Origin of the sequence: Glycomyces sp. NPDC047010 (assembly GCF_040644205.1) — a bacterium.
Taxonomy (GTDB): domain Bacteria; phylum Actinomycetota; class Actinomycetes; order Mycobacteriales; family Micromonosporaceae; genus Glycomyces.
Map to the genome: position 1 here is coordinate 341579 of NZ_JBEYVY010000001.1, position 109532 is coordinate 451110.

Sequence of the window (109532 nt, forward strand, 5' to 3'; positions counted from 1 at the left end):
GATGATCTCGGCGCTGGCCTCAGCCTCGTTGAGCCATTCGGTCACGCGGACGCCGCCGCGTGCGCGGGCGTCGAGGTGGAGGTGGGCGATGAAGCCGTTGACGGCTTCCTTGTGCGGGCGGTGCGCGGAGTGGAAGAGGCGCTGTGCCCCCCAGGCAGCCTCGGCGCGGCTAGGCGGCATAGCTCCGGTACGCAGGGCATGGATCGCGGCACCGGCCCAGGCAAGGGTGTAGCGGTACGCCCCGGATCCGGGGACTCGAGAGCGGGTGAGTAGGCCCAGATCGGTGAGGGTCTGGATACGCAAGGCGGCGCGGCGGCGGTTGGTGAAGAAGATCGCCGCGATAGTAGCGGCGGTGGCGATGCGGTGGCGTGCCAGGAAGTCCAGGAGCGTGTAGTCGCGGGGAGTGAGGCGGGCGGCGAGCCCTGACAGCGCTTCGGCATCAGTGCGGCTGCGGCGGCTGGTGTTCATGCGTTCTCCCAGGTGAAGGCACGGTGGCGGGCCGCACCGGCGCGGATGGTGTCGGCGTCCCCGACGGCGTCGGGCAGCGGCAGGGTCTGGAGGGTGAAGGCCGGCAGTGGCGCTCCGGCGGCGATGGTGCGGCACGCGGCCGTGTAGGCGCCGAGATGGATGAGGTCGTGATCGTCCAGGTGCGGGAGGGTGTGCGCGGCAAGGGCTTTCGCGTCTTTGGGCGAGGTCGAGAAGATGATCTTGGTGCGGGCGTTCGCATCGAGGGTCTCGGCGAGTTCCTTGGGGAGTTGCCCGAGGTGCTGGTGGGCGAACACGAAGGAGAGCTTCAGTTTCCTGGCCTCGGCGAACATGTCGGAGAGGATCTGGGGGAACTGGAGCCAGTTGTGGCCCTCGTCGGCGTACAGGACGCAGTCGCGGCGGGCCTCCATCGGCTGCGCCTGGCGTGGCAGGACGGCCTGCCAGACTTGCGCGGCGATGTTAGAACCGAGGAACTTCGCCGCGTCATTGCCGAGCTCGCCCTTGGGGAGCCGGGCGAGGATGATCCCGGCATTGTCCAGTGCCCGGGGCAGGTCGATGCAGTACTGCTCGAGCGGGTCGCCGATGGTGTCGCGGATGAACCGGCGCGACAGAAGGGTGCGCAGGCGCGAGAGCACCGGCCCCGACGCCTGGGTCTGGACGCCGATAGGAAGGGCATCGAACCACTTCCAGAACCCGCGCAGGACCTCGTCGTCCCTGATGTTCGTCACCAGGGGCGCGCGTTCTTCCCTGTCGCCGAGGATGATCGGCAGCGCCGAGAGCCCGGCGAGGTCCCGTTGCTGGAGTTGGGCCTGGGTGCGCAGGGCCTGCTTTGCGATGTCGTCGGCGCGGGGCCCCCAGTGGTCGGGCCAGAGCATGCGCCAGATGCCGACCAGGTAGTCGATGGCGATCTCGGCATCCGGGGCGCGCACGACCGGCGGCAGGCCCGGCGGCGGGGCATCGGAGGCGGGATCGATGAGGACCAGGCGCCCGGCTGCGGTGGCGGGGTCGAGCCGGTCGAGGACGTCGCGCACGAGATCGCCATGCGGGTCGAGGACCACCACGGCACGCCGGTCGCGGATGTCCTGCAAGATCATGTTCACCATGAGTGTGGACTTGCCCGAGCCGGTCGCGCCGATCAGATGCGCGTGGTAGCGCCCGTCCGCAGCGGCCAGGCCGACCTTGCGGCCCGAGACCGCCGCGACCCCCAAAGTCTTCGTACCCCGGCCACCCGAGGTCACCTCGGGGGCAGGAGCGACCGGGCGGGCCCCAGCGCGGGCGAGCGCGGGCATGACGGCGTCGGCCGGGACATGGGCGACGGCGGCGAGCTCGGCGGCCGAGACCAGCACCCCCGCCCCGCCCGCCCACGAGTTCACCGCCGCACCGATAGAGCGGTGCTTCTGGCGCCGCCACGCGCCGCCGAGCACGGCGGCCGTCCCGGCGGCGAGGTCCCGGGCCGCAGCGACCGCCCCCGGCTTGCCTGCGGTGGTGGCGGTGGCGTAGCGGACCTGCATCGTCCACAGCGCGCCTGAGGCGAGACGGTCGGCGACCTGCTTGCGGTGCTGGGTGATCCATCCCGGTTCACGGACCGCGTTCCTGGTCCTTGGGTGGTGTCCGGTCCCGGGAGTGACCAGGTCGAGGACCTCCCCCAACAGTGAGCCTCCGGCCTTCGGTCCCGCAGCGGTCTTGGCCGCCCGACCCACCTGAGCCCTGCCCGCCGGGCGGGCGACGACCTGAACGACGCGGACGTCGCCAGCCCGGTTGGAAGTGCCCGCGGCGACCAGACCGCGCAACACCTCACCAGCCTCGATCCCCGCCACGAGCGGCAGCGCACCCACGCCGCGCTTCGCCGGACGGAAAGCACCGCCCTCGATACTGACCCGGTCCCCGGTGGGCAGGGGCGGTTCGGCGTCGACAACGGTGCAGACCGCACCGGGCCAGGCCGCCTCCACCGCGTGCACCACCTGGCTCGTCGCCACAGTGCCGGGCACCCAGATCCGCACCGTCAGCCGGGCACCGGTGAACCAGTACTCGAAGATCACGTGCGGCTGTCCCGACCACCAGCGCCGCCACCGGCCGTGCTCGATCGCACTCAGGTGGTTCCACGCCAGCACCGCCGACTTCGCCTCGACTTCCGGCGGGGCCTCGATGACGACGTACCGGGCCCCGTCCCGCCACGCGGCCGCGTTGCTGCGACGGGCACTGGCGCGCAGGATCAACAGCGACAGCACCGCGGCGGCGAGGACACCGATCGACGCCAACACTCCGACCGGGATGTTCAGGCCCGCGACGAGATCAGTGAACGGGTTCATCCCAGCTCCACCGACTTCCCCGCAAAGAAGTCGACAGGGGAGATCGCGGTGTCGAAGCTCGGTTGGTGGCTGCGGTGCACCTCCAGATGCAGATGGGGGCCGCTGGAGCGCCCGGAGGAGCCGACATAGCCGAGGAGGTCACCCGCGGCGACCCGGTCACCGACGCTGACGCTGGGTCGGGAGCCCATGTGGCAGTAGCGGGTGAGGACTCCACCAGCGTGGGCGATCTCGACGTACCAGCCGCAGCCCATGATGATGGGGGAACCATCGACGTCGCAGGAGAGTTGGCGTCCAGCCCCGTTGTGGGCGTTGCAGACGACGGTGACCACTTCGCCGGCGGAGGCGGCGAGGATCGCGGTGCCGCGCGGCGCCCCCAGATCGACGCCGTTGTGCTGCGGGCGTTCGCTCGTGCGCCAGCCGGAGTTGACTCCGAACCCTTCGACAGGGTGGATCCACTCGCAGGTGCCGATCGCCTTGACGGCGGCTCGTGCGCCGGCTTCGTCATCGGCGTAGGCATCCGGGTACGCGGAGACCTGGACCTTCTGGGCGGCAACGGTGACCGGGAGGTCTTCCCAGCCGTCGATGCGCTCGAGCGCATCGAAGAACAGTCCGGCGCTGCCTGCCGGGTCCATGAGCACTTGGACTGGACCCCAATGGGGCCGTTGCTGGTAGATGCCGATGGAGTCGTGGTCGAAGCCTTCGCCGTCGTGCGGGAGGTCGTAGCTGGCGGGGACGGCCGGGTTGGCGAGTACCCTGATGCCCGACTCCTGCATGGCGGTTGCGAGCGCGACGACGACCGCCTGTTCGGGCAGGCCGCGGCCTGCTGCGGTCTCCCAGATGGTGGCGGCGTGGCCTGCTTGCGTTGTGCCGTAGCCGTCACCGAGCGCGGCGGCGACGTCCTCCAGGTCCACGTCGCCGGCGCTGCAGGAGCCGCCGGCGCCGATCGCGTGGTGGCGGTCCTGTTGGACGGCGCCGAGGGCGACGATCATGCACCCGGCCGCGACCACCGCGATGAGCACGCCGATCACCAAGAGCCGCTTCATGACCGGCTCCCGGCGGACAGGCCGGTCAGGGCGAGGCGGTGTTCCTCGGGCGAGGCGATCGCGCGGAAGGCTACATGGTGGCCCCCGCCCAGGATGAGGCCCTCGCCCAGGCGGGCCGAGCCGATGAGCGCGGTCTCCGCGGCGGTCAGCTTGAACGCCTGCGCGACGGCGTCGATCGCTTGCGCGGCTTGGCGCATGATGAGCTGGGTGGCCGCGTTATGGATGACAGTGCGTCCGAGCTCGGAGCCGGTGACGTCCTCGGCGTCCTGGGTGACGACCGCGAGCCCGCAGTTCCTTTTCCTGGCCGACTTCGCCAGGCGGGAGAGCCAGGCAGCGCCTTGGCCGGTGCGCAGCATCAGCCACGCCTCGTCCACGACCACGAGGGTCCGGGGCCCACCGAGGCGCAGGGAGCGCCAGATCTGGTCGAGGGCCAGCAGCGTGACCACCGGGGCCAACTCCGGCGGCACCGAGGCCAGATCCCACACCTCCAGCGGCGAGCGCGCACCCGCCGGTGCGAAAGCGGTGTCGCTGGTGTCGAAGACGGTGCCGGACCCGACCCACGGGTCGAGGCGCGCGGCGAGATCGGCACCGGCACCGTCGGTGGCAAGGACGGCGGCCACGTCGGCCAGCGCGGGGGCCCGCCGAGCCCACGTGGCCCGACCTTCGCTGATTCCGGCCGCCTCGTAGCAGGCGGCGGTCGCCCGTTGGAGTACGGCGGCCTCGGCGCCGGTGAGTTTCTCGCCCAGCAGCGTCTCCACCACCGTGCCGACGAACAGGCGTCGGCGTGCGAACTCGTCGTCCTCGCCGTCGGCCGGCATCGCCAAGGGGTTCAAGCGCGCACCAGGGTTGCCGGGGCGGTGGACGGTGCCGCCGACGTGCGCAGCGAGGGCGAGATATTCGGACTCGGGGTCGAGCACGACCACTCGGACGCCCTGGTAGAGCTCGCGCAGGATCGTCGTCTTCGTCAGGTAGGACTTGCCCGCCCCGGACCGGGCGATGGTGACGGAGTTGTGGTTGTCCATGGATGCCCACCGGTCCCACATGACCGGCGACCCCGAATACAGGTTCACTCCATACAGGACCGCTGAGTCGGGCACGGGGCCGTCCATGTCCGGTGAGGCGAACGGGAAGGCCGCCGCGGCGGTGGGCGTGTCGACCGTCCGGGTGGCCGCGACCGGGTCGGTCCCAAACGGGACGGTCGCGACCAGCCCGGGCAGCTGCCTGGCCGTGGCCGGGCGGACGTCGATCATCGCCGCCGCCGCCCGCGACCGGACCCGCGCGCACACCAAATCCAGCTCGGCCGGGGTCTCGGCGTGCACCGTCAGGTACACCGCCTGGCGGTGGAGCTGGGAGTGGCCGCGGGCGACGTGCGCGGCGAGGTCGGCCGCGTCCGCGGCGGCGGCTTCCACGGCCGGGTCGTCGAGACGGCCACGCACCGCCTGGTAGCGGCGCTGGGACTCGAACCGGGAACGCCTGCGCTGCAACTGCATCGCCGCGACCTGCGCAGGGACGCCGTCGAGGTGGAGGGCGAGCGAGACGCGCGAGCCCGGCACCGCCAAGTGCGCGGCCCAGCCCCACGGCAGGGTCGCCGGGTAGCCGGTCACCAACAGAACCGCGGCCCACGAGTCGCCGATCCGGACCCGGCGCATCTCGAACAGAGCGGTGTCGGGCCACAGGTCGGCCTCTAGCGCGGTGCGGGTACGGCGGTGGTTGAACAGGTTGCGGTTCATCGTGACCAGCTCCCGAAGGCGGCGTCGGCGGTGCCGAACGGGTCGAGACCGAACCGGATGCGCTCGGCGAGCGAGGCGCGGTCCAGGCGGTGGGCGTCGGTGCCGATCTGGCCGCAGAACGCCTCCACCTGGCTTGCGGCCCGGGTGGCTGCTTCGGGGTCGGGGCCGGCGACGATCACGGTGACTTCGCGGCCCAGCAGCTGATGGCCGGCGGTCAGTGAGGCGAGCCAGGTGCGGTGCGCCTCGGCGGCAGACTGCAGCGGTCCTGTCGCGAGCGCGGCGGCTTGGGTGTCGAGGCCGGCGAGGTAGCCGGTGAGGTCGACCGGCCGCTGCGTCACGCACACCTGCAGGTGACCCTCCAGGGTGTGCAGCAGGCGGGCGAACGCCTCGCACAGCGCGGCCTGCTCTGAGTCCGAGCGGAGGTCGAAGTTGACGCACCCGGCCGCGACCGCGACCGCGCTCTGCCCGCCGAGGTCGATGACGCCATCGCTGTCGACGCCGTCCACCGTGGCCGGGACCGGACGGACCCGGCTCAGTCCGCCCTTGCGCCCTGCCACGGCTGCAGCGGCGTGCACAGCATCTGGCTCGGGGAGCCCGGCGGCGAGCGGCCGGCGCGGGGACCGCATCGCCGCCCACACCAGCCGGTCCAACGTCGTGCCGTCCCGGCGCGCGAGGGCAAGAGCGAGCGCCGCCGCCGCGAACGGCGCGGAGACCAGCAGCAACAGCACCGGGTGGACCTGGTCGGCCAGGGCCTGCCACAGGCCACACAGGGCCAGCGCCGCCGGAGCGAGAACGGCGACCTGACGGGCGGTGAGGTTGAACAAGACCTTGTCGGGCAAGTCGAGATCGGCCGGGACGTAGACTCCGCGTTCCATCACCGCTCACCACCCTCAAGGCGCTGCTGGTCCAGGGCCGGACCCAAGCCCGGTGCCCTACCTGCCGACGGGGGTGGCGCGGCATGAGCCTCGCCCGCGGCGGGGACGGTATGCGACCTGGCGCCCGGCGCGGCCGCCATGCGCGCCATCGCCGCTTGCGCCTTGCGACGCAGGTCGGCCTGCTGCTGCTCGGCCCGAGCCCGCGCCTGCTCTCCTTGGGCCTCCTCCTCCTCAGCACGGCGCTGAGTCGCCTCAATGGCTTCCTGGCGCCGCTGCGCGAGCGGGACTACTTCGTCCCGGCGGACCTGGACGACCGGCGGTGCCTCGCGCCGTTCGATGAGGGTGCCGTCCGGCACCCCCGCCAACGGATCGGGCTCCGGTGCGGGGCGGGTCCCCGCAGCGGGATCAGGACTGGCGTCATCCAACGGCGAAGACACCACACCACCGCTCGGCTGCCGCCGCGGCGGGGCATCGGCGGTCGGCGTGTACGGTGCAGAGCTGCCACCGACGACCGGACTCCCGTCGACACCGACCGGGGCGGCGTCCTGCATCGGTGACTGCCGCCCGGTCTCGGGCGCTGGCGAGGTCACAGCGGTCTGCGCCGGGCGGGAATCAACGTCGTTGCGGAACCCGGCCCACTCGCCGAAACCAGGCGGTTCGGGCGGCAGATCAGAGAAGCGGTCCCCAGGCTGATTCGGCGGTTGTTGTCCCGGTCGGCGCTGGTCGCTTTTGCGGCGCGACTCACCGCGACCGACACCGTCCATGAGCTTCGACATCACCAGCGCGCCCACCAGCCGGGAGCCGGGGATCGAGAGTGGTCGGCCGCGCGCGATGCGGAATGCCTGCTGGTGGACTTTCCACATCATCCACACGATGACGAGGAGGTAGAGGTGAACGACCTGGATGTGAAAGAGGTGGCCCCAATAGAAGCCGTATGTCATTTTCACCCATACCCACACCAGTGCGGCCTGGCCGATCGAGGAGGCCATGCACGCGCCGAGCATCCGCCACCACAGCGTCGCGGCCCATTCGGTGACCGGCAGGCCGTGGCACGCCAGGGCGACCGGCGCGCACACCACCAGAAAGAAGAAGACGATGTTGCGGATGAATGCGGTGAAGATCAATACCAAGAGGCAGATGGTGGTGAGGAGAATCCACAGGATGTCGACCGTGACATTCGGTTTCTCGCAGGAGGGAGAGTCTTCGCCTTCCTCTTCGACGCAATCGGCGTAGTCTGCTTCGGCGTTCCACCACGCGTCGGGATCGAGCTTGTTGGGGAAGTCTTCGAGCTCCTCGACACCGCTGCCGCCCGCGTCGTGCTCAATGGTGCTGAATCCGTCGACGATGCTGTTGTTGACGTCCATTGCCTGCTGTACCAGCGTCGCCGACAACCCCGCTAGGAGCAGACCAGCAACGAGCCGGGGAGCGATCTCGCGAATGGTGTACCTGGTCTGTATTGACTCGTGAGACATGACCATGAGGCCGCCGACGACAATGACGAGTCCGTAACCGACATATGCCAGGGTCAAGAACTCCGTTGCGAGGGGCTGGCCCGTCACCCAGGACAGATTCGAGAGATGGATCCAGTCCATATCCAGCAGGAAGCTGATAAGCCCGCTGCGGATGTCGCCAAAGATGCCCTGCCAGAATTCGAGGAATCCTTCGAGCGCTTCAACCAGCCAATCAGGCATGATCAAACACCGCCTCGTCTTTCGATTCAGGCATCACGTCAATGACACACACTCCGCGCGAAGCAACACATTCGAGGCGAGGGGAGTAGGCGCCAAGAAATGACATGACCCGACGGCACAAGAACCTGCGAGATGGGAGAAGTAGAATGCTCTGGATGAGGGCTACACGGCTATTCATAGGTCAGGATCCCTTTCAGGATCTCGACGAACGGAATCGCGAGCAGCACGATCGCGAAGCCGATAGCGGCCGCTCTGAGGGCCGTCTTCGCCTTCTCGGTTTCTGATGGGTCACTGGCGAGTAGGTAGCGCAGGCCGGCGATCGTGAGCATGACCGCCACGACCGTCCCGGCAATGCCGACGACCCAGATCCTGAGGTTGTTCAGCACCGTGACGATCTGCTCGGTGTCCGCCCACGCCACTCCCGGCGTCGCGAGCACCAGCACGGTGGCCCCTGCGAGCGCTGCCGCGACCGGCGGCAGCCATCGAGCTCGGCGAGCCCTGCGTTTCTGGTGAGCCGTTCCCACGTCCCGCACCCCCGGCGCGAAAAGCCGTTGGGGTCGGCCCGAGGGAAAGACCGGGCCGACCGGGCTCCCGCGTCAGCGGGGTCGGTGCCGGAGAGACACCACCTCCTCAGATGTCGGATGCACTTCCAGATGCCTGGACCGCACCCGCACCGGCGAGAGCCCAAGCCGGCACTCCTGCGGCCGACTCACAGGGGTATGGCAGGGTGCGCGGGCTCTTCCGCGGGTGCGCGCGCACCTCCCACGCACCCGACAGGCCGAAACCACGCGGCCAGATCGAAACCACCGCCAGCCGGGTGCGCGCACCCAAAGTGCCGGCTCGGCAGCATCTTCGGGGAGGGTGCGCGGGGTGCGCGGCAAGGGTGCGCGGGCCGGAGGTGAGGGTGCGCGGCGCAGGGTGCGCGCGCCCAAGGCGTGGGGTGCGCAGGCGACTGGACGCACCCTCGGGTGCGCGCGCTACCTGGGAGGACACCGAGGCCGCCGGTCTCGAACCGTTCACCGAGGAGCACGCCATGCGCACCACCGCCACACCGCTGGAGGCCATCGCCGAGTACTTCGCCGAGGCCGAGGGCACCACCGGCGAGATCGCCATCGACGCCACCGGCATCACCGGCCTGCCTGACCGAGAACTGACCTTCACCGAAGCCAAGGGCTTCGTCATCGGGCGCGGCGTCACCCAGGAAGTCAAGGACCGCCTCTGGGCGCACCTGGTCGGCCTCGCCCGCACCGAGGCCGCACCGTGGACCCTCGTCTGCGCCGGCCTGGCCCTGCACGGCCTGCGCAACGCCGTTCGCCGGGCCGAGAAGTTCGCACCCGACTCAACTGATCGCGCCGACATCGAGTCTGCAGCCATCGAGGGCTTCACCGCCGCCATCGGCACCGAGGACCTCGCCGCGCCCTACCTCGTCAGGCGCCTGTGCAACGCCGCCCATACCGAAGCCCGCCGCTACACCAAGGAGGTCTACCGCTACCAGGAACGGCTCTCGTCAGACGTCTACGAATCCCACCCGCCACGCGAGAGCTTCGGCCACGTCGACCTCGTCCTGGCCCGCGCCGTCGCCGACGGCGCGATCACCCAGGAGGAGTCCGAGATGATTCAAGACACCTACCTCGAGGGCCAATATGCATGCGACTGGGCCGAAGCACACGGTCTGAGCCCCGACGCCCTCGACCGCTGGAGAGCCGCCGTCCGCCACCGCCTCGCCGCCTGGCTCACCATCGAACTCGGCCGCCCCATCAGCGCCCAGGTCAGACGAGGCCGTCAGAAGGACACTGCCGAGCACGTGGATAAGGAAATCCAAAACAACACCGATCCGCGCTTCTATGCCGAACGCTGATAGCAGATTTCTAATGGCCTTATCGGACACGGTCAAATCCGTGCGTCGGACGGGCGTTGATAGAGTTCATATCTGGTCCGACCACGGATTGACGAGGAGAAATAATGGTGGAACTCGACCGTTTCGAAGGCGAATTCTGGCTGCCTGAAGCGCCGGAACGTAAGGTCCACGGCGACTGCATCTTCAAGGAAGACGGCAGGATTGAATTGCGACTTCGCGGGACGTTCGAGAACCCGTTCAACGGGTTCATGCTTTCAGGAGCCGATTCATACGATCGGATCCTCGGCGCATCGAGCAGCCGTTACATAACACTTGAGGGATGCAGGAACACCAACGGCACCACGACCACAATTGGCGGGGTCCGCCCGGAACCGTTCGTGCGAAAGGTCATGTCTGTACAAAGAGCATACGACGGCATCGAACTCACAGGCGACGAAGAGACTCGTTTCTTTAAGGCAGCGATCCAGGTTGAGAACCTCCAGCTCATTTCCGGTCTCAATGGCTTCCAAGAACGACACCTCCTCAACGAGGGTAAGACAGGAATTCAAGGGTTCGAGCTCGCCGTCGAAGTCGGCACGCTAGGCCCCGAGCCGTTCGAACACGGAACCATCGCGATCAACGACCGCTACCAGCTTGAGACCCCTCACCCCGGCGAACGGATAGTGCGCCAAAGCCATGAAATCGTCCTAGATTTCGCTTCGCCCAAGACCGCTGACGACATAACTCAACTGGCAACCTACCTGCGTGACGTTGTGGCACTGGCGACGCAGCGCGCTTCGGGCATGATCTCCATCCACCTGTTCCACGAAGACGCCAAGACCGAGTCGCCTAACGGAGACGTTCACATCCCTATCCGATACCGATGGCGCCAGATGAAGACGTCCGTCGATATCGATCGGACCCTCAAAGGCTTCGATCCTCTGTTCACGATTTCCGACCTCGGTGGGGTCGGCGGGCTGGGACGGCTTGTCAGCGTCCTAGCCCGAAACGACTTCGCCAACGCCCGGATCATGTCCACGATCCACCAGCCACCACAGTTCATCGAGATGAAGACCATGCTCAGGTTGTTCCCGCTCGAAGCGGTGTTCCGCGAGTGGCCTGGTTCGGATCCTGACCAGGTCAAAGACTACAAGCGGCAGCTCACCTTCCTCATCCAGCAGGCTGGCGATCCCATGCGGAACCTGCTAGACCAGTGGACTGAATCATGGGCGAACGCCGCCAAGTCCGCCCGGAACCTTGAAGGTCACAGCAACCCCGGCAAGTGGGGCGACCAGCACCAGAATCTCAACCTGCATGCGCATGTCGCCCTGTGGCTCTACGTCATGATCATGCTCAGGCAGGCCGACGCTCCCGAGGCCGCCTTCACCAGACTGTCTCGCAGCAGCAAGTACCAGCAGCACACGCATTCCTTGGCGACCATCGCATGGTCGACCTCGCACGTCGAGATTGATGAGGCCACGTTCCGAAGGCTCCAGGCAGGGACAGCAACCGTGCACGTCGACCGTGGCCGCGATGAGTTCCAGAATCTGGTGGCAGGAGACGTGATCTGCTTCCACCATGGTGACGAGCGCGTCTCGGCACGGTTGACGGGAGAGATCGGCCGATATCTGCCCGCCAAGCTCAACGGCGTGGAAGCACAGCAAGACCTCGGTGCGTCACACGCAGAGGCTCTCACCCTCGCGAACCAAATCAACGGGGCCAGGAAACTCTCAGTCCTGCCAATCCGGTTTCTGACATGAAAGCCAGCGGACAGCTGTGATCCGTCGAGTTTCACTGACCTCATCGGGTCAAGTCTTCCCGGCGGGCCTCGCGGATGAGTTTCTTGACGCTGGTCAGGCCGATGCCGTAGCGGTCGGCCAGCGCAGGCTGTCGCGCCCCCGCGTGGAAGGCCGCGACGAGAGCTTCGACCTCAATCGGGGTCAAGCGCTGGTGCAGCGACCTCGGCGTTCGGGGATCGGCCGTGAGTGCAGAACTGGACGCGATATTGCACAGCGGCGTGCCAAACCGGCGTTCCAACCCCTCATGCAGGGCGACGACCTGCGTCAACGTGTTCGAATAAGCGACCAAACGGGGCGCGCTCTCCCCGTTCCCGGCCCCGCGGTTCACGCGAGCAGGTCGGACTCCCAGTCGTTCGGGCCCTCTCCGGGCCCTTTCTCGCCCTTCACCAGGATGTAGTGCTCGGCGGCGACCGCGCCGTCCCCGAGCTTGTCGCCGAGGACGTCGAGCCAGTCGCCGGGGGCGATCTGGGTCGCGTACGCGGCCATGGCCTCGCGCTTCTTCTCGGCGGCGGTCGGCCCCGCGGTGATGCACGCGTGGATCTCCTCGTCAGGGGACCCGAAGGGGAGGTCGTCCACGGACGCGGCGTCCGCGAACGGGTTGTCGCTCGCACCCGCGAACGCCGCGAACTGCGCCTCGATGACGGCGCGGGGGACGGTGGTCCAGTAGATCTTGCGCACCTCGTGGGCCTCACCGAGGTCGGGGCGCCAGGCCGGATCGGCGGCGAGGTCGGCGGCGCGCATCGCGACGCGGTGGGCCTGGACGTGGTCGGGGTGGCCGTAGAACCCGACCGGGTCGTAGGTGACGAGCACTTCCGGGCGGCGGTCGCGCACGACCGCGACGAGGTCGGCGGCCGCGTCCTCGACGTCGGCGCCCCAGAACGCCCGCGGATGGTCGTTCGAGGGCAGGCCCATCATCCCCGAGTCGCGCCAGCGCCCCACTCCCCCGAGGAAGTGCGCGTCCTCCACACCGAGCGCGGCGGTGGCCTGCCGGTACTCCCAGTAGCGGTAGCCGCCGAGCTGGTCGGCCTCGTTCGCGGCGAGCTGCGCGAGGTGGGGGACGCGGACCTCGCCCTCCTCGCCGAGGGTGCAGGTGACGACGGTGAGGTGCACGTCGGGGCGGGCGGCGTAGTGGGCGAGGGTCGACCCGGTGGAGACCGTCTCGTCGTCGGGGTGGGCGTGGACGAACAGGATCCCGCGTGCGCTCATGGGCCCAAGCCTATCGGCGGGAGGGGCGGGCCGGTTGCTCATGCGCCCCACGAGACACGCGGAGTGCTCAAATGAAACTTTGCAATCTACAGTCCCAGTAAGAGAAAAGCTCGTAATTGTGATGTACCCCATGCACTTACGTCACGGGATCAGGGCTATCCTGCGCTGATGACCACGACCGAAGACAGCGCCGTCTCGTCGCCGCGGGCCGCGATCAAGGCGCGGAACCTGCGGACCGACAACTGGCGGCGCGGCCCGATCCTGACGGTTCTCGGCATCACCGCCTGGGTCGCCTACGCGACGTTCCGCGTCTTCTACCAAGGCGACTACTGGGTCGCCGACTACCACTACCTGACGCCGTTCTACTCCCCGTGCGTCTCCACCGGCTGCGTCCCCGAAGCCGCCCACTTCGGACGGTTCCTCCCGGACCACCCGCTCATCCCCTACGCCGCCCTGAGCCTGCCGTTCCTGCTGGTGTTCCGGCTGACCTGCTACTACTACCGGAAGGCGTACTACCGGTCGTTCTGGCTGTCGCCGCCCGCATGCGCCGTCCCCGACGGGCACACGAGCTACAGCGGCGAGACCCGCTTCCCGCTGATCCTCCAGAACTTCCACCGGTACTTCTTCTACGCCGCGTTCCTCATCTCCGTCATCAACACGTGGGACGCGATCCTCGCGCTCCACTCCCCCGACGGGTTCGGCCTCGGCCTGGGGAACCTCGTGCTGTGGGCCAACGTGGTCCTGCTCTGGTGCTACACGCTCGGCTGCCACTCGTGCCGCCACGTCATGGGCGGGCGCCTCAAGCACTTCTCGAAGCACCCGGTCCGGTACCGGTTCTGGACGCTCTCCAGCGCCCTCAACGCCCGCCACATGATGTGGGCGTGGATCACGCTGGCGTCCCTGGCGCTCACGGACTTCTACGTCATGGCCGTGGCCGCCGGGTGGATCACCGACCTCCGGTTCATCGGTTAAGGGGAAACGTATGAGCGACAACGACATCAACGACGTCGAGCACCTCGCCTGCGACGTCCTCGTCATCGGCGCGGGCGGCGCCGGCCTCCGCGCGGCCGTCGAGGCGCGCCTGGCCGGCAAGACCGTCATCGTCATCTCGAAGTCCCTGTTCGGCAAGGCGCACACCGTCATGGCCGAGGGCGGCGCGGCCGCCGCCATGGGCAACGTGAACTCGAACGACAACTGGCAGGTCCACTTCCGCGACACGATGCGCGGCGGCAAGTTCCTCAACAACTACCGGATGGCCGAGCTCCACGCCCAGGAGGCGCCCGACCGGATCTGGGAGCTGGAGACCTACGGCGCCCTGTTCGACCGGACCGCCGACGGGAAGATCAGCCAGCGCAACTTCGGCGGCCACGAGTACCCGCGCCTCGCCCACGTCGGCGACCGCACCGGCCTCGAACTCATCCGCACCCTCCAGCAAAAGCTCGTCTCGCTCCAGCAGGACGACGAGGCCGCCGGGGAGGGCGAGGAGAAGCTCCAGGTCATCGACGAGACGACCATCACCGAGCTGTTCATCGAGCAGGGGAAGGTGAAGGGCGCGTTCGGGTACCGGCGCGGCACCGGCCGGTTCATGGCGATCACCGCGCCCGCGATCGTGCTGGCGACGGGCGGGATCGGGCGGTCGTTCAAGGTCACGTCGAACTCGTGGGAGTACACGGGCGACGGGCACGCGCTGGCGCTGCGGGCCGGGGCGAGCCTCATCAACATGGAGTTCATCCAGTTCCACCCGACGGGGATGGTGTGGCCGCCTTCGGTGCGCGGCATCCTCGTGACGGAGTCGGTGCGCGGCGACGGCGGCGTGCTGAAGAACTCCGACGGCGAGCGGTTCATGTTCAACTACATCCCCGAGGTGTTCAAGGCGCAGTACGCCGACAACCCCGAGGAGGGCGACCGCTGGTACACCGACCCGGACGGCAACCGGCGCCCGCCGGAGCTGCTGCCGCGCGACGAGGTGGCGCGGGCGATCAACTCGGAGGTGAAGGCGGGCAGGGGCACCGAGCACGGCGGGGTGTTCCTGGACATCGCGTCGCGGCGCAGCGCCGAGTACATCACCGAGCGGCTCCCGTCCATGTACCACCAGTTCAAGGAGCTGGCCGATGTGGACATCACGTCGGAGCCGATGGAGGTGGGCCCGACCTGCCACTACATCATGGGCGGCGTCGAGGTCGACCCGGAGACGGCGTCGTCCAAGGTGACGGGGCTGTTCGCGGCCGGGGAGGTCTCGGGCGGCATGCACGGCTCGAACCGGCTGGGCGGCAACTCGCTGTCGGACCTGCTGGTGTTCGGGAAGCGGGCCGGGGAGTTCGCGGCGGAGCACGCCACGGCCTCGGAACCGCCGAAGCTGACCGACGCGGAGATCGCGGCGGCGCAGGCGGAGGCGCTGCGGCCGTTCGGGAACGACGGGGAGAACCCGTACGAGCTCCAGGCGGCGCTCCAGGCGGTCAACGGGCGGCTCGTGGGGATCATCCGCAAGGCCCCGGAGCTGGAGGAGGCACTCACCGAACTGGAGGCGCTGAAGCCGCGGATCGACAACGTGACGGCCGTGGGCGGGCGCGCCTACAACCCGGGCTGGCACCTGGCGCTGGACCTGCGGAACATGTTCGTCTGCTCGGTGGCGACGGCGAAGGCGGCGCTGGAGCGGGACGAGTCGCGCGGCGGGCACACCCGCGAGGACGCGCCGGGCATGGACCCCGAGTGGCGCCGGGTCAACCTGGTGGCCGCGCTCGACGGCGACGGCGGCGTCGCCCTGGCGCGGCAGGACGTGCCGTCGATGACCCCGGAGCTGCTGGGGCTCTTCGACACCAGTGAGCTCTCGAAGTACATGACCCCCGAGGAATACCGGACGGAAGCGGAGGACGCCTGATGAGCACGAGGACCTTCCGGGTGTGGCGGGGCGACGCCGAGGGCGGCGACTTCGCCGAGTTCGACGTCGCCGTGAACGAGGGCGAGGTCGTCCTCGACGTGGTCCACCGCATCCAGGCGGAGCAGGCCCCGGACCTGGCGGTGCGGTGGAACTGCAAGGCGGGCAAGTGCGGTTCGTGCTCGGCTGAGGTGAACGGGATGCCGCGGCTGATGTGCATGACGCGCATGAACGTCTTCGAGGAGGGCGAGCCGGTGACGATCACGCCGCTGCGCACGTTCCCCGTGGTGCGCGACCTCGTCACCGACGTGTCGTTCAACTACGAGAAGGCGCGGCAGATGCCGCAGTTCGCGCCGCCCGCGGACCTGAAGCCGGGCGAGTACCGGATGCAGCAGGTCGACGTGGAGCGGAGCCAGGAGTTCCGCAAGTGCATCGAGTGCTTCCTGTGCCAGAACACCTGCCACGTGGTGCGCGACCACGAGGAGAACAAGCCGCCGTTTTCGGGCCCGCGCCTGTTCATCCGCGCGGCCGAGCTCGACATGCACCCGCTCGACGCGCGGGACGACCGGCGCGAGGCGGCGCAGGACGAGCAGGGGCTCGGGTACTGCAACATCACGAAGTGCTGCACGGAGGTGTGCCCGGAGCACATCAAGATCACCGACAACGCGATCATCCCGATGAAGGAGCGCGTGGCCGGGGACCGGTACGACCCGCTCGTGTGGCTGGGCCGCAAGATCTTCCGCAAGGGGAAGACCTCGGCTTAAGGACGCGTGAAGGGCGGCCCCGGACTCCGGGGCCGCCCTTTCCGTCTGTGCTTCTTCTGCGCGCCTTACTCTCCGGCGGCCTGGACGAGGTCGATCTCCACGACGATGTTGCCGCGGGTGGCGTTGGAGTACGGGCAGACCTGGTGGGCCTTCTCCACGAGGGCCTGCGCGGTCTCGCGGGGGGCGCCGGGGGTCGAGACCTCCAGGATGGCGTTCAGGCCGAAGCCCTCGCCCTCCTTGCCGATGCCGACGCTGGCCTCCACGGAGGAGGCGCCGAGGTCGACCTTCGCGGCGCGGGCGACTGCCTGGAGCGCGCTGTGGAAGCACGCGGCGTAGCCCGCGGCGAAGAGCTGCTCGGGGTTGGTGAGGCCGCCGGGGCCGCCGAGCTCCTTCTGGATGGCGAGGTCGAGGTCGATGAGGCCGTCGTCGGTGGCGACGTGGCCGTTGCGGCCCTCACCGGAGGACACGGCGTGCGCGACGTAGAGCGGTTCCATGGTGTTTCCCCTTTACTCGGAAGCGGTTTCGCGGTTTCTGACGGATGCGGTGAACTGGTTGAGCCGGTCGCGCAGGGCGATCAGCTCGTCGTACGACATGCCGGAGGCGGAGCCGACCACCTGGGTGATCTCGCAGCCCTGGCTCTCCAGCTCGGCACCGCTGGCGGTGAGGTGGACGGTGACGCGGCGCTCGTCGCCCGATTCGCGGCGGCGCTCGACGAAACCGGCGGCCTCCAGGCGCTTGAGCAGCGGCGAGACGGTGCCCGAGTCGAGCTGGAGCTCCTCGGCGATGTCGCCCACGGTGCGGCCGTCGGCCTCCCACAGCAGCATGAGGACGAGGAACTGCGGGTAGGTGAGCCCGAGCCGGTCGAGCATCGGGCGGTACAGCCCGACGACCGCCCGGGAGGCGGCGTACATGGCGAAGCACGCCTGCTCGCGGAGTCTCGGTGTCGCGTCCATGAGAAAAAGATAGCGCACAACTCAGTTGTGTACAACTTAAATTGGCGTGACGCTCCGGTCGGTCGCCGGACCGGTGGCTACTCGCCGAGGAGGGTGGCGGTGGCGACGGCCTTGAACGCCTCCTCCGGGTGCTCCGTCACGCCGGGAGGGAAGTTCCCGGCGATGAGGAGTTCGGCGAAGCCGTGCGCGAGCGACCAGGCGGCCAGCGCGCGGACGTTGAACACGGCGCCCGGCACGGCCCCGGTGCCGCGGTGGAGGGCCTCGCGGGAGCGGGTCTCGGCGCGGAGGAGGTCGGGGTCGTCGGCGTGGAGGAGCTCGGGTCGGAACATGACTTCGAAGTGCGCCTTGTGGTCGATGGCGAAGCGGACGTAGGCGGCGCCGACGGCGTGGAAGTCGCCGGTGGACTCCCAGGCGCGTTCGAGCGCGTCGGCGAAGCGGTCGAAGCCCTCGGCGGCGACGGCGGTGAGGAGCCCGGCCTTGTCGCCGAAGTGGTGGGCGGGTGCGGCGTGCGAGACGCCGGCGCGCTTGGCGACGGCGCGCAGGCTCAGGGCGCTCGGGCCGGCCTCGGCGACGGCCTCGACGGCGGCGTCGATGAGGGCGCGGCGGAGGTCCCCGTGGTGGTAGCGGTCGGTCACGGTGACCACTGTACCGCGGATCTTGACAGTGTCAAACACCACTGGTCACTGTCAAGATTTTAACTTGACACTGTCAAGACATCTGAGTACCTTCAGATCAGAACCGCCACGAGATTGGAAGCCCCCTGATGTTCGAGTCCGCCTTCGCCCTGAGCGACGCCTCCCGCCTCCTCGCCGGGATCGTCCTGCTCACCGTCGTCACCATCGAGTTCGGCGGCACCTTCCTGGTCCGGATCGCCAGCGGCAAGGTGCCCTTCACCGAGTTCCAGAAGTCCTTCTCCCGCGCCGGGCACGCCCACGCCGGCGTCCTCGTCATCTTCAGCCTCATCGGCCTCGTCCTCGCCGACGCCACGGGGCTCGAAGGCGCCTGGGGCTGGATCGCCCGCGCCGGGATCCCCGCCGCCGCGATCCTCATGTCCGGCGGGTTCTTCGCCTCGATGGCCGGGAAGGGCCGCACCGAGCCGAACAAGGCCGTCGCGCTCCTCTACGCGGGCGCGGTGAGCCTCGCGGCCGGGACCCTGACGCTCGGCGTCGGCCTCCTGGCCGCCTGAGCCCACATCGCGAGGTCGCGCCGCATGCCCGCGGCGCGGCCCCGCCTAGAATCGGTTCTCGTGAAACTCAGCATCGGTATCGTCGGCCTGCCCAACGTCGGCAAGAGCACGCTGTTCAACGCGCTGACCCGCTCGGACATCCTCGCGGCCAACTACCCGTTCGCGACGATCGAGCCGAACGTCGGCGTCGTCGCCGTCCCCGACGACCGGCTGCCGAAGCTGGCCGAGATCTACGACTCGGAGAAGACCCTCCCGGCCACCGTCACGTTCGTGGACATCGCGGGGCTCGTCAAGGGCGCCTCCGAGGGCGCGGGCAAGGGCAACCAGTTCCTGTCGAACATCCGCGAGACCTCCGCCATCGCGCAGGTCGTGCGGGTCTTCGAGGACGGGAACGTCACCCACGTCGACGGCAAGGTCTCCCCCGTGGACGACATCGAGACGATCAACACCGAGCTGATCCTCGCCGACCTCCAGACCGTCGAGAACGCCATGAAGCGCCTGGAGCGCGAGGCGCGCATGAGCAAGGACGCCAAGCCGAAGCTGGAGGCCGTCCAGGCCGCGCAGGCCGTCCTCGACTCCGGCCGCACCGTCTTCGCCGCCGGGCTCGACACCGAGCTGCTGTACGACCTGCACCTGCTCACCGCGAAGCCCTTCATCTACGTCTTCAACGTGGACGAGGACCAGGTCGCCGACGAGGAGCTGGCCGCGAAGCTCCGCGCCCTCGTCGCCCCCGCGCAGGCCGTCGTCCTCGACGCGAAGTTCGAGTCCGAGCTCATCGACCTCGACGAGGCCGAGGCCCTGGAGCTCCTGGAGTCCACCGGTCAGACCGAGCCGGGCCTCGACCGCCTCGCCAGCGTCGGCTTCGCGACCCTCGGCCTCCAGACGTACCTCACGGCCGGGCCGAAGGAGACGCGCGCCTGGACGATCAAGCAGGGCGCGACCGCCCCCGAGGCCGCGGGCGAGATCCACACCGACTTCCAGCGCGGCTTCATCAAGGCCGAGATCGTCTCCTTCGACGACCTGGTGGAGGCCGGCACGATGCAGGCCGCCAAGTCCGCGGGCAAGGTCCGCATGGAGGGCAAGGACTACGTCATGTCCGACGGCGACGTGGTCGAGTTCCGCTTCAACGTCTGACCGGCGGGGCGCGTCCCCGTCGCAAGCGAAAGGCCCGCACAGTGTGCGGGCCTTCGTGTGTTTCGGCGGATCGCCGGGAGGTGGGGTTCCCGGCGGTCCGCCTTGTCGTTGCCACCTCGTTGGGTGGTGGTCCGCCGCTCGTGCAGCGTGCGGGCCGGTCGCTACTCGCCGCGCCTGAGCCAGCGGAAGCGGCCCTTGGCGAGGCCGGTCTCCTCGGAGGCGAGGTCCCCGGCCATGGTGATGTAGGCGGTCTCGACGCGTCCGGCGAAGGTCACGTCGGTGAGGCTGAACCCGCCTTCACGGGCGAGCACGATGAGCGTGGCCTCGTCGGTCCGCCGCACGTCCGGGCGGACGCCGAGCGTGTCGGCGAAGATCTTGATCTGCTCCGCGAGCTCGGCGTGCTGGGAGTCGTCGAGCGGCAGCGACCGCGAGAGGCGGCCGTCGTCCGCTACCCAACCGTTGAGCTCCCTCAGTGCATCCAGCAGCACGTTGTCGTCTTGCTCCGTTCTCCCCATGGCACCATCGCCATCCGTCGTCGCCGTTCCGAAGTGCCGCGTCCAGCAGAGCTGCGCCCTGCCGGAGCAGGGCCGCGACCGATCAGTAAGGTTGGTCTGACAGCGATCCGGCAGTCACGAGGGGCGTTCGTGTCTGAATTGTCGCCGGATCTTTATCATTTCTGAACCGAGTCTTCCGCGTTGTTCAGCTTCTGTCCAGACCGGCAAACGGGATTAATCGGGTATACCGGAAATTCATGGACAGTTCTTGTCTGGTTCTGTGCCGACGGACACGATTCCTGACCACCCGGCCCATGCGATATCAACCGAACGTATGAACAACAGGATGCTCACTAGCAATCACGCATCGTCATCGTTCGTACGAAAGATAACGAAACGCCTTCAGCACGGCAACGGACCCATCCGTCGCTTCCGGGCCCCTGCCCCTAGACTCCTGCCGGTGAGCGAAGCAAGCACGCCCCGCATCGTCGTCGGCGCCGCCATCCGCGACGGCCGCACCATCCTCGCCGCCGCCCGCGCCTACCCGCCCGCACTCGCCGGGCTCTGGGAGTTCCCCGGCGGCAAGCTCGAACCCGGCGAGACCGAGGCCGAGGCCCTGCGCCGCGAATGCCGCGAGGAGCTCGGCGTCGACATCACCGTCGGGGAACGCGTCACCGGCGACCTCTCCACCGGCGACGGCCGCTACCTCCTGCGCGTCTACTACGCCGACCTCGCGGGCGGCGAGCCGCTCGCGAAGGAGCACGCCGAACTGCGCTGGCTCGCGCCCGAGGAACTCGACTCGGTCCCGTGGCTCCCGGGCAACCGCCCGGCGGTCGACGCGATCCGTGAGGCGCTGGGCGCCTGAAGCCCCCGTCATCCCAGGGTTCTAGAAGAAGGTCTGGACGGCGTCGACGACGGTCCCGGCCTCCTCGTCCACGACGGGCAGCAGCAGCCACTTGTCGAAACTGGTGCAAGGGTGGGAGAGCCCGAGACGCACGACATCGCCGACGGCGAGGTGGTCGACCGCCCCCGTGAGGAACAGGTGCTGGTCGCTGATCTGCGGACACTCCGTACCCTTGAGTCCCAAGGGGATCGGAAGATCCTGGTCGTAGGGGAAGTCGCGGCGGCCGCCGTCGAGGATCGCCAGTCCCGTTTCGGGCCTTGAGATCACGCGCGAGCGCCCTTCGAGGGCCGGGCGCAGCTCCGGGCCGTCGCCGCCGCGCGCGGTCGGGGTCATGCGGGCGTAGAAGCCGTGGTCGTGGACGAGGTAGGAGCCCGACCGCAGGAGCACCTCGGCCCGGTCGGCGAGCGGTCCGAGGATCGCGGCGACGCGGTCGAAGTAGGCGCTGCCCCCGGCACTGAGGACGGGCCGGTCCGTCTGGAAGTCCAATGCCTCGAACAGGGTCACGAGGTCGCCCAGGTAGTGGTCGACCGCGGCGATCGAGGCGGCATCGGTCCCGCTCGCCACGGCGCCTTCGTAACCGGCGACCCCGGCGAGCCGCAGGTGCGGGTCGGCCTCGATCTTCGCGGCGACGGCCAGCGCCTCGGCGATGCTCCGCGCCCCGGCCCGGCCTCCGGGGCTACCGAGCTCCACGTACACGTCCAGCGGCGCGGCGCCGGTACCCCTGACGAAAGTCAGGGGTGTTTCGGAAAAGAGTCCGATGGCAGTGCCTTGACCAGCCCATACGCTTAGTCGTGCAAGCTCGGCCGGATCGGCGATCTGGTTGGCGATCACGATGCGGGGCACGCCGAAGTGACGGGCCACGCCGGCTTGGAAGGAGGTGGCGACGGTAATCGCGGCAGCGCCAGCATCCAGCTGACGCCGCCACAACTGCGGGGCCATGGTGGCCTTGCCATGGGGGGCGAGCGCAAGCCCCCGCTCGGCACACCACGTGGCCATGGCCCGCAGGTTGTGCTCAAGCGCCTGGTCCGATATCGATACGAGGGGGGTGGGGAGGGTGGGGGTGGGGGGCCCCGAAGCGATCCACTCGCCGACCGTGAGCCCGTGGGCCGCGGCCGGGACACCCTTGTGGCGGAAGTCGAGGACTTCGTCGCGGAGCGCGTCGAGGCGCGCGGTGTCCATCATCATCGACCGGCCCCGCCGGGGACCGCGGTGGAGCAGGGTTCCGCGGGGTGCGGGCCGAGCCGACGACCGGCCCGCGCGCGGGCCGGGGTCGGGCGGGCCTGCGCAATCGGCAGGCTGAGCCGGGCCCGGCGGTCGGCCGCGCCGCGGGCCGCAGCCGGGCGGAACCCCGCGGCCGGATCGGGCTTCGCGACCAGGTGGGGCTCCGCGGCCGGATCGGGCTTCGCGGAGGGTGGGTTGCGCCTGGTGTGGTTCATGGGTTCACCGCCGTTGGTCGGGCCGCCGCTTATTGGAAGGTATCTTCACTATATGACCGAGAAGATCGCGATCCGCACCGACGCCGCTCCCGCCCCCGCGCACGCCTTCCCGCAGGGGGTCCGCAAGGGCCCGCTGCTCACCGTCTCCGGGCAGGGCCCGGTCGACCCGGCCACCGGCGAGTACCTCTTCCCCGGCGACGTGAAGGCCCAGACCCGGCGCACGCTCGACAACGTCGCCGCGATCGTCGAGGCGGGCGGCGCCACGATGGCCGACGTCATGACGCTCCGCGTGTACCTCGCCGACCGCGCCGACTTCGCCGCCATGAACGAGGTCTACGAGGCGTTCCTCGAAGAGAAGATCGGCGCCGCCGCGCCGTTCCCGTGCCGCACCACCGTCATCTGCACCCTCCCGAGGGCCGAGATGCTGGTGGAGGTCGACGCCCTGGCCTGCGTAGACTAGCCGGACTTTTGCCGACGGGGAGGGGCGCGCAGTGACCGCAGGAGACTTCGTGATCCGGGGTGCCGAGATCGCCGACGGCACCGGCGCGCCCCTCTACCGGGCCGACGTCGCCGTCCGCGGCGGCCGTATCGCCGGGATCGGCGAGCGCCTCGACGGGGCCGAGGTCATCGACGCGGGCGGGCTCGTGCTCGCGCCCGGGTTCATCGACATGCACGCCCACTCCGAGCTCGCCGTCCTCACCGACCCCGACCACCTCGCCAAGCTCGGCCAGGGCGTCACCCTCGAAGTGCTCGGCCAGGACGGCCTCTCCTATGCGCCCGTGGACGACACGACCGCGCCGCAGATGCGCGACGCCATCGCCGCCTGGAACGGCCGCCTCGACGTCGAGCACGACTGGCGCACCGTCGGCGAGTTCCTCGACCGCCTCGACCGGGGCATCGGCGGCCGCGGCATCCCCGTCAACGCCGCCTACCTGGTCCCCCACGGCACGGTCCGGATGCTCGCGATGGGCTGGGACGACCGCCCGCCCACCGACACCGAGCTCGCCGCGATGAAAGCCCAAGTGGCCCAAGGCATGGAGGAGGGCGCGTTCGGGCTCTCGGCCGGGCTCAGCTACACCCCCGGGATGTACGCCGCCACGGCGGAACTCGTGGAGCTGTGCACAGTGGTCTCTCAGTACGGCGGCTACTTCGGCCCCCACCAGCGCAGCTACGGCGCGGGTGCGATGGAGGGCTACGCGGAGATGATCCAGATCGCCCGCGAGGCCGGGTGCGCCCTGCACCTCGCCCACGCCACCCTGAACTACGAGGTCAACGCGGGCCGCGCCGCCGAACTCCTCAAGCTCGTGGACGAGGCCCTCGACGAGGGCGTGCCCGTCAGCCTCGACACCTACCCGTACCTTCCCGGCATGACGATGCTCGCGGCGCTCCTGCCGAGCTGGTCGCTCGCCGGTGGCTATGGGGCCCTTCGGGAGCGGCTCGCCAGCCCCGAGACGCGGGCGCGGATCGTCCATGAACTCGACGTCACCGGCACCGACGGCGCCAACGGCGTCCCCGGCCACTGGGACCGGTACGAGATCGCGGGCGTCACCGACCCCGGGCTGCGCGGCTACGTCGGCAAGACCGTCGCCGAGGCGGCCGGGACGCGGCGGCCCGCCGAGTTCTACCTGGACCTGCTGCTGCGCGACGACTTCGGGACCGGGTGCCTCATGCACGTGGGCAACGAGGAGAACGTGCGCGCCATCATGCGCCACGGCGTCCACACGGGATCGTCGGACGGCGTGCTCGCCGGGGACAAGATCCACCCCCGCGCCTGGGGCTCCTTCGCCCGCTACCTCGGGCACTACACCCGGGAGCTGGGCCTGTTCGGCGTCGCGGAGTGCGTGGCCCACCTCAGCGGCCGCCCCGCCGCGGTCCTGGGCCTCACCGACCGCGGCCTCGTCAAGGAGGGCTTCGCGGCAGACCTGGTGCTCTTCGATCCGGACACTGTGGACGCGCGATCCACGTTCGCCGAGCCCCGGCGGCAGGCCGCGGGCATCCCGTACGTCTTCGTCAACGGCGCCTTGGCGATCGCTGAGGGGCGGCGGACCGGTGTCTTGACCGGTCGGTCGGTCCGCCGCCCCCGGCGGTGACCGGCGCCCGGCCGGGGCCATGCGCATTTACTGCTCGCAAGCTTCGCCGAGGCCGGGCGCCGGACGACTACTTCAACCCGGACGTCGAGAAGCCCTGGACGAAGAAGCGCTGGAAGAACAGGAACATGAGCAGGACCGGGAGGATGAACATCGTGCTGCCCGCGGCCAGGAGGTTCTGGACGGGGAAGCCCTTCTCGTTGACGTAGCCCGCGGTCATGGCGACGGCGAGGGTGGTGCGGTCGGCGCTCAGGAGGAGGCTCGGGGCGATGAAATCGCCCCAGCTGGCGGTGAACGTCAGGACCATGCACGCGGCGAGGACGGGCCAGGACTGCGGGATGAAGATGCGCCAGAAGATGCGCACGTGGCCGCAGCCGTCGAGGATCGCGGCCTCTTCGAGTTCCTTCGGCATGCCGGAGAAGAACTGCCGGAACAGGAACACCATGTACGCGGCGCCGGAGAGCCCCCAGAGGACCCACGGGACGTAGGTGTCGACGAGGCCGAGCTTCGCGAACATCAGGTAGGTCGGGATGAGGGTGATGATGCCGGGCATCATCATCGTGGAGATGAGGAGCCCGAACCAGAACTTCTTGCCCGGGGCCGAGAGCCGGGCGAAGCCGTACGCCATCCACGCCGAGGACACCGTGGTGAGGACCGAGGTGATGGTGGCGAGGAGCAGCGAGTTGCGGGCGTAGCCGAGGAAGTCGATGAACGTCAGGGCGTCGATGTAGTTGCGCCACTGCGGGACCGCGGGGAACCACTGGACGGGGAAGACGGAGAGTTCGCTCGGGGCCTTCAAAGAGGTGAGGATCAGCCAGCCCAGGGGCCCGGAGAAGACCACCGCGAGGGTGATGAGGGAGACGTACAGGGCCGTGACGCGGGCCCGGCGGGCGATGCGCTCGGTCACCGGCCCTCCTTCGGTTCGGACGGGTCGACCCCGCCGTAGAAGACCGCCCGGTTCCCGAGTTTGAAGACCAGTCCGGTGATGAGCAGGACGAAGAGGAACAGGACCCACAGGAGCGCGGAGGCGTATCCGAAGTGGCTCTTGGCGAAGTACTCGGCGTAGACGTGGACCATGAAGAAGTAGTTGCCCTCCGGCACGGCGGTGACCGCGGCCGGGCCGTTGACGGGCGCGAGGAGCAGCGAGGGCACGAACACCTGGAGCGAGCCGATCACGCCGGTGACCACCTGGAAGAAGATGATCGGGCTGAGCAGCGGCAGGGTGATCTTGAAGAAGGAGTACACGGGTCCGGCGCCGTCAACTTTGGCCGCTTCGAGGAGTTCGCGGGGGACGTCCTGGAGGGCGGCGAGGGAGACGATCATGGACCCGCCCACGCCCCACAGGATCATGAGGATGAGCACGAACCGCACGTACGGGTCGGCGAGCCAGGAGACCGGTTCGCCGCCCGCGGCGCCGATCACGGCGTTGGCGGCGCCCGCGTTCTTGTCGAAGATGATCTTGAACGTGAGGGCCGCGGCGACGCCGGGGACGACCGCGGGCAGGTAGAACAGGGCCCGGAAGAGGGCCCGGCCGCGGAAGTCGCGGTTGAGGAGCACCGCCATGAGCAGGCCCGCCGCGACCCCCGTCGGCACCGTGGCGAGCATGAAGATCCCGGTGCGGCCCAGGGAGGCGATGGTCTGCCCGTCCTGGAACACCCGCACGTAGTTGTCGAGGCCCACATAGGACCAGTTTGGGGAGAGCCCGTCGGTGTTGGTGAGGCTCATCCAGAACGCGTACCCGAGCGGGAACACCGTCAGGAGCACGAACCCGGCGATCCACGGGCCCACGAAGAGGTAGAACGTGCGGGTCCGCTGGCCCGCCCGGCCCCGCGTGCGACGGCGGGACCGGGCGGGCGCCCCGGGGGGCGGGGCGGTGTCGGGGACCGCGGTCACTTGACGAGCTCCTTGCCCTCGTCCAGGAGCGCGTTCATGTCGGCGTTCAGGGTGTCGCCGAGCGAGGCGGCGGTGGCGTCGCCGTTGATCGCGTCGGGCAGGTACTGGTTGAGGACCGCGTCGAGGGCCTCCACCTTCACGTACGGGGAGAACGACAGGACCTTGAAGTAGTCGGCCTCCGCTTCGACGGCGGCGAGGGCCTGCTCCTGCGCGGGCGTGCCCGTGGGCAGGTCGGCGCGCAGGGACAGGAGGCTCGGGAGGCCCCAGCCCCCGGCGGCGCGCTCCTTCGCGGGGTCGCCGCCCATGAACCACTCGAAGAGCTGCCACGCCTCGTCCTGCTGCTTGGACGCCTTGGGGATCCAGTACCCGGTGGCGCCGAAGCAGGGGCTGAGGCGCTCGCCGCCCATGGTCGGGGCGGGGGCGAGGCGGGAGGTGGCGGCGAGGTCGGCCTCGGCGGCGACGGCGCCGCCGAACCAGTAGCCGGACCAGGAGACCGCGAGGCGGCCGGTCTGGTACGGGGGCCAGTCCCAGCCGTCGGGGTTGGGTTCGACGGGGCTGAAGCCGACCTTCGCGCGGGCGTAGTCCAGGTACCACTGGAGCGCCTTCCGCCCTTCTGGGGACGAGAAGTCGACGGCGCCGAGGTCCTCGGACAGGAGGCTGCCGCCCGCGGAGGCGGTCATGTTCGCGAGGCTGATGAACAGGCCGAGGCCGCCCGCGGAGAGGCCGTAGACGGAGGTCGTGTCGCCGTCCTTCTGCGTCAGCTCCTTGCCGGTGTCGAGCCACTGGTCGTAGGTGACGGGCTCGGTCTCGGAGGGGTACGCGACGCCCGCGGCGTCGAAGAGCGCTGTGTTGTACCAGAACATGGCGTCCTGGGAGTAGTCCTTCGCCATGCCGTAGCGCGGTCCCTGGCCCTGGACGCTGCCGTCGTAGCGCCACACGTCGTTGACGGGGTCGATGTCGTCGGCCTTGAGGAGTTCGGAGGACGCGAAGTAGTCGTCGAGGGGCAGGGCGAGGTCGCGGGCGACGATGTACGGCGTCTCGACGGCGCCGAGGCCGCGGACCAGGTCGGGGGCGGTGCCGCTGGCGAGCATCGCGGTGAGCTTGGTGGGGTCGACCTCGACGCGCTTGATCGTGACGCCCAGTTCCTGCTCGGCGGTCTTGAGGAACTCCGGGCTGAACTCGTTCTCCGGGGCCATGATCGTGAGCGTCGTGCCGCCGCTGCCGCCGCCCGCCGAAGGGGCGCAGGCGGACAGGGCGCCCGCGGCGGCGCCGAGGGCGGTTCCGCGCATGAGGCCGCGGCGGGAGAGCGTGCCGGAAGACGGCGCGGTTTGAGACGGCGCAGTAGGAGACGGCGTTGTCCCGAGGGATGCAGGCATCGATTCGCCTTTCATGAAGGGGTTTGCGAAAGTCTGTGGACGAAATTTAACGGTGTGGACGTAAGTTCGTCAAGACTCTTGACACAGATTTATGGGCGACGGGTATGATCGCCGCATGCCCCGGACAAGCAGCGGTTCCCTCCAGTCCCTGCGCCGGGCGAACCAGGAGCGCCTGCTGACCCTCTTGCTCCGCAAGGGGCCCGTGCACCGCGCCGAGCTCGCCCGCCGCGCCGACCTCTCCCGGACCACCGTGTCGACGATCGTCGCCGACCTCATGGCCCGCGGCCTCATCGTCGAGTCCGCCGCCGCCGGGCCCGGGACGGACGGCCGCGCCAAGGAGGCCCTGGTCGTCAACCCCGCCGCGGCCGTCGCGCTCGGCATGGACTTCACCTTCGACCACGTCTGGGTCCACCTCTCCGACCTGGGCCACAACGAGATCGCCAGCGCCGGGCAGCCCGTGGACACCGGTCTGGGCTGGGCCGAGCGGATCGACGTGGCCGCCGACGTGCTGGACCGGCTGATCGAGCGCCACGGGCTGGACCGGGCCCGGATCGTGGGCGCGGGGATCGGGCTGCCGGGGCCGATCGAGCGGGCGACGGGGATCGTGTCGACGTCGCTGCCGGACCAGCCGTGGTCGCATGTGCATGCGGCGGACGAGTTCGCGGGGCGGCTGCGGCTGCCGGTCGCGATCGAGAACAACACGCGGCTGGAAGCGGTGGCCGAGTCGTACAGCGGCGCGGGGAAGGGCGTACGGGACCTGCTGTACGTGGGCCTGTCGAGCGGGATCGCGGCGGGGCTGATCCTGGACGGGCGGCTGTTCCGGGGCGCGGTGGGGGCGGCCGGGGAGCTGGGGCACACGTCGGTTGACGTGGACGGTCCGGCGTGCGCGTGCGGGAACCGGGGGTGCCTGGTGCTGCGGGCGGGGATTCCGGCGGTGCTGGAGGCGGTGCGTCCTCATCTGGGGGCGAAGGCTTCCGTGGAGGACGTGCTGTCGGCGGCGGCGGCCGGGGACCGGGCGTGCGAGGGGGTGCTCGCGGACGTGGGTCAGACGACGGGGCGGGTGCTGGCGAGCCTGTGCAACCTGTTGAACCCGGAGCGGATCGTGGTCGGCGGGGAGCTGGCGCGGGCGGGCGAGGTGCTGCTCGATCCGTTGCGGACGGCGATCCGGCGGTATGCGCTGACGTTGGTGAGGGATGTGGACGTGGTGCCTGCGGCGTTGGATCTGGGGGCGCGGGCGGGCGCGGTCGGGGGTGCGGCGCTGATCCTGCGGGAGCGGCCGGGCCTGGCGGCGGCGCTGGTGGACTTGACGGACGGGGCGGGCGCGTGAACCGGTTCGCGGGGAGGTCCGTGGTGGTGACGGGCGGGGCGATGGGCATCGGTGCGGCGTGCGTGCGGCGCTTCGCTGCTGAGGGTGCCGCCGTGTACGTGGCGGATGTGGACGAGGCGGCGGGGGCGTCGATCGCCACGGAGATCGCGTCGGCCCGGTTCGTCCATTGTGACGTGTCGAAGGCCGCCGATTGGGATGCCTTGGCGGGCATCGTGCTGCGGGAGCAGGGGCGGGTGGACGTGCTCGTGTCGAACGCGTACGCGCTGCGGTTCGGCGCCCCGCACGAGCTGCCCGAGGACGACTGGGACCTGGTCCAGGCGGTCACGTTGAAGGCCGCCTATCTGGGCATGCGGGCGCTGGCGCCTTCGCTTGCGGCCGTGGGCGGCGCGGTCGTGGCGGTGTCCAGTGTCCATGCGCACGCGTCGTATCCGGGGTTCGCCGCGTACGCGGCGGCGAAGGGCGGGCTGGGGGCGCTGGTGCGGCAGCTCGCGGTCGAGTACGCGCCCGCGGTGCGCGTGAACGCCGTCGTGCCGGGCCCGATCATGACGCGCCAGTTCGCGGGGATGTCCCCGGAGTCGATCGCCGACGAGGCGGGCCGCACGCTCGCGAACCGGATGGGGCGGCCCGAGGAGGTCGCCGCGGCGGTCGCGTTCCTCGCGTCCGACGAGGCCGCGTACGTCACCGGCGCGGAGCTGCCGGTCGACGGCGGCTGGCGGGTCAGGCACCGCTGAGCGCCGCCGCACACCCGAGTCCTCCACCAGAGATTGAGGTTCCTTTGAACATCGCCAAGATCGAGACCTTCCTCGTGCCGCCGAGGTGGCTGTTCGTGCGCATCGAGACCGACGACGGGGTCGTCGGCTGGGGCGAGCCGGTCGTCGAGGGCCGCGCCGAGGCCGTGGCCGCGGTCGTGGACGCGCTCGCCGAGCGGCTGGTCGGCGCGGACGCGTCCCGGATCGAGGACCACTGGCAGGTCATGACGAAGGGCGGGTTCTACCGCGGCGGGCCGGTGCTGTCGAGCGCGGTCGCCGGGATCGACCAGGCCCTGTGGGACGTCAAGGGCAAGGCCCTGGGCGTGCCCGTGTACGAGCTGCTCGGCGGCGCGGTGCGCGACAAGGTGCGCGTGTACTCGTGGATCGGCGGCGACAGCGTGCAGGCGCTCGCCGAGGACGCGCTGCGCGCCAAGGAGCACGGCTTCGACGCGGTCAAGTGCAACGGCGCGGCGCAGCTGGGCCCGATCGAGTCGCCCGCGGCGGTGAAGCGGATCGCGGGGCAGTTCGCGGAGCTGCGGGCGGCGGTCGGCGACGACTTCGACATCGCGATCGACTTCCACGGCCGCTTCTCGGCGGCGATGGCCCGGCGGGTGCTGCCGCTCCTGGAGCCGGTCATGCCGCTGTTCGTGGAGGAGCCGCTCACCCCGGAGTTCTCGCGGGACCTGGCGACGGTCACCGCGGGGACGTCGATCCCGATCGCGACGGGCGAGCGGCTGTACTCGCGGTGGGACTTCCGGGACGTGCTGCCGACGGGGATCGCGGTCGCGCAGCCGGACCTGTCGCACGCGGGCGGGATCTCGGAGGTGCGGCGGATCGCTGCGATGGCGGAGGCGCACGGGGTGGCGCTGGCGCCGCACTGCCCGCTGGGGCCGATCGCGCTCGCGTCGAGCCTCCAGGTGGACTTCGCGACGCCGAACTTCCTCATCCAGGAGCAGAGCCTCGGCATCCACTACAACCAGGGCAACGATCTCATGGACTACCTGGTGGACCCCTCGGTGTTCGCATTCGACGAAGGCTACGTCGCACGTCCGACAAAACCAGGGCTCGGCATCGAGGTCGACGAGGCGGCGGTGCGGAAGGCGGCCGAGCGTGGGCACCGGTGGCGCAACCAGGTGTGGCGGCTGAAGGACGGCACGTTCGCGGAGTGGTAGCGCGGCGGTAGCCGACTGAGGACGGGAGGGCCCCACTGCGGAAGCGCTGGGGCCCTTCGCTATGCGGTGGGGAGGGCCGCGGTGGCGATGACCTCGTCGAGGATCGCGCGGGTGCGGTGGAGGTCGGCGATGGTGCGGTCGATGCGCTCGCGCTCGGCCATGAGGTCGCGGGCGAGGCTCTCGGTGGTGAGCTCGTTCGGGCCGCCGTCCTCGTCGTGGATGCACGGGAGGACCGAGGCGACGGTGGCCGAGTCGAGCCCGGCCGCGAACAGCACCTGGATGCGGATGACCCGGTCGACGGCCCTGTCCGCGTACTCGCGGTGGCCGCCGGGGGTGCGCTCGGAGGCGAGGAGGTCGCGCTCCTCGTAGTAGCGCAGGGACCTGACGGAGACGCCGGTCCGCTTCGCGAGCTCACCGATTCGCATGGCGTGCCTCACAATCCCTTGAACCTCACATGGGTGTCAGGTTCTACGGTACCCGCATGACGAACGAAACCGCCGCCCCTGCGGGCACCGCCTCCGCGAGCACCGACCGGCGCCTCTTCGAGCCCGTGAGGCTCGGGGCCCTGGAGCTCCCCAACCGCATGGTCATGGCCCCCATGACCCGCAACCGCGCCACGTTCGCGGGCGTGCCGCTCCCGCTCATGGCCGAGTACTACGGCCAGAGGGCCACCGCGGGCCTCATCGTCGGCGAGGCGAGCACCCCCTCCCCCGCCGGGTTCACGTACCCCGAGATCGCGGGGCTCTACGACGACGCGCAGGTCGAGGGCTGGCGTGCCGTCGCCGACGCGGTCCACGCGGAGGGCGGGCTCCTGGTCCTCCAGATCGAGCACGGCGGGCGCATCGGGCACCCGGACAACAACCCGGGCGGGCTGCTGCCGCTCGCGCCCTCGGCGGTGCGGCTGCCGGGCGGGATCCACACGCCCACAGGGCATCAGGAGGCGCCGGTCCCGGTCGAGATGACCGAGGCGGACGTCAAGGCGGCGGTGGGCGAGTTCGCGGCGGCGGCCCGGAACGCGCTGCGGGCGGACGCCGACGGCGTGGAGGTCCACGCGGCGAACGGGTACCTGCTCAACCAGTTCCTGTCGTCGTCCACGAATCGGCGCACCGACCGGTACGGCGACTCGGTGGAGAACAAGATCCGGTTCGTGGTCGAGGTCGTGGAGGCGGTGGTCGCCGAGGTCGGCGCGGAGCGGACGGGGCTGCGGATCTCGCCGTGGAACACGGGGAACGGGATCGACGTGTCCGACAGCGAGGCGGTGTTCCCGGCGCTGCTCGACGCGTTGTCGCCGCTGGGGCTCGCGTACCTGCACGTCGGGCGGGCGCTGCCGGGCGAGGCGCTGTTCGGGGAGCTGCGCCGGCGCTGGGCGGGGCCGCTGGTCGCGAACCCGGAGCTGGGCGACCCGCTGCCGATCCCGGCGGACGGCGGCCTGTCGAAGGGCGTGGAACTGCTGGAGGCGGGCGCGGACGCGATCGCGTTCGGGCGGGCGTTCCTGGCGAACCCGGACCTGGTGGCGCGGTACGAGACGGGTGCGGCGCTGACGCCGGTGCGGGAGGACCGGTCGATGTACGGGCGGGGCCCGGAGGCGTACACGGACTACCCGTTCCTCTAGGGCGCAACGCAAATGGCCCCCTGCCGCGGTGCGGCAGGGGGCCGGGTGTTCAGTCGGGTCTCAGCAGTTCAGCTCCTCCAGGGTGAAGCTGAGGTCGGCGGTGTCGCCGGCCGGGAGCGCGAGGCTCCCGAAGTCGGCGGCGTAGCCGTCCTTGGAGGCGATGATCGTGAAGTCGCCCTCGGGGAACCAGTAGGAGTAGTCCCCGTTGTCGTCGGTCCAGAAGTGGAAGCGGTCGCCGTCGGCGCCGCGGACCTGGACCTGGACGTCGCCGAGCGGGACGGTGTCGCCGTCGCAGGTGGCGGCGAGGACGGTCCCGGTGACCTTGCCCTGCTCGACCGTCGGGACGACGAGCATCGAGACGTCCACTGTGGGCGACTCGTTGGGGCTGACGTAGTTCGCCGTCAGCACGGCCGTGTAGGTGCCGGGCTGGTCGACGCCCGCGTCGGCGGTGGCGCTGGTCTTGACGGTGACGGTGACCGTGGCCCCGGCGGGGACGGTGACCGCGTCGACGCTCGTGGTCAGCCACGAGGTGTCACCGGGGTAGCCGTAGCCGAGGATGGCGAAGCCGCCGTCGGAGACCGAGAACGTGACGTCGCCGTCGGCGGTCCCGGTGTTGGTGAGCCGCAGCCGGGTCGACCAGGTCGCCCCCTGCTGGACGTAGGTGCTGACCGACGACGCGGAGATGCTGATGTCCGCGACGCCGATCCCGAAGTCCGCGGTGGTCACGGCGTCGGGGACGATCGCGACGTCCTCGGTGGCGGAGCCGTAGTCGGCGACGACGGCCTTGAACTCGCTCGGGCCCGAGCCGGGCGCGAACGTCCAGTAGGAGCCGTCGGCGTCCGTCACGGCCGAGTAGCCGGACGCGGTGTGGGTGACCACGGCGCCCGCGAAGGGCTCGCCGGTCTCCAGGTCGGTGACGGTGCCGCGCACCAGGCCGCCCTCGATGGCGGTGCAGTCGCGGGAGGTGCCGACGAACACGTCGTCGATCTCCCACCACCACGCCCACGTGGTGTTGTCGTTGTAGTGGAACTTGACCTGCGCCGCGGTGGAGTCGGCCCACTCGGTGAGGTCGATCTCGACGGTCTGGTTGCGGGCGTTCGCGGTCGGGGCCCACACGGTCTCCCACGTGGCGCCGGCGTCAGGGCTGAAGAGGACCTCGGCGACGGTGTTGTAGGAGCCCTTGTAGTAGTCGGTCGCGAACGACAGGACCGGTTCGTCGGCGGCGGACAGGTCGAACACCGGGGAGACGAGGTCGGAGTCGAGGAGCTTCCCGCCCGATCCCTGCTCGTCGGAGTCGGCGATGGCGAACCCGCCGGAGCCGGGGGTGCGGTTGCCGCGCCCGCCGGGGTCGTCGAACGTCCACGGGTTCTCGGCGCGGTTGACGACGGTCCAGCCCGCGGGCGCGGTGCCGCCCTCGAAGCCGTTCCCGAGGGGCTCGTACCCGTAGCCGGGCGCGGTGCAGTCCTCGGTGATCGGCACTTCAACAACGAGGTCGTTCGATGAGACGACGCCGGTGGTGACGGTCTGGTAGCCGGGGTAGTCGGCGTCGACCACGAGGTCCCACTCGCCGACCGGGAGGGTCAGCGAGAACTCGCCAGTGACCGGGTCGGTGGTCGTGGAGACCTCGCCGCCCTCGGTCGCGACGGTGGCCGCGAGCGGCCAGCCGTGGCCGGAGCCGTCGACGACCGTGCCGCTCACCGTCGCGGAGTCGACCGCGTCGAGGACGGCGTCGAAGACCGCGGACTGGTCCGCTTCGACGGTGACGGTGCCGGTGGTCTGCGCGTACCCGAACTTGTCGACGGTGACCGCGTACGTGCCCGTCGGGACGACCGGGAGCGTGAACGCCCCGTCGTCGCCGGTGGTCGCGCGGCGGGTGAAGTCGCCGGTGAACACCAGGTCGGCGTCCGCGACGGGCGCGCCGTCCTGGTCGGTGACGGTGCCGGAGATCGATCCGGTGTCGCCGATCGGGGAGGCGAGGACCGCCGCGAGGGCGTCGAGCTTCCCGTTGCCCCACACGTTGTTCAGGTCGGCGGTGCCGCCGCACTGGTCGTCGTCCACGGGGACGGCGGTGCCGGTGAGGGCCTCGTAGATCCCTTCGTAGTCGCCGTCGAGCGCCGGTGCGGCCGAGAGGATCAGGGCCACGGCGCCGACGACGTGCGGTGCGGCCATGGAGGTGCCGCTCTTGAGGCCGTAGCCGGTCCCGGGGATCGCGGAGCGGACCGCGACGCCGGGGGCGGCCAGGTCGGGCTTGACCTGCCCGTCGCGGCCGGGGCCGCGGGCGGAGAAGTACGCGATCTCGCCGGCCGCGTCGTAGGCGCCGACGCCGATCACGTTCGGGTACAGGCCCGGCGAACCGGCCGACTCGCAGCCCTCTTCGCCGTTGTTGCCCAGGGACATCACGGGGATGATCCCGGCGGCGTGCCACAGGGCCACGACGTCCTCGTAGAACGGGTCGTCCACGGAGGCCGTGGTGCCCCACGAGTTGTTGACCACGTCGGGGGCCTTGGACGGGTCCGGGTCGGAGCCGTCGGCCTTGGTGGGCGCGGCGATCCACTGCCCGGCGTCCAGGAGCGCGTCGGCGCTGGGGCAGCAGCCGTTCACGGCGATCCACTCGGCGCCGGGGGCGACGCCGATCTGGTTGCCCGCCCCGTCGTCGCCGACCATGGTGCCCATGGTGTGGGTGCCGTGGCCGTTGGTGTCGCAGGGGGCGTCCCCGGCGCACGCGTTGGCGACGTCGTAGAAGTTGTAGTCGTGCGTGAAGGTGCCGTCGCCGTTGTTGCCGCGGTACTGGTTCACCAGGGCCGGGTGGTCGTAGTCCACGCCGGTGTCGATCGAGGCGACGACGACGCCGGTGCCGTCGTAGCCGAGGTCCCACACGTCGGGGGCGTTGATCGCGTCGACGCCCCACTCGGTGGCGGTGGTCCCGAAGCCGCTCTCGGGCACGGGGTCGATGAGCTCGTACTCGGGCGCCTGGACGAGGGCGTCCACATTGGCGACCTGCACGAGGTCGGCGACGAGGTCCTTGCCGCCGGTGGCGCGCACGGTGTTGGAGCCCCAGTAGGATTCGTAGTCGACACCGGACTGCTCCAGGAGGTCGATCACGTCCTTCTGCGAGGCTTCGGCGAACTCCTGGGCCGCTGCAACGGCCTCGGAGCCCTTCTCGGTCTTGGTGTCTGCGGCGAGGGCGGGGCCGAAGTCGGGGGCGCCGTCAAAGCGCACCCAGATCTCGGCCTCGCCCTCTGACTCGATCGCCGCCAGCAGGTCGGCGGCGACCTTGTCGTCTATGAGTGCGTCGGTGTCGGACTCGGCGAAGGCCGCGGTACCGGGCATGGCCGATACCAGCAGGCCCGCGGCCGCAGCCGCGAGCGCCCTGCGCCATCGTCGTTGCGGATTCGTCACGACGGCTCCTGTTCTGTTGGGCTCCGGGCGCGGGGTACGGCCCGGAGTGGGGGGGGTCGACCGGCGCCTCGCGTGGATGCGCGGACGCCGACGAGGACACGTTGCCAGTCCACAAACGAACGCACAAGGCCCCACTTCGCACGGTTCGGTCACGGGCCGACACAACACCGGTAACGGCCGTATGCGGCGGAGCGGGCGAAGGACCCGTACCGGGAGCGGGGAGCAGAGCCCCTGAACTCGGGAGATTCCCGCGCAGCCCGGCGGAAGCGGGACGCCGCGGGGCGCGGAGTAACGCTTCGTCAACACTCCGGAAACGGAACGTAGACCATTTCAAGTGACCAAGATCACAAAGAAGGTTGCGCGAAGGCGTTGGGGCGCTTGGGACTCACGTCGAGTAGTGGCCGCATTACCCCTTCTGCACCCTGGGGCACGAGAGCGGCCCCCGCCCACACGGGGCGGGGGCCGAAGCCGAATCGGTGCGGGCTACTCGAAACCGCCGCCGAAGTCCCCGCCGCCCCCGAAGTCGCCGCCGCCGAAGTCCCCTCCGCCGTAGTCGCCGCCCCCGTCGCCGCCGTCGGCGGACGCGTCGCCGCCGTCCGAGAAGCCGTCCTGGTAGCCGTCCGCGTAACCGCCCTCGACCGCGCCCATCGCGTACGCCGGGGAGATCATCGCGTCGAAGATCATCATGCCCACCAGGGCGCCACCGGCGCCCGCCAGCGCGGGCTGCCACCACGGCGTGTTGTACCAGCCGGACGGGACGGGGCGTCCGTCCACATTGCCGCCCGGGTAGTAGTGGCGGTTCTCGTCGCTCGGGTCGGGCGAGCCGGTGTACCGGCGGCCCTCGACCTCGGCGGTCACCGGCTCGGTGAGCGCGCCGGTGCGGCGCTGGCCGCGCATCGTGGGGATCTCGGGGCCCGGGTCGAGGTCCATCGCCAGCCGGGCGGCGCGCACGTAGTGCAGGCCCTCGACGGCGGTCTCGGCCGCGAGCCGGTACTGGTTGATCGTCTGGGCCTGCTCCAGCTGGGAGCCGGTCGCCGTGTAGCGCTCGCCCGCGTCGGCGAGGGCCTGCCCGGCGGGCAGGTTGTCGCCGGGGGCGACGAGGTTCATCGTCTGCCCGCCGAGGCGCTCGTGCAGGCGGCGGGCCTCGGCCTGCGCGTCGGCCAGCTCGGCGGCGGCGCGCTTCTTGTTGGACTGGACCAGGAAGGCGATGACCAGGATGGCGATCACCAGGAGGGTCAACCACAGGAACATGTACCGACTCTACCTGCGGCCGCCCGCTTAGACTGGCCCCTATGACGTGGGTCCTATTGGCGGCGGTGTGCCTCGCGGCGGGCGGGGTCGGGGGATGGTTCGCAGGGCGGTCGCGCCAGGCGGCGGAGCTGGCGGCCGCGACGGCCCGCCTGGAGGCCGCCGCGGAGAACGAGCACCGGCTCGAAGCGACACTGCGGACGGTGGCGTACGAGGCGACCGACCATTCGCGGGAGGCCGTGGGGCAGGTGCTCGCGCCGATCGCGGACACCTTGCAGCGCTACGAGACCCGGCTCAGCGATGTGGAGAAGGCGCGCGTGGACGCGTACGCGCAGCTGCGGATCCAGCTCTCGGGCGTCGCCGACATTTCGGAGGGCCTGCGGGAGCAGACCGGGCGGCTCCTGGGCGCGCTGCGGTCCCCGCAGGTGCGCGGCCAGTGGGGCGAGGTGCAGCTGCGGCGGATCGTCGAGGCCGCGGGCATGGTCGAGCACTGCGACTTCTCCGAGCAGCACACGGGTTCGGTGGACGGGCGCGGCGTGCGCCCCGACCTGGTGGTGCGGCTGTCGGGCGGGCGGACCCTCGTGGTCGACGCGAAGGCCCCGCTCCAGGCGTACCTCCAGGCCCTGGAGATCGAGGACGAGGCGGGGCGCGACCAGCTGCTGAAGGCGCACGCGAAGCACCTGCGGCGGCACGCGGAGGCGCTGGCGGGCAAGGAGTACTGGCGGGCGTTCGACGACACTCCGGAGCTGGTGGTCCTGTTCGTGCCCGCGGACGCGTTCCTCGACGCCGCTTTGCGGGGGGACCCTTTGCTGATGGAGGACGCGTTCGCGCGGGGCGTGGTGATCGCGTCGCCGGCGACGCTGATGGCGCTGCTGCGCACGGTGGCGCACACGTGGCGCCAGGAGGCGCTGGCGCGGCACGCGAAGGAGGTCCACAAGCTGGGCCGGGAGCTGCACGAGCGGCTCGGTTCGGTCGCGGGGCACTTCGCGCGCCTCGGCTCATCCCTGGAGGCGGCCGTGGGCTCGTACAACGCGGCGGTCGCGAGCGTCGAGTCGCGGCTGCTGGTGACGGCGCGGCGGTTCAGCGAGCTGGAGGTCGCGGGCGACCCGCCCGAGTCCCCGGAACCGGTGGTGACGCCGGCGCGGCGCCCGTCCTGGGACGAGTTAGGCGCGTCCGGCGGCGCGGAGGTCGGTGACGAGTTCGCGCGGGAGCTGGAAGGTGATCTTCTCGGTGACCGGCTCGAACTCCTCGACGCTGGTGAACCCGCGCTGCGCGAGGTGCGCGAGGACGTCCTGCACGAGGTTGTCGGGGACCGACGCGCCCGAGGAGAGCCCCACGGTGGCGGCGCCGTCGAGCCAGTCCTCCTGGATCTCGTGCGCGAAGTCGATGAGGTGCCCGGAGCGGGCGCCGTGCTGCACGGCGACCTCCACGAGCCGCACCGAGTTCGAGGAGTTCTTGGAGCCGACGACGAGCATCACGTCGCACTCGGCGGCGATGTCCTTGACGACCTGCTGGCGGTTCTGCGTCGCGTAGCAGATGTCATCGCTCGGCGGGCTCTGGAGCATCGGGAGGCGCTTCTTGAGCCGGTCGACGGTCTCCATGGTCTCGTCCACCGAGAGGGTGGTCTGCGACAGCCACACGACCTTCTCGGGGTCGCGGATGCGGACGCCGTCGACCGCGTCGGGGCCGTCCACGAGCTGGATGTGCTCGGGCGCCTCGCCGGCGGTGCCGACGACCTCCTCGTGGCCCTCGTGGCCGATGAGGAGGATGTCGTAGTCGTCCTCGGCGTACCGGCGGGCCTCCTTGTGGACCTTGGTCACGAGGGGGCAGGTCGCGTCGATCGCCTTGAGGCCGCGCTCGGCGGCCTGGTCGTGGACCTCGGGCGCCACGCCGTGCGCGGAGAACACGACGACGGACCCGGGCGGGACCTCCGCGTTCTCCTCCACGAACACCGCGCCCTTCGCGGCGAGCGTGTCCACCACGTGCCGGTTGTGCACGATCTCCTTGCGCACGTAGACGGGAGCGCCGTAGAGCTCCAGCGCCTTCTCGACGGTCACCACGGCCCGGTCCACGCCCGCGCAGTACCCGCGCGGCTTGGCCAACAACACTCGCTTCGGGTCTGCCACGCCTCGATGGTAACCGGACGCCCGGTTTCGTCACACCCCCCAGTTACTCTGGCCACGTGACCGCCGCAGAGCAGAGCAGCCCAGCGCAGGGCCAGGACGCACCGGCCACCGGGCCCGGCGCTCCGATGAGCGCCGAGAACCCGTGGCCGCTGCGGGTGGTGTCGAAGAAGATCGGCGACTGGCTGGCGCGGCTCGGGGAGGTGTGGACCGAGGGGCAGATCACCGAGATCAGCCACCGGGGCCGCACGGTGTACCTGACGCTGCGGGACCCGTCGTCCGAGGTGTCGATGCGGGTCGTGGACTTCACCGGCGCCGTCGCCGCGTGCGAGCCGCCGCTGCGGGACGGCGCGCAGGTCGTGATCCGGGCGCAGGCGCAGTGGTGGGACAAGAACGGGTCGCTGTCCTTGCACGTGCGCGAGATCCGGCAGGTCGGGCTCGGGGAGCTGCTCGCGCGGCTGGAGCGGCTGAAGAAGCTGCTCGCCGCGGAGGGCCTGTTCGCGGCCGACCGGAAGAAGCCGCTGCCGTTCCTGCCGTACCGGATCGGGCTGATCACCGGGCGGGCCTCCGATGCGATGCGCGACGTTCTGAAGAACGCGAAGGCGCGGCTGCCGTCCGCGGACTTCGAGGTCCGCGAGGTCGCCGTCCAGGGGCCGCGCGCGGTCACCGAGGTGTGCGCGGCGCTCGCCGAGCTCGACCGGGACCCCGACGTGGAGGTCATCGTGATCGCCCGCGGCGGCGGCTCGATGGAGGACCTGCTGCCGTTCTCGGACGAGACGCTGTGCCGGGCCGTCGCCGAGGCGGTGACGCCGGTGGTGTCGGCGATCGGGCACGAGCCGGACACGCCGATCCTCGACTACGTCGCCGACTGGCGCGCCTCCACGCCCACCGAGGCCGGCAAGAAGGTGGTCCCGGACCTCGCCGAGGAGCAGCGCGGCCTGAACATCAGCCGAACCCGGCTGCGGCAGGCCCTGAACGCGATGCTGGCCCGCGAGTCGGACGGGCTCGCCGCGATGCGGGCGCGGCCGGTGCTGGCGCGGCCCGAGTCGATGCTGGAGGCCCGGTCGGAGGCCGTGGCGAACCTGGTGCACCGCATGAGGGCCCGGGTCGACTCGCGGCTGGAGCGGTCGGCGGACGAGCTGGAGCACCTGCGGGCGCGGCTGCGCACCCTCTCCCCGCAGTCCACACTGGACCGCGGCTACGCGATCGTCACGGACACGGCTTCGGGGGCGGTCCTGCGGGACGCGGCCGACGCCGGGGAGGCCGTGGAGGTGCGCCTCGCGGCGGGCTCGCTGCGGGCCGCGGTCGTGGCGACCACGACAGATCAGGCGACGGAACAGACGGCAACGGAAACGACGGAGGACGACGCGTGAGCGACGAGCAGTTGACGTACGAGGAGGCCCGCGCCGAGCTGGTCGCGACCGTCGAGCGCCTGGAGGCGGGCGGGGCGACCCTGGAGGAGTCCCTGAAGCTCTGGGAGCGCGGCGAGGCCCTCGCCGACCGCTGCCAGTCCCACCTGGAGGGCGCCCGCGAGCGCCTCAGGGCCCGCACGGAGCCCGAAGCCGACGAGGACTAGGACGCGGCCTTACGAAGCGGCGGCGACGCCCGCCGCGAGGTCGTCGAGGTCGGCCGTGCCGTCGGTCTCGGCCGAGAGCACGACCGTGGCGCCGTCGATGACCGCGACCCACGCTTCGCCGCTGTCGAGGTCGTAGGAGGCCCACTCGATCCCGGCGGCCTCAACGGGCGTCCCGGCGCCGGTGAGGCCCTCGTCGACCGCGGTCGCGTCGCCGGAGGTCTCGGCCATCTGGAGGCCGTTGCCCTCGGGCGAGTACCAGCCGGTGCGCAGGGTCGTGACGGTCCCGTCGGCGGCGAGGTGCGTGGAGATCGGCTTCCAGTCCTCGCTCAGCTCCGGTTCGATCGCGGGCAGGCCCAGGCTCGCGGCCGTCGCGTAGTTCTCGCCGGTGTCCACGACGCTGACCTGCCGGTCCTCGGCGATCCAGCCCCAGCCCCAGTAGATCAGGCCGAGCGGCACCAGCAGCACCGCCATCGACAGCGCCATGTCGCGCATGCGCCGCGGCCGCGGGCGCGAGGACTTCGCGGACTCGGCGTTCGCCTCCGCGGCCTCCCGGGCCTCGTCGATGTCGACCTCTGCGGCGGCGGCCTTGACCTCTTCGCTGGACATGCCCCCATCCTGGACGACCGCTGCGGCGCGTCCCGAGGCGCCCCGCCGCGGGGTGGCCCACGAGTCCTCCCACCGCCGGGCCGCGATGGGGCCGAACCGGGACGCACGCCGCCAACGAGGCGCGAATCCGACTTCCGGGCCCTCGGGGCACTGCAATAACCTTTCGGGCAGCGGCCATCCGCGCCCGACCGGAAGGAGCCCCCGTTGATCCTCGTGGCAGGCGAGAACGTCATCGACCTCGTGCCCGCACCCGGCGGCCAGCTCCGCCCCACCTGCGGCGGCGGCCCCGCGAACACCGCCGTGGCCCTCGCGAGGCGCGGCATCCCCACCGCGCTCGTCGGCTCCGTCGGCGGCGACCACTTCGGGCGCCGCGTGTGGCGCCGCCACATCTCCGCGGGGGTGCGCCGCGACTGGCTCCAGCGCACCGACCTGCCCTCGACGCTCGGCCTCGCCGTCGTCAACGGCGACGGCACCGCCCGCTACGACTACTGGACGACCGGCACCGCCGACTTCGCGTGGGAGGGCCGGGCCCTGCCCAAGCCCGATCCCGGCGCGGTGGACCTCGTCCACTTCGGGTCCCTCGCCGCGTACCTGGAGCCGTCGGCGCGCGCCATCGAGCACTGGGTCAACCGCGCCCGCGGCTCCGTGCCCGTCACGTTCGACCCGAACCTGCGCCTCGGCGTCATGGGCGAAGCCGCGAAGGTCCGCGAGCGCACCGAGCGGCTCGTGGGCCTGTCGACCCTCGTGCGCGTCTCCGAACGCGACCTCGCGCAGATCTACCCGGGCGCGCCCGTCGACCGGGTCGCCCGCGAGTGGCTCGACGCCGGGCCGGAGCTCGTCGTCGTCACCCTCGGCGACGCCGGGTCGGTCGCCTTCCACCGCAACCACACCACCGAGGCCACCGCCCCGCCCGTGGACCTCGTGGACGCGATCGGCGCGGGCGACGCCTACACCTCGGGCCTCCTCGGCTGGCTCACCTCCGCGGGCTGGATGCGCCTCGACCGCCTCGCGTCCTGGGGCAACTCCACGGTGATCGCCGCGGCGCTGCGGTACGCGAGCCAGATCGCCGCCCACGCGTGCACCATCCCCGGCGCGCCCTGACCCGCGCCGTTCACACACCCGCAATACGGACACGGGCGGCATAACATGGACTCGTGCCACACCAGGAACTCCGGATCTGCATCGCCGAGGACGACCTCGACGCCGCGCTGCGCCTCGACGTGCGCCGCGGCCTGACCTCGCGCCCCAAGCACCTCCCGATGCGCCTGCACTACGACGGGCGCGGCTCGGCCCTGTTCGGGGAGCTCACGCGCCAGCCGGAGTACTACCAGACCCGCAGCGAGCGCGCGGTCCTGCGCGACCGCGCGGCCGACATCGCCGCGTTCGGCACCGGCCCGGTCGCCGTGGTCGAACTCGGCGCGGGCCGCGCCGAGAAGATCCGCCCCGTCCTCGACGCGTTCGCCGCCGCCGGTCGCCTCGAAGCGTTCTGGCCCTTCGACGTCGCCGAAGGGGAGGTCCGGGACGTGCTCGCGGAGCTGGCCGCGGCCTACCCGGACGTGCGGCTCGGCGGGATCGTCGGCGACTTCACCCGCCACCTCTCCCAGCTGCCCGACAACGGCAGCGCGCGCCTCGTCGCGTTCCTCGGCGGGACCTTCGGGAACTTCACCGGCCCCGAGCGCGGCCGCTTCCTCCAGGACCTGCGCGAGGCCCTGCGCCCTGGCGACCGGTTCCTCGTCGGCGCCGACCTCGTCAAGGACCCGGAGGTGATCCTCGCGGCCTACAACGACGCCGCGGGCGTCACCGCCGAGTTCAACCGGAACGTGCTGCACGTCCTCAACCTGCGCCTCGGCGCCGACTTCGCGCCCGCGCACTTCGAGCACGTCGCCCTGTGGGACGGCGGGACCGACACGATCGACATGCGGCTGCGCGCCATGAAGCCGATGACCGTCCGGATCGCGGACCTGGACCTGGACGTGTCCTTCGCGGTCGGCGAGGAGATCCGCACCGGCATCTCCGTCAAGTTCCACCGCGGCGAGCTGGAGTCGCAGCTGCGCGCCGCCGGGTTCGCGCCCGCCGCGTGCTGGACCGACGCGCACGGGTACATGGGCGTGTTCCTCGCCGAGGCGGTCTGAACACGCGTGCCGACCGGGTCCGGCGGCTAGGGTGGCGGGCATGGGAGAGATCGTGCTCATCCGCCACGGCGAGACGACCTGGTCGGCCTCGGGCCAGCACACGTCCGTGACCGACCTCGACCTCACCGAGCACGGTGCGGCGCAGGCGAAGGCGCTCGCGCCGCTCCTCGCGGGCCGGCGGTTCGCCGCGGTCTGGTCGAGCCCGCGCAAGCGGGCCCTGGTCACCGCCGACCTCGCCGGGCTCGACGTCGACGCCGTCATCCCCGACCTCGCCGAATGGGCGTACGGCGACTACGAGGGCCGCACCAGCGACGAGATCGCCGCCGAGGACCCGCACTGGTCGCTGTGGACCGACGGCGGCAAGGGCCCCGAAGGGGAGACCCCCGCGCAGGTCGCCACCCGCCTCGACCGAGCCCTCGCCGAAGCGGAGCCGCTGCTCGTCCAAGGCGACGTCGCGTTCGTCGCGCACGGCCACAGCCTCCGCGTCGCCGCCGCCCGCTGGCTCGGCCGCCCGCCCCGCGACGGCCGCGACTTCACCATCGACACGGCCTCGGTCGGCGCGCTCGGCTACGAGCACGGCGGCCACGCCGTCACCCTCTGGAACCTGACCGCCGCCGCTGTGGCCGAACAGGAATAAGCTGGTCGGTGCACTCGACGAAGGAGCACCGACATGGACCCGATTCTGCTCTCGATCGCCACCGCCGCCGCCAGCACGGCCGGGGGCAAAGCCGTTGAAGGCGTCATCGCGGCCGGGCGGTACGTCAAGGAGCGGTTCGCGAAGGACCGCGACCGCAAGCTGACGCTCATGGAGGCCCGGGACGAGGAGATCCCGATGACCGACCTGGCGAAGGCCATCGAGGAGGAGTGCGCCGCGGACCCGGCGTTCCGCGGCGAGCTGGAGCGGCTGGCCGGGCGGTCCATCCAGGTGACGCAGGTGAACCAGGCCGGGCAGCAGGTCAAGTTCCAGAACAACTTCTACGGGCCGGGGCCGGAGAAGGTCGTGCAGGGCGAGACCATCAACATCCAGAACCTCAACTGACCGGCGCGGTGCGGTAGCGTCCCCGTTCATGAGCGATCCCCTCCCCTCCCCACGCGTGCCCGCACGGGCCTGGCTGTGGGTCTTCGGCGCGGCGCTGGCCGTGGAGCTGCTGGCCGTCGGTCTCGGATGGGACGGCGTCAGGTGGGTCAGCAAGGGCGCCTTGACGCTCCTGCTCCTCGGATACCTGATCACCGTGGCCGAGCCGGGCCAGGCGGCGGCGCGGCTGTTCGGGGCCGGGCTGGTGTTCGCGTGCGCCGCGGACCTCGCGCTGCTGGTCGACGGGACGCCCGCGTTCCTGACCGGGATGGGCCTGTTCGCGGTCATGCAGGTGCTGTACCTCGCCGCGTTCGTGAAACTCGGTGCGCTGCACGCCTTCGGAAGCCGCCGCCTGGTGTTCATCTGCTACTTCGCGTTCTGGGCCGGACTCATCACCGCACTGTGGACACAGCTCGGCCCCCTCGCGGCGCCGATCGCCGTCTACAGCCTCCTGCTCGTGGCGATGGCCGCGACCGCCGCCGGACTCGGGTTCGCCCGGGCCGCAGGGCATCTCGCCGGCTGGGGCGGCGCGCTGTTCGTGGTATCCGACCTGGTCCTGGGCCTCGGCGTCGCCGGGTACGACATCCCCGGCGCGGATCTGGCGGTCATGTCCACGTACGGGATCGCCCAGCTCCTGCTGACCGTGGGAGTCACCAGGCACCTGAAGCGCCGCCCGGCCCATTAGAGTCGTGCCATGAAACGCGTCCTGTGGGTCCTGGCGTTCGTCGTCGGCGGCTTCTTCATCGTGCGGGCCCTCATGGAGCCCTTCGTCATCGACTTCTCGGACCCGTCCTCGTACGCCGAGGACTGGGGCGGCCCCAGCCTCATCGGCGTCCTCCTCGTCCACATGGGACCGGGAGTCCTCGCCGCGGCCCTCCTCGTCTGGCTCGTCCGCAAGAACGACCGCCGCAAGAAGGCCGCCAAAGACGACGCCTGATCCCCCAGACCGCTCCCCCTCGAAGGCGCCCGATGAACATCCTCTACGACGTGGCCGCGATGCTCGTGCTCGCCGCGGGCCTCGTCCTGCTGGTCCTACTGGCGCTGCGGCTGACCGCGCCCGCTGCGGTGCATCGCGCCGAACCCGAACAGGCCCGCCGGCCGCGGCTCCAGGCCGCGGCGGGCGCCGCTGTGTTCCTGCTCGCCCTGTTCGGCGTCACCGCGGTGCAGACCGCGTTCGGCGCACCGGTCGGGGTGCGGCATGCGCCGCCGGCCGAGGTGGCCGATGCCGGGGAATGCGACCGGCCCGTGGCGGGCCTCGGAATCGTCGTCCGCTGCGCGCCCGAGGTCTGGGACCCGACGGTTCCGTTCGAGTACGACTTGGACGACCGAGGCGTGGTCGGCGGCGCAGCCGTCGAGCCCGGTGCCGAGGTCGCCGAGTACCGGCTCACCGGACGCCTGTCGCCGCTCATGCTGATGCGCCCCGAGTCGCAGTGGCGCGACACCGCCGACGAGTCGAAGCCGGACCTATTGTGGCTTTCGGTGCTGCCGTTCGCGGGCCTGCTCGCCTACACGGTCCTCAGGCGAGGTCGATCCGCTTGAGGCGCTGGGTGGCTCGGGTGAGGACCACGTAGGCGACTCCGGGGCCGTGGGCGGCGGCGACGGCGTCGAGGTCGACGGCGATCACCGCGTCCCATTCGAGGCCCTTGGACTCCAAGGGGCCCACCAGGGTCACGCGGTCGTCAGTGACGACGGCGGCGAGTTCCGCGTGGCGGCCGTAGGGCGCGATGACGCCCACGGTGCCCTCGACGGCGCCGAGGGCCTCGGCGACGGCGCTGGCGAGCTCCGGGAGGAGCGCGTCGGCGTCGACGGTGCGGGTCTCGACGGGGATGCCGGTCTCGCGCACGGCCTCGGGGAGGTCGATGTTGCGCAGGCGCGGCTTGGCCCACTCGGCGGCGTAATCGAAGACCTCCATGGAGTTCCGGTAGTTCTTCGTCAGGTGGAACTCGTGGATCTTCCCGCGCGGGACGGCGCGGCGGCGGGCGTCGGCCGACTCCTTCGGGCGCGGCCAGCTGGACTGGGCCTCGTCGCCGACGATGGTCCACCCGGCGGCGCGGCCGCGGCGCGAGAGCATCCGCCACTGCATCGGCGAGAGGTCCTGGGCCTCGTCGACGATGACGTGCGCGTAGTCCTCGTAGAACGCATCGCGGGCCTGGCGCTCGGGCCGGTCGTAGAAGCGGTCCTGGGCGGTCGAGACCTCCTGGATGCCGTCCCACGAGCGGATGCGGTCCCGCCCGCGCGGCTGGGCCCTGACGCCGAGGAGGATGCGCAGCTCGTCGAGGAGCGCCACGTCCGGGATGGAGAAGTCGGCCTCGCGCAGCGAAGCGGCGACCAGGTCCACGGTCTCGCGCTTGAGGTGGCCTTCGGAGGCGGACGCGAGGCGGCGCGCGTCCCCGCCCCAGCCGAGCACCTCGGCGGGGTCGAGGTCGGGCCACCAGTGGTCGAGGAAGGTGAGGAACTCGCCGCGCGAGCCGACGTCGCGCGAGAACTTCGCGGGCTCGGCGTCGGGGATCACGGGCTTGATCTTGCGCCACAGGGCGATGAGGAGGGCGCGGCCGGCCTCGGTCTTGGCGAGGTTGGGGCGCGGCTCCTTCTCGAAGACGCGGGCGCGCGCGGCGGCGAGCTCGGCGGCGTCGAGGCGGAACACGTCGCCGCGGTAGACCATGCGCAGCTCGTCGGGCGCGTCGGGCGGGGTCTGGCGGACCAGGCGCCGCAGGATCGGGAGCATGATCGTGCCGCCCTTGACGGCCGCGACCTGCGGCAGGTCCTGGCGGACCGCCTCGACCCCGGCGTACAGCTCGCCGAGGGAGTACAGCGCGGCGGTCTCCTCGCCGAGGCTGGGGAGGACGCGGCCGATGTACTTCATGAACACCGCGGAGGGCCCGACGACGAGGATGCCCGCGGCCTCGTACCGGCTGCGGTCCTGGTAGAGCAGGAACGCGGCGCGGTGCAGGGCCACGACGGTCTTGCCGGTGCCGGGCCCACCGGTGATGATGGTGGCGCCGCGCCCGGGCGCGCGGATCGCGGCGTCCTGCTCGGCCTGGATGGTCGCGACGATGTCGCGCATGCGCCCGGTCCGCTTGCGGCCCAGGGCGGCCATGAGCGCGCCGTCGCCGATCACGGGGAGGCGCTCGGCGGCGTCCTCGTTGAGCAGGTCGTCGCTGATCTCCTCGACCGAGCGGCCGAACGAGCGGATGACGCGCCGCCGGGCCACCTCCTGGCGGTCGACGGCGGTCGCGCGGTAGAACGGGGCGGCGGCGGGGGCGCGCCAGTCGACCAGGAGCGTGCGGTACTCCTCGTCGCGCACGCCGAGGCGTCCGATGTGGCGGACCTTCCCGTCGTCGAAGTCGAGCCGCCCGAAGACGAGCCCCTCGTGCTGGGAGTCGAGGTCGGCGATGCGGCGGGCGGCCTGGTACACGAACACGTCGCGCTCGTACCGGGCGCCGGGCACGGTGGCCGCGAGGTGGGCGTAACCGGAGTCGCGGTTGCCCTCGGCCTCGCCGCGGAGCACGTCGACGCGCGCGTACACGCGGTCGACGAACGCCTGCTCGATCGCGATCTCCTGCTCAGGGGTGTTGGCGGGATCGGGATCGGGCACGGCGTGGGAGGTGTCGACGTCCTCCGGGCGGCGGTCGTCGGCGGGACCTGGTTCCTGGGACACAGCGCTCCTCGCTCGAATTCGGGACGCACCAGCCTAGCGCGCCCGCGCGACCACCGTCCGCCGATCATGGACCGGCGAGTGCTCGGCCACCTACGGGGCGCTCGCTACGGCCGGGCGTCCCACACCCGGTACATCCACGAGTAGTCGTCGCCGATGTCGTCGAACCCGAACTGCCGGTAGAGCCCTTGGGCGTCGCCGGTGGCGAGGAGGACGCGGCGCAGGCCCATCTCCTCGGCGTCCGCGACGATCCGGTTCATGAGCAGCTTGCTGATCCCCTGCCCGCGCACGGACCGGTCGACGAAGACGTCGCTGAGCCATGCGAAGTAGGTCCGGTCGGTCACGAGCCGCCCGAACGCGACCTGTCCCTCCGGCCCGTAGACGCCGTACGCGAGGGAGTGGGCGATCGCGTGGTCCATGTCCTCGCGGGTGCGGCCCTCGGCCCAGTACGTGTCCGTGGAGATGACCCGGTGGACCCAGTCGCGGTCGAGCCGGTCGGGGTCGGTGGAGATCTCGTACGCTTCGCTGCCCATGTGTTGCTCCTTCGCGTTCAGACCTCGGCTGCGCTCTGAACGACGGTGCCCCGCTTCCGCTTGCGCCGCAAGTAGATTTCCATGAAGAGCACGTTCAGCACGATCGAGGAGACGACCGCCGAAGTGTAGGCGGTGTCGAACAAGGGCTCGAAGTCCCCGCCGTAGTACCCGTCGAGCAGCGGCAGTTGCAGGGCGATGAACAGGCCGAGGTAGACGCGCAGGTTGACGGCCGCGAAGGTCCCCGCGAAGTTCCGCAGCATCCACTCCCGGTGCGAGGCGAAGTCGCGGGCGCGCACGGCCCGGTAGGCGCGCAGCGCCGAGTAGAACCACCACACGTCGAGCAGCACGAACGTGGTCATCGCGATCGGTCCGGCGGTCGTCAGGAACGCGACGACGATGCCGCTCAGGCTCCCGGGCAGGACCCCGGCGAGGAGGTAGGTGCGGCCGAGGACCCGGTGGACCTTCGGGTGGTTGTTCCTGATGGAGGCGAAGAACTGGAACGGGCCGACGAGCAGCGCGATCCCGGCGGTGGCGGCGTGGACGACGAGGAACGGCAGGTGGAACGGCACGTCCTCGCGGATGCCGACGCGGGAGTCGACGTCGGGAACGAGGTAGGCGGGCACGGCGTACAGGACGATCGCGACGCTGAGGATCGCGACGGTGAGGACGGCGGCCCGGCCCTTGCGGGTCGCGGGCGGGCGCCCGAGGGTGGCGGTCATGGGGTGCTCCTGGTGTGAGTTTCACTATCGATAGTGAAACTATCACCTGAGATCGGCCATCGTCAACGCCGCTTCGGGTAAGAAAGACCCATGCGAATCGGCGAGCTCAGCGCGAGGACCGGGGTCCCCGCGGCGACCATCAAGTACTACGTGCGCGAGGGCCTGCTCTCCGGCGGCGAGCGCCGCGGCCACAACCAGGTCGAGTACGGCGAGGAGCACGTGCGGCGGCTGCGGCTGGTGCGGGCGATGGTCGAGGTCGGGTCGGTGCCGATCGCGAAGGTCCGCGAAGTGCTCGCCGAGATCGAGGACCCCCGCCGCGACCTGGACTCGACGCTCGGCGTCGCGAGCCGGGCCCTGTCGCAGCACCGCGTCCCGGCCGAGGCGCCCGCGGAGGCGGACGTGGAGACCGCGAAGGCGATCGTGCGCGGCCGCGGCTGGAACGCGGTCCCGTTGGAGCACGGGTACGTCTGGACGCTCGCGGACGCGATCGGGCGGCTGCGGGAGCTCGGGCTCTCGGACATGGTCGACATGACCGGCGAGTACGCGCGCGCGGCGGAGATCGTGGCCGAGTTCGACCTCAAGCTGCTCCAGATGCGCAGCGACCGCGACGAGATTCTTGAGGCGATGGTCGTCGGGACCGTTCTGGGGGACGCGATCTTCGAGGCGCTCCGGCGGATCGCGCAAGTCGAAGTGTCCGCGAGGGTATACCCACCGGGGCAACGGGAACCAATACAAGACGAGGAAGATTCGTCCACTGGGGAGTAATACGGAAACCCCTATCCCCTCTCCCCCACCCTGTTTCATGCACTAATGACAATGTCTGCACTTGTCGGGTTTTTGACTTCGCAAGTCGATTGGGTGGTTCTAGGCTTATTCCACGCCCGGAAATGGCGTGGCGGCGGGTTTCCAAGCCTGCTCGACAAGCGACTTCGCCGCCATCACCAGGAGGCCGTCCGCCGAAGTGGGGTAGACGGACGGCCCGCGGCGGGGCTCCGATCACCTGGCCCGGAGCCCCGCCGCCTTTGCGTTTCGGTGGTTGAGCGAGGGCACCCCGGTCTCTAACATGGAACCCACCGTCTACCTCTGGAGTGCGATTCCCGTGGCCCTCAACTCGTCCATGGTCCCGCTCGGTACGGCCGCGCCGGACTTCTCCCTCCCGGACCTCGACGGCGAGGTGCGGTCCCTTGAGAGCTTCGAGGCGCCCGCTCTCCTGGTCGTCTTCGCCTGCAACCACTGCCCGTACGTGCGCCACATCGAGCAGACCTTCGGCGCGTTCACCGCGGGCCAGGCCGACCTGGACACGGTCGCCATCTGCGCCAACGACACCGCCTCCCACCCCGAGGACGGCCCGGCCGGGCTCGCCGAGCAGGTCACGCGCGCCCAGTGGACGTTCCCGTACCTGGTGGACGAGTCGCAGGAGGTCGCCCGCGCCTACCGCGCGGTCTGCACGCCTGACTTCTTCCTCTACGGCCCCGACCGCAAACTCGCCTACCGCGGCGCGTTCGACGGCTCGACCCCCGGCAACGGCGTGCCCGTCACCGGGGAGTACCTGGCGTCCGCGATCGAGCTGGTCCGCAAGGGCGAACCGGTGCACGAGCCGCACTACCCGTCGATGGGCTGCGGCATCAAGTGGCGCTAGACGAGCGCGCCGCCGCGCGCCACGACCCGGCCGTTCTTGACGACGAGCGTGCGCGCGCGGTGCTCCAGGACCGCCTCTGACGGGGTGCGCCCGGGCACGGCGACGAGGTCGGCGGTGTCGCCGACGGCGAGGCCGTATCCGTCGACCTTGAGCAGGCGCGCGCCGCCGAACGTGGCGGCTTCGAGGGCCAGCTCGATGTCGGCGTCGCGGCTGAACCCGGCGTTGCGCGCGAACCACTGGGTGCGCTGGAGCATGTCGCCGGTGCCGTAGGGGCTCCACAGGTCGCGCACGCCGTCGTTGCCGATGCCCATCGTGACGCCCGCGGCGTCGAGCTCGCGCAGCGGCAGGATCTGCCTGGGCGCCACGGAGGTCAGCCCGATCTTGAGCTCGGCGAGGTCGGCGATGAGCCGCGCGCGGGTGGCGTCGTCGGCGTCGCAGAGCGCGAACGCGTGGCTGATGACCACCTTGCCGGTGTAGCCGAGGGCGCGGGTGCGCTCGATGATCAGGTCGAACTCGCGGATGCCGAGGTCGCCGCCGTCGTGGAGGTGGATGTCGATCTCGGCGCCGTACTGCGCGGCCAGCGCGAAGACGAGGTCGAGGTGGGTCTCGGCGTCGAGGTCGAACCCGGCGGGGTCGATGCCGCCGATGGTCTTGACGCCCGCTTTGAGGGCCTCTTCGAGGAGTTCGGCGGTGCCGGGGCTGACGAGGATGCCGGTCTGGGGAAAGGCCACCAGTTCGACGTCGATGCGCCCGTCGAGGCGCTGCACGCCTTCGAGGACGGCCTCCACGGCGCCGATGCCGATACCGGGGTCGACGTCGACGTGGGAGCGGGCGTGGGTGGTCCCGGAGACGACCATGTTGGTGAGGAGCGCGGTGATGAAGTCGGGGTTGGGGACGCCGAACTCGGCGCGGCGGTCGCGGCCGTACGCGATGGCGGCGGCGAGGCCGGGGCCGGCGGTGCGGGGGACCCAGGGGCCGCCCCAGAGGGTCTTGTCGACGTGGGCGTGGGAGTCCACGAGGCCGGGGACGACGACGGCGCCGGCGAGGTCTTCGACCTGTGCGCCTTCGTCTTTCAGGGCGTCCCCGATCGCGGAGATGCGGCCGTCCTGGACGAGCACGTCGGTGCGCCCCTCGCGGCCCCAGAGGCGGGCGTCGCGCAGCAGCAGGTCGGTCATGGTGTCGGTCCTTCCCTCAACGGTTCCCGCGGTTAACGGTATACCACTAACATGGACCGTATACCGTTGACGGGCCTCCGTCCACCTCCGAGGAGCACCATGAGCCGAGCCGACCAGGTCTACCGGGCGCTGCGCGAGCGCATCGTCACCGTCGGGCTGCGCCCGGGGGCGCGCCTCATCGAGCGCGACCTCGCCGCCGAGTTCGAGGTCTCGCGCATCCCCCTGCGCGAGGCGCTCCAGCGGCTCGCCGCCGACGGCCTGGTCACCGCCGTCCCGGGCCAGGGCAGCATCGTCACCGTTCCCACCCCGAAGGACATCGCGGACCTGTTCGACGTGCGCGCCGGTCTCGAACCGGTCGCCGCGCGCCTCGCCGCGGCCAACGCCGCACCCGAGGACCTCCTGAAACTGCAAGCCTGCGTCCTCCCCCGCGAGGCCGCCGCCTCCCGCACCGAGGCGAACGCCGCGTTCCACCGCGAGCTCGTCGCCGCCGCGCGCAACCCCCTGCTCGCGCAGATCATGGAGCCCCTGGAGGCGCGGATGCGCTGGGTCTTCCACCTCACCGTCGAACGCGACCCCGAGCGCCAGCGCCAGGAGCACGCCGAGCTGCTGGAGGCCCTGGTGGCGCCGGACCCGGACCGGGCCGCGGAGGTGGCGTTCGCGCACGTGGAGGACGGCCGGTCGTTCACGCTGGAGGCGGCCCGCAGATGGCAGCTGGAGGCCGTGGACGCGTACGAGGCGACCCGCACGCGGCGCCGCCGGGTGGACGCGGAATTAGCGCCAGAGCTGGTGGAGCGTCAGCTCCAGTTCGCCGAGCATGTTGCGCAGCAAGGGCATCGACAGGCCGATCACGGTGCCGGGGTCGCCGTCGATGCGGTCGATGAACGCGGAGCCGTAGCCGTCGAGGGTGAAGGACCCGGCGACGTGGAGCGGCTCGCCGGTGGCGACGTACGCGGCGATCTCCTCGTCGGAGACCTCCGCGAAGTGGACGGCGGTGCCGGAGGCGCGCACGATCTGGCGGTCGGCGGCGGTGTCGATGAGGCAGTGGCCGGTGTAGAGCGTCCCGGAGTTCCCGCGCATCCGCTTCCAGCGGGACGTGGCCTCTTCGGGGCCTTCGGGCTTGCCGAGGATCTCGTGGCCGAAGTGCAGCACGGAGTCGCAGCCGAGGACGAGCGAGCCGGGGCTGACCTGGTCGAGGACGGCCTGGGCCTTGAGTTCGGCGAGCGCGCTGGCGAGTTCGGCGGGGTCGTGGCCCATGACGCGGGACTCGTCGACGCCGGAGACGATGACGATCGGGTCGATCCCGGCGGCTTCGAGGAGCGCGCGGCGGGCGGGCGACTGGGACGCGAGGACGAAGGGCCTGGTCAACGCTCGGTCCCCCGGCGGGCGGGGACGGCGGTGTCGCGCCAGGAGCGGCGCACGCGCAGCTTCAGGCCGGGGTTGGACCAGGCGGCGCGGCGCGCGGGAGCCTCGTCCTCCTCGGCGGGGCGCGGGAGCGCGGTGATGAGGCCGACCAGCGCGGCCAGCTCCTCGTCCGTCGGGTTGCCTCGGAGGACCTTGAGCTCCAGACCCATCGTGCTACTCCTCGTCGAAATCGAACTCGCGGTGCACCCGCTCCCAGAACCCGTCGCGGACCCAGATCCGCGCTTCGGGGTGGTCGCGTAGAGAGTAGCCGAGTTCCTTCTCGGCTTCCACTAGCAGCTCCTTGTCGATGACGGTGGGGAGCTGGGGCCCGGGCAGGAGGTCCGCTATGTTGTCGGCGCCCCTGGTCAGGAGCCATTTGTGGCCGACGTACTCGCCGATGGAGCGGACGGTCTCGGGGTCCAGCTTCTCGCCGGTCTGCGTGGTGCGCACGAATTTAGGCCGTGCCGACTCCGCTTGCGCGAGCGCGTCGGCGGCCGTCATGGTGACGGCCACGGATTGGCGGGTGCCGAAGACCATCGCCGGGTTGGGGACGACGGGCGCGGGCTCGGCCATGGGGGCGCCGACCATGCCGTGGGTGGCCGCGGCGGCGGTGCCGCTCTTGGTGAAGTACGCCTTGAGTTCCTCGGACTCGATGGTCTCGACGGTGTCGGACTCCCAGACGAGGCGTTCGGCCTGGTTGGTGCCGTAGGGGGGTTCGACGCCCCAGAGGTGGACGCGGACGCCGTACGCCTGGGCGACCTCGACGGCGGGGACCATGTCCTCGTCGCCGGCGAGGAGGATCGCCTCGTGGATGGCGCGGTGGCGGGCGAGCAGTTCCAGGTCGGAGCGGATCTGGGCGTCGACGCCCTTCTGCTGTCCGCGGGAGTTGAGGTTGCCGAGGCGGACCTTGACGTAGTCCATGTTGGCGATGACGCGCTGGTCGACGGTGGGGACCCGGTCGCGGGCGGCGTCGAACCAGTAGAGGCGGAGCAGCTCGCCGTCGGAGAGGCGGATGGCGGCGCGTTCGATGAGGGACTTGATGAGCTTCTCGGCGTCGACCCGGTAGTCGCGCCTGGAGGTGGCGTCGAGCAGGAGTTCCGCCGCCGCCGCGTAGAGGTAGCCGACGTCGATGAGGATCGCGTACCGCCGGGACGGCAGTCCGGGAAGCATTCCTCCGATTGGTGTCATCGCCCACACTCCCAATATCCGGCGGGACGATTCGTCCCGCTTTCCCAGCTGTATAGACGGTACCCGGATCGGACTCTTGGGGTGGGAGTGGTGCACGCCGCTCCGGGGGGAAATGCGGTTTCCGCCGGTAGCCGGGGTGTGCATGCGACGGGACGCGCGGACCCCTCACCAGTTTGGGTGACCCAGTGGGTGAGAGGGCCGCGCGTCCCGGACGTGCTCTAGAGCGGGATGTTCCCGTGCTTCTTCGCGGGCAGCTCGTCGCGCTTGGAGGCGTTCATGCGCAGGCCGCGCACGAGCATGGCGCGGGTCTCGCGCGGCTGGATGACCGCGTCGATGAGGCCCAGTTCGGCGGCGACGTACGGGTTGTTCAGCTTCTCCTCGTACTCGGACATGAGCTCGGCGCGCTTGGCCTGCTCGTCGTCGGCCTTGGCGAGGTCGCGGCGGTACAGGATGTTGACGGCGCCCTGCGAGCCCATGACGGCGATCTCGGCGGTCGGCCAGGCGAGGCACAGGTCGGCGCCGACGCCCTTGGAGCCCATGACGCAGTACGCGCCGCCGTAGTCCTTGCGGCAGACGACGGTGAGCTTGGGGACGGTGGCCTCGGCGTACGCGTAGATGAGCTTGGCGCCGCGGCGGATGATCCCGTCGTGCTCTTGCGAGGTGCCCGGGAGGAACCCGGGGACGTCGACGAAGGAGATGATCGGGATGTTGAAGGCGTCGCAGAACCGGATGAACCGGGCGGCCTTCTCGGAGGCGTCGATGTCGAGGCAGCCCGCGAAGTGCATGGGCTGGTTCGCGACGACGCCGACGGGCTTGCCGTCGAGGCGCCCGAAGCCGGTGAGGATGTTCTTCGCGAACAGCGCCTGGGTCTCCAGGAACTCGCCGTCGTCGAGGACGGACTCCACGACCTTGTGCATGTCGTACGGCTGGTTCGCGGAGTTCGGGATGACGGTGTCGAGCGCCAGGTCGTCGGCGGTGATGTCGAGTTCGAAGTCCTTCGACTCGTACGCCGGGGGCTCGTCGAGGTTGTTCGACGGCAGGTACGACAGGAGGTGCTTGACGTAGTCGAGCGCGTCGGTCTCGTCGGAGGCGAGGTAGTGGGCGTTGCCGGCGACCGCGTTGTGGGTGCGAGCCCCGCCGAGCTCCTCCATGCCGACGTCCTCGCCGGTCACCGCGCGGACCACGTCGGGCCCGGTGATGAACATGTGGCTGGTCTGGTCGACCATGACGGTGAAGTCGGTGATCGCGGGCGAGTAGACCGCGCCGCCCGCGCACGGGCCCATGATGAGCGAGATCTGCGGGATGACGCCGGAGGCGCGCACGTTGCGGAAGAAGATCTCCGCGTACCCGCCGAGCGAGGCGACGCCCTCCTGGATGCGGGCCCCGCCGGAGTCGGAGATGCCGATGATCGGGCGGCCGGTGCGCAGCGCCAGCTCCTGGATCTTCGTGATCTTCTCGCCGGAGACCTGCCCGAGCGAGCCGCCGAGGACGGTGAAGTCCTGCGCGAACACGCACACCTCGCGGCCCTCGATGGTGCCGTAGCCGGTGACGACGCCGTCGCCGTAGGGCCGGTTGGCCTCCATGCCGAAGCTGGTGGAGTGGTGGCGCCGCAGGCTGTCGAGCTCGACGAACGACCCCTCGTCGAGCAGTTGCTCCAACCGCTCGCGCGCGGTGCGCTTGCCCTTCTCGTGCTGCTTCTCGATCGCCCGGGGGTTCCCGGTGGCCGATTCGGAGAGGCGCTCGGCCAGGTCGGCGAGCCGCCCGGCGGTCGTGTGGAAGTCGATGTCGGTCACGCTTCGGATCGTATCGACTTCCCGAGTGGCTACGCTATGCGCGTGGACACACCGACGAGAAAGCCACTGGACCGCGACGCCCTGTGGTCGCTGTTGTCGGAGAAGTCCGACTTCTGGACCCGCCTTGACGTGGTGGCCGTCACTGGATCGACGAACGCGGACCTCGCGGCGGCCGCGAAGCTCGGGGCCGGCGAGGGGCGCGTGCTCATCGCCGAGGAGCAGTCGAGCGGGCGCGGGCGCCTGGACCGGCGCTGGGAGAGCCCGGCGCGGGCCGGTCTCGCCATGTCGTTCCTCCTGCGGCCCGAGGCGCCCCGCGAGCAGTGGGGGACGCTCGGGATCGCCACCGCAGTGGCGCTCGAAGAGACATTGAGGGCCGTGTGCGGGGTGCAGGCGAAGCTGAAGTGGCCCAACGACGTCCTCATCGGCGGCCGGAAGGTGTGCGGCATCCTCGCGCAGGCCGAGGGCGACGCCGTGGTCGTGGGGGCCGGGCTGAACGTGTCGCTCACCGAGGCGGAGCTGCCGGTCCCGCAGGCCACGTCGCTGCTCGTCGCGGGGGCCGAGAGCCTCGACCGGGAGCTCATCGCCGCGACGTTCCTCGCGCACGTCGCGGCCGTGTACCGCACGTGGAGCGCACAGGGCCCCGGGCCGGTGGTGAAGCGCTGGGAGGAAAACTCCGACACGCTGGGCCGGGAAGTCGCGGTATCGTTCCCGAACGGCCGCAACCTGACCGGCCGCGCCGTCGCCATCGACGCCGACGGCCGACTCCAGGTCGACCCGGGCGACGGGCCGGTGGAGACGGTGGCCGCGGGCGACGTCGTCCACCTGCGGCCGCGGGCGTGAACCCGAGGGAGTGGCGCATTGACCGACCCCGAGCATTCGGGCACCCGGCCGGCCCGGCAGCCGCCGGGCGCGACCGGGCTCGACCCTGAATCAGAGGCCCTCTACCGGCTCCTGCTGACCAGGTCCGAGGCCACCGTTGCCCAGCTGGCCGCCGACGCGTCGCACTCGGTCGACCGCGTCCGGACCGTCCTCGCGCACCTCGTGGACGAGGGCTTCGCGACGATGGTCGCCGACTCGCGCTTCCGCGCCGTCGGCCCCGACGCCGTCCTCGGCGGGCGCATCGCCTCCCAGCTCGGCGAGGTCCTCGGCGAGTACGAGGCCCTGCGCGAGCTGCTCAACCTCCACCGCGCCGGGCCCGCCGACGCGGGCGGCGGCCAGTGGGAGGTCGTCACCGGCGCAACCGCGATCCGCTCCCGCATCCGCCAGCTCAAGGCCGCCGCGGAGCGGAGCCTGTGCACGTTCGTGCGCCCGCCGATGGTCCTGCCCGTCCCCGAGGACGAGCTGCACCAGGACCTCCAGGCCCGCGGCGTGGTCCACCGCATCCTCTTCGACCGGGCCGTGCTCGACATCGACCCGTACGCCGACTACGTGCGCCACGCCCTCGAATCCGGCGACGAGGTCCGCTTCGCGAAGCGCCTGCCGCTCAAGGTCCTCATCGTCGACGACCGCACCATCGTCATGGAGGAGCCCGGCGGCGACCGGCCCCGCGCGATCGTCACCGGCAACCGCTCGGTCGCCGGTCTCGCGGCGACCCTGTTCGAGCAGCTGTGGACCGCGGGCATCCCCGCGACCACCGCCTCCGAAGGGGGCGTTCGCATCGACGAGGACGACGCGGTCCTGCTCGGCCTGCTCATTGCGGGCCTGACGGACCAGTCCATCGCGTCCAAACTGGGCATCGGCCTGCGCACCGTGCAGCGGCGGGTCCGCGAGCTCATGGACCTGGCCGATGTGGACACCCGCATCCAGCTCGGGTGGCACGCCGCGAAGAACGGCTGGGTCCCCTAGCGCGCAGGCGAACGGGTGCGCGCAATCGTGGTCACGGAGCCGGTGACGAAGTGTTGTACTGTGCTTTTGAACATTCGTACCGCCCCCGGCCCGCAATTCTCACTCCTGGAGGTCCGCAGTGGGATATCCCGACGACCAGCTCGCCCGTGACGAGGTTGTCAAGCTCCACACCCACCCGCACTGGAAGGAAGGCGTCGGCCCGGTCCTCTGGTTCGTGGTCTTCCTGGCCATCGGCGCCATCGCCGTCACCTACACGACCAAGCTCGACTGGGACGGGAAGATCTGGCTGATCCTGGCCGAGGTCGTCATCACCCTGGTCCTGCTCATCTGGCTGTCGGTGATCCCGTGGATCCGCTGGCGCTCCACCCACTACGTCATCACCGACCAGCGCGTCATGTGGCGCGAGGGCCTCGTGACCCGCGAGAGCCGCCACATCCCGCTCGCCCGCGTCAACACCGTGTCCTACACCCAGAACGTCTGGGAGCGGATCTTCGGCTTCGGCGACATGAACATCGACTCGGCCTCCGACGAGGGCGAGATCAACCTGATCGACGTCCCCTCGGTCGACAAGACCAAGGCGCTGCTCTACCAGCTCGCCGAGGACGACCGCACGCGCCGCGCGAACCAGGGCGACGGCTCCTAAAGCCCGTAGAAGACGCAGGGCCCGCACTGGCAGGTGCGGGCCTTTTGCTTGCCTCTTAGGCGGTCTCGGTCGCCTCCTGGAGCTGCGGCGCGAGCCGGAACACCCAGGTGCGGTACGCGAAGAACCGGAAGATCGAGGCGAGTCCGACGCCGAAGAGCAGACCGGCGACGTTGACCGCGATCTTCGTGTCGAAGATGTGCGGCCAGACCTCGGCCAGGCGGCTGTTGATCCACAGGCAGCCCATGCTGATGAGCAGGCCGACGGCGTTGAAGAAGAAGTAGAGCGTGTACTGGCGGTGGGCGGCGGCCGAGCCGCGGCGCTCGCGCCAGGTCCAGTGCCGGTTCCCGAAGAACGCGAAGGTCATCGCGATGACCGCGGAGAGGATCTTCGCGTACCAGTACGACCAGTCGTAGCCGATGTACAGCAGGTTGAACAGGCCCGCATCGACGATGAAGGCGACGCCGCCGATGCTGAGGAACCCGCTCAGTTCGCGGGAGTGTCGCTTGAGCAGCGCCCGGACTCGTCCGAAGAGGCCCGCGGGTGCAGGGGTGCCGGTAGTGGTCATCAAGCGCCAGGATACCCGCCGCGGGCCCGGTCCGGGAGGGCCGAACGGCTCACTCGTGCGGCTGGGCGACGGCCACGACGCCGACGATGAACGGGTCGTCGCCGCGCTCGAAGCGGATCACCCCGGCCTCGCCGGTGTGCGCGGAGTAGACCTGCACGTCCACGCCGAACGCGTACCAGTTCGGGTTGTTCACGGCGCCGTTCGCCTTGCAGGAGGCGGCCTGGCCGAGGTGCTGGTCACCGGCGGAGACGCTGTCGCCGCGGCGGTTCGCGGAGCCGCCCCACAGGGTCGCGGCGATGTCGACCTCGCCGCCGTCCTCGATCTCGATCTCCGTGTCGGAGGCGGCCGCGCCGTCGTAGACCGCGACCTCCTTCGCGTCGGCGCCGGGCTCGGCGTAGACCACGGTCAGGGACCAGCCCGCCCAGTGCTGCTCGGCGATGCAGTGCGCGTCGAGGCTGATCGGCCAGGTGCTGCACTCGGAGGTCGGCAGCTGGTGGTTGTCGGTGGAGACCCAGTACTCGCCGCCGCCGTTCACCAGGCCCGTGACGTCGGCGAACGCCTGCACGCCCGGGGTGGTGTCGGTGACGGAGTCGGCCGAGAGGGAGGTCCAGGACCCGCCGGGGCCGTGGAGGGACACGTCGGTCGGCAGGTCCTCGTGGGCGCCCGCCCAGTACAGGCCCGCCCACTTGACGGTGGCGCCGCCGGGGACGTCGAGGACCGCGCCGGAAGCGGCCTCGCCTTCGCGCCCGGCGGGCGCGTCCTGCGGCTTGTACGCCTTCATCGGCCAGCGGTCGCCCGCGCCGAGCAGCGACGCCTCCTTGCACCCGGGGACCGAGCAGGTCATCCACGTGTTGCCGGAGGCGGTGACGCCGGTGGCGTCGAGGCTCGCGTACCCGACGGTGCTCCCGGCGGGCGCGATGGGCACCTGGAGGCGGGTGGTCCCGGAGATCCCCGGGCCGTCCACGGTCACCTCGAAGGTCTGGTAGCCGGAGACGTCCTCCGCGATGAGGACCCGCAGGTTCGCCTCGGCCGGGGACGGCATCTGCGGGACCGTGCAGTGCACGGTGGCCCCCTCGACGCAGGTCCAGCCGGGGTCGGCGGTCTCGGAGGCGAGCGTGATGCCCGCGGGGAAGACGATGTCGAGCGTGACGCGGTCGGTCCCGGCGGCCTGGCCGTGGCCGACCGACTCAGTGGTCCGACCCGACTCCAGGACGCGCTCGGTCCGGGGCGCGTAGGCGCCACCGGTGCTCTCGGGCGCTTCGAGGCGGATCGGGAGGATCGCCTCACCGCCCGCGACGAGGCCGCTCGTGCCGAGGCCGTGCGCGATGCCGTACGCGGCCGGGTCCTCCTCGTCGGGCGCGGGCTCCTCCGCGGGGTCCTCGGGGTCCGGTTCGGGCTCCGGGTCGTCCGGGTCCTCCGGCGCGGGGTCGTCGGGGTCGGGGACCGGGTCCTCCTCGGTCGAGGGGCCGGGCTCGACCGGTTCGGTGACGGCGGGCTCGTCGGGCGCGGCCTGCGGCTCCTCTTCCTCCTCGCCGGAGGTGAGCGCGAAGACCGCGACGGCCGCGACCACCGCGACCGCGGTGCCGGTGGCGAGCGAGCCCTTCGTGCCGAGCTGCTGCACGATCCGGCGGATCCAGTTGAACGCCTTGATGAACGGGGCCGCGAGGAACGCGAACACCCCGCCGACGGCGAGCCCGGCGGCCGAGACGGCGCCCGCCGCGAGGTACGGGCTGGCGGCCTGGCCGAGGAACACCCAGGCGATGACGCCGCGCAGGCCCGAGTTCAGCTCGGTCAGCTCCGCGAACAGGAGGTTGCAGGTGACGCACGAGTCGAGGTGGTCGTCCACCTTCTGCACGTCGCGCTCGCCGAGCTTCCCGCGCACGCGCGCGCCGAGGCGGTCGACGGTCCACCGGCACTCCTCGCGCGGCGAGTCGGCGGCGTGCTCGGTCAGGTAGTTCTGGCGGAGCTTCTCGCGGGCCCGGTACGCGAGCGCGGAGACCCCGTTGGGGGTCATGCCGAGCATCGTGGCGATCTTGGCCGGGGAGTCCTCCTCGACCTCGGTGTGCCACAGGACCATCCGCCAGCGCTCGGGGAGCTTCCCGAAGGCGAGGGCGGCGTAGCGGCGCTCCTGGCCCTCGACGGCGGGGTCGACGTAGATCTCGCCGGAGTCGTGGGCGGTGAGGTCGTCGGTGAACTCGACCTTCTTGTCGCGGCGCACGCGGTCGTAGAAGGTGTTGCGGAGGGTCTGGAGCATGTAGGGCCGGAAGGCGAGGTCGGGGCCGCCGCCTTCGCGGAAGGTGTGGAGGAGCTTGGCGAAGGTCTCGGAGACGAGGTCGTCGGCGCCCGCGGGGTCGCGGCTGAGGATGCGCGAGAGGCGGCGGGCGGCGTGGACGTGGCGCTCGTAGAGGACCGCGTAGGCGGTGGTGTCGCCGCGGCGGGTGGCGGCGATGAGCTCAGGGTCGGAGAGCGCGGCGGGGACGTCGCCGGGGGCGTCCGGTCCTGGGCCGCGGGGATCGCCGGCGGGGACGGTCTCGGGCATCGTGCGCCGGTGCTCCTTCCTGGTTGCGCCGAGCTCGTACGATCGGGGGGCTCGGAAGTGCCTCGATGGCGAGGCGTTGCGGGTCGACTTGATTGGAGGAGTTCTCGCTGTCTCCCTTGGGTTAACGATCGAGTCGGCCTCCGGTTGCGCCCCGCTCCGCCGAGGTTCGGGCAGGCGGCGAACAGGACATTCCTCGGAGTTTAGGGCAAAAACCCGTCATAGCCGTGAATTGTGATGCGATTGTGACCATGTGTGATGGTATTGGGACTTCCCGCCCGGGTTCCAGGCAACTGTCGGAAATACGTCAGGCGATTGCGTACCGTTGGGCGACGCATGGTGTGATGCGAACGACGCGAAGGAGGTGAGCGATGCCCGCATCGGTACTGCTGGCGCTTCTGGTCGGAACCGCCCTGCTGGCCCTGACCCCGGCCCTGGTCCGCCGGTACGACCCCGACGAGCGGATGATCCAGGACCGCGCCTCCTCCGACGCGCGCGTGCTCGACCGCGAGGGCCACCGGCCGTCACGTCCCGCCTCCCACCGCACCGTCACACTCGATCCCGGAACCGCCCCCGCAGACCCGGAGGAAACGGACGGCTCACTCAACGATCTCCTTGACTCCCAACGGCCTCAGCGCGTTTCGACCGCGCGCGGGTGGGAGCGGCGCGGCACGCGCAGCGGCGACTCGGTACGGTTGGTCTCCGACCAGTCGTTGACCGGCGAGGACCCCGAGATGCACGAGCAGGCCAGGCTCCGGCAGATGCGCGCCGAGTGGTGGCGGCGGCGACACCGCCGCATCCTCTACGTGCTCATAGCCCTTGCGCTGCTGGAACTCGCCGGAGTGGCGATCGCCGGACCCGGATTCTGGATCGGCGCCGGGCTCTCGCTCGCGGTCCTGGGCGGGTACGTGTGGTTCCTGCGCGAGCGCGCGAAGCGCCTGCGCCCCAGGCGGCCCAAGGCGATGCTCACCGCCGAGCCCGAGCACGAGGAGGTCGGCCCGCCGACCTACGTGCCCGAGCAGCCGGACGGCGACTACGCCGACGAGGGCTACGTCGAGGAGGACACGCGCGAGTCGTTCCTCTTCGCCGACGACGAGGACGACGAGCCCGCTCCCCCGCCGCGCCCCGACCCGAGGCGCCCCGACGGGCCCGCGGGCGTGCGCGGCCGCTCCTACGAGGCCCCGGCGAAGCTCGAACGCTGAGGCCCGCCGTCCGGAGGCGGGCCGCGGTCGCGAGGCAGGGCACAGCGGCCCCACCGCTAGACTTGCGCGGTTATGCCTGATGAGGAACCGCAGCACCGCCACATCCTGACGTTCAACTTCCGCCAGGGCCGCAACAAGCCCCGCCACGACGAGGCGTTCGCGCGCCTGTGGCCGCGCTACGGCCTGGAATGGACGCCCGAGGACGGCCGGATCGACCCCGCCGCCCTGTTCGGCCGCACCGCGCCCCTGGTCCTGGAGATCGGCTCGGGGAACGGCGAGGCCGCCGCCGCGATGGGCGACGCCGACCGCGACCGCGACCTCCTCGCCGTCGAGGTGTACCCCCAGGGCATCGCCGACCTCATGGACCGGGCCGAGGAGCGCGGGCTCGGCAACCTGCGGATCTACCAGGGCGACGCGCTGCCGCTCCTATGGGAGGGCCTCGCCCCGGAGTCCCTGGACGAGGTGCGGGTGTACTTCCCCGACCCGTGGCCCAAGAAGCGCCACCACAAGCGCCGGATCATCCAGGCCGAGCACGTGGCGACCCTCTCGGGGCTCCTGCACTCGGGCGGGCTGTTCCACTGCGCCACCGACATCGCCGAGTACGCGGAGCAGATGCTCGACGTGCTCACCGCCGAGCCGTCGCTGGAGAACACCGAGGAGGGCTTCGCGGCCCGCCCCGAGCGGCGCCCGGTCACCAAGTTCGAGCGGCGCGGCGTCAAGGCCGGGCGCGACATCTTCGACCTGGTGTTCCGCAAGAGATAAGGACGCCGTGAGGCGGCGGTGCCACGACTGGGCCGACTCGTCCGTAAGGGACGCGACCTGGTCGATGACGGCCCTGAGCCTCGCCGCGTCGTCGGCGGCCGCGTGCCACAGCTCCGCGAACATCGGCTCCATCGCCTCGGGCCCGCGGTCGCACAGGAGCGCCACGAGGTCGTGGAGGATCTCGCGCTGGCGCGTGTACCAGGACTCGTCGGTGCGGGGGCGCATCACGTACCGCCAGGCGATGCCCTTGAGGAGCGCGCACTGGACGCGCTCGCGCTCGGGGACGACCAGGTCGGCGTCGTAGCGGCGCAGGGGGCCCTCGCCGAAGCGGTCGCGGGTGGCGCGGACGGCGCCGTTGACGAAGCGGCCCACCAGGTTCGAGGTGAAGTCCTTGAGGACGACCATCGCGGCGAACGAGCCGTCGTAGTCGTGGAGGCCCTCGGTGACGGGGTCGCGCAGCAGGTCGCGCAGGGCCTCGCGGAGCGCGGCGGTGGACTCGTCGGAGTAGCGGCCCGCGACGTCCTCGCAGACCGCGGTCTGCTCGTCGGCGTCGTCCATGAGCTTCGCGAGGTTGATGTACCCGCCGTGGAGGCCGTCCTCGACGTCGTGCACGGAGTACGCGACGTCGTCGGACCAGTCCATGACCTGCGCTTCAAGGCAGGTGACGCCTTCGGGGACGCCGCCGCGGACCCAGTCGAACACCGGCTTGTCGTCCTCGTAGACGCCGAACTTGCGCACCCCGGGCCGCGCGGGCCACGGGTACTTGCAGGTCGCGTCGAGGGAGGCGCGGGTGAGGTTGAGGCCCGCGGAGCGCCCGTCCGCGTCGACCACTTTCGCTTCGAGGCGGGTGAGGACGCGGAGGGTCTGGGCGTTGCCCTCGTAGCCGCCGCAGGGCCCGGCGACCTCGTGGAGGGCGTCCTCCCCGTTGTGGCCGAACGGCGGGTGGCCGAGGTCGTGGGCGAGGCCCGCGACGTCCACGACGTCGGCGTCGCAGCCGAGCGCGGACCCGAGCTCGCGGGAGATCTGGGCGACTTCGAGGGAGTGGGTGAGGCGGGTCCGCAGGAAGTCGTCGGTGCCCGCGGTGTGGACCTGGGTCTTGTCGGCGAGGCGCCGGAACCCGGCCGAGTGCAGGAGGCGGGCGCGGTCGCGCTGGAACGGCGAGCGCGTCGAGCCCGGCTCGGGCACGAGCCGCGCCGCGGAGGGCCACTGCTTGGCCAGCGGGTGCAGAGCGGGATCGGTCACGCTGTCGAGCCTAGCGCGACCGATCCCTTGTGCTCGCGGCTAATCCGCCAGGTACAGGCGGAGGACGCCGGTGCCGTCGCCCCCGTCGGACCCGTGGGCCCACGCGAAGGCCGAGAGCGCCTCGGCGCCTTGGAAGTCGTCCGGGTAGGTCTCGCCGGCGGCGGCGAGGTCGACCCAGACCGCGAGCGCGGACTGCTCGGGTGCGACGGCGGCGAAGTCGCTGAACCGGGGGTCCTCGGCGAGGGTCCCGGAGGCGGTCTCGCTGCCGGTGTAGGAGATCTCGGAGCCCTCGGCGGTGACGCCCTCGGGGAGGGTCGCGTCCCCACCGGCCAGGGACTCCTCGACGAGGGCCTGGAGGTCGGCGGCGCGGTCCTCGGCGAGGTGGGCCGAGACGAGCAGGGACTCGGGGTTCATGCCCTCCTCGGCGTCGAAGTCGCCGGCGAAGGAGAGGTTGGCTCCGGCGAGGAGGTCCGTGAAGCTCGTGACCATGGCCTCGATCTCCTCGGTGTCGGGCCCGTAGTCGTAGTCGTCGACCCACGGGTCCTCTTCGGTGCCGGCCATCCAGTAGCGCTCGTCGAGTTCGAGGTAGCGGGTCTCCTCCTCGGCGGTGAGCGTCGCGTTGTAGTAGCCGGTCTGGAGTTCGAGGTACTCGGCGTACTCGTCGGCGGTGAGCGGGTCGCCGGTGGGCATCACGGGCTCGGCGTAGTCGTCCACGCCGTAGAGGCCCTCGTAGGCGTCGAGCCACTCGCTGGTGAGGTCGCCGATGTTCTCGGGGATGTACGCGGTGGCGGCGACGTCGGCGGCGGGCAGCTCGCCCATCCCGGCGAGGAGGTCCTCGGAGCCGGTCCACGGGTCGTCCTCGCCGCCGAAGAGGCGGTAGGTCAGCTCGAAGCCCTCGTCGAACGCGGAGAAGCCCGCGATGAGCTGGCCGGAGTAGAACTGCGAGAACACGTCCGCGTCCTCGCCGGTGAGCTCGGCGAGCTCGCCCACGGCGTCCATGTCGACCCAGTAGACGGCGAGCTGGTCGCCGTCGAGCCAGCCGCGGGCCTCCTCGTAGGAGGCGGACGCGGAGAGCGGGTCGGACCCGGCCTCGCTCTTGGCGGCGTCGAGCGCGGCGGCCGCGCCCGTCTCGCCGACGACCATGAGGACGTGGTCGTCCTCCACGGTGTAGGCCATCTGGTCCTCGTCGACGCCCGCGGCGGCGCGGAGCTTCGCGAGGCCGTCCTCGGCGGCGCCGGCGTCGGTGCTGGCGAGGCTCACGACGGCGTACGGCTGCCCGTCGTGCTCCCACATGGCGAGGCCGTGGCGGCCCCCGAGCCAGGAGGAGAGGTCCTTCTCGGCGTCCACGCCTTCGAGGCCGGACTCTTCGAGGAGGTCGGCCAGGAGGTCGTCGGTGGAGTCGTAGTCGAGGTCCTCGAACTTGGAGAGGTGCTCCAGGAGCTTCGGCGTCTGGTCGAACGACGGGTCGAGGTTGAGCTCCATGTACATGCTCGCGGAGGCCGGGAAGCTCTCGGCCGGGTCCGGTCCGCCCTTGAGGACGAACTTGAAGAGGACCACGGCGCCGACGGCGGCGAGGAGGACCACGGACAGGATCGTCGCGATCGCGACCTTGGCGCCGCGCCCGCCGCGGGGCGGGGGCGGCGGCGCGGGCGTGTACGCGCCGGGCGGCAGGTACGGCGGATGGCCGCCTCCGGGCGCCTGGGGCGCACCGGACTCAACGTACGGGACCGGCTGCGGCGCGGGGCCGGGCTGGTAGTACTGCGGCGGCGGCGACTGCTGGTACTGCGGGTACTGGGGGCCGCCGGGCGGCCCCTGGTACGGCGGGGGGCTGGGTTGACTCGACATCCTTCGACGCTACGGCGCGTGCGCAACGGGCGTATCCCGGGAACGTGCCAAACCGGCGTCGGCGGGCCCGCCGACCACCCGATCGGCTGAACCGCCGGGCGGCCGGGGCCGCCGCGCGCCTAGAACTCGAAGACCTGCCCGGGCCGGACCACGTCCACGGGGCCGGTGTACGCGGCCTTCGCCTCGGCCAGCGTGGACTCGCGGGAGTTCCACGGCTCCACCAGGTGCGTGAGGAGGAGGCGTCCGGCGCCGGTCTTGGTGGCGTACTCCCCCGCCTCCTTCCCGGTGAGGTGCACGTCCTTCGGGTTCTCGCGGCCCTCGACGTAGGACGCCTCGGCGAGCAGCACGTCGCAGTGCGCGCCGAGGGTCTCCAGGGCCTGGCAGGGCCCGGAGTCGGAGGTGTACGCGAGGGACGACCCGGCGTGCTCGACGCGGACGCCGTAGGTCTCCACCGGGTGCGCGACCCGGTCGACGGTGACGCTGAGCGGGCCCAGCTCGAAGCTGCCGGGCGCGAGCTCGCGGAAGTCGTAGACGTCGCGCAGCGACGGGTGGCACAGCTCGCCCTGCCCGCCGTAGGCGGCGACGATGCGCTCGCCGACCCCGGTGGGGCCGTACATGGGCACGGGGTGGCCGGGGGCCTCGGGCGCGTAGCGGCGCATGACGGCGTAGGCGCACGCGTCGAAGAAGTGGTCGGCGTGCAGGTGGGTCACGATGACCGCGTCGACCAGGTGTGGATCGAGGTGCTTCTGGAGCTCACCGAGCGAGCCGGTGCCGAAGTCGATCAGCAGCCGGTAGCCGCCCGCCTCGACCAGGTAGGCCGAGCAGGGGGTGTCGGGCGCCGGGAACGAGCCGGCGCATCCGATGACCGTGAGTTTCATGGCAGATCCACCTTGTCCAGTACGGCTGCGGCCGCGCTCGGGAACAGGTTCCCCAGGAACCGCCTGGAGGTCCTGGTGAACGCCTCCGGGTCCCCCGTGGCGAGGAACCGGTGCGCGGGCGGGACTGCACTGGAGGTCAGCAGGTCGTGCTCGGTGAGCACGCGGTAGAGTTCGCGGGCGCACTCGCTTGCGGAGTTCACCAGTGTCACGTCCTCTCCCATCACCAGTCCTATGAGTCCCGACAGCAGCGGATAGTGGGTGCAGCCCAACACGACCGTGTCGATGTCGGATTGCTGTAGCGGCTCAAGGTACCCCTGGGCGAGGCCCAGGAGCTGTCGGCCGGTTGTCACACCGCGTTCCACGAAATCCACGAAGGCCGGGCAGGCGACCGCGGTCACCTCGACGTCCGGGACGGCGTTGAACGCGTCCATGTACGCGCCCGACGAGATCGTGGAGACCGTCCCGATCACCCCGACCCTGCCGGTCCGCGTCGTGGCGACGGCGCGGCGGACGGCGGGACGGATGACCTCCACGACAGGGATGTCGTAGCGGTCGCGGATGTCGGCCAGGCTCGCCGCAGAAGCCGAGTTGCAGGCGATCACGAGCGCCTTGACCTCCTGTTGAACCAGGTGGTCGCAGACGTCGAGGGACAGCTTGCGGACCTCGGCGATGGGCCTGGGACCGTACGGGACATGGGCGGTGTCGCCGACGTAGACGAGTCGCTCGGCCGGCAGCTGTTCGCTGATCGCCCGCGCGACGGTCAAACCTCCGACACCGGAGTCGAAGATCCCGATGGGCGCGTCGTTCATGGGCTCCGAGAGTACGTCCAATCGGGGGTTCCGCGCCCCTGCTCGCCACGGGAATGTCGTCAAAATGACAACGTGGCGCTCACCACATTTTCGCTGGACGCAAGCGCTTTTACGCGAGCCGCAGCATCGCGAAGGCGGCCAGAAGCGTCACCGAGGACGCGGCCATGAACATCCACGGCACGCCCCTGAAGCGCACGGTCGCGAAGGCCATCATCGCCAGGAGCATCCCCACGACGCCGACGGAGATGAACGCGGGCGTGAACCAGTCCGGGCCCGAGCCGAACACCTTGAACAGGCCCACGATCGCGGAGGCGACCCCCGCGAGGACGAGCACGAGCGCCCAGACCGCGACACCCGCGAGGCGGCGCAGGCGCACCTCCGGGCCCTCGACACCGGCCTTCGGGGAGGCCGGGTCGACCGGGATCGACAGGCCCTGCCGTGGAGTGGACTCCGACTCCGGTTGCGGTGCAACGCCTTGGCGCGGCACTCCGCTGGCCGTGCCGCTCGCCGCGCCGATGGTCAGGGTTCGCTGGTCGCCGGTGGTCATCGGACCAGGCTAGCAACCCACTGAGGACTGCTCAGGAGTGGACCGGCGCGGCGCGGACCCCGCCGCGGCGGGCGGGACGGGCCGGGGCGGCTGTGACGCATGGGAGCGGTGCGCCGTGAGCGGATGGACACGCATCGATGTGGACTAGGCTCCGGCGAATGCCGATCTCCTTCGATACCACCGGTCTCCAGCAGATCGGTCCCACCGCCTGGGCCAACCCGGGCAGCGACGACAAGATCGAGGTGAAGACCGTCGAGGGGCAGGCGTTCGAGCCCTCGTGGATGTACGACCTCGCGACGCTGCGCCGCGGCTTCGCGGGCATGTACGGCGAGGCCGGGTGCCTCATCGAGCTGGAGCGCTACGAGATCGTCGGCGTGCCGGTGATCTACCAGGTCGTGAAGGTCCCCCACCCGGCCCTCCCGGCCGGGCAGGTCTTCATGGCGATCTACACGGTCCCCAAGACCCCCGTGTACGCCCAGTTGATCTACGCCGCCGCCGAGTCCGGGATGACCGGCCTGCGCGAGGCGACCCTCATGGCCCAGCTCGGCATGCCCGCCGACTGGACCCAGCCCCACCCCTTCGACCCGGCCCTGCGCTCGCGCCTCCCGTTCCACCGCGGCGACGACCCCGCGTTCGACCGCCAGTTCCCCGACCACCCGCTCTCCCGGGCCCGCGCCTGGGCAGGCCACATCGGCCGCACCATGCGCATCGACCCGTCCTTCGCCGCCCAGGCGAACCTCGGATAGCGAGAGGCCGGGCCCGCGCTCTCGCGCGGGCCCGGCCCCGGGAATCGATGTGTTGGGCCTGGCCTGCGGGTCAGGGCGAGTCGGGAGCCGAGTCCATTTGTTCGCTCGCAAGGCGGAGGGGCCTTCCAATACCGGTGTTGTATTGGAAGGCCCCGACAACGCAGCGAGCGGGCAAATGGGCCGGGTCCCGGCCGGTCTGACCCGCAGGCCAGGCCCTAAGCCCACACCTGGCCGTCGAGGGCGTCCACTGCGTCGTCCAAGACGTCGGAGTAGGCGCCGGTCGACAGGTACTTCCAGCCGCCGTCGGCCACGAGCAGCGCGATGTCCGCCTCGCGCCCGGCCTTCGCAGCCTCGCGCGCCAGCGCCAGCCCCGCGTGCAGGACCGCGCCCGTGGACAGGCCCACGAAGAGCCCCTCCTCGGACAGGACCTCGCGGGTCCGCCGCAGCGCGTCCTCGGTGCCGACGGACAGCCGCCGGTCGAGCACCGCCTCGTCGTACAGCTCGGGCACGAAGCCCTCGTCGAGGTTCCGCAGCCCGTACACCAGCTCGCCGTACCGCGGCTCGGCGGCGACGATCTGGACGCCCGGCGCGTGCTCGCGCAGGTACCGCCCGACGCCCATGAGCGTCGCGGTGGTCCCGAGGCCCGCCACGAAGTGCGTGATCTCGGGCAGGTCCGCGAGGAGCTCGGGGCCGGTGCCCTCGTAGTGGGCGGCGGCGTTGGCCGGGTTCGCGTACTGGTTGAGCATCACCCAGTCGGGCCGCTCGGCGGCGATCGCGCGGGCCTTCGCGACCGCGGCGTTGGAGCCGCCCGCGGCCGGGGAGAACACGATCTCGGCGCCGAACGCCCCGAGCAGCTGGCGCCGCTCCATGGACGTGTTCTCGGGCATGACCGCGACGAGCTTGTAGCCCTTGCGGCGGGCGATCATCGCGACGGCGATGCCGGTGTTGCCCGAGGTCGGCTCCAGGATCGTGGCGCCGGGGTGGAGGAGGCCGTCGCGCTCGGCGGCCTCGATCATCTTGGCGGCGACGCGGTCCTTGACCGAGCCGGTCGGGTTGGCGCCCTCCAGCTTGGCCCACAGCCGGACCCCGGGGGCGGGCGACAGCCGCGGCAGACCGACCAGGGGCGTGCCGCCCGTGGTCGCGGTGATGTCGTCGAAGCGTGCCACGGCGTTCCCTCCGTCTTACATGCCGCCCGCGACCGCGGGCAGGATGGTCACGGAGTCGCCGTCGGCCAGCTTGGCCTCCAGGCCGCCGATGAAGCGGACGTCCTCGTCGTTGATGTAGACGTTCACGAAGCGGTGGAGCGCACCCTCGTCGGTGACCACGCGGGCGCGCAGGCCGGTGTAGCGGGAGTCGAGGTCGGCGAACAGCGCGCCGATCGTCTCGCCCTCGCCGGAGACGAGCTTCTCGCCGTTGGTCTGCGGGCGCAGGATGGTCGGGATGCGGACTTCGATGGACATGCGGGTTTCCTTTGTTCCGTGAGCAGCCTCGTGGACGCTCGAATTGTCTGGCGCGCAGCCGAACGCTGCATGGACCTGGTCCGCCCGGGGGCGGGCGCTCAGTGACAGTCGTAGACCGTGGAGTCGGGGGTGTGCGCGAACTTGTAGCTCTGGACCGCTTCGGGCGCGCCGGTGACCTCGATGGGCTCCTCGGTGATGACGCCGTCGGCGATGCGGAAGGACCGGACCTCGGCGGTCTCGGGGTCCTTCGTGGTGACGAGCACGTAGTGGGCGCCGGGCAGGCCCAGCTGGGAGGCGATCCCGGCGTCGGAGCGCGACGGGTACGCCTCGGTGTGGGTGTGGGAGTGGTAGGCCACGACGACTTCCTCGTCGTTGTCCCACATGCGGTCGTACTCGCGCTTCCACTCTTCGGAGTCGAACTCGTAGAAGGTGGTGGAGCGGGCAGCGTTCGTCATCGGGACGTGCCTCTGAGGCGCTCCCGTGCCCTCGGGGCCGGCGATGATGCCGCACGCCTCGTCGGGATGGTCCGCGCGGGCGTGCGCGACCATCGCTTCGACCAGCTCATGCGCGATCCGCAACACGTCAGCAAGCGTACACGCGGGCACCCCCTCGCTCCAGCCCTCGTTCAGAGCGTGAGACGAAGCTCCCGACCTGCGGCGGGAGGGAATATTCGACGGTCCGCGAGGGCCGCTCGCGCACCGGGCCCGGACCGGGCCGGGGTGCATTACGCTCACCCCTATGTCCGTCACGCTGCCGCGAACGCCCCTGTACACCGACCACTACGAGTACACGATGCTGGAGGCCGCGCTCCGCGACGGGACCGCCGGGCTGCCGTGCGTGTTCGAGGTGTTCGGGCGCCGCCTCCCCACCGGCCGCCGCTACGGCGTGGTGGCCGGGATCGGCCGCCTCGGGGAGGCGATCGAGCGCTTCCGCTTCGAGGACAGCGACCTGGAGGACCTGACGTCCCGCGGGGTCGTCAAGCAGTCGACGGCCGAGTGGCTGGCGGACTACCGCTTCAAGGGCGACATCGACGTGTACCCCGAGGGCGAGCTGTACTTCCCGGGCTCGCCGATCGTGACGGTGACCGGGACGTTCGCCGAGTGCGTGCTCCTGGAGACGCTGACGCTCTCGATCCTCAACCACGACAGCGCGGTCGCGAGCGCGGCGGCGCGCATGGTGACGGCGGCGCGCGGGCGCCCGATCCTGGAGATGGGCTCGCGGCGCACGCACGAGGCGGCGGCCATCGCCTCCTCGCGGGCGGCGTACCTGGCGGGGTTCGCGGCGACGTCGAACCTGGAGGCGGGGCGCCGGTACGGGGTGCCGACCTCGGGGACGAGCGCGCACGCGTTCACGCTGCTGCACACCTCGGAGGTGGCGGCGTTCCAGGCGCAGATCGACGCGTTCGGCACCGACACCACCCTTCTGGTGGACACGTACGACATCACGCAGGGCATCCGCAACGCCGTTGCGGTGGCGGGCCCGCGGCTGCGGTCGATCCGCATCGACTCCGGGGACCTGGACGTGATGGCCACGAGCGCCAGGGAACTGCTGGACGAGCTGGGCGCGAAGGACACGAAGATCGTGGTCTCGGGCGACCTGGACGAGTACTCGATCGCGGCCCTGGCGGCGGCGCCGGTGGACATCTACGGCGCGGGCACCGCGGTGGTGGTCGGGTCGGGGGCGCCGACGGCGCAGCTGGTCTACAAGCTGGTCGAAGTGGAGGGCCGGGCGGTCGCGAAGCGCTCGGAGCACAAGGGCACCAACGGGGGCCGCAAGATCGCGGTGCGCCGTCACAAGCCGACGGGGACCGCGGTCGAGGAGGTCGTGGTGTCCCAGGGGGTTCCCGACTCGCAGCCGGGCGACAAGGTCCTCCAGGCGCCGATGTTCCGCGGCGGGGAGCTCGTGGAGCAGCCGACGCTGGAGCAGTCGCGGGAGCTGCTGCGCCAGCGGCTCATCTCGATCCCTTGGGAGGGACTGAAACTGTCCCCCGGCGACCCGGCGATCCCGGTCGTGCAGCGGCGCGGGGGCGAATAGTTCCTTTTGCGCCCCACGGGATCGGCGCGGTCGGGTAGCGGCTACGCTGCGCCTGTCACACACTGGCCTGGGCTTCCGGGATACGATGCGGTTGCCCCCTGTCCGTGTTCCCCCGCGACGTTCCCGCGATCCTCCGAAAGGAACCGCCCCAATGGTCTTCAGCAAGCTCAAAGCCATCCTCGGTAGTGGCATCCAAGTCGACACGCTCCTGCACGAGAAGCACGTCGTCCCCGGCGGGACCCTCAAGGGCGAGGTTCGGATCTCCGGCGCCGAAGTGGACGCCTCCGTCGAGAGCGTCGAGATCGAGTTCACCGCCCTGGTCGAGGACGACTCGAAGGGCGAGGACGCGCCCGGCGCCGTCCACGAGTACTTCAAGGCCGAGGTCTCGGGCAAGTTCGACCTCGCGAAGGGCACGGCGCACCCGATCGCGTTCGAGGTGCAGGTCCCGTGGGAGACCCCGTTCAACAACGTGGAGAACCGGCCCCTGGTGGGCGGCATGAAGCTCGGCGTCTCGACGCACCTCGCGCTGGACCAGGCCCTGGACAAGGGCGACCTGGACTGGCTGACGGTGGAGGCGCTGCCGGTCCACAAGGCGGTGTGGGAGGCGCTGGAGTCGCTCGGGTTCGCGTTCCAGGAGACGGACCTCGAACTGGGCACGATCCAGGGCGCGACGGTGCCGTTCTACCAGGAGGTCGAGTTCTGGGCGACCGAGGGCGAGTTCCACGAGCGCATCCGCGAGCTGGAGGTCGTCTTCGTGGTCGGCGAGGCGAGCACCGACGTCGTGTTCGCGGCGGACAACTCCGCCGAGCTGCTGGCCCCGGACCTGAACTCCACGATCCGCTTCTCGGTGCCCACCGGCTCGGCGGACGTGGTCGAGACCGTCAAGGCCCAGTTGACGCAGCTGGCGGCCCAGAAGGGCGTGTAACGCCAGCTCAGGACTATCGGAAGGCGGTTCCGCGATCACTCGCGGGGCCGCCTTTCCGCGTGCCCGGGGGAATTTCGAGGGGCGGGCTTGCACATCTCTACGTATACGTATAGTCTATGCGTATACCGAGGACGACCCCTGGAAGGAGGTTAAGATGCCGCTATGCCCAACAAGACGATCTACGTCTCCGACAGCGACCTGCCGATCTACAACCGGGCGCAGGAGCTCGCCGGAGGCAACCTCTCCAAGGCCATCTCGACCGCGCTGCGGCGCTACGTCGACGCCGAGGAGGGGCGCCAGGAGGGCTACGAGGAGATCACCGTCCGCGTCGGCCCGGGCACCGGGAGGAACCGGCAGCGGCAGCGCTTCACCGGGGTCAAGCTCGGCGAGTGGGTCAACTCGAACAACCGGACCGCCGAGATCCTCCGCGTCTACCGCTCGAAGTCCGGCAGGTTCGTGCTCCACACCGAGAAGACCCCGGACTACACGCACCTCACCGATGAGACCGGGTGGCGCAAGCTCCTGGGCCTCGGCGAGCAGACCTACGCGATGAACACCGGCGAGTCGACCCTCGTCGTGGTCGACACGCTCCAGGAGCTCAAGGCGAAGATCCCGGCCGAGCTGTACGAGATGGTCGCGGCCAGCGCCGAGGCGCCGCCCGTCCAGGACCTCGACATCTAGCAGCTTTTAGCTGAGGGCCGCAACGGCTCTCGTTCAATCCGCACCTGTGCCGACCGGGGCGGAGCCCTGCCCTCTGATTATCCACATTGGATCTCTGACATTGCCCCTGACGCCCCGTCAGAGCCGTGTCAGCACCGTGTCAGCGGCCGCCGCCAAAGTACTCACATGCCCGGCGAGGAACACCGAGCCGGAAGCGAAGACCACCACCGAACACCCCGGAAGAAGGAATCATGACCACCACCAAGACCCTGGCGATCGAGGCGAAGAACCTCACCAAGTCCTACGGCGAGACCGAGGTGCTCAAGGGCATCGACATCCAGGTCCCCGAAGGCACGATCTTCTCGCTCCTCGGCCCCAACGGCGCCGGCAAGACCACCACGGTGAACATCCTCTCGACGCTCATCCCCGCCTCCGGCGGCCAGGCGAGCGTCGGCGGGTTCGACGTGGCGGGCCAGGCCGACACGGTCCGCGGCACCATCGGCGTCACCGGCCAGTTCGCGGCCGTCGACGGCCTGCTGACCGGCCGCGAGAACCTCCGGCTCATGGGCCGCCTCAACCACCTGCCCAAGCAGGAGATCCGGCGCCGCACCGAGGACCTGCTGGAGCGGTTCGACCTGGTCGACGCCGCCAAGCGCCCGCCGGCCACCTACTCCGGCGGCATGAAGCGCCGCCTCGACATCGCGATGTGCCTCATGGGCGACCCGAAGATCATCTTCCTCGACGAGCCCACCACCGGCCTGGACCCGCGCAGCCGCCGCACCATGTGGCAGATCATCCGCGACCTCGTCAAGGGCGGCACCACGATCTTCCTGACCACGCAGTACCTCGAAGAGGCCGACGAGCTCGCCGACCGCATCGCAGTCCTGGACGGCGGCAAGATCGTCGCCGAGGGCACGCCCGAGCAGCTCAAGCGGCTTATCCCCGGCGGCCACGTGGGCCTGCGCCTGCACCGCGCCGACCAGGTCGAACACGCCGCCCGGGTCCTCGACGCCGGCTCGTTCGACGCCGACCAGCTGACCTTGCAGGTCCCGACCGACGCGTCCGTCGACTCGCTGCGCAAGATCCTCGACACCCTCGACCGCGAGGGCATCGAAGTGGACGAGTTCACCGTCCACACCCCCGACCTCGACGACGTCTTCCTGTCCCTCACCGGCCAGGCCAAGGCCGACGCGTAACACCCCTCCGCAGACCGAGACTCCGAGAAAGAGAAATCCGATGAGCACGCTCGCCCACACCATGTCCGACACCTCCACCATGCTCAACCGCCAGCTCAAGCACATGCTGCGCTACCCGTCCCTGACGGTCATGCTCGTGGGCATGCCGGTGGTCTTCCTCCTGCTGTTCGTGTACGTCTTCGGCGGCACGATCGGCGACGGCCTCGGCGGCCCCACCGGCGGCCGCGAGGCGTACCTGACGTATCTGACACCCGGCATGCTGCTGATGGCGATCGTCGCCGCGGTGCAGGGCACCGCGATCGGCGTGGCCATGGACATGACCGAAGGCATCGTCGACCGCTTCCGCACCATGAAGATCGCCCGGGTGTCCGTCCTCACCGGACACGTCATCGCCTCGGTGATCCAGTCGTTCCTGTGCATGGCGGTGCTCCTGGCCGTCGCCGTCGCGATCGGGTTCCGGCCCGAGGCGACCCCGCTCGGCTGGCTCGGACTGGTCGGCGTCCTGGCGCTGATCTCCTTCGGCCTCACCTGGCTCACGGTCGGCATGGGCATGAGCGCCAAGTCGGTCGAGGAGGCGTCGAACACCCCGATGATCCTGATGCTCCTGCCGTTCCTCGGTTCCGCGTTCGTCCCCACCGAGTCGATGCCCACGGTCATCCAGTACTTCGCCGACTACCAGCCCTTCACGCCGTTCATCGAGGTCGTCCGCGCCCTCCTGTTCGACAACCCGGTCGAGGGCGCCGACCTGATCCTCACCGTCGCGTGGTCGCTGGGCCTGGGCCTCCTGGGCTACGTCATCTCGAAGAGCAAGTTCAACAAGCGCTAAGCGCACCGGAAACCACGCTCACAACACCCCGAAGGCGGGCCGCACCTGCGGCCCGCCTTCGTCGCGTGCGCCTAGAGGGAGCGGGGGCGCGGGAACCGCGCCACGTCGGGGTCCTTCGAGGACCAGGCCGGGAACTCCCCCAGGTACTTCTCGGCCTTGAACTTCAGGTACGGCCACGCCATCGGTTCAAGGTCCGTCGCCGAGGCGGTCCAGCGCAGGAACGGGATGAACAGGTCCCGCACCGCCTCCACCACCGGGTCGTCGGGCTCAAACTTCGCGGGCATCCACCGTTCGAGGAACACGTACGCCCGGGTCGGACTCACCTTGGGCCCGTTGACACCGTGGAACCAGCACAGCTCCCGGATCGCCTCGAAGTGGTGCTCCTCCAGCATCATCTTCCCGAGCATGTGGCTCAGGAACCCGGACGCGAACAGCGACAGCTCGTCGTCCGTCGGCTGCCGCACCTCCTCGGGCTCGACCTGCGGGAACTGCCGCAGCCGCGCCCGCCACAGCTCGCGCAGCATCAGGAACCGCGGCGCCAGCCGCCGCGCGTCGCCCTCGACGCAGAACAGGTCCCAGTCGTCGAGCGACCGCCGCGTCCCCGCGAACACCTCCGCCGGGTCGGCCTCCACCGGCTGGAACAGCCGGTCCGGGGTCTTCCCGTTGCGGTCGCGGTGCAGCGCCAGCAGCCGGTCCACGTCGTCGGTCGCGTCGCAGTCCACGACCATGTCGAAGTGGTACTCCGAGTAGTCCACGGTGAACGACAGCGCCTGGTCGCCGCTCGGCGCATGGAACGCGCAGAAGAACGTCAACTGGTCGCCGTAGACGTCGCCGGCCTTCCAGCACTCCCCGAGCTTCATGTCCTCCCCGTACCACGACGGCGGCGACACGCCCAGCTTCTCCAGGCGCTCAAGCGCTTTCACGGCGGCCCTGCGACCGCCCGGGGCGTCGGCCAGCTCCGTCATCGCGGCGAGCATCGCCGCCGCGAACGGGTCGGGGCGCCCGAGGTAGAACTGGATGAACACGAGCTCCAGCTCCGCGAGGGACACCCCCTGGACCTCCGGCATCGTCGCGCGCGTCCACATGTTGCCGAGGAACCCCGAGCACGACGTCTCGACCGCGAGCCGGTCCTCCGGGTCGGGCTTCTCGTCGTCCGGGTAGTCGCCGAGGATCCTGAACCACTCCTCGCGGTGTTCCTCATTGAGCGCCATGGGCATCGCCTCGTTTCTGCCGGAGGTCCGGGAGCTGCCGAGTATCGCAGTCGGGACGCTCGGTAGTCAACCGCCAACCGCGCCTCAAGCGACCAGGCCCGACCGGAACGCCCGCGCCACGGCCTGCGCCCGGTCGCGCGCGCCGAGCTTGCCGTACATGCGCTTCGCGTGCGTCTTGACGGTGTCCTCCGAGACGTGCAGGCGCACACCGATCTCCGCGTTCGTCAGCCCCTCGCACATCGCCCAGAGGACTTCGAGTTCGCGATTGCTGAGGAGCGAGCCCCCGCGGCCCGCGCGCTGCCGCGGCATCGCCTCCTTCGCCTCTGCCGCTGCGCGGCAGGCGAACTGGTACGCCTGCGCGAACGCCACCAGCAGCGCGTCGCCGCCGGGCATGGGCGCGCGCAGCACCAGCAGCGACGCCGCGCAGTCCACTGTCCTGACGGTGAGCGCCTGCCCCATGCGGGAGGCGCTCGCTGATATCGCCCTGGCCGCTTGCACGGTCGGGACGCAGACAACCATGGTGCTCATGGCCTTCTCGCTTTCGATGATGCATCGCACCGCCGGTGGGGACGGTGCGACCGGTGGGAATCGGTGGGAATCGGTGGGAATATACGGGATTGGGTGGATGGGAAAGGGATGTCGGATTAACGAGCCTCCGGGGCGCGAGTTACGCCGTTCGAGGGACATCCCGTGGCGAATAGCGAACAATCTGCTACCGGACCGGGTGACACCGGAAAGCGGCGCCGCCGAGAGGACTCGGCGACGCCGCTGAAGCGGTCGGGTCGGACCGGGAGCCGACCTGAACATGCGGTCTATGGGGGGTCAGATCACCATCGCCACCACAGGAAGCGGCGCTCGTAGCGGACCTTGAGGCGGCTGTACAGGACGCGTCCCGTGAGCCGGATGCGCTGGCCGCCGCCCGGGGTGAAGGCGCGGTTGATGACCTGGCCGCCTTCGAGGATGACGCCGTCGTCGATCGCGTGGGCGCCCTTGGGGAGGATGACCTTGAGCCCGGCGTATTCGAGGTTGACCGCGATCTCGACCTCGCGGGTGGTGAACTCGGCGGTGCGGAAGTCGAGGGTGACGCGGCTGTACTTGGGGTTCACGCGGATCAGGCCGGGGACGATCCAGGCGCCCTGGCGCTTCAGGTGGGTGTAGGACGGTTCGAGGACCATGTCCCCGGAGGCGGCCGGGGCGCGCGGGACCGCGAGGGCGCGGTCCTCGGCCGGGAGGTCGGTGAGGAGGCGCTCCACGTCGGCGTAGGTGCGGGCCTCGTAGACCTCGCGGGAGCGCTCGGCGAACTCGTGGAGGTCGAGTCGGCCCTCTTCCGTGGCGGTCTGGAGCCGGGCGATCAGGGCCTCGCGCTCGGCGTTGGAGAGGCGGACGTTCGGGTCGGGTTCGGGCATCGCGATTCACCTTCTGCTGGTTCCGCGATGAATTTACCGCCCCGGTGTGTCGCGGTGTCCGGCCGAACCGCCTCCAGTCGCTCCCGCGGTCGTCAGGCGTGGCAGCAGAACTCGTTGCCCTCGGGGTCGGCCATGAGGATCCACTTCGCGCCGTTCTCGTCGTAGGCGCCGAGGCGGGTCGCTCCGAGCGACTCCAGGCGGTCGGCTTCGGCCTCGTAGTCGTCGGGCCCGTAGTGGAGGTCCAGGTGGAGGCGGTTCTTCACGGTCTTCGGCTCGGGCACGACCTGGAAGAGGAGCCGCATGCCCTTGCCGGTGCCGCGCACGGGGTCGAAGGGCGCGTCTGGGTCGCGGACCGCGGCGACGGTCTTCCATCCCTTGCGGCCGTGGACCTCCACCGTGAGGTCCTCGGTGACGACGCCCTGCTCAAGGAGCATCGCGATGAGCGCCGAGTGGTCCTCGACCTCGTATCCCATCGCGGCGGCCCAGAAGTCGGCCAGGAGGTGCGGGTCGGTGCAGTCGATGCAGATCTTGAAGGGAACAGCCATGCCCCGATCGTAGATCGGGGGTCCGACAGCCGTTCCCCTTTCGCCCTCCCCGCTACCCCTCGATGTAGTCCTGGAGGAGGGGGCGGCGCATGTCAGACGTGGTCCCTCCACGAGTGCTTGGGGTCGAAGCCGAGGAGCCTGCGGGCCTTGTCGATCGAGAGGAGCGTCTCGTGGCCCGAGACCGGGCGCTTCAGCTCCAGGTCCGGGTAGTGGGCGGCGACGAGGTCGGCGGTCGGGGTGGTCATGACCGTGTCCGGGGAGGCGATCACGAAGACCTCCTTGCCGGTGCCCTCGCGTTCGAGGCCGAGGCGCACGGCCAGCGCGCCGTCCCGGGCGTCGATGTAGGACCACAGGTTCCATTGGCGCAGTGCGGGATCGGACTCGAACGCCGGGAACTTCGCGTAGTCCTCGGGGTACATGACGTTCGAGAAGCGCAGGCCCGTGGCCTTCAGGTCCGGGTTCCAGCGGCAGAACTGGTCGACCATCGTCTCCTCCATGGTCTTGACCAGGGAGTACGTGGACTCGGGGCGGGGCGCGTACTCCTCGTCCACCGGAAGGTACGGGGGCGGGGTCTCGAAGGGGAGGCCGAGGACGGTCTCACTGGAGGCCCAGACGATGTTCTCGATCCCGGCGAGGCGGGCGGCGGCGAACACGTTGTAGCTGGTGAGCATGTTGTTCCGGAAGACCGCGGAGTTCGGCTGGAGGCCGGGGGCGGGGACCGCGGCGAGGTGGACGAGGGCGTCGATGCCGTCGTAGCGGTCGTCGATGCGGGTCAGGGCCTCCACGGCCTGGCCGTAGTCGGTGAAGTCGACCTGGGAGTACGGGAAGGCGAACGGGTCCGGGTGGTCGGGCGAGGGGCGCCGGTCGAGGTTGACGACGTCCCATCCGTGCTCGACCAGGTCGCGGACGACCGCCCTGCCGAGCTTCCCGCTGCCTCCGGTGACCGCTGCGCGCGCCATCGCGCCTCCCCTTTGATCGTGGCTTTTGCGAACACCAGTGTGGCAGGATCGTGCGATGACGCCAACCTTGGACCTCGGGACGCACCAGATCATCGCGCTGACGGACGGGGTGGGGCCGTTCCTCTCCTCACGCGCCCTGGCGTTCCCCGACGCGACCCCCGAGCAGTGGGCCGACGCGGACGCCCTCGACCCCGAGGCGGTCGACGCGAACGGCGAGTGGATCCTCCAGTTCCGGGCCTTCGCGATCCGCTCGGACCGCGGTGTGACGTTGGTGGACACCGGGATCGGCCCTGCGGGCGCTCCCGCTGAGTCCTGGACCCCGGTGCCGGGGCGGCTCCCCGAGGAGCTGGCGGCGGCGGGCATCGACCCCGCCGACGTGGCCCACGTCGTCCTGACGCACCTGCACTCCGACCACATCGGCTGGGCCGTCGTGGGCGACGACAAGCACCCCTACTTCCCCAACGCCGAATACCTGTTGCAGCGCAACGAGTTCGAGGCGATCGAGGCGATCAACCCGAAACTGGAGGGCCAGATCATCGCGCCGCTGCTGCGCGCCGACCGGCTCCGCCTCCTGGACGGCGACACGCCGCTCCCCACCGGCGAGAAGATCGTCTCCACCCCCGGCCACACCCCCGGCCACCAGAGCGTCCTCGTCGAGTCCGGCCGCGACCTCGCCGTCGTCACCGGCGACCTCCTCGTCCACGCCATTCAACTCGCCCACCCCGCCCTCGAATACGCCCACGAAATGGACCGCCCCGCCGCCAAGCGCTCCCGCGAGAAGATCCTCGCCACCGACGCCGACCTCCACCTCGCGACACCGCACTTGACCAGGCCGTTCGTCCGGGTCTGAGGCGGTGACACGCTCGCGTGCGGGCGTGACATGCGGGTGCACTGCCGATGACATGCGGGGTGGGGAGCATGGGTTCCGTCAACCGACACGGTTCGAAGGGAAACCCGCATGTCCACCGCATTCGAGACCGAAGGGCTCGTCAAGCGCTTCGGCGACTTCACCGCTCTTGACGGGGTCGACCTGGCCGCCGAGGAGGGCACCGTCCTCGGGGTGCTCGGGCCCAACGGCGCCGGGAAGACGACCATGGTCCGCGTCCTCGCGACGCTCCTGCGCCCCGACGGCGGCGTCGCGCGCGTCGACGGGATCGACGTCACGCGCCGCCCCGACGAGGTGCGCCGCCGGATCGGGCTCACCGGGCAGTTCGCGTCCGTAGATGACGACCTGACCGGTCTGGAGAACCTCCAGCTCATCGGCAGGCTCCTCGACCTGCGCAGCGGCGAGATCCGCTCGCGCACCAAGCGGCTCCTGGCCGATTTCGACCTCACCGACGCCGCCAAGCGGACCGTCAAGACCTACTCCGGCGGGATGCGCCGCCGCCTCGACCTCGCCGCGAGCCTCATGGGGCGGCCCCGCACCGTGTTCCTCGACGAACCGACGACCGGGCTCGACCCCGTCAAGCGCGAGGAACTCTGGGGCGTCGTGCGCAAGCTCGTCGCCGACGGCACCACCGTCCTCCTCACCACCCAGTACCTCGACGAGGCCGACGCGCTCGCCGACGCCATCAGCGTCTTCGACCACGGCCGCGTCATCGCGCACGGCACGCCCGCCGAGCTCAAGCGGATCGTCGGCGGCCAGTCGGTCGTCGTGCGCCCCAGCGAGGCCGCGAGCATGGACGCCGTCGGCGACCTGCTCCGGCGGTTCACCGGGCACGAGCCCGAGTCGCCCCAGCGCGGCGTGCTCGCCGTCCCCGCCGACAACGAGCTCGTGTTCACCGCGATCGTCGCGGAGCTCGCCCTCGCCGGGATTGGCGTCACCGAGCTGTCGCTGCGCCTCCCCGACCTCGACGACGTGTTCTTCAAGCTCACCGGCCACGTCACCAGCAACGACCAGAAAACGGAGGTCCCGGCATGACCGCCGTCCTCACCGCGCCCGCCGCGCCCGGGCTCGACGCCCCGGCCGCCGCCAAGCGCCCGTTCGCGCTCGCGCGCCACTCGCTCGCGCTCGCCCGCCGCAACCTCATCAAGACCATGCGCAACCCCGAGCAGCTGCTCGACGTGACGCTCCAGCCGATCATCTTCACCGCCATGTTCGGGTTCCTCCTCGGCGGCGCGCTCGCGGGCGACACCGCCGCGTACCTCCAGACGCTCGTGCCCGCGCTCATGGTGATGCTGACGCTGTTCGCGTCGATCCAGTCGGGCACGAACTTCTCCACCGACCTCAAGAGCGGCCTGTTCGACCGGTTCCGGTCCATGCCGATCGGGCGGTCCGCGCCGCTCATCGGGGCGGTGCTGGGGGACGCGATCCGGTACGTCGTCACCATCGTGGTGCTGCTCGGGTTCTCCTCGATCCTCGGCTTCCGGATCGAGACCGACCCGGTGCGGGCCCTGGCGGCGTGCCTGCTGGCGATCGGGCTCGGGTTCGCGCTGAGCTGGGTGTTCCTGCTGCTCGGCGCCGTGATGAAGGAGCCGGGTTCGGTGCAGGGCATCGCGTTCCTCGTGACGTTCCCGCTGACGTTCGGCACGAACCTGCTCACCCCGGTCGACTCGATGCCGGGCTGGCTCCAGGCGTGGATGAACGTGAACCCGTCGGTGTACGCGATGGACGCGGCGCGCGGGCTCATGGTCGGCGGGCCGGTCGGGACGCCGGTCGCGGTGACCCTCGCGTGGATCGCCGGGATCATCGCGGTGTTCGCGCCGCTCGCGGTCGCGGCCTACCGGCGGCGGACCTGACGGCCCTGGGCCGCAAGGAAACAGACCACGATCACACCAGGAAACACCCTGTGAGCGCCGGGCCTTCGGGCCCGGCGTTCACGTTCTGCACGCCCGCTCCAGGCGGGCCAGCGCGGCGTCCCGGTCGAGGGTGCGGCCGAGTTTGGCGGCGGCCTCGAAGGGGGCGGCGCCGAGGCGTTCGCGGAGGCCGCGTTCGAGGATGGCGGCGTCCACGTCGAAGCGGTCGGGGGCGCCGCGCAGTTCGTCGGCCACGCCGATGAACTCGGCGGCGGTGGCGTCGTCGCCTCCGGCGGCGGCGAAGGACCCGGCGGCGATGGCGACCTTGGCGAGGACGGGCATGTCCAGGGCCGAGAGCGCGGACTCGAAGGCTTCGGCGAGGCGGCGGCGGGCGCCCTCGTTGTCGCCCTTGGCGAGCGCGGTGAAGATCCGGGCCCGCGACATGAGGGCGTTCCACTGGGGAGGGACGATGCCGCCCGCGTCGGCGCGGAGCCAGTCGGCGGAGGCGTAGTGGCGTTCGGCGTCCTCAAGGCGGCCTTCGATGCGGGCGAGGTCGCCGAGCCCCAGGTGGGCGAAGAGGGCTTCGCGGGCGGCCGAGGGGTGGTCCTGGTCGGCCTCGGCCTCGGCGATCACGGCCTCCATGCCGGCGCGGGCCTCGTCGTGGCGGCCCTGGCGCAGGAGGGCCACGGCGAGGATGGTGCGGGTCTGGATCGCGGCGGCGCCGGGGCTCAGGTCGCGTTGCAGCGCAATGGACTCCTCCAGTGCGGCGACGGCGGGTTCGAGGTCGCCGAACATGAGGCCGACCTGGGCGAGCCAGTTGAGGGAGTGGTAGAGGCCGAAGCGGTCGCCGGTCTCGCGGAAGCCGTGGGCGGCGCGGCCGAGGTCCACGCGCATCTCCGTCATCTCGCCGCGGTCTTCGAGGAGGAGCGCGCGGAGCATCCACAGGACGGCGCGGACCCACGGGTCGGGGTGGGCCATGCGGGCCTGGATCGCGGCGAAGCCGCCGTCGTGCTCGTCGATGAACATGCACAGCAAGGGCTCTGCGAGGACGAGGAGCGGGTGGTCGGGGTAGGGCGCGGCGGCGGTGACGACGGCCTCGAACTCGGCGATGATGCCGTCGGACTGGAACGAGCCGCAGAGCATCCGGTTGATGACGGCCATGCCCTGCACCACGACCCGCGATTCGGCAGGGGCGGGGCCGGGGACGGCCAGGGCCGCGTCGAGCCAGGCGGTGACCTCGGGGCGGGCGCCGGTGTAGAGCCAGTGGATGCACATGGCTGCGGCGAGGCGGACCGCGGTGTCGGCGTCCCCGCCGCCGACGGCGAAGTGGAAGGCGGCCAGGAGGTTCCCGCGTTCGGCGTCGAGGCGGCGCATCCACTCGATCTGGTCGGCGGCGCGCAGGTGGGGCTCGGCGGCCTCGGCGAGTTCGAGGGCGTAGGCGGCGTGCGCCTCGTGGGCCTTGACGAGGCGGCCGGTCTCGGCGAGGCGGTCCTGGCCGTACTCGCGGATGGTCTCCAGCATGTGGAAGCGGCCGGTGCCGGTGGGTTGCAGGATCGACTTGTCCGCCAGGGAGGTCAGGGTGTCGAGCGAGGCGCCGAGCCATTCGGCGGCGTCGATCGTGAGTCCCCCGGCGAACACCGAGGCGGCCTCGGCGAGGTCCCTTTCGGAGGGTTCGAGGAGGTCCCAGCTCCAGGCGACGACCGCGCGGAGGGTCTGGTGGCGCGGGAGGGCGGTGCGGGAGCCGCCGGTGAGGAGCCGGAAGCGGTCGCCGAGGCGGTCGGCGACCTGCGGGAGGTCTAGGGTGCGGAGCTTGACGGCCGCGAGTTCGATGGCGAGCGGGAGGCGGTCGAGCCGGTCGCACAGGGCCGCAACGTCTTCCGCGTTCGCGTCGTCCACGGTGAAGCCGGGGCGGACGGCGGCGGCGCGGTCGGCGAAGAGCCTGCGCGCGGCCTCGGCGCCGAGGGGCCCGATGTGGCAGACGGTCTCGCCGGTGATCGCGAGCGGTTCGCGGCTGGTGGCGAGGATGCGCAGGTCGGGGCAGGCGCCGAGGAGGCGGTCCGCGAAGTCGGCGGCGGCGCCGATGAGGTGCTCGCAGTTGTCGAGGACGAGGAGCGCGGGGCGGCCCGCGAGGGCCTCGGTGATGAGTTCGAGCGTGGCGGCGGGCGCGCGGCGCTCGGTGGGGTCGGTGTCGAAGGCGCCCACGGCTTCCGCGGCGGCGCGGGCGACCCCTTCGGGGTCGGTGACGGGCGCGAGCTCGGTGATCCAGGTGCCGCCGGGCGGGGCGGTGGACGCGGCGACGGACGTGGCGAGGCGGGTCTTGCCGACGCCACCGGGGCCGCAGAGCGTGACGAGGCGGGCGGTGCCGAGGGCCGCGGCGATCTGGGCGCGTTCGGGTTCGCGGCCGACGAAGCTGGTGAGCGGCGCGCGGAGGTTCCCGCGGGTGCGGGCGGGCGCGGGCGGCGGGACCGGTGCGAGGAGTCGCATGTGGATGGACTGGAGGTCCGGGCCGGGGTCGGCGCCGAGTTCGTCGGCGAGGCGGCGGCGCAGGGTCTCGTAGCGGGCGAGGGCTTCGGCCCCTTGGCCCGCGGCGAGGAGGGCGCGGAAGTACAAGGCGTGCAGGCGTTCCCGCAGCGGGTGTGCGGCGGCGGCCTCGGCGAGCGCGGGGAGCAGTGCGGTCCCGGCGCCGCCCGCGAGTTCGGCCTCGGCCCAGTCCTCGACGGCGGCGAGGCGGGTCTCTTCGAGCGCGGCGACGGCGCTCAGCGCGTCGGGGGTGTCGGCCAGCGCGGGCCCGCGCCACAGGCCCAGGGCCTCGGCGAGCAGGCCGCGGGCGGCGGAGTCGCCGGAGCGCAGGGCCCGGCGGCCCGCGGCGGCGAGGCGTTCGAAGCGGAGGAGGTCGACGGCGTCCGGGTCGGCCTCCAGGCGGTACCCGCCGGGCACGGACCCGATCGCGCCGGGCGGCAGGAGGCGTCGCAGGCGCGTGACCAGGGAGCGGACGGCCGAGGCGGGGTCGGCGGGGCCGTCCTCGGGCCACACGGCCGCGGCGAGGGACTCGGCGGAGACGGGCCGTCCCGCGTCCTGTGCGAGGCGCGTCAGGAGCGCGCGGAGGCGGGCCCCGGCGACCTCGACGGGACCGTCGGCGGTCCCGACCGCGAGCGGCCCCAGCACCCCGACCGTGAACGCGGAGGCGTCGAGTGGCGGCATGTCACGAATATATGCCGAGCGCCTCGAAGTCGAGAACCAGATTCGCGCGCTCGCGTGCGGCCCGGATGCGCTCGGCGTTCGGCTCGTCGACCTCGGCGACCCAGGAGCGGGCGTGCCCGGGGGCCTTGCCGAAGCGCTCGTGGCGGGCGATGAGGCGCTCCAGGCGCAGCGGCTCGGGGGTCTCGCAGTACCAGACCTCGGTGAGCGCGGCACGCACCGCGGGCCACGGGCCGGAGGCGTCGAGCAGGTAGTTCCCCTCGGTGACGACCACTTCGGCGTCCGGGGGGACGGCGATGGACCCGGCCACCGGCTCCCCCACCGTGCGGTCGAACTCGGGGGCGTACACGGTGGTGCGCTCGGCGGCGATGCGCTCCAGGAGCGCCCGGTAGCCGTCGCCGTCGAACGTGTCGATCGCGCCCTTGCGCCCTCGCCGGCCGAGGCGCACGAGTTCGGCGTTCGCGAGGTGGAAGCCGTCCATAGGCACCTGCACGGCGCGCGTGCCGCCCGCGTCGAGGGTGCGCGCGAGCCACGCCGCCATGGTCGTCTTGCCCGCGCCGGGGCATCCGGCGATGCCGATGAGCACGCGGCCGCCCGTGCCGAGGGCCTTGACGCGCTCCAGGAGCGCCTGGGGGTCGTTCGCGAAGTCCACGCGCCCGAACCTACACCGCTCCCGCGCCCCCGCCTGTGGTGATCAAAACCGGACGCCGACACTGTGATCCGGGTTACCGTGACCGGGTCAGGAGGCCCCGTGGACTGCGGTTTCGCGGGCCCAGCGAACCGCACGGAGGCGTTCATGAAAGCCCTGCAATACCGCGAGATCGGCAAGGCCCCCGAGGTCGTCGAGATCCCCACGCCCGAGCCGAAGCCCGGCGAGGTCCTCCTCAAGGTCACCGCCGCCGGCGTGTGCCACTCCGACATCGCCGTCATGGAGTGGCCCGCCGAGGGCTTCCCGTACAAGCTGCCGCTCACGCTCGGCCACGAGGGCGCGGGCACCGTGGCGGCGCTCGGGGACGGCGTGACGGGCGTCGAGGTCGGCGAGTCGGTCGCCGTCTACGGCCCGTGGGGCTGCGGGCGGTGCATCAAGTGCGCGGCGGGCGAGGAGAACTACTGCCAGCGCGTGCGCGAACTCGACATCAACCCGCCCGGCCTCGGCTCGCCCGGCGCGATCGCCGAGTACCTGATCGTGGACGACGCGCGGCACCTCGTGCCGCTGGGGAGCCTCGACCCGGTGCAGACCGTTCCGCTCACGGACGCGGGGCTGACGCCGTACCACGCGATCAAGAAGTCGCTGCCGAAGCTGACGCCGGGTTCGACGGCGGTCGTCATCGGCACCGGCGGGCTCGGGCACGTCGCGGTGCAGGTGCTGCGGGCGGTCTCGGCCGCGAAGGTGGTGGCGCTCGACGTCTCGGAGGACAAGCTCGAACTGGCACGCAAAGTGGGTGCGCACGAGGCGTTCCTGTCGGACGGGGACGCGGCGGGCAAGGTGAAGGAGCTGACCGGCGGGATCGGCGCGCAGGCCGTGTTCGACTTCGTGGGCGTGGGCCCGACGGTGGCGACCGCGGGCGCGTGCGCGGCCGTGGAGGCGGACGTGACGATCGTGGGGATCGGCGGCGGGACGCTGCCGGTCGGGTTCGGGGCGCTGCCGTTCGAGGTGTCGGTGAAGGCGCCGTACTGGGGCACGCGCGACGAGCTGATCGAGGTGCTCGACCTGGCGCGGGACGGCCTGATCGACGTGCACGTGGAGACGTACTCCCTGGAGGAGGCGCCGAAGGCGTACGAGCGGCTGCACGCGGGGCGGATCAACGGGCGCGCGGTGATCCTGCCGAACGGCTGACCTGGGATTCGAGCGGCCCGGCCGGGGTTCCGGCCGGGCCGTTTGACAATCCGGGAACCCTAGATCTACGATACATAGAACATCAAGGCATAGAAGTTCTAGGTAAGGAGGCGCCCCCTCATGCACATCGCGAAAGACCTCGTGGCGGCCTCGGCCACCCCGCTCGTGCTCGGCATCCTCGCCGAGGAGGAGAGCTACGGCTACGCGATCCTCAAGCAGATCGCCGAGCGGTCCGGCGGGCGGTTGGAGTGGACCGAGGGCCTGCTCTACCCCCTGCTGCACCGGCTCGAACGGCTCGGGCACGTCGAGTCCACCTGGCGCACGCCCGAAGGCGGGCGGCGCCGCAAGTACTACGCCATCACCGAGGACGGGCGCCGGGAGCTCGCCGAGCAGCGGCGCCAGTGGGCCGCCGTCACCGACGCGCTCCAGGACATCTGGGAGGCCACCCGCGCCCTCGGACCCGCCGCGCCGCCGCTGGAGGCTTGACATGACCGACACCGACATCGAGGCCCAGGTCGCCGAGTGGCGCGCGTACATGCTGCGCCGCAAGGCCATCAGCGAGGCCGACGTGGACGAGCTGGAGGACCACCTGCGCGAGCGGGTCGGCGACCTCACCGAGGCGGGCCTCAAGCCCGACGAGGCGTTCCTCATCGCCGTCAAGCGCATGGGCCGCATGGACGAGCTGTCGCGGGAGTTCGCCCGCGAGCACTCCGACCGGCTGTGGAAGCAGCTCGTGCTCGACCCCGACCGGGACCGGGCCGCCGACGAGGAGCGGCGGCGCGGCCTGGTCGTCATGATCGTCTGCGCCGCACTGGGAGTGGTCGCGGTCAAGCTCCCGGCCCTGTTCGGGGCCGGGTTCGACGACTCCGGGGAGTTCTACGCCCGCAACGTCGGCCTGCTCGTGCTCGCGCCGCTCGCGGTCTACTTCGCGTGGCGCCGCAGGCTCAGCGAGGCCGCGATCGGCCTGGTGGCGGCCCTGTTCGCCGTGGGCGCGGTCGCCAACAACGCGTACCCGCTCGACGCGGACTCGCAGTCGATCGTGCTCAGCGCGATCCACCTGCCGCTGCTGCTGTGGTTCGTCGTGGGCATCGCCTACACCGGCGGCGAGTGGCGGTCGGGGCGCAAGCGCATGGACTTCATCCGGTTCACCGGCGAGTGGTTCATCTACCTGGTCCTCATCGGACTCGGCGGCGGGGTGCTCACCGGGTTCACCGCGGGCGTGTTCGGCGCGATCGGCGTCGACGCCGAGGTGTTCGTCTCCGAATGGCTGGTGCCGTGCGGGTTCGCGGCCGCGGTCGTGGTCGCGGCGTGGCTGGTCGAGGCCAAGCAGAGCGTCATCGAGAACATGGCTCCCGTGCTCACCCGCGTGTTCACGCCGCTGTTCGCCGTCACGCTCGTCGCGGTGCTCGTGGCGATCGGGGTGACCACCAACGCGATCGACGTCGAGCGGGACATGCTCATCCTGTTCGACCTGCTGCTGGCCGTCGTGCTCGGCCTGGTCCTCTACTCGATCTCCGCGCGCGACTCCGCCGCGAAGCCCGGGGTGTTCGACTGGATGCAGCTCGCGCTCGTGGTGGCGGCACTGCTCATCGACGTGCTCGTGCTCGTCGCGATCCTCGGCCGCATCACCGAGTGGGGGTTCACGCCCAACAAGAGCGCCGCGCTCGGCGAGAACCTCGTGCTCTTCGCGAACCTCGCGTGGACGGCGTGGCTGTACGTCTCGATCATCAGGCGCCGCAAGCGCTTCGCGCAGCTGGAGGACTGGCAGACGAACTACATGCCGGTGTACGCGGCGTGGGCGGCCGTGGTGGTCCTGGCGTTCCCGCCCCTGTTCTCGTTCGCATAAGAGGAAACCGCTGCGGGCCGCCCTGGGAGGAGGGCGGCCCGCAGTCTCCTGTTCGGACCCGGTGGTGCGGTCGGGTCCGGACGCCTAATCCGATCCGAACGCGCTGTCGAAGGACGCGGCGGGCGGGTCGAAGTTCAAGCCGCGCACGAACTCCACCGCTTCGGCGGCGCCGCGCAGGCGGTCCATCCCGGCGTCCTCCCACTCGACGGAGATGGGCCCGGAGTAGCCGATGCGGCCCAGCACGCGGAAGCAGTCCTCCCACGGCACGTCGCCGTGGCCGGTGGACACGAAGTCCCAGCCGCGCCGCGGGTCGCCCCACGGCAGGTGCGAGCCGAGGCGGCCGTTGCGGCCGTCGAAGCGCCTGCGGGCGTCCTTGCAGTCCACATGGTAGATCCGGTCGCGGAAGTCCCACAGGAACGCCGCCGGGTCGATGTCCTGCCACACCATGTGGCTCGGGTCCCAGTTGAGCCCGAACGCGGTCCGGTGCCCGACCGCTTCGAGCGCGCGGTGGGTCGACCAGTAGTCGTAGGCGATCTCCGAGGGGTGCACTTCGTGCGCGAACCGGACGCCGACCTCGTCGAACACGTCGAGGATCGGGTTCCAGCGGGCCGCGAAGTCGTCGTAGCCCGCCTCGATCACCGCTTCGGGCACGGGCGGGAACATCGCCACGTACTTCCACACGGCCGAGCCGGTGAAGCCGACGACCGTGTCGACGCCGAGCTTCGCGGCGGCCCGCGCGGTCGCCTTCATCTCCTCGGCGGCGCGCTGCCGGACCCCCTCGGGGTCGCCGTCGCCCCACACGCGGGACGGGACGATCGACTTGTGCCGGTCGTCGATCGGGTCGTCGCAGACCGCCTGCCCCACAAGGTGGTTCGAGATCGCCCACAGGCCCAGGCCGTGCGATTCGAGGACGCCCTTGCGCTCGGCGACGTACTCGTCGTCCTCGGCGGCGCGCACCACGTCGAGGTGGTCGCCCCAGCACGCGACTTCGAGCCCGTCGTAGCCCCACGAGGCCGCGAGGCGGCACACCTCCTCGAACGGCAGGTCCGCCCACTGGCCGGTGAACAGCGTGATCGGTCTAGGCATACAGGCTCCTCAGAAAGGTCAGGCCGTCGACGGCGATGGCGTCCTGGGTCGGCGCGAGCGGCCGCCAGATCGACGCGGCGGTGGCGATGGTCGCATTGTGCGCCGTGAACGACTCGATGACAAGCGGTCCGCCGTATCCCGCGCCGTCCAGCGCGGCGGTGATCGCGGGCCAGTCGAGGTGGTCGCGGCCCGGCGCGCCCCGGTCGTTCGCCGAGACCTGCACGTGCGCGATCCTCCCTGCGGCCCTTGCGATCGCCGCCGGGATGTCGATCTCCTCGATGTTCATGTGGTAGACGTCCAGGGCCAGCCCGGTCCCGGGCAGGCCGTCGAGCGCTTCGAGGGCCTGGTCCACGGTGTTCAGCACGCTGGTCTCGTAGCGGTTGAGCGGCTCCACGGCCAGGGTGACCCCTCGCGCGGCGGCGTACTCGGCGACGGGCCGGAGGTTGGCCCGCAGTTCGTCGTACGCCGCCGCGCGGTCGCCGATACGCCAGGTGCGCCCGACCGACGCGTACGCGGGACCGGCGATCACCGGCGACCCGACCGCGGCGGCGGCGTCCACGACACTGCGCAGGTACTCCTGCGTCTCAGCGACGGTTTCCTTTGGGGCATCGATCAGTTCGCGTCCCGGGCCCATGACGAGGACCACCGTCGCGGCGAGGCCGAGCCCCTCCAGGAGCTCGGCCGCCTTCGCCGCGTTCCAGTCCCCTGTGGACTCCACGGGGAGCTCGATCGCGTCGAACCCCCAGTCGCGGATGCGGGGCGCGAGCCGGGCCAGGGCCTCGTCGTCGAGCGGCGAGGCCCAGACCCAGGTGTTGACGCCTATGCGGCTCAACGGTCCTGCCAGGCGTCGGGGAAGCCCGGCAGGTCCTCGCCGCCGAACTTGGCGTAGTGCAGCGAGGGCATGTCGGCGTTCACTTCCAGGTACTGGTCGCGGTCGGCCTCGGTGATCGGCTCCTGCGGGAGCACCCACTCGGCCGGGACCTGCTCGCCCGCGAGGATCATCGTCGCGGCGATGACCGGCGTGCGCCACTGGAAGTTCGAGTACACGGGCGCGAGCGCGGTCATGCCGGTCTCCTGCCACTTGCGCATGAACGACAGCTCGTCCTCGCCGGTCATCACCGGGTAGGGCTTGCCGGCGTCCTCGAACGCCTCGATGGCCGCGACGGCGCCGTCCCCGGCGTCCATCCAGATGCCGTCCACGTCGCCGCGCTGGAGGTACTGCGTGACGATGTTCTTGATCTCCGCGGCGTCGCCGCCGGTGAACTCGTCGCCGAGGATCTCCAGCTCCGAGCCGGCGAAGACCTCCGTGGCGGCGGCCCAGCGGTTCTCCAGGACGTCCACGCCCGGGAGGATGCGCAGCGCCAGGACCTTGTCGCCCGGCTCCAGGTTGTCCACGAGGAACTCGGCGGCGTCGGCGCCGAACGCGTAACCGCCGATCGGGTGGATGAAGGTGACGGCGCAGTCGGTGTTGACGCCGCGGTCGAAGACGATCACCGGGACGCCCGACTCGCACGCGGTTTCGACTGCGGGCGTGAGGGTCGCGGTGGTCGACGGGGAGATGATGAGCGCGTCGCAGTCGCCGGAGTCGACGAACGCCTGGATGTCGCTGATCTGCTGGTCGTCGTCGTCCCCGGCGTCGGAGTGCCGGAACTCGCCGATCTTGCCCTCCGCCTGGAGGACCTCGACCTGCTGCTGCATGGTGATCCAGCCGGTCACGCGCCACGGGTTCGAGACCGAGGCGTTCGAGAAGCACACGGTGGCGTCGCCGCCCTCCTGCGCGAACGCGGCCGTGTCGACCCACTCGGGCTCGATGGCCTGGAGCCACGGGGCCGCCGGGTCGCCTTCGGGTTCGATGTCGCGCTGGGCGAGCTGCTCGTCGTAGTCGGCCTGGACGAACCACTCGTCGCCGGACTCGGTCTCAGTGGTCGCGTCGTCGGCCTCGTCGGTCGGGGTGTCGGTGGTGCAGGCGGTCGCGAGCAGGATGCCCAGGGACGCCGCGGCTGCCGCGGCTATACGGGTTGTCCGCATTGTGGTTGACCTTCTTCTCATGAGGGAGTTGGACTTGCGGTGGTGGCGGTCGGAACGGGTCGGGCGCGCGCCCGCGCCGCGTAGGCGACGGCGGCGATGATGATGGCGCCCTGCACGGCGGGCCGGAGCGTCGCGGGGAGCGCCATCTGGTTGAACAGGGTGAACAGGCCCTCGATGACCAGTGCCCCGGCCATCGCGGCGAGCACGGAGCCGCGGCCGCCGCCGAGGACGACGCCGCCGAGCACGACCGCGGTGATGACGGTGAACTCCAGGCCGTCGCCGACCTGCGCGGAGACGCCAGCGAAGCCGCCGATGAGCACGCCCGCGACGGTCGCCGACAGTCCTGAGAGGACGAATGCGAGCGTGCGGACGGTGTCGACGCGGGCGCCGGAGAGGGCCGCGGCGCGCTCGTTGTCCCCGGCGGCCATGAGGACGCGGCCGAAGCGGGTGCGCATGAGCAGCACCGCGCCCGCGCCGAGCGCGATCATGATGACCAGGGCCCACGGGATCTGGCCGAGGACCGGCACGTCCTCAATGCCCATGCGGCCGAACACGCGGAAGGACTCCGAGAGGCTGCCGGTGGGGGCGCCGCCGGTCCAGAGCCGGATGGCGCCGTACAGGACCAGGAGCATCCCGAGGGTGGTGATGAACGACTGGACCTTCAGGGCCGTGGTGATGAGCCCGTTGACGAGCCCGACCGCGATCCCGAAGAGCGCCATGACGACGAGCACCGGGAACGTCCGGGACTCCTCGCCGTCGATGAGGCGCGCGGCGATGACGACCTGGGCGCCCACGAGCGCGCCCACGGACAGGTCGAAGTTCCCCGAGACGATCACGAAGTACTGGCCCGCGGCCAGGATCACCAGGGGCGCGGCCTGCTTCAGGAACGCCATGAGCGAGGGGCCCGCGAAGAACCCGGGGTTCATCGCGAACACGGCCGCGAAGACGAGGACGAGCAGGATGAAGACGGTCGCGGTCGGGTTCGTCGCCCGCGCGAGCAGCTCCCGGGCGCGGGTCATGACGCCCTCCCTTCGGCGAAGCGGGGCCTTCTCGCGTGGCGGTCGAGCTGGCGGCGGGCGTAGATGGCGACGGCCGCGATGATGACGGCGCCGCGGAGCACGTCCTTCGCGAACGGGTCGATCTGGAGGACGTTGAACACGGTGTCGAGCACGGCGAGGATCGCCACGCCCGCGACGGTTCCGGCGACGCCGCCCTTGCCGCCGAGGAGGAGCGTCCCGCCCAGGACCACCGCGGCGATGGCGTCGAGTTCGTAGAGGTTCGTGTAAGCCTCTGCCGAGCCGGTCCCGAAGCGCGCGGCGAGCAGGAGCCCGGCGGCCCCGGCCGTCATGCCGCAGAGGACGTGGGCCACAAGGAGGGTGCGGCCGGTGCGGATGCCGGACATGCGCGCCACGTCGACGTCGCCGCCCACGGCGTACATGTGGTGGCCGGTGCGCGTGGAGCGCAGGAACCAGATGGCCGCCGCGGCCACGATGAGCATGACGAGCGCCGAGACCGGCACGGGCCCGATGCGCGTGTACCCGAACTGCTGGAACACGGCCGGTACGTCCCCGGCGGGGCCCTTGTACTGGGTGTCCAGGTAGCCCTTGATGATCAGGCCGGTCCCGAGGGTCGTGATGAACGGGTTGACGCCGAGGTAGGCGGTGACCGCGCCGTTGAACGCGCCCACCAGGCCCGAGACGAGGAGGACCGCGGCGATCGCGAGGGGGACGTTCGCGGGGTTCCCGTCCATGGTGGTCGCGGCGACGAGGCTGGAGAGCGCCGCGGTGTACCCCACGGACAGGTCCAGGGACCGGCACAGGATCACCAGGGTCATGCCGATGGCGAGGAACCCGGTGAGGCTGGTGCGGGTGAGCATGTCGACGAGGTTCGCGGTGGCGAACAGGTTCCCGCCGTCCGCCGCGACCGCGATCCCCCCGATGAGGAGGACGCCCGCGAGCGCGAGGTAGATGAGGGCGGTGGTGCCCAGGCGGGGTCTTTGGAGGCGCTGGGTCATTCCGGGCCCCTTCCGGTCGCGTAGGCCATGACCTGCTGCTCCGTTGCGCCGCCGGGGAGCTCGGCGGCGATGCGGCCGTCGTGGAGGACGGCGATCCGGTCGGCGAGGCCGATGACCTCGATGAGCTCGGAGGCGATGAGGAGCACCGCGAGGCCCTCGGCGGCGAGCTCGCGGATCACCGAGTACAGCTTGTGCTTGGCGCCCACGTCGATCCCGCGGGTGGGCTCGTCGAGGACGATGATCCCGGGCTCGGCGGCGAGCCACTTCGCGACGACGACCTTCTGCTGGTTGCCGCCGGAGAGGAAGCGCACCTCCTGGTCCTCGCCGCGGGCGACGAGGTCGAGGCTGGAGAGCAGCCCCGTGACGCGGGCGAGGCGGGCGCGGGAGTGGACGCGCGCGTTGGCGTCGAGGACCATGCGGGCGTTGGCGCGCACGGACTGGCGCAGGGCCAGGCCCTGGGCCTTGCGGTCCTCGGTGACGAGCGCGATCCCGGCGCCGATGGCCTTGCGGGGCTTCGTGATGCGCATCTGCTTTCCGTCGACTTCGAGGGTGCCGCGGGTGAACGGGGCGATCCCGAAGACCGCTTCGGCGATCTCGGTGCGGCCCGAGCCCTGGAGCCCGGCGAGGCCCACGATCTCCCCGGCCCGGACTTCGAGGTCGATCGCGTCGATGCGGTCGTTCCCGCCGCCGCTGATCTTCAGCCTCACGTCTCCCGTCTCCGTCCCGGGCAGGCGCTCGGGGAACTGGGCCTCGATGCGGCGCCCGACCATCTTGGCGACCAGGTCGTCGGGGGTGACGTCGGCGGTGGCGGTGGTGTCGACCAGGCGGCCGTCCTTGAGGACGGTGATCCGGTCGCACAGGTCGAAGATCTCCTTGAGCCGGTGGGAGACGTAGAGGACGGCGGTGCCGCGCTCGCGCAGGCGCCCGATGAGGCGGTAGAGGAGCTCGACCTCGGCGTCGGCGAGGGCCGCGGTGGGCTCGTCCATGCAGATGAGGTCGGCCCCTTGGGAGAGGGCCTTGGCGATCTCGGTGATCTGCTGGTGCGCGACGGAGAGGGTGCCGACCTTCGCTGCGGGCGAGAGGTCTTCGACGCCGAGGTCCGCGAGCACTTCCGCGGTCTGCGCGGTCATGGCGCGGCGGTCGATGAGCCCGCGGCGGCGCGGCTCGCGCCCCAGGTGGACGTTCTCGGCCACCGTCAGCTCCGGCAGGAGGTTGAACTCCTGGAAGACCGACGCGACCCCGGCCTGCTGGGCCTGGAGCGGGTGGGTGAAGGAGACGGCGCGGCCGTCCAGCTCGATGGTGCCGGCGTCCGCGGTGTGGACGCCCGCGAGGATCTTCATGAGCGTGGACTTGCCCGCGCCGTTCTCCCCCACCAGGGCGTGGACTTCTCCCGGCGCCATCGTGAGGTCCACAGCGGAGAGCACGGGGACGCCGAGGAAGGCTTTGTCGATGCCGCGCATGGCGAGCAGCAGGTCGGTCACTGCGGCACCTCCGCCCAGTCCCGGGTGCGGGCCGACTCGGCGACGGCCTCGGCGATGCGGGCGGCGCGCAGGCCGTCCGCGAACACCGGCAGCCCGTCGGGGGCGTTCCCCGCGATCGCCGCGCCGGTGTCGGCGACGAACGCGTTGAAGCAGTCCTGGTAGCCCTGGGCGTGGCCGCCGGGGACGCGGGCGAGGCGCGCGGCGTCGGGGCTGAGGTTCTCGGGGTCGCGCATGAGCTCGCCGTTGACCTCGCGGCCGCCGATCCAGAGCGTCTCGGGGCGCTCCTGGTCGAACGCGAGCGTGGCCTCCGAGCCCGAGATCTCCAGGAGCAGCCGGTTCTTGCGCCCCGCGGAGACCTGGCTGACGACCGTGGAGCCGATCATGCCACCCGCGGTGGCGAACTGGAGCGTCACGATGTCCTCAGTGGAGACGTCCCGGCCCCCGCGGCGGCGGTTCGCGGTCGACAGCTGCGCCGAGACGGCCGTGATCCGGTCCCCCGACACGAATTCGAGCAGGTCGCACCAGTGGGACCCGATGTCGCCGAACGCCCGCAGGGCGCCGCCCTTGTCGGCGTCCACGCGCCAGTTGTCGTCGTCGGGGCGCAGCAGCCAGTCCTGGAGGTAGGAGCCGTGCGCGAGGGTGAGGCGGCCGATACCGCCAGCGGCGATGCGGGCGCGGGCCTCGCGGACCATCGGGTGGAAGCGGTAGACGAACGGGACGGTGGCGACGACGCCGGCCGCTTCGGCGGCCTCGGTCATCTCGCGGGCGGCCCCGACGTCCGTGGCAAGGGGCTTCTCGCACACCACGTGCTTCCCGGACTCGATGGCGGCCATGGCGATCCGGTGGTGGAGATGGTTCGGAACGCAGACGTGCACGACGTCGACGGCGTCGATCAGGTCCTTGACGTCGTCGAAGACCGCCTCCGCCCGCAGCGAGGGCGCGGCGCGGCGGGCCCGCTCGGGGGTCGAGCCGGCGATCCCGGCGACGGCGCCCCCGGCGGCGGCGATGGCGTGCGAGTGGACGCGCCCCATGAAGCCGGTGCCGATGACGGCGGCGCGGTAGGTCGTCGGCCGAGTGATCGTGACGTGAGCCATATGACGACCGTAGGGCAGACTTATGACGAAGCACAAGCAAAAGTTGTTCGTGTTATGAAACAGTTATGACACCAGCCCGTCCGAACCGGTGTGGTTCACTAGTCCCGTGACTGATGGTTCGACCGAGCGGCACCGGACGGCCCCCGCGGCCGCCGCCGGTGCGGGCACCCTGCTCCAACTGCTGCGGGACGGCGTGCCCCGCACCAGGTCCGAGCTCGCCGCGCTCACCGGCCTCGCCCGCTCCACCGTCACCGGCCGCGTCGACGCCCTCCTCGCCGCGGGCCTCATCGCCCCCTCCGGCGAGACCGCCTCCACCGGCGGCAGGCCCCCCGCGACCTTCGCGTTCAACCCCGCCGCCCGCATCGTCCTCGGCGCCGACCTCGGCGCCACCCACGCCCGCCTCGCCGTCATCGACATGGCCGGGAACGTCCTCGCCGCCGTCAACGCCGACCTGGAGATCGCCTTGGGCCCCAAGGCAGTCCTCGACTGGACCGTCGAGCACGGCCGCAAGCTCCTCGACGAGGTCGCCCGCCCCGTCTCCGACCTCCTCGGCATCGGCATCGGCCTCCCCGGCCCCGTCGAGCACTCCACCGGCCGCGCCGTCAACCCGCCGATCATGCCCGGCTGGGACGGCTTCGACGTGCCCTCCTATGTGCGCGAACGCATCCCGGTTCCCGTGCTGGTCGACAACGACGTCAACATCATGGCCCTCGGCGAGCACTTCGCCGCCTGGCCCGAGTACGAGCACCTGCTCTTCATCAAGGCCGCCACCGGCATCGGCTGCGGCATCATCGTCGGCGGGCAGGTCTACCGCGGCGCCCAGGGCGCGGCCGGGGACATGGGCCACATCCGCGTCGCGGGCGCCGACGACGCGCACTGCCGCTGCGGCAACACCGGCTGCCTGGAGGCCGTGGCCTCCGGCGCCGCCATCGCGACCGCGCTGACGTCGGAGGGCATCCCCGCGGGCGGCTCGCTCGACGTGGTCGAACTGGCCCGCTCCGGCTCCATCCCCGCGCTGCAACGGGTCCGCCAGGCGGGGCGCGACATCGGCGAGGTCCTCGCCGGGGCCGTCAACTTCTTCAACCCCTCGATCATCGTCATCGGCGGCTCGCTCGCGCTCGCGGGCGACCACCTCATCGCGGGCGTCCGCGAAGTGATCTACCAGCGCTCACTCCCCTTGGCCACCAGGCACCTCCGCATCGCCGCCGCCCGCACGGGCGAGTCCAGCGGCGCGATCGGCGCGGGCGTCATGGTCATCGAGCACGCCCTCGACCCCGCGCGCCTCGACGCGGGCACGGATTCCCTGAAGAACGGATGATCATGCAGCGCACCACCCTCGGCAAGACCGGCATCAGCGTCACGCCGCTGTGCTTCGGCACCAGCACCATCGCCGGGTTCACCGAGACCTACGGCTACGACGTGGAGGACGAGCGCGCGGTCGAGACGATCCTCGCGGTCTTCGACAGCGACGTCAACTACCTCGACACCGGCAACAACTACGGCAAGGACGGCCTGGCGGAGCGCCGGATCGGCGAGGCGGTCCGCCGCCGCGGCGGCCTCCCGGAGGGCTTCGTCCTGCAGACCAAAGTAGACGCCGACCCGGAGACGGGCGACTACTCCGGCGCGCGGGTCCGCCGCTCACTTGAGGAGAGCCTGGAGCGCCTCAACCTGGACCGGGTCCCGATCCTCGCCCTCCACGACCCGGAGTTCATGTCCCAGGACGGCTTCGCCCCGGGCGGCGCCCTGGAGGCGCTGGTCGCGATCCGCGACGAGGGCCTGGTCGACCACCTCGCGGTGGCCGCGGGGGACATCGCGGTGACCCGGCGGTACCTGGACACCGGCGAGTTCGCCCTGGTGCTCAACCACAACCGCTACACGCTCCTCAACCGCGAGGCCCACGACCTCTTCGAGGGCGCGCGAGCCGACGGGCTCGGCGTGCTGAACGCGGCCCCGTACGGCGGCGGCATGCTCTCGAAGGGCCCGGCCGCGCAGCCGAAGTACTGCTACGGCGAACGGGACGGCGCCTTCGCCGCGAGCGCGGCGGCGATGGCGGAAGCCTGCGAGGCGGCGGGAGTCCCGCTCGCGGCGGCGGCCCTCCAGTTCTCGACCCGCTCACCGCTGATCGACTCGACGGTGGTCGGCATCTCCCGCCCCGAGCGCATCGCCGAGACGATCGCGCTCTTCGAGACGGAGATCCCGGACGCCCTCTGGCCGCGACTCGAATCCCTCAAGCCCGACGCCCGCATCTGACCGACCGGGCGGACGGTGCTCCCGTCCGCCCGGCTCGTCGCGCCCTACCTGGTCGCTCTGGCGATCCGCGCCGCCACGGTCAGCGTCTCCGACATGCGGACCGGGTCGACGTCACCCTCCTCCGGCAGGGCCACAATGACCTTCTCCAAGACCTGCTCGTTGTCGTCGTACCCGTAGCCCGGGTGGACGCCCGGCGAGGACTCCAGGAGCACGAAGCCGCCCTCGGGGAACTCGTAGTAGATCCCGCGGCCGTAGCTGCGCACCCGCGGGTCGCCGTACTTCCACCCGCGCTTGAGCAGCCCGATGAGCGGCCCGGCGCCGGTCTTCGCACCCTCGAAGCGGGCGACGCGCCCGGCCTCGCGCTCCTCGTCCGTCAGCGTCAGCACCAGCCTCGTCAGCTGCTCGAACGGCTGGAGGATCTCGTAGTCCGCGAACACCTCGGCCCACGCCGCGACCTCCGCGCCCAGCGTCACCGGGTGCCCGATCCGCACGGAGGCGTCCTCCGGCAGGTCGAACGGCTCGTCCTCGGCGTCCGCCGCAGTGCGGTCCTCGGCCAGGCGGAACGACCGCCAGCCGTCCCCGTCCGAGCACTGCCACACCAGGCGGCTCGTGAGCTGCCACGCCACCGGGTGGTCCACCAGGTACTGCCGGAACTCCGGCACCGTCCACTCGCGCTGCCCGGTCATCGCGGTCTCCAGGCGCTTGACCTGCGCCGTCGCCGCGGCCTTCAACTCCTTGCGCAGCAGCGCGAACCGCTCGAACCCGGCCTGCGCCAGCTCGGCGTCGTCGGCCGCCGCGGGCTTCGGGGCGCTCGCGCGGCGCTTGCCCTTGTCGTCCAGCACGAACGGCTTCAGACCCTCGTCGAACTTGACGGTGAACGAGCGCGGCCCGTAGTCCAGGACCAGCGGCGCGTCCGAGGACAGCCCGAAGTCGGGCACGAGCCGGTCGGCGAGCTGGTCGAGGCTCAGGTCCAGGCGCTCCGCGATGACCTCGATCTGCGCGGCCGCGGTCTTCTTGAGCGCCTTGAACTTCGCGTTCGAGGCGATGGCCTGCACCGAGCGCAGCGCGGCCTCGGAGCCGATGTGCCCCAGGATCTCCAGGCCGCGCACGGCCTTGCGGTTCTGGCTCTGGCCCGGCCATTCGCGGATGAGGTCGGTGAGGCGGCGCACGGCGACGTCGTCGGCGAAGCGGCGCAGCTGGTCCATCGCCCAGCCGTCCTTCGAGGGCGACCCGGCCGAGAGCCACAGCTCGAACAGGCCCCACGAGAACGCCGTCAGCGACGCCGGGTCGCATTCGGCCACAAGCGGTTCCGCGCCCGGGTAGAGCAGGTCCGGGTCGTCCAGGGCGACCGCGGACATGAGGGTGCGCACCCCGTCGGCGGGCAGCGCGGCCTCCCGGCCCGCGAGCAGGACCGGCGGGAGCATCGCGGGATCGGCCCAGGCCGGGGCCTTGGGGACGCGGCGCTGCGGGTCGAGCGGGTCGGCGTCCACGATCGCGGCGACGGCCTCAAGGGCGGCCTGGCCGTACGCGGCGGCGCGTTCGTCCAGCAGTGCGCGGTCCGTGGCGGCCAGGTGCTTGAGCGCGTCGATCGCGCGCAGGCGCGGCTTGCCGGCCTTGCCGAGCGCGTCGGGAATGAGCAGCGACGCGGCGTCGGCGGCGTGCCGGTCGAGCCACGCCCGCCCGAGCGCGCGGTCCCCGCGGGGGCGCGACACCAGGTCGGCGGCGAGGCGGGCGGCGTCGAGGCTCAGGAACGGCATCATCGCCGCGCGCTGCGAGGGCCGCTTCTTGACGAGGTCCATGACCTGCGCCGCGGCCTCGTCGCCGAAGCGGGCGAGGATCGCGCAGAGCGTCTCGGTCGTGGACCACTCGAACTTCCCGGCCCACAGCGGCAGCGCCGCGCGGGCGCGATCCTCAGGGCCCCAGGCGAGCAGCTCGGGGAAGTAGTAGTGGTCGGGGTCGGGGCCCTGCGGCATCATCCGCTCCCACATGTCGGGGTTGCCGCGGATGTACTCGTACGCGTACCCCTCCTCCGGCATCGTCCCCCACTGCTCCTGCTCCTCAGGGGCCCAGCGGAGTTCGTTGATCTCGGGCGGCACGAGCCCGGCGACGGCGGTCTTCCCGGCCTTCCCGAACGGCGCCCACGGCGGCACCGCGAACACCGCGGGCGGCTCCTCGGCGACGGGGTACCGCGCCGCGGCGGCCAGCAGCTCCTCGACGCTCGCGCGCTGCGCGTCGTCCAATGCGGACATGCGGTCCTCGATGCCGAACTCGCGCAGCAGCCCCGCGATGCGGGCCCGCGCGGGCAGCGACGCCGTCGGCGCGACCGCGGCGGCGGCCCGGAGCGTCCGCACCGGGAACCGCGCGGCGGCCTGGCGCAGGGCGGTGAGCGCCTGCGGCCGGACCGTCCGCTCCAGGAGGTACGCGACGGCGGCGTCGGAGGGGAGGCGGCCGATGGCCTCGAACATGAGGTCGCGGGCCTCGGCGCCGGGCTTGGACTCGGCGTCGAGGGTGGCGGTGAGGACCGGGAGGGCCTCGGTGCCGAGGACGTCGACCGCGAGGGCGATCGCGGAGGCGTCGAACTGCGGGTGGTCGAGGTACTCGACGCCGCACAGTTCGAGGTGCTCGGCGGTGGAGATGAACGTCCAGATGATCTTGGCGCCGTGGCGGCTGCGGGAGGCGAACACGGTGCACGCGTCCCGGACCCACTGCTCCTGGTCGGGCATGAGGACCGCGCCGACCGCCTGGTGCGCCTCGGAGGTGCGGCGCGCGGCGACGCGGTCGCGGAGCGCCTCGTACTCGCCGTCGGGGAGCGCGGCGAGGAGCGAGCGGAGGTCGGCGAGCGCCGGGTAGGAGGTGATCGCGCTGCGGGCGAAGCTGTAGGTCGAGTGAGGCCCGAAACTGAGGACGGAGCCGGTGGGGTGGTCCTTCGCGCGGTACCAGGACAGCGAGTTCGCGAACAGCTCCATGAGGGCCTCGGTCGCGAACGCGAGGCCGTGGCGGGAGATCCACGCGTGCAGGGCGGTCAGCCCGATCTCGCCGCCCCGCTGCCAGTGCATGCGCATCAGCAGCGAGACGGCGAACGCGGCGGCCTCCGGGTCGGGCTCATGGGCGAGCCCGGCCTTGAGCAAGGCTTCCAGCGGCCCGCCCTGCGCGGCGGCGGCCTCCAGCGGGGCCTGGAGGTTCAGCTCGTTCTTGCCGAACAGGTCCTGAAGCCGCTGCGGCGCATCGGCATCGACCACGACCGGCCGCGGCTCGCGGCGCCCGCGCCGGTCGAGGGTGTGCTCGGTCCAGGACTCCGGGAGCGCGACGGCGTCTTCACCGGGGACGGATGAGGAGTCATTGAGGTTCACGCCAGGAAGCATAGGAACCCGGTACGACACCGCCCCGGTGCTACGGTGCGGGCATGGTGCGAGTCGACAGGGCGTCCAAGGAGATCGCGGCCTCCCCGGGGGCGGTGTACGCGGCGCTGGTGGACCCGGCGGCGCTGGTCGAGTGGCTGCCGCCGCAGGGGATGACGGGGCGGTTCGAGCATTTCGACGCGCGGCCCGGCGGGTCGTTCCGGCTGGTGCTGACGTACGACGATCCTTCGGCGGCGCAGGGGAAGTCGACGGCGGACTCCGACGTCTCGGAGGCCCGCTTCACCGACCTGGTCCCCGGCGAGCGGGTCGTGCAGGAGATCGACTTCGTCTCCGACGACCCCGCGTTCGCCGGGACCATGACGATGACCTGGACCGTCGCGCCCGCCGAGGGCGGGGCGACGGTGGAGGTGGCCGCTTCCGGCGTTCCGGACGGCATCCGGCCGGAGGACCATGCCGAGGGCATGGGGTCCTCTCTGGACAACCTGGCGGCCTACCTGGCGCGGTAGGTCTGGAGGGACATGCCGGAGTCGAAGGTGAGGTTCTCGACGAGGTCGAGGCGCAGGGGCGCGTAGGGGCCGTCGAAGAGCGGGAGGCCGCCGCCGAGGACCACGGGGTAGCGCTTGAGCACGATCTCGTCGATCTCCTCGACCAGCGCGGCGGCGAGCTTGCCGCCGCCGCAGAGCCAGATGCCCTGGCCCTCTTGCCGCTTCAGCTCGCGGACGGTCTTGAGCGCGTCCTCGGCGACGAAGGTGACGTCGGGGGCGAGCGCGGGGTCGAGCATCGAGGAGAAGACGTACTGCTTCAGATGCGAGTAGGGACTGGGGTTCCCGGACTCCAGGCCGGGCAGGTAGGTGCCCTTGCCCATGATGACGGTGTCGTACAGCCTGTTGGGCGCGTCGGCGATGCCGAGCGGCTCGCGGAACGCGGTCGGGATCGTCTCTGGCCGCAGGGCGTTGATGTGGGCGGACAGGTCGGGCTCGATCGGGAGTCGATCGAACTCGCCACCGGGGCCGGCGATGTAGCCGTCGATGGTGGCGCCGATGTAGTAGGTCAGCTCGCGCATACACACTCCGTTTGAAGTACTATGAATGAAGTGGTTTGAAGTTACCACTACATCCGCAGTGGTGTCAACCGAGGATCGAGGAACCCATGCGCCAGAACCCCGAGCGCCGCACCGCGCTGGTCGACGCCGCCATCGAAGTGCTCGCCGACCAGGGCGCCCGCGGGCTCACGTTCCGCGCCGTCGACCAGCGCGCCGCCGTCCCCACCGGCACCGCCTCGAACTACTTCCCCAACCGGGACGCGCTCCTCGTCCAGGCCGGGCGCCGCGTCTTCGAGCGCCTCGACCCGGGCCCCGAGGTGATCGGCGAGTCCCTCGCACTCCCCCGCACCCGCGCCTCGGTCGACCGCCTCATGCACGAGATGGTCGGCCGCATCACCGCCTACCCCTCAGGCCAGCTCGCGATGCTCGAACTCCGCCTCGAATCGACCCGCCGCCCCGAGCTGCGCACGATCCTCACCGAGCAGATCCGCGCCAACCTCCAGGACAACATCGACTTCCACCTCGACACGGGCATGCCCGGCGACGCCGACACCGTCGTCCACCTCTACCTCGCCCTGAACTGGCTCATCCTCGAACGCCTCACCCTCCCCGACCTCTTCGACCGGCCCCGCACCGACGCCCTCATCACCACCCTGGTCACCCAACTCGTCCCGGAATAGGCCGCACGAACCTCCGGCACACGTGCACCCGCGAGAACTCCTCCCGCAACCGCGCCTCGTCCTCGATGCCCGCGTGCAGGAACGCCTTCACCGGCCGCAGCCCGGCCCGCCGGGACCCGACGGCCCGGTCGGGCTCCTCGGGGTGCGCGTACAGGTCGGCGTAGACGTGCAGGTAGTGGTCGCCCTCGGTGAACCCGGTGGCGCGGTACCAGGCGAGCGTCCCGGGGTCCTCCCGCGTCCACGCGTCGACCGTGGCGACGCCCGTGCCGGTCAGCCGCTCGACGGCCGCGTCGAGCAGCGCCCGCGCGATCCCCTCGGAGCGTTGGTCGGGATGCACCGCGACGCTTTCGATCGTCGCCTCGGCGCCCTCGACGGCGACGTCCATCAGCCCGACGATCGCGTCACCGGCCACCGCGACCAGTGAGAAGCCGGGTTCCTCGATCGCGGGCTTGCGCGGCTCGACGGCGTCGAAGTACGACGTGCCCAGAAACGCCAGGACGCGGCACCGGAGCCATCCGTCCTCGTCCGCCGCAACGTAATCGCGGATCTCGATACCCATCCCCCGATGATCCCGGAGCCGCGGGTGCGCGTAAACCGGGTTTCGCCGCGGCGCCCCGGTTAGCATTGCCGCCATGGAGAATCCGGTCCACGGCATGCTGCACCACGTCGAGCTGTGGGTCCCCGACCTCGGCCGGGCGAAGGGCTCGTTCGGGTGGCTGCTCGGGGAGCTCGGCTACAGCGTCCACCAGGACTGGGACCGCGGGATGAGCTGGCGGCTCGGGGCGACGTACCTGGTGGTCGAGCAGTCGGCGGCCATGAGCGGCGACCGGCACGACCGGTGCGCGCCCGGCTTGAACCACCTCGCGTTCCACGTCGGCACCGCGGCCGAGGTCGAACGCCTGGCGGCCGAAGGCCCCGCCCACGGCTGGACCCTCATGTTCCCCGACCGCCACCCGCACGCGGGCGGCCCGGACCACTACGCGGCCTACCTGGAGGACCGGGACGGCTACGAGGTGGAGCTCGTCGCCGTCACGCCTCCGGATCGTCCATAAGGGCCCTCACCTCCTGCGCGCAGCGGCACGCCGCCGCGAACCTCCCGGCCCAGTCCAGGGCCTCGGCGTGCGAGCCGAGGTCCAGGACCACGAACCCGCCCACGGTCGCCTTCGCCTCCGGCGCAGGCGACTCGGTGACCGAGCCGTCGACCGCCACGACGCTCGCCCCGGGGATCACCCCGCCGCCGGTGACCCACGCCCCGGCCGCCTTGGCCGCGGCGACCACCGCGTGCGCGGCCTCGCCGACCGCAGCGAGGTCGGCCTCCGGAATCACCATCGTCCCCTCGTCGAACGAGATGAAATACCTGGTCATCTCCACTCCTCTCCTCGACTGCCACGATCCTACGAACGGCGACCGACAATCGGGGCCAGACCGAGGCGCCCCCGCGTCGCCGTGACCAGCAACACGGCCACCAGCCCGAAAGCGGCGAGCTGCACCGCCTCGTAGCGGAGATCGTTCGAGACCCCCGGGAACAGCACCGGCAGCAGCGTCACGTTGAAGAACGTGTGCGCCAGGACCGCGAGCGGCCCGCTCCCGCCAGTGCGGTTGTACAGCCACGTGAACGGGAACGCGATCGCGACCGTGAACCCCAGGAACACCAGGTACGGCACCACCGTCGCCCCGAGCCCGCCCCCGGCGTGGTTGTAGCCCTCGATCATGAACAGCGGCAGGTGCCACAGCCCCCACATGACCCCCAGCACCAGCGTCCCGCGCACCGGCCCGAACCGCGCCTGGAGCCGCGGCGTCGCGAAGTTCCGCCACCCCGGCTCCTCCCCCAGCGGCCCGCCCACGACCAGGACCAGCGCGAACGCGAACACCCACGCCGGGACCTCCTCCGGCACCGGCCCGAACGCGGCCGCCGCACCCGGCAGCGGCAGCACGCACAGCATGAGCAGCGCCGGGAGCCCGAGCAGCACCAGCGCGTACCAGCGCCCGCCGACCCGCCAGCGCCACAGGTCCCGCAGCAGCGCCCGCACGCCCTCCCGTCCTTCGGACGCCGCCGTCACGGCGAACGCCGCCGCGAACGGCCCGATGAACGGTGCCGCGAACATCCACGGCACCAGCGGAAGCCGCAGCACGAGGATCACCACGAGCTCGTACGCGAACGACGGGACGAACGAGAGGACGAAGAAGCTGAGCAGCGGCCGGGCGGCGACCGCCCGGACGAGGGGGCCGCGCTCGGCGCGGGCCCGGATCGGGGTGTGGACCATGGTGGTTCTCCTTGACTGCGTTGACGTGCGGTCAAGCGTGGCCGCCGCGGGCCCCTGCCGGGCATCCGTCGGGGGAGGGACCGCGCGCCCCGGAAATCCGTCTTTCGGCAGAGGGCCGGGATCGCCGCGACTGGGTACGGTCGCCGCATGAATCGAGTACGGCGAATCGGCGGCGGCCCGGCCGCCATCGCGGCGGCGGCCGCGTCCCTCCTGGGCACGGCCCTCTACCGGGGGACGCTCACCGGCGCGGCCGGGGCCTGGATGCTCCTGGAGGGCGCGGCGCTCGCAGCCCTGATCGCGCTCGCGGTGCGGCACGCACCGGCGGGCCGCGCCTGGGCCGCCGCGGTGCTCGGCGCCGCCGCCCTTGCGGCGCAGCCGCTCCGGATGCTGAACGGCGCGGGCGCCAGCGCCACGGAGTACGTCTTCTTCATCGCGTTCGGCGCGGTCGTCGGCCTCGCCGCGGCGGGCACCGGGCTCCTCGTGCGGCTGGTGGCGCGCGGCCGGGCGCGTGCCCTGGATGACGTGCGGCGCCGGGAGCGGCTGGCGCTCGCCGCCGGGCTGCACGACCTGGTGGC

General features: G+C 71.2%; 104 protein-coding genes and 5 pseudogenes (2 of these 109 running past the window's edge). 50 read left to right on the forward strand and 59 right to left on the reverse strand.

Annotated features, from left to right (window positions below; all coding sequences use genetic code 11):
- From AB0A65_RS01605 to AB0A65_RS01635, 7 genes are all read right to left on the reverse strand, one after another.
- On the reverse strand, positions 1 to 468 hold the 5' portion of the coding sequence (locus tag AB0A65_RS01605) for a replication-relaxation family protein (protein ID WP_359944520.1). The gene continues 369 nt to the left of window position 1, outside the view; 468 of the gene's 837 nt are visible here — the first part of the coding sequence; it begins with the start codon at positions 466 to 468; the stop codon falls past the left edge of the window.
- Positions 465 to 2795, reverse strand: coding sequence for a type IV secretion system DNA-binding domain-containing protein (locus AB0A65_RS01610; RefSeq protein WP_359944523.1), 2331 nt, complete (start codon positions 2793 to 2795; stop codon positions 465 to 467). Before AB0A65_RS01610 ends, AB0A65_RS01605 begins: the two co-directional genes overlap by 4 nt.
- The gene (locus tag AB0A65_RS01615; protein ID WP_359944526.1) at positions 2792 to 3838 is read right to left on the reverse strand and encodes a M23 family metallopeptidase; all 1047 of its coding nucleotides are present in this window, start codon (positions 3836 to 3838) and stop codon (positions 2792 to 2794) included. The genes AB0A65_RS01610 and AB0A65_RS01615 overlap by 4 nt, the downstream gene beginning before the upstream one ends.
- Positions 3835 to 5568, reverse strand: a complete 1734-nt coding sequence (locus AB0A65_RS01620; RefSeq protein WP_359944529.1) for a DUF87 domain-containing protein — start codon at positions 5566 to 5568, stop codon at positions 3835 to 3837. The genes AB0A65_RS01615 and AB0A65_RS01620 overlap by 4 nt, the downstream gene beginning before the upstream one ends.
- Positions 5565 to 6443, reverse strand: coding sequence for a PrgI family protein (locus tag AB0A65_RS01625; protein ID WP_359944532.1), 879 nt, complete (start codon positions 6441 to 6443; stop codon positions 5565 to 5567). Before AB0A65_RS01625 ends, AB0A65_RS01620 begins: the two co-directional genes overlap by 4 nt.
- Entirely contained in the window at positions 6443 to 8134 is a 1692-nt protein-coding gene (locus AB0A65_RS01630) for a type IV secretion system protein (RefSeq protein WP_359944535.1), read from the reverse strand. The genes AB0A65_RS01625 and AB0A65_RS01630 overlap by 1 nt, the downstream gene beginning before the upstream one ends.
- Before the next feature lie 170 nt (positions 8135 to 8304).
- Positions 8305 to 8577 (reverse strand): pilin, encoded by a 273-nt coding sequence (locus AB0A65_RS01635; RefSeq protein WP_359944537.1) that lies wholly within the window; start codon positions 8575 to 8577, stop codon positions 8305 to 8307.
- A gap of 497 nt (positions 8578 to 9074) precedes the next feature.
- Here AB0A65_RS01635 and AB0A65_RS01640 point away from each other — a divergent pair, with 497 nt between their 5' ends.
- Together AB0A65_RS01640 and AB0A65_RS01645 are read left to right on the forward strand one after the other, a co-directional pair.
- Positions 9075 to 9992 (forward strand): hypothetical protein, encoded by a 918-nt coding sequence (locus AB0A65_RS01640; protein WP_359944540.1) that lies wholly within the window; start codon positions 9075 to 9077, stop codon positions 9990 to 9992.
- Positions 9993 to 10096: 104 nt separating this feature from the next.
- Positions 10097 to 11731 (forward strand): hypothetical protein, encoded by a 1635-nt coding sequence (locus AB0A65_RS01645; RefSeq protein ID WP_359944543.1) that lies wholly within the window; start codon positions 10097 to 10099, stop codon positions 11729 to 11731.
- A 40-nt stretch (positions 11732 to 11771) separates the two neighbouring features.
- Here the strand turns inward: AB0A65_RS01645 and AB0A65_RS01650 are convergent, their stop codons facing one another.
- The gene (locus tag AB0A65_RS01650; RefSeq protein ID WP_359944546.1) at positions 11772 to 12038 is read right to left on the reverse strand and encodes a hypothetical protein; all 267 of its coding nucleotides are present in this window, start codon (positions 12036 to 12038) and stop codon (positions 11772 to 11774) included.
- A 56-nt stretch (positions 12039 to 12094) separates the two neighbouring features.
- Positions 12095 to 12976: an N-acetyl-1-D-myo-inositol-2-amino-2-deoxy-alpha-D-glucopyranoside deacetylase gene (gene mshB, locus AB0A65_RS01655; RefSeq protein ID WP_359944549.1), complete on the reverse strand. Its 882-nt coding sequence runs from the start codon at positions 12974 to 12976 to the stop codon at positions 12095 to 12097.
- 168 nt (positions 12977 to 13144) lie between these two features.
- Between mshB and AB0A65_RS01660 the strand changes: the two genes are divergently transcribed.
- From AB0A65_RS01660 to AB0A65_RS01670, 3 genes and pseudogenes are all read left to right on the forward strand, one after another.
- Positions 13145 to 13948, forward strand: a complete 804-nt coding sequence (locus AB0A65_RS01660) for a hypothetical protein (protein WP_359944552.1) — start codon at positions 13145 to 13147, stop codon at positions 13946 to 13948.
- Positions 13949 to 13958: 10 nt separating this feature from the next.
- Positions 13959 to 15854, forward strand: a complete 1896-nt coding sequence (locus tag AB0A65_RS01665) for a fumarate reductase/succinate dehydrogenase flavoprotein subunit (RefSeq protein WP_359944555.1) — start codon at positions 13959 to 13961, stop codon at positions 15852 to 15854.
- Positions 15851 to 16603 (forward strand): annotated as a pseudogene (locus tag AB0A65_RS01670) (succinate dehydrogenase/fumarate reductase iron-sulfur subunit); the annotation flags it as partial. The gene AB0A65_RS01665 and the pseudogene AB0A65_RS01670, both read left to right, overlap by 4 nt.
- 77 nt (positions 16604 to 16680) lie before the next feature.
- On the opposite strand, the gene AB0A65_RS01675 reads toward AB0A65_RS01670, so the two are convergent.
- From AB0A65_RS01675 to AB0A65_RS01685, 3 genes are all read right to left on the reverse strand, one after another.
- A complete protein-coding gene (locus tag AB0A65_RS01675; protein ID WP_359944558.1) occupies positions 16681 to 17109 on the reverse strand; it encodes an organic hydroperoxide resistance protein in 429 nt (142 codons plus the stop codon).
- Positions 17110 to 17121: 12 nt separating this feature from the next.
- A complete protein-coding gene (locus AB0A65_RS01680) occupies positions 17122 to 17568 on the reverse strand; it encodes a MarR family transcriptional regulator (RefSeq protein ID WP_359944561.1) in 447 nt (148 codons plus the stop codon).
- A 77-nt stretch (positions 17569 to 17645) separates the two neighbouring features.
- Entirely contained in the window at positions 17646 to 18212 is a 567-nt protein-coding gene (locus AB0A65_RS01685) for a TetR/AcrR family transcriptional regulator (protein WP_359945549.1), read from the reverse strand.
- Between the two features lie 119 nt (positions 18213 to 18331).
- On the opposite strand from AB0A65_RS01685, the gene AB0A65_RS01690 reads away from it, so the two are divergent.
- Together AB0A65_RS01690 and ychF are read left to right on the forward strand one after the other, a co-directional pair.
- On the forward strand, positions 18332 to 18754 hold the full coding sequence (locus tag AB0A65_RS01690; RefSeq protein WP_359944564.1) for a hypothetical protein: 423 nt from the start codon (positions 18332 to 18334) through the stop codon (positions 18752 to 18754).
- 60 nt (positions 18755 to 18814) lie between these two features.
- The gene (gene ychF / locus AB0A65_RS01695; RefSeq protein ID WP_359944566.1) at positions 18815 to 19888 is read left to right on the forward strand and encodes a redox-regulated ATPase YchF; all 1074 of its coding nucleotides are present in this window, start codon (positions 18815 to 18817) and stop codon (positions 19886 to 19888) included.
- A gap of 161 nt (positions 19889 to 20049) precedes the next feature.
- Here the strand turns inward: ychF and AB0A65_RS01700 are convergent, their stop codons facing one another.
- Positions 20050 to 20403: a pterin dehydratase gene (locus AB0A65_RS01700; RefSeq protein ID WP_359944569.1), complete on the reverse strand. Its 354-nt coding sequence runs from the start codon at positions 20401 to 20403 to the stop codon at positions 20050 to 20052.
- 439 nt (positions 20404 to 20842) lie between these two features.
- On the opposite strand from AB0A65_RS01700, the gene AB0A65_RS01705 reads away from it, so the two are divergent.
- Entirely contained in the window at positions 20843 to 21247 is a 405-nt protein-coding gene (locus AB0A65_RS01705) for a (deoxy)nucleoside triphosphate pyrophosphohydrolase (RefSeq protein WP_359944572.1), read from the forward strand.
- A gap of 21 nt (positions 21248 to 21268) precedes the next feature.
- On the opposite strand, the gene AB0A65_RS01710 is transcribed toward AB0A65_RS01705, so the two are convergent.
- Positions 21269 to 22471: an alanine racemase gene (locus AB0A65_RS01710; protein WP_359944575.1), complete on the reverse strand. Its 1203-nt coding sequence runs from the start codon at positions 22469 to 22471 to the stop codon at positions 21269 to 21271.
- A 303-nt stretch (positions 22472 to 22774) separates the two neighbouring features.
- On the opposite strand from AB0A65_RS01710, the gene AB0A65_RS01715 reads away from it, so the two are divergent.
- Positions 22775 to 23182, forward strand: coding sequence for a RidA family protein (locus tag AB0A65_RS01715; RefSeq protein WP_359944578.1), 408 nt, complete (start codon positions 22775 to 22777; stop codon positions 23180 to 23182).
- 31 nt (positions 23183 to 23213) lie between these two features.
- The gene (locus AB0A65_RS01720; protein ID WP_359944581.1) at positions 23214 to 24812 is read left to right on the forward strand and encodes a D-aminoacylase; all 1599 of its coding nucleotides are present in this window, start codon (positions 23214 to 23216) and stop codon (positions 24810 to 24812) included.
- 67 nt (positions 24813 to 24879) lie between these two features.
- Here AB0A65_RS01720 and AB0A65_RS01725 read toward each other — a convergent pair whose 3' ends face one another.
- Genes AB0A65_RS01725 through AB0A65_RS01735 form a run of 3 tightly spaced genes read right to left on the reverse strand, consistent with a single transcriptional unit; the run spans position 24880 to position 27991 of the window.
- Complete coding sequence (locus tag AB0A65_RS01725; protein ID WP_359944584.1) at positions 24880 to 25716, reverse strand: carbohydrate ABC transporter permease; 837 nt, start codon at positions 25714 to 25716, stop codon at positions 24880 to 24882.
- The gene (locus AB0A65_RS01730) at positions 25713 to 26702 is read right to left on the reverse strand and encodes a sugar ABC transporter permease (RefSeq protein ID WP_359944587.1); all 990 of its coding nucleotides are present in this window, start codon (positions 26700 to 26702) and stop codon (positions 25713 to 25715) included. Before AB0A65_RS01730 ends, AB0A65_RS01725 begins: the two co-directional genes overlap by 4 nt.
- Positions 26699 to 27991: an extracellular solute-binding protein gene (locus AB0A65_RS01735; protein WP_359944589.1), complete on the reverse strand. Its 1293-nt coding sequence runs from the start codon at positions 27989 to 27991 to the stop codon at positions 26699 to 26701. Before AB0A65_RS01735 ends, AB0A65_RS01730 begins: the two co-directional genes overlap by 4 nt.
- A gap of 202 nt (positions 27992 to 28193) precedes the next feature.
- On the opposite strand from AB0A65_RS01735, the gene AB0A65_RS01740 reads away from it, so the two are divergent.
- From AB0A65_RS01740 to dgoD, 3 genes are read left to right on the forward strand one after another with little or no spacing between them, the layout of a single operon-like run.
- Positions 28194 to 29405 carry an ROK family transcriptional regulator gene (locus tag AB0A65_RS01740; protein ID WP_359944592.1) on the forward strand — a complete coding sequence of 404 codons (1212 nt, stop codon included), beginning with the start codon at positions 28194 to 28196 and terminating at the stop codon, positions 29403 to 29405.
- Positions 29402 to 30136 (forward strand): SDR family oxidoreductase, encoded by a 735-nt coding sequence (locus tag AB0A65_RS01745; protein ID WP_359944595.1) that lies wholly within the window; start codon positions 29402 to 29404, stop codon positions 30134 to 30136. The genes AB0A65_RS01740 and AB0A65_RS01745 overlap by 4 nt, the downstream gene beginning before the upstream one ends.
- 44 nt (positions 30137 to 30180) lie before the next feature.
- A complete protein-coding gene (gene dgoD / locus AB0A65_RS01750) occupies positions 30181 to 31326 on the forward strand; it encodes a galactonate dehydratase (RefSeq protein WP_359944598.1) in 1146 nt (381 codons plus the stop codon).
- A gap of 59 nt (positions 31327 to 31385) precedes the next feature.
- Here dgoD and AB0A65_RS01755 read toward each other — a convergent pair whose 3' ends face one another.
- Positions 31386 to 31751 carry a MerR family transcriptional regulator gene (locus tag AB0A65_RS01755; RefSeq protein ID WP_359944602.1) on the reverse strand — a complete coding sequence of 122 codons (366 nt, stop codon included), beginning with the start codon at positions 31749 to 31751 and terminating at the stop codon, positions 31386 to 31388.
- A 56-nt stretch (positions 31752 to 31807) separates the two neighbouring features.
- Here AB0A65_RS01755 and AB0A65_RS01760 point away from each other — a divergent pair, with 56 nt between their 5' ends.
- Positions 31808 to 32938: an alkene reductase gene (locus AB0A65_RS01760; protein ID WP_359944605.1), complete on the forward strand. Its 1131-nt coding sequence runs from the start codon at positions 31808 to 31810 to the stop codon at positions 32936 to 32938.
- Positions 32939 to 32998: 60 nt separating this feature from the next.
- On the opposite strand, the gene AB0A65_RS01765 is transcribed toward AB0A65_RS01760, so the two are convergent.
- Both AB0A65_RS01765 and AB0A65_RS01770 read right to left on the reverse strand, forming a co-directional pair.
- Positions 32999 to 36337, reverse strand: coding sequence for a S8 family serine peptidase (locus AB0A65_RS01765; protein WP_359944608.1), 3339 nt, complete (start codon positions 36335 to 36337; stop codon positions 32999 to 33001).
- A 483-nt stretch (positions 36338 to 36820) separates the two neighbouring features.
- Positions 36821 to 37588, reverse strand: a complete 768-nt coding sequence (locus AB0A65_RS01770; protein WP_359944611.1) for a hypothetical protein — start codon at positions 37586 to 37588, stop codon at positions 36821 to 36823.
- Between the two features lie 41 nt (positions 37589 to 37629).
- On the opposite strand from AB0A65_RS01770, the pseudogene AB0A65_RS01775 reads away from it, so the two are divergent.
- Positions 37630 to 38691: pseudogene (locus tag AB0A65_RS01775) on the forward strand (DNA recombination protein RmuC); the annotation flags it as partial.
- A gap of 57 nt (positions 38692 to 38748) precedes the next feature.
- On the opposite strand, the gene AB0A65_RS01780 reads toward AB0A65_RS01775, so the two are convergent.
- Positions 38749 to 39711 carry a 4-hydroxy-3-methylbut-2-enyl diphosphate reductase gene (locus tag AB0A65_RS01780; RefSeq protein ID WP_359944614.1) on the reverse strand — a complete coding sequence of 321 codons (963 nt, stop codon included), beginning with the start codon at positions 39709 to 39711 and terminating at the stop codon, positions 38749 to 38751.
- Between the two features lie 56 nt (positions 39712 to 39767).
- Here AB0A65_RS01780 and xseA point away from each other — a divergent pair, with 56 nt between their 5' ends.
- Positions 39768 to 41081, forward strand: coding sequence for an exodeoxyribonuclease VII large subunit (gene xseA / locus AB0A65_RS01785; protein WP_359944616.1), 1314 nt, complete (start codon positions 39768 to 39770; stop codon positions 41079 to 41081).
- A complete protein-coding gene (locus AB0A65_RS01790; RefSeq protein WP_359944618.1) occupies positions 41078 to 41284 on the forward strand; it encodes an exodeoxyribonuclease VII small subunit in 207 nt (68 codons plus the stop codon). Before xseA ends, AB0A65_RS01790 begins: the two co-directional genes overlap by 4 nt.
- A 9-nt stretch (positions 41285 to 41293) precedes the next feature.
- Here the strand turns inward: AB0A65_RS01790 and AB0A65_RS01795 are convergent, their stop codons facing one another.
- Entirely contained in the window at positions 41294 to 41890 is a 597-nt protein-coding gene (locus tag AB0A65_RS01795) for a DUF4245 family protein (RefSeq protein WP_359944621.1), read from the reverse strand.
- A 213-nt stretch (positions 41891 to 42103) separates the two neighbouring features.
- Here AB0A65_RS01795 and AB0A65_RS01800 point away from each other — a divergent pair, with 213 nt between their 5' ends.
- The 7 genes from AB0A65_RS01800 to AB0A65_RS01830 are packed head-to-tail and all read left to right on the forward strand — an operon-like array spanning position 42104 to position 46636.
- Complete coding sequence (locus tag AB0A65_RS01800) at positions 42104 to 42991, forward strand: carbohydrate kinase (protein WP_359945552.1); 888 nt, start codon at positions 42104 to 42106, stop codon at positions 42989 to 42991.
- A 53-nt stretch (positions 42992 to 43044) separates the two neighbouring features.
- A complete protein-coding gene (egtD, locus tag AB0A65_RS01805) occupies positions 43045 to 44022 on the forward strand; it encodes an L-histidine N(alpha)-methyltransferase (protein WP_359944624.1) in 978 nt (325 codons plus the stop codon).
- A 40-nt stretch (positions 44023 to 44062) separates the two neighbouring features.
- Positions 44063 to 44659, forward strand: coding sequence for a histidine phosphatase family protein (locus AB0A65_RS01810; protein ID WP_359944626.1), 597 nt, complete (start codon positions 44063 to 44065; stop codon positions 44657 to 44659).
- Between the two features lie 33 nt (positions 44660 to 44692).
- Entirely contained in the window at positions 44693 to 45061 is a 369-nt protein-coding gene (locus tag AB0A65_RS01815) for a hypothetical protein (protein WP_359944629.1), read from the forward strand.
- 28 nt (positions 45062 to 45089) lie between these two features.
- The gene (locus tag AB0A65_RS01820) at positions 45090 to 45782 is read left to right on the forward strand and encodes a lysoplasmalogenase (RefSeq protein WP_359944632.1); all 693 of its coding nucleotides are present in this window, start codon (positions 45090 to 45092) and stop codon (positions 45780 to 45782) included.
- A 9-nt stretch (positions 45783 to 45791) separates the two neighbouring features.
- Positions 45792 to 46034: a hypothetical protein gene (locus AB0A65_RS01825; protein ID WP_359944635.1), complete on the forward strand. Its 243-nt coding sequence runs from the start codon at positions 45792 to 45794 to the stop codon at positions 46032 to 46034.
- Positions 46035 to 46066: 32 nt separating this feature from the next.
- Complete coding sequence (locus AB0A65_RS01830; protein WP_359944637.1) at positions 46067 to 46636, forward strand: hypothetical protein; 570 nt, start codon at positions 46067 to 46069, stop codon at positions 46634 to 46636.
- On the opposite strand, the gene AB0A65_RS01835 is transcribed toward AB0A65_RS01830, so the two are convergent.
- The 3 genes from AB0A65_RS01835 to AB0A65_RS01845 form a co-directional block, all read right to left on the reverse strand.
- Positions 46614 to 48755: a UvrD-helicase domain-containing protein gene (locus AB0A65_RS01835; RefSeq protein WP_359944640.1), complete on the reverse strand. Its 2142-nt coding sequence runs from the start codon at positions 48753 to 48755 to the stop codon at positions 46614 to 46616. The genes AB0A65_RS01830 and AB0A65_RS01835 overlap by 23 nt on opposite strands.
- A 104-nt stretch (positions 48756 to 48859) precedes the next feature.
- Positions 48860 to 49285 carry a GNAT family N-acetyltransferase gene (locus tag AB0A65_RS01840; RefSeq protein ID WP_359944643.1) on the reverse strand — a complete coding sequence of 142 codons (426 nt, stop codon included), beginning with the start codon at positions 49283 to 49285 and terminating at the stop codon, positions 48860 to 48862.
- A 17-nt stretch (positions 49286 to 49302) separates the two neighbouring features.
- Entirely contained in the window at positions 49303 to 50004 is a 702-nt protein-coding gene (locus tag AB0A65_RS01845; RefSeq protein ID WP_359944646.1) for a DUF2306 domain-containing protein, read from the reverse strand.
- A gap of 90 nt (positions 50005 to 50094) precedes the next feature.
- On the opposite strand from AB0A65_RS01845, the gene AB0A65_RS01850 reads away from it, so the two are divergent.
- Together AB0A65_RS01850 and AB0A65_RS01855 are read left to right on the forward strand one after the other, a co-directional pair.
- Positions 50095 to 50769 (forward strand): MerR family transcriptional regulator, encoded by a 675-nt coding sequence (locus AB0A65_RS01850; protein ID WP_359944649.1) that lies wholly within the window; start codon positions 50095 to 50097, stop codon positions 50767 to 50769.
- A gap of 298 nt (positions 50770 to 51067) precedes the next feature.
- Positions 51068 to 51643 carry a thioredoxin family protein gene (locus AB0A65_RS01855; protein ID WP_359944652.1) on the forward strand — a complete coding sequence of 192 codons (576 nt, stop codon included), beginning with the start codon at positions 51068 to 51070 and terminating at the stop codon, positions 51641 to 51643.
- Here AB0A65_RS01855 and AB0A65_RS01860 read toward each other — a convergent pair.
- The gene (locus AB0A65_RS01860) at positions 51640 to 52818 is read right to left on the reverse strand and encodes an amidohydrolase (protein WP_359944655.1); all 1179 of its coding nucleotides are present in this window, start codon (positions 52816 to 52818) and stop codon (positions 51640 to 51642) included. The two genes, AB0A65_RS01855 and AB0A65_RS01860, sit on opposite strands and share 4 nt — an antisense overlap.
- A gap of 99 nt (positions 52819 to 52917) precedes the next feature.
- Here AB0A65_RS01860 and AB0A65_RS01865 point away from each other — a divergent pair.
- Positions 52918 to 53427: pseudogene (locus AB0A65_RS01865) on the forward strand (GntR family transcriptional regulator); the annotation flags it as partial.
- Positions 53428 to 53589: 162 nt separating this feature from the next.
- Here the strand turns inward: AB0A65_RS01865 and AB0A65_RS01870 are convergent.
- The 4 genes from AB0A65_RS01870 to AB0A65_RS01885 all read right to left on the reverse strand — a co-directional run bounded on the left by AB0A65_RS01870 (position 53590) and on the right by AB0A65_RS01885 (position 57209).
- The gene (locus tag AB0A65_RS01870) at positions 53590 to 54183 is read right to left on the reverse strand and encodes a nucleoside triphosphate pyrophosphatase (protein ID WP_359944657.1); all 594 of its coding nucleotides are present in this window, start codon (positions 54181 to 54183) and stop codon (positions 53590 to 53592) included.
- Entirely contained in the window at positions 54180 to 54389 is a 210-nt protein-coding gene (locus tag AB0A65_RS01875; RefSeq protein WP_359944660.1) for an acyl-CoA carboxylase subunit epsilon, read from the reverse strand. The genes AB0A65_RS01870 and AB0A65_RS01875 overlap by 4 nt, the downstream gene beginning before the upstream one ends.
- A gap of 4 nt (positions 54390 to 54393) precedes the next feature.
- A complete protein-coding gene (locus AB0A65_RS01880) occupies positions 54394 to 55389 on the reverse strand; it encodes an NYN domain-containing protein (protein ID WP_359944663.1) in 996 nt (331 codons plus the stop codon).
- 236 nt (positions 55390 to 55625) lie between these two features.
- On the reverse strand, positions 55626 to 57209 hold the full coding sequence (locus tag AB0A65_RS01885; protein ID WP_359945555.1) for an acyl-CoA carboxylase subunit beta: 1584 nt from the start codon (positions 57207 to 57209) through the stop codon (positions 55626 to 55628).
- A 33-nt stretch (positions 57210 to 57242) separates the two neighbouring features.
- On the opposite strand from AB0A65_RS01885, the gene AB0A65_RS01890 reads away from it, so the two are divergent.
- The 3 genes from AB0A65_RS01890 (at position 57243) to AB0A65_RS01900 (ending at position 59688) form a co-directional block, all read left to right on the forward strand.
- Positions 57243 to 58040, forward strand: a complete 798-nt coding sequence (locus tag AB0A65_RS01890) for a biotin--[acetyl-CoA-carboxylase] ligase (protein WP_359945558.1) — start codon at positions 57243 to 57245, stop codon at positions 58038 to 58040.
- A gap of 18 nt (positions 58041 to 58058) precedes the next feature.
- Positions 58059 to 59045: a hypothetical protein gene (locus AB0A65_RS01895; protein ID WP_359944666.1), complete on the forward strand. Its 987-nt coding sequence runs from the start codon at positions 58059 to 58061 to the stop codon at positions 59043 to 59045.
- A gap of 118 nt (positions 59046 to 59163) precedes the next feature.
- Entirely contained in the window at positions 59164 to 59688 is a 525-nt protein-coding gene (locus AB0A65_RS01900) for a PH domain-containing protein (protein WP_359944669.1), read from the forward strand.
- A gap of 55 nt (positions 59689 to 59743) precedes the next feature.
- Here AB0A65_RS01900 and AB0A65_RS01905 read toward each other — a convergent pair whose 3' ends face one another.
- Together AB0A65_RS01905 and AB0A65_RS01910 are read right to left on the reverse strand one after the other, a co-directional pair.
- Positions 59744 to 60253 carry a GtrA family protein gene (locus AB0A65_RS01905; protein WP_359944672.1) on the reverse strand — a complete coding sequence of 170 codons (510 nt, stop codon included), beginning with the start codon at positions 60251 to 60253 and terminating at the stop codon, positions 59744 to 59746.
- 49 nt (positions 60254 to 60302) lie between these two features.
- A complete protein-coding gene (locus AB0A65_RS01910; RefSeq protein WP_359944675.1) occupies positions 60303 to 62792 on the reverse strand; it encodes a sigma-70 family RNA polymerase sigma factor in 2490 nt (829 codons plus the stop codon).
- Positions 62793 to 63160: 368 nt separating this feature from the next.
- Between AB0A65_RS01910 and AB0A65_RS01915 the strand changes: the two genes are divergently transcribed.
- Positions 63161 to 63991 (forward strand): hypothetical protein, encoded by an 831-nt coding sequence (locus AB0A65_RS01915; protein WP_359944678.1) that lies wholly within the window; start codon positions 63161 to 63163, stop codon positions 63989 to 63991.
- A gap of 72 nt (positions 63992 to 64063) precedes the next feature.
- Entirely contained in the window at positions 64064 to 64753 is a 690-nt protein-coding gene (gene trmB, locus AB0A65_RS01920; protein ID WP_359944681.1) for a tRNA (guanosine(46)-N7)-methyltransferase TrmB, read from the forward strand.
- 9 nt (positions 64754 to 64762) lie between these two features.
- Here the strand turns inward: trmB and AB0A65_RS01925 are convergent.
- The 5 genes and pseudogenes from AB0A65_RS01925 to AB0A65_RS01945 form a co-directional block, all read right to left on the reverse strand.
- Positions 64763 to 65971, reverse strand: a pseudogene (locus AB0A65_RS01925) (deoxyguanosinetriphosphate triphosphohydrolase); the annotation flags it as partial.
- 63 nt (positions 65972 to 66034) lie between these two features.
- On the reverse strand, positions 66035 to 67840 hold the full coding sequence (locus AB0A65_RS01930; protein ID WP_359944684.1) for a hypothetical protein: 1806 nt from the start codon (positions 67838 to 67840) through the stop codon (positions 66035 to 66037).
- 119 nt (positions 67841 to 67959) lie between these two features.
- Entirely contained in the window at positions 67960 to 68718 is a 759-nt protein-coding gene (locus tag AB0A65_RS01935) for an MBL fold metallo-hydrolase (RefSeq protein ID WP_359944687.1), read from the reverse strand.
- A complete protein-coding gene (gene murI, locus AB0A65_RS01940) occupies positions 68715 to 69527 on the reverse strand; it encodes a glutamate racemase (protein WP_359944690.1) in 813 nt (270 codons plus the stop codon). Before murI ends, AB0A65_RS01935 begins: the two co-directional genes overlap by 4 nt.
- A gap of 109 nt (positions 69528 to 69636) precedes the next feature.
- Positions 69637 to 70074, reverse strand: a complete 438-nt coding sequence (locus tag AB0A65_RS01945; protein ID WP_359944693.1) for a hypothetical protein — start codon at positions 70072 to 70074, stop codon at positions 69637 to 69639.
- 158 nt (positions 70075 to 70232) lie between these two features.
- Here AB0A65_RS01945 and AB0A65_RS01950 point away from each other — a divergent pair, with 158 nt between their 5' ends.
- The gene (locus AB0A65_RS01950) at positions 70233 to 70820 is read left to right on the forward strand and encodes a hypothetical protein (RefSeq protein ID WP_359944696.1); all 588 of its coding nucleotides are present in this window, start codon (positions 70233 to 70235) and stop codon (positions 70818 to 70820) included.
- Between the two features lie 215 nt (positions 70821 to 71035).
- Here AB0A65_RS01950 and AB0A65_RS01955 read toward each other — a convergent pair whose 3' ends face one another.
- From AB0A65_RS01955 to AB0A65_RS01965, 3 genes are all read right to left on the reverse strand, one after another.
- Positions 71036 to 71986, reverse strand: a complete 951-nt coding sequence (locus tag AB0A65_RS01955; protein ID WP_359944699.1) for a cysteine synthase — start codon at positions 71984 to 71986, stop codon at positions 71036 to 71038.
- A gap of 15 nt (positions 71987 to 72001) precedes the next feature.
- The gene (locus AB0A65_RS01960) at positions 72002 to 72280 is read right to left on the reverse strand and encodes a MoaD/ThiS family protein (protein ID WP_359944702.1); all 279 of its coding nucleotides are present in this window, start codon (positions 72278 to 72280) and stop codon (positions 72002 to 72004) included.
- 98 nt (positions 72281 to 72378) lie between these two features.
- On the reverse strand, positions 72379 to 72861 hold the full coding sequence (locus AB0A65_RS01965) for a M67 family metallopeptidase (protein WP_359944705.1): 483 nt from the start codon (positions 72859 to 72861) through the stop codon (positions 72379 to 72381).
- A 157-nt stretch (positions 72862 to 73018) separates the two neighbouring features.
- Here AB0A65_RS01965 and AB0A65_RS01970 point away from each other — a divergent pair, with 157 nt between their 5' ends.
- From AB0A65_RS01970 to AB0A65_RS01990, 5 genes are all read left to right on the forward strand, one after another.
- The gene (locus AB0A65_RS01970; protein ID WP_359944708.1) at positions 73019 to 74314 is read left to right on the forward strand and encodes a nicotinate phosphoribosyltransferase; all 1296 of its coding nucleotides are present in this window, start codon (positions 73019 to 73021) and stop codon (positions 74312 to 74314) included.
- 151 nt (positions 74315 to 74465) lie between these two features.
- Positions 74466 to 75239, forward strand: a complete 774-nt coding sequence (locus tag AB0A65_RS01975; protein ID WP_359944711.1) for a sporulation protein — start codon at positions 74466 to 74468, stop codon at positions 75237 to 75239.
- A 162-nt stretch (positions 75240 to 75401) separates the two neighbouring features.
- Positions 75402 to 75920, forward strand: coding sequence for an EXLDI protein (locus AB0A65_RS01980; protein ID WP_359944714.1), 519 nt, complete (start codon positions 75402 to 75404; stop codon positions 75918 to 75920).
- A gap of 230 nt (positions 75921 to 76150) precedes the next feature.
- On the forward strand, positions 76151 to 77095 hold the full coding sequence (locus AB0A65_RS01985) for an ATP-binding cassette domain-containing protein (protein WP_359944717.1): 945 nt from the start codon (positions 76151 to 76153) through the stop codon (positions 77093 to 77095).
- 40 nt (positions 77096 to 77135) lie between these two features.
- A complete protein-coding gene (locus AB0A65_RS01990) occupies positions 77136 to 77921 on the forward strand; it encodes an ABC transporter permease (protein WP_359944720.1) in 786 nt (261 codons plus the stop codon).
- A gap of 71 nt (positions 77922 to 77992) precedes the next feature.
- Here AB0A65_RS01990 and AB0A65_RS01995 read toward each other — a convergent pair whose 3' ends face one another.
- From AB0A65_RS01995 to AB0A65_RS02015, 5 genes and pseudogenes are all read right to left on the reverse strand, one after another.
- A complete protein-coding gene (locus AB0A65_RS01995) occupies positions 77993 to 79132 on the reverse strand; it encodes a hypothetical protein (protein WP_359944723.1) in 1140 nt (379 codons plus the stop codon).
- Positions 79133 to 79216: 84 nt separating this feature from the next.
- Positions 79217 to 79405, reverse strand: a pseudogene (locus AB0A65_RS02000) (response regulator transcription factor); the annotation flags it as partial.
- A 554-nt stretch (positions 79406 to 79959) separates the two neighbouring features.
- Positions 79960 to 80538: a DUF1707 domain-containing protein gene (locus AB0A65_RS02005; RefSeq protein WP_359944726.1), complete on the reverse strand. Its 579-nt coding sequence runs from the start codon at positions 80536 to 80538 to the stop codon at positions 79960 to 79962.
- Positions 80539 to 80630: 92 nt separating this feature from the next.
- Entirely contained in the window at positions 80631 to 81083 is a 453-nt protein-coding gene (locus AB0A65_RS02010; protein WP_359944729.1) for a VOC family protein, read from the reverse strand.
- Between the two features lie 92 nt (positions 81084 to 81175).
- The gene (locus AB0A65_RS02015) at positions 81176 to 82042 is read right to left on the reverse strand and encodes an NAD(P)-dependent oxidoreductase (RefSeq protein ID WP_359944732.1); all 867 of its coding nucleotides are present in this window, start codon (positions 82040 to 82042) and stop codon (positions 81176 to 81178) included.
- 55 nt (positions 82043 to 82097) lie between these two features.
- On the opposite strand from AB0A65_RS02015, the gene AB0A65_RS02020 reads away from it, so the two are divergent.
- The 3 genes from AB0A65_RS02020 to AB0A65_RS02030 all read left to right on the forward strand — a co-directional run bounded on the left by AB0A65_RS02020 (position 82098) and on the right by AB0A65_RS02030 (position 84781).
- Positions 82098 to 82892 (forward strand): MBL fold metallo-hydrolase, encoded by a 795-nt coding sequence (locus tag AB0A65_RS02020; RefSeq protein ID WP_359944735.1) that lies wholly within the window; start codon positions 82098 to 82100, stop codon positions 82890 to 82892.
- 108 nt (positions 82893 to 83000) lie between these two features.
- The gene (locus tag AB0A65_RS02025; protein ID WP_359944738.1) at positions 83001 to 83963 is read left to right on the forward strand and encodes an ATP-binding cassette domain-containing protein; all 963 of its coding nucleotides are present in this window, start codon (positions 83001 to 83003) and stop codon (positions 83961 to 83963) included.
- Positions 83960 to 84781, forward strand: a complete 822-nt coding sequence (locus AB0A65_RS02030) for an ABC transporter permease (protein WP_359944741.1) — start codon at positions 83960 to 83962, stop codon at positions 84779 to 84781. Before AB0A65_RS02025 ends, AB0A65_RS02030 begins: the two co-directional genes overlap by 4 nt.
- Positions 84782 to 84859: 78 nt before the next feature.
- On the opposite strand, the gene AB0A65_RS02035 is transcribed toward AB0A65_RS02030, so the two are convergent.
- Together AB0A65_RS02035 and AB0A65_RS02040 are read right to left on the reverse strand one after the other, a co-directional pair.
- A complete protein-coding gene (locus AB0A65_RS02035; protein WP_359944744.1) occupies positions 84860 to 87979 on the reverse strand; it encodes a BTAD domain-containing putative transcriptional regulator in 3120 nt (1039 codons plus the stop codon).
- A gap of 1 nt (position 87980) precedes the next feature.
- Positions 87981 to 88628 carry a nucleoside/nucleotide kinase family protein gene (locus tag AB0A65_RS02040; protein WP_359944747.1) on the reverse strand — a complete coding sequence of 216 codons (648 nt, stop codon included), beginning with the start codon at positions 88626 to 88628 and terminating at the stop codon, positions 87981 to 87983.
- 144 nt (positions 88629 to 88772) lie between these two features.
- Here AB0A65_RS02040 and AB0A65_RS02045 point away from each other — a divergent pair, with 144 nt between their 5' ends.
- The 3 genes from AB0A65_RS02045 (at position 88773) to AB0A65_RS02055 (ending at position 91659) form a co-directional block, all read left to right on the forward strand.
- Positions 88773 to 89813 carry an NAD(P)-dependent alcohol dehydrogenase gene (locus tag AB0A65_RS02045; RefSeq protein ID WP_359944750.1) on the forward strand — a complete coding sequence of 347 codons (1041 nt, stop codon included), beginning with the start codon at positions 88773 to 88775 and terminating at the stop codon, positions 89811 to 89813.
- 120 nt (positions 89814 to 89933) lie between these two features.
- Complete coding sequence (locus AB0A65_RS02050) at positions 89934 to 90299, forward strand: PadR family transcriptional regulator (protein ID WP_359944753.1); 366 nt, start codon at positions 89934 to 89936, stop codon at positions 90297 to 90299.
- A gap of 1 nt (position 90300) precedes the next feature.
- Positions 90301 to 91659 (forward strand): permease prefix domain 1-containing protein, encoded by a 1359-nt coding sequence (locus AB0A65_RS02055; protein WP_359944756.1) that lies wholly within the window; start codon positions 90301 to 90303, stop codon positions 91657 to 91659.
- 84 nt (positions 91660 to 91743) lie between these two features.
- Here the strand turns inward: AB0A65_RS02055 and AB0A65_RS02060 are convergent, their stop codons facing one another.
- The 7 genes from AB0A65_RS02060 to AB0A65_RS02090 are packed head-to-tail and all read right to left on the reverse strand — an operon-like array spanning position 91744 to position 99362.
- On the reverse strand, positions 91744 to 92745 hold the full coding sequence (locus tag AB0A65_RS02060; RefSeq protein ID WP_359944759.1) for a sugar phosphate isomerase/epimerase family protein: 1002 nt from the start codon (positions 92743 to 92745) through the stop codon (positions 91744 to 91746).
- Entirely contained in the window at positions 92738 to 93577 is an 840-nt protein-coding gene (locus tag AB0A65_RS02065; RefSeq protein WP_359944762.1) for a sugar phosphate isomerase/epimerase family protein, read from the reverse strand. The genes AB0A65_RS02060 and AB0A65_RS02065 overlap by 8 nt, the downstream gene beginning before the upstream one ends.
- Entirely contained in the window at positions 93574 to 94773 is a 1200-nt protein-coding gene (locus AB0A65_RS02070; protein ID WP_359944765.1) for a substrate-binding domain-containing protein, read from the reverse strand. The genes AB0A65_RS02065 and AB0A65_RS02070 overlap by 4 nt, the downstream gene beginning before the upstream one ends.
- A gap of 17 nt (positions 94774 to 94790) precedes the next feature.
- Positions 94791 to 95792 carry an ABC transporter permease gene (locus AB0A65_RS02075; protein WP_359944768.1) on the reverse strand — a complete coding sequence of 334 codons (1002 nt, stop codon included), beginning with the start codon at positions 95790 to 95792 and terminating at the stop codon, positions 94791 to 94793.
- Positions 95789 to 96787 (reverse strand): ABC transporter permease, encoded by a 999-nt coding sequence (locus AB0A65_RS02080; RefSeq protein WP_359944771.1) that lies wholly within the window; start codon positions 96785 to 96787, stop codon positions 95789 to 95791. Before AB0A65_RS02080 ends, AB0A65_RS02075 begins: the two co-directional genes overlap by 4 nt.
- Positions 96784 to 98247, reverse strand: coding sequence for a sugar ABC transporter ATP-binding protein (locus tag AB0A65_RS02085; RefSeq protein WP_359945561.1), 1464 nt, complete (start codon positions 98245 to 98247; stop codon positions 96784 to 96786). Before AB0A65_RS02085 ends, AB0A65_RS02080 begins: the two co-directional genes overlap by 4 nt.
- A gap of 17 nt (positions 98248 to 98264) precedes the next feature.
- Complete coding sequence (locus AB0A65_RS02090) at positions 98265 to 99362, reverse strand: Gfo/Idh/MocA family oxidoreductase (protein ID WP_359944774.1); 1098 nt, start codon at positions 99360 to 99362, stop codon at positions 98265 to 98267.
- 106 nt (positions 99363 to 99468) lie between these two features.
- Between AB0A65_RS02090 and AB0A65_RS02095 the strand changes: the two genes are divergently transcribed.
- The gene (locus AB0A65_RS02095; protein WP_359944777.1) at positions 99469 to 100680 is read left to right on the forward strand and encodes an ROK family transcriptional regulator; all 1212 of its coding nucleotides are present in this window, start codon (positions 99469 to 99471) and stop codon (positions 100678 to 100680) included.
- Positions 100681 to 100682: 2 nt separating this feature from the next.
- Positions 100683 to 101612, forward strand: a complete 930-nt coding sequence (locus AB0A65_RS02100) for an aldo/keto reductase (protein ID WP_359944780.1) — start codon at positions 100683 to 100685, stop codon at positions 101610 to 101612.
- Between the two features lie 44 nt (positions 101613 to 101656).
- Here the strand turns inward: AB0A65_RS02100 and AB0A65_RS02105 are convergent, their stop codons facing one another.
- Positions 101657 to 104962 carry a DUF4132 domain-containing protein gene (locus AB0A65_RS02105; protein WP_359944782.1) on the reverse strand — a complete coding sequence of 1102 codons (3306 nt, stop codon included), beginning with the start codon at positions 104960 to 104962 and terminating at the stop codon, positions 101657 to 101659.
- Between the two features lie 53 nt (positions 104963 to 105015).
- On the opposite strand from AB0A65_RS02105, the gene AB0A65_RS02110 reads away from it, so the two are divergent.
- Complete coding sequence (locus tag AB0A65_RS02110; RefSeq protein WP_359944785.1) at positions 105016 to 105477, forward strand: SRPBCC family protein; 462 nt, start codon at positions 105016 to 105018, stop codon at positions 105475 to 105477.
- Here the strand turns inward: AB0A65_RS02110 and AB0A65_RS02115 are convergent.
- Entirely contained in the window at positions 105462 to 106034 is a 573-nt protein-coding gene (locus AB0A65_RS02115; RefSeq protein ID WP_359944788.1) for a dihydrofolate reductase family protein, read from the reverse strand. The genes AB0A65_RS02110 and AB0A65_RS02115 overlap by 16 nt on opposite strands.
- 86 nt (positions 106035 to 106120) lie before the next feature.
- Between AB0A65_RS02115 and AB0A65_RS02120 the strand changes: the two genes are divergently transcribed.
- On the forward strand, positions 106121 to 106693 hold the full coding sequence (locus AB0A65_RS02120; RefSeq protein WP_359944791.1) for a TetR family transcriptional regulator: 573 nt from the start codon (positions 106121 to 106123) through the stop codon (positions 106691 to 106693).
- Here AB0A65_RS02120 and AB0A65_RS02125 read toward each other — a convergent pair.
- A complete protein-coding gene (locus tag AB0A65_RS02125; protein ID WP_359944794.1) occupies positions 106671 to 107252 on the reverse strand; it encodes a GNAT family N-acetyltransferase in 582 nt (193 codons plus the stop codon). The two genes, AB0A65_RS02120 and AB0A65_RS02125, sit on opposite strands and share 23 nt — an antisense overlap.
- A 73-nt stretch (positions 107253 to 107325) precedes the next feature.
- Here AB0A65_RS02125 and AB0A65_RS02130 point away from each other — a divergent pair, with 73 nt between their 5' ends.
- Positions 107326 to 107745, forward strand: a complete 420-nt coding sequence (locus AB0A65_RS02130; RefSeq protein WP_359944797.1) for a VOC family protein — start codon at positions 107326 to 107328, stop codon at positions 107743 to 107745.
- On the opposite strand, the gene AB0A65_RS02135 is transcribed toward AB0A65_RS02130, so the two are convergent.
- Both AB0A65_RS02135 and AB0A65_RS02140 read right to left on the reverse strand, forming a co-directional pair.
- Positions 107723 to 108058 carry a hypothetical protein gene (locus AB0A65_RS02135; RefSeq protein ID WP_359944800.1) on the reverse strand — a complete coding sequence of 112 codons (336 nt, stop codon included), beginning with the start codon at positions 108056 to 108058 and terminating at the stop codon, positions 107723 to 107725. The genes AB0A65_RS02130 and AB0A65_RS02135 overlap by 23 nt on opposite strands.
- Before the next feature lie 29 nt (positions 108059 to 108087).
- Positions 108088 to 108957 carry a CPBP family intramembrane glutamic endopeptidase gene (locus tag AB0A65_RS02140; protein ID WP_359944803.1) on the reverse strand — a complete coding sequence of 290 codons (870 nt, stop codon included), beginning with the start codon at positions 108955 to 108957 and terminating at the stop codon, positions 108088 to 108090.
- A 147-nt stretch (positions 108958 to 109104) separates the two neighbouring features.
- Here AB0A65_RS02140 and AB0A65_RS02145 point away from each other — a divergent pair, with 147 nt between their 5' ends.
- Positions 109105 to 109532, forward strand: partial view of a histidine kinase gene (locus tag AB0A65_RS02145; protein ID WP_359944806.1) — the start only. 586 nt of this gene lie beyond the right edge of the window; only the first 428 of its 1014 coding nucleotides appear in the window; its start codon is at positions 109105 to 109107; the stop codon falls past the right edge of the window.

What these genes read in the sequence shown, in the direction of transcription:
- AB0A65_RS02025 (WP_359944738.1), top strand. Translation starts at nt 83,001, where the DNA reads ATGTCCACCGCATTCGAGACCGAAGGGCTCGTCAAGCGCTTCGGCGAC.
- AB0A65_RS01880 (WP_359944663.1), bottom strand. Translation starts at nt 55,389, where the DNA reads ATGCTTCCCGGACTGCCGTCCCGGCGGTACGCGATCCTCATCGACGTC.
- AB0A65_RS02140 (WP_359944803.1), bottom strand. Translation starts at nt 108,957, where the DNA reads ATGGTCCACACCCCGATCCGGGCCCGCGCCGAGCGCGGCCCCCTCGTC.
- AB0A65_RS01610 (WP_359944523.1), bottom strand. Translation starts at nt 2,795, where the DNA reads ATGAACCCGTTCACTGATCTCGTCGCGGGCCTGAACATCCCGGTCGGA.
- AB0A65_RS01945 (WP_359944693.1), bottom strand. Translation starts at nt 70,074, where the DNA reads ATGACCACCGGCGACCAGCGAACCCTGACCATCGGCGCGGCGAGCGGC.
- AB0A65_RS01740 (WP_359944592.1), top strand. Translation starts at nt 28,194, where the DNA reads ATGCCCCGGACAAGCAGCGGTTCCCTCCAGTCCCTGCGCCGGGCGAAC.
- AB0A65_RS02090 (WP_359944774.1), bottom strand. Translation starts at nt 99,362, where the DNA reads ATGGCTCACGTCACGATCACTCGGCCGACGACCTACCGCGCCGCCGTC.
- AB0A65_RS02110 (WP_359944785.1), top strand. Translation starts at nt 105,016, where the DNA reads ATGGTGCGAGTCGACAGGGCGTCCAAGGAGATCGCGGCCTCCCCGGGG.
- AB0A65_RS01665 (WP_359944555.1), top strand. Translation starts at nt 13,959, where the DNA reads ATGAGCGACAACGACATCAACGACGTCGAGCACCTCGCCTGCGACGTC.
- AB0A65_RS01760 (WP_359944605.1), top strand. Translation starts at nt 31,808, where the DNA reads ATGACGAACGAAACCGCCGCCCCTGCGGGCACCGCCTCCGCGAGCACC.
- AB0A65_RS01825 (WP_359944635.1), top strand. Translation starts at nt 45,792, where the DNA reads ATGAAACGCGTCCTGTGGGTCCTGGCGTTCGTCGTCGGCGGCTTCTTC.
- AB0A65_RS01680 (WP_359944561.1), bottom strand. Translation starts at nt 17,568, where the DNA reads ATGGACGCGACACCGAGACTCCGCGAGCAGGCGTGCTTCGCCATGTAC.
- AB0A65_RS01710 (WP_359944575.1), bottom strand. Translation starts at nt 22,471, where the DNA reads ATGATGATGGACACCGCGCGCCTCGACGCGCTCCGCGACGAAGTCCTC.
- AB0A65_RS01905 (WP_359944672.1), bottom strand. Translation starts at nt 60,253, where the DNA reads ATGACCACTACCGGCACCCCTGCACCCGCGGGCCTCTTCGGACGAGTC.
- AB0A65_RS01930 (WP_359944684.1), bottom strand. Translation starts at nt 67,840, where the DNA reads ATGTCGAGTCAACCCAGCCCCCCGCCGTACCAGGGGCCGCCCGGCGGC.
- AB0A65_RS02100 (WP_359944780.1), top strand. Translation starts at nt 100,683, where the DNA reads ATGCAGCGCACCACCCTCGGCAAGACCGGCATCAGCGTCACGCCGCTG.
- AB0A65_RS02005 (WP_359944726.1), bottom strand. Translation starts at nt 80,538, where the DNA reads ATGCCCGAACCCGACCCGAACGTCCGCCTCTCCAACGCCGAGCGCGAG.
- AB0A65_RS01820 (WP_359944632.1), top strand. Translation starts at nt 45,090, where the DNA reads ATGAGCGATCCCCTCCCCTCCCCACGCGTGCCCGCACGGGCCTGGCTG.
- AB0A65_RS02045 (WP_359944750.1), top strand. Translation starts at nt 88,773, where the DNA reads ATGAAAGCCCTGCAATACCGCGAGATCGGCAAGGCCCCCGAGGTCGTC.
- AB0A65_RS01845 (WP_359944646.1), bottom strand. Translation starts at nt 50,004, where the DNA reads ATGACCGCCACCCTCGGGCGCCCGCCCGCGACCCGCAAGGGCCGGGCC.
- AB0A65_RS01755 (WP_359944602.1), bottom strand. Translation starts at nt 31,751, where the DNA reads ATGCGAATCGGTGAGCTCGCGAAGCGGACCGGCGTCTCCGTCAGGTCC.
- AB0A65_RS01990 (WP_359944720.1), top strand. Translation starts at nt 77,136, where the DNA reads ATGAGCACGCTCGCCCACACCATGTCCGACACCTCCACCATGCTCAAC.
- AB0A65_RS01985 (WP_359944717.1), top strand. Translation starts at nt 76,151, where the DNA reads ATGACCACCACCAAGACCCTGGCGATCGAGGCGAAGAACCTCACCAAG.
- AB0A65_RS01950 (WP_359944696.1), top strand. Translation starts at nt 70,233, where the DNA reads ATGCCGATCTCCTTCGATACCACCGGTCTCCAGCAGATCGGTCCCACC.
- trmB (WP_359944681.1), top strand. Translation starts at nt 64,064, where the DNA reads ATGCCTGATGAGGAACCGCAGCACCGCCACATCCTGACGTTCAACTTC.
- AB0A65_RS01810 (WP_359944626.1), top strand. Translation starts at nt 44,063, where the DNA reads ATGGGAGAGATCGTGCTCATCCGCCACGGCGAGACGACCTGGTCGGCC.
- AB0A65_RS02020 (WP_359944735.1), top strand. Translation starts at nt 82,098, where the DNA reads ATGACGCCAACCTTGGACCTCGGGACGCACCAGATCATCGCGCTGACG.
- AB0A65_RS02015 (WP_359944732.1), bottom strand. Translation starts at nt 82,042, where the DNA reads ATGGCGCGCGCAGCGGTCACCGGAGGCAGCGGGAAGCTCGGCAGGGCG.
- AB0A65_RS01840 (WP_359944643.1), bottom strand. Translation starts at nt 49,285, where the DNA reads ATGGGCAGCGAAGCGTACGAGATCTCCACCGACCCCGACCGGCTCGAC.
- AB0A65_RS01735 (WP_359944589.1), bottom strand. Translation starts at nt 27,991, where the DNA reads ATGCGCGGAACCGCCCTCGGCGCCGCCGCGGGCGCCCTGTCCGCCTGC.
- AB0A65_RS02080 (WP_359944771.1), bottom strand. Translation starts at nt 96,787, where the DNA reads ATGACCCAGCGCCTCCAAAGACCCCGCCTGGGCACCACCGCCCTCATC.
- AB0A65_RS01815 (WP_359944629.1), top strand. Translation starts at nt 44,693, where the DNA reads ATGGACCCGATTCTGCTCTCGATCGCCACCGCCGCCGCCAGCACGGCC.
- AB0A65_RS02060 (WP_359944759.1), bottom strand. Translation starts at nt 92,745, where the DNA reads ATGCCTAGACCGATCACGCTGTTCACCGGCCAGTGGGCGGACCTGCCG.
- AB0A65_RS01850 (WP_359944649.1), top strand. Translation starts at nt 50,095, where the DNA reads ATGCGAATCGGCGAGCTCAGCGCGAGGACCGGGGTCCCCGCGGCGACC.
- AB0A65_RS01980 (WP_359944714.1), top strand. Translation starts at nt 75,402, where the DNA reads ATGCCCAACAAGACGATCTACGTCTCCGACAGCGACCTGCCGATCTAC.
- AB0A65_RS01630 (WP_359944535.1), bottom strand. Translation starts at nt 8,134, where the DNA reads ATGCCTGATTGGCTGGTTGAAGCGCTCGAAGGATTCCTCGAATTCTGG.
- AB0A65_RS01770 (WP_359944611.1), bottom strand. Translation starts at nt 37,588, where the DNA reads ATGTTCCTGTGGTTGACCCTCCTGGTGATCGCCATCCTGGTCATCGCC.
- AB0A65_RS01875 (WP_359944660.1), bottom strand. Translation starts at nt 54,389, where the DNA reads ATGGGTCTGGAGCTCAAGGTCCTCCGAGGCAACCCGACGGACGAGGAG.
- AB0A65_RS01700 (WP_359944569.1), bottom strand. Translation starts at nt 20,403, where the DNA reads ATGGGGAGAACGGAGCAAGACGACAACGTGCTGCTGGATGCACTGAGG.
- AB0A65_RS01675 (WP_359944558.1), bottom strand. Translation starts at nt 17,109, where the DNA reads ATGGAACCGCTCTACGTCGCGCACGCCGTGTCCTCCGGTGAGGGCCGC.
- AB0A65_RS01830 (WP_359944637.1), top strand. Translation starts at nt 46,067, where the DNA reads ATGAACATCCTCTACGACGTGGCCGCGATGCTCGTGCTCGCCGCGGGC.
- AB0A65_RS01970 (WP_359944708.1), top strand. Translation starts at nt 73,019, where the DNA reads ATGTCCGTCACGCTGCCGCGAACGCCCCTGTACACCGACCACTACGAG.
- AB0A65_RS01995 (WP_359944723.1), bottom strand. Translation starts at nt 79,132, where the DNA reads ATGGCGCTCAATGAGGAACACCGCGAGGAGTGGTTCAGGATCCTCGGC.
- AB0A65_RS02035 (WP_359944744.1), bottom strand. Translation starts at nt 87,979, where the DNA reads ATGCCGCCACTCGACGCCTCCGCGTTCACGGTCGGGGTGCTGGGGCCG.
- AB0A65_RS01975 (WP_359944711.1), top strand. Translation starts at nt 74,466, where the DNA reads ATGGTCTTCAGCAAGCTCAAAGCCATCCTCGGTAGTGGCATCCAAGTC.
- AB0A65_RS02115 (WP_359944788.1), bottom strand. Translation starts at nt 106,034, where the DNA reads ATGCGCGAGCTGACCTACTACATCGGCGCCACCATCGACGGCTACATC.
- AB0A65_RS01625 (WP_359944532.1), bottom strand. Translation starts at nt 6,443, where the DNA reads ATGGAACGCGGAGTCTACGTCCCGGCCGATCTCGACTTGCCCGACAAG.
- AB0A65_RS02050 (WP_359944753.1), top strand. Translation starts at nt 89,934, where the DNA reads ATGCACATCGCGAAAGACCTCGTGGCGGCCTCGGCCACCCCGCTCGTG.
- AB0A65_RS01690 (WP_359944564.1), top strand. Translation starts at nt 18,332, where the DNA reads ATGTTCGAGTCCGCCTTCGCCCTGAGCGACGCCTCCCGCCTCCTCGCC.
- AB0A65_RS02070 (WP_359944765.1), bottom strand. Translation starts at nt 94,773, where the DNA reads ATGCGGACAACCCGTATAGCCGCGGCAGCCGCGGCGTCCCTGGGCATC.
- AB0A65_RS01660 (WP_359944552.1), top strand. Translation starts at nt 13,145, where the DNA reads ATGACCACGACCGAAGACAGCGCCGTCTCGTCGCCGCGGGCCGCGATC.
- AB0A65_RS01620 (WP_359944529.1), bottom strand. Translation starts at nt 5,568, where the DNA reads ATGAACCGCAACCTGTTCAACCACCGCCGTACCCGCACCGCGCTAGAG.
- AB0A65_RS02055 (WP_359944756.1), top strand. Translation starts at nt 90,301, where the DNA reads ATGACCGACACCGACATCGAGGCCCAGGTCGCCGAGTGGCGCGCGTAC.
- AB0A65_RS01935 (WP_359944687.1), bottom strand. Translation starts at nt 68,718, where the DNA reads ATGAAACTCACGGTCATCGGATGCGCCGGCTCGTTCCCGGCGCCCGAC.
- AB0A65_RS02085 (WP_359945561.1), bottom strand. Translation starts at nt 98,247, where the DNA reads ATGCGCGGCATCGACAAAGCCTTCCTCGGCGTCCCCGTGCTCTCCGCT.
- AB0A65_RS01615 (WP_359944526.1), bottom strand. Translation starts at nt 3,838, where the DNA reads ATGAAGCGGCTCTTGGTGATCGGCGTGCTCATCGCGGTGGTCGCGGCC.
- AB0A65_RS01860 (WP_359944655.1), bottom strand. Translation starts at nt 52,818, where the DNA reads ATGACCGACCTGCTGCTGCGCGACGCCCGCCTCTGGGGCCGCGAGGGG.
- AB0A65_RS02010 (WP_359944729.1), bottom strand. Translation starts at nt 81,083, where the DNA reads ATGGCTGTTCCCTTCAAGATCTGCATCGACTGCACCGACCCGCACCTC.
- AB0A65_RS01715 (WP_359944578.1), top strand. Translation starts at nt 22,775, where the DNA reads ATGACCGAGAAGATCGCGATCCGCACCGACGCCGCTCCCGCCCCCGCG.
- AB0A65_RS02030 (WP_359944741.1), top strand. Translation starts at nt 83,960, where the DNA reads ATGACCGCCGTCCTCACCGCGCCCGCCGCGCCCGGGCTCGACGCCCCG.
- AB0A65_RS01795 (WP_359944621.1), bottom strand. Translation starts at nt 41,890, where the DNA reads ATGTCCAGCGAAGAGGTCAAGGCCGCCGCCGCAGAGGTCGACATCGAC.
- mshB (WP_359944549.1), bottom strand. Translation starts at nt 12,976, where the DNA reads ATGAGCGCACGCGGGATCCTGTTCGTCCACGCCCACCCCGACGACGAG.
- AB0A65_RS01915 (WP_359944678.1), top strand. Translation starts at nt 63,161, where the DNA reads ATGCCCGCATCGGTACTGCTGGCGCTTCTGGTCGGAACCGCCCTGCTG.
- AB0A65_RS01910 (WP_359944675.1), bottom strand. Translation starts at nt 62,792, where the DNA reads ATGCCCGAGACCGTCCCCGCCGGCGATCCCCGCGGCCCAGGACCGGAC.
- murI (WP_359944690.1), bottom strand. Translation starts at nt 69,527, where the DNA reads ATGAACGACGCGCCCATCGGGATCTTCGACTCCGGTGTCGGAGGTTTG.
- AB0A65_RS01960 (WP_359944702.1), bottom strand. Translation starts at nt 72,280, where the DNA reads ATGTCCATCGAAGTCCGCATCCCGACCATCCTGCGCCCGCAGACCAAC.
- AB0A65_RS01855 (WP_359944652.1), top strand. Translation starts at nt 51,068, where the DNA reads ATGGAACCCACCGTCTACCTCTGGAGTGCGATTCCCGTGGCCCTCAAC.
- AB0A65_RS02120 (WP_359944791.1), top strand. Translation starts at nt 106,121, where the DNA reads ATGCGCCAGAACCCCGAGCGCCGCACCGCGCTGGTCGACGCCGCCATC.
- AB0A65_RS02130 (WP_359944797.1), top strand. Translation starts at nt 107,326, where the DNA reads ATGGAGAATCCGGTCCACGGCATGCTGCACCACGTCGAGCTGTGGGTC.
- AB0A65_RS02075 (WP_359944768.1), bottom strand. Translation starts at nt 95,792, where the DNA reads ATGACCCGCGCCCGGGAGCTGCTCGCGCGGGCGACGAACCCGACCGCG.
- AB0A65_RS02125 (WP_359944794.1), bottom strand. Translation starts at nt 107,252, where the DNA reads ATGGGTATCGAGATCCGCGATTACGTTGCGGCGGACGAGGACGGATGG.
- AB0A65_RS02135 (WP_359944800.1), bottom strand. Translation starts at nt 108,058, where the DNA reads ATGACCAGGTATTTCATCTCGTTCGACGAGGGGACGATGGTGATTCCG.
- AB0A65_RS01645 (WP_359944543.1), top strand. Translation starts at nt 10,097, where the DNA reads ATGGTGGAACTCGACCGTTTCGAAGGCGAATTCTGGCTGCCTGAAGCG.